Annotated in this window: 108 protein-coding genes and 1 pseudogene (1 of these 109 only partly in view); 37 read left to right on the plus strand and 72 right to left on the minus strand. The window is 61.8% G+C overall.

The annotated features are described in order from the left end of the window. Window positions 1-636 precede the first annotated feature (636 nt). The 17 genes from M8997_RS15200 to M8997_RS15280 form a co-directional block, all read right to left on the minus strand. Window positions 637-1,074 carry an RpiB/LacA/LacB family sugar-phosphate isomerase gene (locus M8997_RS15200; RefSeq protein ID WP_250014937.1) on the minus strand — a complete coding sequence of 146 codons (438 nt, stop codon included), beginning with the start codon at window positions 1,072-1,074 and terminating at the stop codon, window positions 637-639. Window positions 1,075-1,117: 43 nt separating this feature from the next. Beyond that, a complete protein-coding gene (locus tag M8997_RS15205) occupies window positions 1,118-1,879 on the minus strand; it encodes a triose-phosphate isomerase (RefSeq protein WP_250014940.1) in 762 nt (253 codons plus the stop codon). A 21-nt stretch (window positions 1,880-1,900) separates the two neighbouring features. Next, window positions 1,901-2,824, minus strand: coding sequence for a sugar phosphate isomerase/epimerase (locus M8997_RS15210; protein ID WP_250014942.1), 924 nt, complete (start codon window positions 2,822-2,824; stop codon window positions 1,901-1,903). A gap of 17 nt (window positions 2,825-2,841) precedes the next feature. Then, window positions 2,842-3,675, minus strand: coding sequence for a TIGR01459 family HAD-type hydrolase (locus tag M8997_RS15215; protein ID WP_250014944.1), 834 nt, complete (start codon window positions 3,673-3,675; stop codon window positions 2,842-2,844). Beyond that, window positions 3,672-4,949 (minus strand): FGGY-family carbohydrate kinase, encoded by a 1,278-nt coding sequence (locus M8997_RS15220; RefSeq protein WP_250014946.1) that lies wholly within the window; start codon window positions 4,947-4,949, stop codon window positions 3,672-3,674. Before M8997_RS15220 ends, M8997_RS15215 begins: the two co-directional genes overlap by 4 nt. Then, complete coding sequence (locus M8997_RS15225) at window positions 4,946-5,989, minus strand: class II aldolase/adducin family protein (protein WP_250014948.1); 1,044 nt, start codon at window positions 5,987-5,989, stop codon at window positions 4,946-4,948. Before M8997_RS15225 ends, M8997_RS15220 begins: the two co-directional genes overlap by 4 nt. After that, complete coding sequence (locus M8997_RS15230; RefSeq protein ID WP_250014949.1) at window positions 5,986-7,527, minus strand: glycerol-3-phosphate dehydrogenase; 1,542 nt, start codon at window positions 7,525-7,527, stop codon at window positions 5,986-5,988. Before M8997_RS15230 ends, M8997_RS15225 begins: the two co-directional genes overlap by 4 nt. A 26-nt stretch (window positions 7,528-7,553) precedes the next feature. Further along, on the minus strand, window positions 7,554-8,225 hold the full coding sequence (locus tag M8997_RS15235) for a class II aldolase/adducin family protein (protein ID WP_250014950.1): 672 nt from the start codon (window positions 8,223-8,225) through the stop codon (window positions 7,554-7,556). A 13-nt stretch (window positions 8,226-8,238) separates the two neighbouring features. Further along, window positions 8,239-9,279 (minus strand): 2-hydroxyacid dehydrogenase, encoded by a 1,041-nt coding sequence (locus M8997_RS15240; protein ID WP_250014951.1) that lies wholly within the window; start codon window positions 9,277-9,279, stop codon window positions 8,239-8,241. A gap of 8 nt (window positions 9,280-9,287) precedes the next feature. Next, window positions 9,288-10,853: an FGGY-family carbohydrate kinase gene (locus M8997_RS15245; RefSeq protein ID WP_250015447.1), complete on the minus strand. Its 1,566-nt coding sequence runs from the start codon at window positions 10,851-10,853 to the stop codon at window positions 9,288-9,290. Further along, complete coding sequence (locus M8997_RS15250; RefSeq protein WP_250014952.1) at window positions 10,853-11,977, minus strand: ABC transporter ATP-binding protein; 1,125 nt, start codon at window positions 11,975-11,977, stop codon at window positions 10,853-10,855. The genes M8997_RS15245 and M8997_RS15250 overlap by 1 nt, the downstream gene beginning before the upstream one ends. Beyond that, entirely contained in the window at window positions 11,974-13,086 is a 1,113-nt protein-coding gene (locus M8997_RS15255; protein WP_250014953.1) for an ABC transporter ATP-binding protein, read from the minus strand. Before M8997_RS15255 ends, M8997_RS15250 begins: the two co-directional genes overlap by 4 nt. A gap of 3 nt (window positions 13,087-13,089) precedes the next feature. Beyond that, complete coding sequence (locus M8997_RS15260; RefSeq protein ID WP_250014954.1) at window positions 13,090-13,947, minus strand: carbohydrate ABC transporter permease; 858 nt, start codon at window positions 13,945-13,947, stop codon at window positions 13,090-13,092. Window positions 13,948-13,957: 10 nt separating this feature from the next. Next, a complete protein-coding gene (locus M8997_RS15265; protein WP_250014956.1) occupies window positions 13,958-14,884 on the minus strand; it encodes an ABC transporter permease subunit in 927 nt (308 codons plus the stop codon). A 114-nt stretch (window positions 14,885-14,998) separates the two neighbouring features. Then, window positions 14,999-16,441 carry an extracellular solute-binding protein gene (locus M8997_RS15270; protein WP_250014958.1) on the minus strand — a complete coding sequence of 481 codons (1,443 nt, stop codon included), beginning with the start codon at window positions 16,439-16,441 and terminating at the stop codon, window positions 14,999-15,001. A gap of 123 nt (window positions 16,442-16,564) precedes the next feature. Continuing rightward, entirely contained in the window at window positions 16,565-17,533 is a 969-nt protein-coding gene (locus M8997_RS15275) for a sugar-binding transcriptional regulator (protein WP_250014959.1), read from the minus strand. A gap of 160 nt (window positions 17,534-17,693) precedes the next feature. Then, window positions 17,694-18,755: an alkene reductase gene (locus tag M8997_RS15280; protein WP_250014960.1), complete on the minus strand. Its 1,062-nt coding sequence runs from the start codon at window positions 18,753-18,755 to the stop codon at window positions 17,694-17,696. Window positions 18,756-18,854: 99 nt separating this feature from the next. Between M8997_RS15280 and M8997_RS15285 the strand changes: the two genes are divergently transcribed. Together M8997_RS15285 and M8997_RS15290 are read left to right on the plus strand one after the other, a co-directional pair. Then, entirely contained in the window at window positions 18,855-19,730 is an 876-nt protein-coding gene (locus M8997_RS15285; RefSeq protein ID WP_250014961.1) for a LysR substrate-binding domain-containing protein, read from the plus strand. A 158-nt stretch (window positions 19,731-19,888) separates the two neighbouring features. After that, the gene (locus M8997_RS15290) at window positions 19,889-20,194 is read left to right on the plus strand and encodes an alkylphosphonate utilization protein (RefSeq protein ID WP_250014962.1); all 306 of its coding nucleotides are present in this window, start codon (window positions 19,889-19,891) and stop codon (window positions 20,192-20,194) included. An 8-nt stretch (window positions 20,195-20,202) separates the two neighbouring features. Here the strand turns inward: M8997_RS15290 and M8997_RS15295 are convergent, their stop codons facing one another. The 3 genes from M8997_RS15295 to M8997_RS15305 form a co-directional block, all read right to left on the minus strand. Beyond that, a complete protein-coding gene (locus M8997_RS15295; RefSeq protein WP_250014963.1) occupies window positions 20,203-20,763 on the minus strand; it encodes a DUF6097 family protein in 561 nt (186 codons plus the stop codon). 16 nt (window positions 20,764-20,779) lie between these two features. Beyond that, the gene (locus M8997_RS15300) at window positions 20,780-21,718 is read right to left on the minus strand and encodes a DUF3829 domain-containing protein (RefSeq protein ID WP_250014964.1); all 939 of its coding nucleotides are present in this window, start codon (window positions 21,716-21,718) and stop codon (window positions 20,780-20,782) included. A 320-nt stretch (window positions 21,719-22,038) separates the two neighbouring features. Beyond that, a complete protein-coding gene (locus M8997_RS15305; RefSeq protein WP_256473321.1) occupies window positions 22,039-22,959 on the minus strand; it encodes a LysR family transcriptional regulator in 921 nt (306 codons plus the stop codon). Between the two features lie 116 nt (window positions 22,960-23,075). Between M8997_RS15305 and M8997_RS15310 the strand changes: the two genes are divergently transcribed. Beyond that, complete coding sequence (locus tag M8997_RS15310; RefSeq protein ID WP_250014967.1) at window positions 23,076-24,257, plus strand: MFS transporter; 1,182 nt, start codon at window positions 23,076-23,078, stop codon at window positions 24,255-24,257. Window positions 24,258-24,336: 79 nt separating this feature from the next. Here M8997_RS15310 and M8997_RS15315 read toward each other — a convergent pair whose 3' ends face one another. Both M8997_RS15315 and M8997_RS15320 read right to left on the minus strand, forming a co-directional pair. After that, entirely contained in the window at window positions 24,337-25,257 is a 921-nt protein-coding gene (locus M8997_RS15315; RefSeq protein ID WP_250014970.1) for an NADP-dependent oxidoreductase, read from the minus strand. A gap of 10 nt (window positions 25,258-25,267) precedes the next feature. Beyond that, window positions 25,268-25,711 carry an ester cyclase gene (locus M8997_RS15320; RefSeq protein ID WP_250014972.1) on the minus strand — a complete coding sequence of 148 codons (444 nt, stop codon included), beginning with the start codon at window positions 25,709-25,711 and terminating at the stop codon, window positions 25,268-25,270. Window positions 25,712-25,798: 87 nt separating this feature from the next. On the opposite strand from M8997_RS15320, the gene M8997_RS15325 reads away from it, so the two are divergent. Next, complete coding sequence (locus M8997_RS15325; RefSeq protein WP_250014974.1) at window positions 25,799-26,737, plus strand: LysR family transcriptional regulator; 939 nt, start codon at window positions 25,799-25,801, stop codon at window positions 26,735-26,737. A 57-nt stretch (window positions 26,738-26,794) separates the two neighbouring features. On the opposite strand, the gene M8997_RS15330 is transcribed toward M8997_RS15325, so the two are convergent. The 4 genes from M8997_RS15330 to M8997_RS15345 all read right to left on the minus strand — a co-directional run bounded on the left by M8997_RS15330 (window position 26,795) and on the right by M8997_RS15345 (window position 33,313). After that, a complete protein-coding gene (locus tag M8997_RS15330; protein ID WP_250014975.1) occupies window positions 26,795-30,154 on the minus strand; it encodes a type III effector HrpK domain-containing protein in 3,360 nt (1,119 codons plus the stop codon). A gap of 175 nt (window positions 30,155-30,329) precedes the next feature. Then, on the minus strand, window positions 30,330-31,298 hold the full coding sequence (locus tag M8997_RS15335; RefSeq protein ID WP_250014976.1) for a Gfo/Idh/MocA family protein: 969 nt from the start codon (window positions 31,296-31,298) through the stop codon (window positions 30,330-30,332). Between the two features lie 11 nt (window positions 31,299-31,309). Beyond that, the gene (locus tag M8997_RS15340; RefSeq protein ID WP_250014977.1) at window positions 31,310-32,506 is read right to left on the minus strand and encodes a mandelate racemase/muconate lactonizing enzyme family protein; all 1,197 of its coding nucleotides are present in this window, start codon (window positions 32,504-32,506) and stop codon (window positions 31,310-31,312) included. Between the two features lie 24 nt (window positions 32,507-32,530). After that, window positions 32,531-33,313 (minus strand): IclR family transcriptional regulator, encoded by a 783-nt coding sequence (locus M8997_RS15345; RefSeq protein WP_250014978.1) that lies wholly within the window; start codon window positions 33,311-33,313, stop codon window positions 32,531-32,533. A 209-nt stretch (window positions 33,314-33,522) separates the two neighbouring features. Between M8997_RS15345 and M8997_RS15350 the strand changes: the two genes are divergently transcribed. From M8997_RS15350 to M8997_RS15415, 15 genes are all read left to right on the plus strand, one after another. Continuing rightward, window positions 33,523-33,954 carry a VOC family protein gene (locus M8997_RS15350; protein WP_250014979.1) on the plus strand — a complete coding sequence of 144 codons (432 nt, stop codon included), beginning with the start codon at window positions 33,523-33,525 and terminating at the stop codon, window positions 33,952-33,954. Window positions 33,955-33,956: 2 nt separating this feature from the next. Beyond that, complete coding sequence (locus M8997_RS22160) at window positions 33,957-34,079, plus strand: hypothetical protein (protein WP_256473322.1); 123 nt, start codon at window positions 33,957-33,959, stop codon at window positions 34,077-34,079. Further along, window positions 34,076-35,254 (plus strand): mandelate racemase/muconate lactonizing enzyme family protein, encoded by a 1,179-nt coding sequence (locus tag M8997_RS15355; RefSeq protein ID WP_250014980.1) that lies wholly within the window; start codon window positions 34,076-34,078, stop codon window positions 35,252-35,254. The genes M8997_RS22160 and M8997_RS15355 overlap by 4 nt, the downstream gene beginning before the upstream one ends. Before the next feature lie 110 nt (window positions 35,255-35,364). Next, complete coding sequence (locus tag M8997_RS15360; RefSeq protein ID WP_250014982.1) at window positions 35,365-36,498, plus strand: mannonate dehydratase; 1,134 nt, start codon at window positions 35,365-35,367, stop codon at window positions 36,496-36,498. Between the two features lie 55 nt (window positions 36,499-36,553). Next, window positions 36,554-37,765 carry an ABC transporter substrate-binding protein gene (locus M8997_RS15365; RefSeq protein WP_250014984.1) on the plus strand — a complete coding sequence of 404 codons (1,212 nt, stop codon included), beginning with the start codon at window positions 36,554-36,556 and terminating at the stop codon, window positions 37,763-37,765. Window positions 37,766-37,839: 74 nt separating this feature from the next. Beyond that, on the plus strand, window positions 37,840-38,700 hold the full coding sequence (locus M8997_RS15370; protein ID WP_250014986.1) for a carbohydrate ABC transporter permease: 861 nt from the start codon (window positions 37,840-37,842) through the stop codon (window positions 38,698-38,700). Then, complete coding sequence (locus M8997_RS15375; RefSeq protein WP_250014988.1) at window positions 38,697-39,545, plus strand: carbohydrate ABC transporter permease; 849 nt, start codon at window positions 38,697-38,699, stop codon at window positions 39,543-39,545. Before M8997_RS15370 ends, M8997_RS15375 begins: the two co-directional genes overlap by 4 nt. 12 nt (window positions 39,546-39,557) lie before the next feature. After that, a complete protein-coding gene (locus tag M8997_RS15380) occupies window positions 39,558-40,373 on the plus strand; it encodes an aldo/keto reductase (RefSeq protein ID WP_250014991.1) in 816 nt (271 codons plus the stop codon). Between the two features lie 23 nt (window positions 40,374-40,396). Beyond that, on the plus strand, window positions 40,397-41,467 hold the full coding sequence (locus M8997_RS15385; protein WP_256473323.1) for an ABC transporter ATP-binding protein: 1,071 nt from the start codon (window positions 40,397-40,399) through the stop codon (window positions 41,465-41,467). Between the two features lie 2 nt (window positions 41,468-41,469). Next, on the plus strand, window positions 41,470-42,225 hold the full coding sequence (locus tag M8997_RS15390) for an SDR family NAD(P)-dependent oxidoreductase (RefSeq protein ID WP_250014993.1): 756 nt from the start codon (window positions 41,470-41,472) through the stop codon (window positions 42,223-42,225). Window positions 42,226-42,258: 33 nt separating this feature from the next. Then, entirely contained in the window at window positions 42,259-43,008 is a 750-nt protein-coding gene (locus M8997_RS15395) for a ribonuclease activity regulator RraA (protein WP_250014995.1), read from the plus strand. 30 nt (window positions 43,009-43,038) lie between these two features. Continuing rightward, window positions 43,039-43,500 (plus strand): heme-degrading domain-containing protein, encoded by a 462-nt coding sequence (locus tag M8997_RS15400; protein WP_250014997.1) that lies wholly within the window; start codon window positions 43,039-43,041, stop codon window positions 43,498-43,500. 62 nt (window positions 43,501-43,562) lie between these two features. Next, entirely contained in the window at window positions 43,563-44,060 is a 498-nt protein-coding gene (locus M8997_RS15405; protein WP_250014999.1) for a 2,4'-dihydroxyacetophenone dioxygenase family protein, read from the plus strand. Further along, window positions 44,038-44,802, plus strand: coding sequence for an SDR family NAD(P)-dependent oxidoreductase (locus M8997_RS15410; protein ID WP_250015001.1), 765 nt, complete (start codon window positions 44,038-44,040; stop codon window positions 44,800-44,802). Before M8997_RS15405 ends, M8997_RS15410 begins: the two co-directional genes overlap by 23 nt. 45 nt (window positions 44,803-44,847) lie before the next feature. After that, the gene (locus M8997_RS15415; protein WP_252597208.1) at window positions 44,848-45,279 is read left to right on the plus strand and encodes a DUF5086 domain-containing protein; all 432 of its coding nucleotides are present in this window, start codon (window positions 44,848-44,850) and stop codon (window positions 45,277-45,279) included. Window positions 45,280-45,355: 76 nt separating this feature from the next. Here the strand turns inward: M8997_RS15415 and M8997_RS15420 are convergent, their stop codons facing one another. From M8997_RS15420 to M8997_RS15450, 7 genes are all read right to left on the minus strand, one after another. Continuing rightward, window positions 45,356-46,477 (minus strand): LacI family DNA-binding transcriptional regulator, encoded by a 1,122-nt coding sequence (locus tag M8997_RS15420; protein ID WP_250015003.1) that lies wholly within the window; start codon window positions 46,475-46,477, stop codon window positions 45,356-45,358. Between the two features lie 14 nt (window positions 46,478-46,491). Then, on the minus strand, window positions 46,492-47,499 hold the full coding sequence (locus tag M8997_RS15425) for a succinylglutamate desuccinylase/aspartoacylase family protein (protein WP_250015005.1): 1,008 nt from the start codon (window positions 47,497-47,499) through the stop codon (window positions 46,492-46,494). A 93-nt stretch (window positions 47,500-47,592) separates the two neighbouring features. Then, the gene (locus tag M8997_RS15430) at window positions 47,593-48,372 is read right to left on the minus strand and encodes a transporter substrate-binding domain-containing protein (protein WP_250015007.1); all 780 of its coding nucleotides are present in this window, start codon (window positions 48,370-48,372) and stop codon (window positions 47,593-47,595) included. Between the two features lie 39 nt (window positions 48,373-48,411). Beyond that, window positions 48,412-49,143: an amino acid ABC transporter ATP-binding protein gene (locus tag M8997_RS15435; RefSeq protein WP_250015010.1), complete on the minus strand. Its 732-nt coding sequence runs from the start codon at window positions 49,141-49,143 to the stop codon at window positions 48,412-48,414. Further along, on the minus strand, window positions 49,130-49,780 hold the full coding sequence (locus tag M8997_RS15440; RefSeq protein WP_250015012.1) for an amino acid ABC transporter permease: 651 nt from the start codon (window positions 49,778-49,780) through the stop codon (window positions 49,130-49,132). Before M8997_RS15440 ends, M8997_RS15435 begins: the two co-directional genes overlap by 14 nt. A 9-nt stretch (window positions 49,781-49,789) precedes the next feature. After that, window positions 49,790-50,458, minus strand: coding sequence for an amino acid ABC transporter permease (locus M8997_RS15445; protein WP_250015014.1), 669 nt, complete (start codon window positions 50,456-50,458; stop codon window positions 49,790-49,792). A gap of 9 nt (window positions 50,459-50,467) precedes the next feature. Further along, window positions 50,468-51,766, minus strand: coding sequence for an amino acid deaminase (locus M8997_RS15450; protein ID WP_250015016.1), 1,299 nt, complete (start codon window positions 51,764-51,766; stop codon window positions 50,468-50,470). Between the two features lie 130 nt (window positions 51,767-51,896). On the opposite strand from M8997_RS15450, the gene M8997_RS15455 reads away from it, so the two are divergent. Then, complete coding sequence (locus M8997_RS15455) at window positions 51,897-52,292, plus strand: RidA family protein (protein WP_250015018.1); 396 nt, start codon at window positions 51,897-51,899, stop codon at window positions 52,290-52,292. Window positions 52,293-52,424: 132 nt separating this feature from the next. On the opposite strand, the gene M8997_RS15460 is transcribed toward M8997_RS15455, so the two are convergent. Continuing rightward, window positions 52,425-53,114, minus strand: coding sequence for a FadR/GntR family transcriptional regulator (locus tag M8997_RS15460; protein ID WP_250015020.1), 690 nt, complete (start codon window positions 53,112-53,114; stop codon window positions 52,425-52,427). A 161-nt stretch (window positions 53,115-53,275) separates the two neighbouring features. Between M8997_RS15460 and M8997_RS15465 the strand changes: the two genes are divergently transcribed. From M8997_RS15465 to M8997_RS15480, 4 genes are read left to right on the plus strand one after another with little or no spacing between them, the layout of a single operon-like run. Further along, on the plus strand, window positions 53,276-54,073 hold the full coding sequence (locus M8997_RS15465) for a transporter substrate-binding domain-containing protein (RefSeq protein ID WP_250015022.1): 798 nt from the start codon (window positions 53,276-53,278) through the stop codon (window positions 54,071-54,073). A 56-nt stretch (window positions 54,074-54,129) separates the two neighbouring features. Further along, on the plus strand, window positions 54,130-54,801 hold the full coding sequence (locus M8997_RS15470) for an amino acid ABC transporter permease (RefSeq protein WP_250015025.1): 672 nt from the start codon (window positions 54,130-54,132) through the stop codon (window positions 54,799-54,801). Next, window positions 54,801-55,538 (plus strand): amino acid ABC transporter ATP-binding protein, encoded by a 738-nt coding sequence (locus M8997_RS15475; RefSeq protein WP_305884375.1) that lies wholly within the window; start codon window positions 54,801-54,803, stop codon window positions 55,536-55,538. The genes M8997_RS15470 and M8997_RS15475 overlap by 1 nt, the downstream gene beginning before the upstream one ends. Before the next feature lie 24 nt (window positions 55,539-55,562). Then, on the plus strand, window positions 55,563-56,840 hold the full coding sequence (locus M8997_RS15480; RefSeq protein ID WP_250015451.1) for a cysteine desulfurase-like protein: 1,278 nt from the start codon (window positions 55,563-55,565) through the stop codon (window positions 56,838-56,840). Between the two features lie 28 nt (window positions 56,841-56,868). Here M8997_RS15480 and M8997_RS15485 read toward each other — a convergent pair whose 3' ends face one another. From M8997_RS15485 to M8997_RS15550, 14 genes are all read right to left on the minus strand, one after another. Further along, a complete protein-coding gene (locus M8997_RS15485; protein ID WP_250015027.1) occupies window positions 56,869-57,807 on the minus strand; it encodes a dihydrodipicolinate synthase family protein in 939 nt (312 codons plus the stop codon). Between the two features lie 40 nt (window positions 57,808-57,847). Further along, complete coding sequence (gene hydA, locus M8997_RS15490) at window positions 57,848-59,257, minus strand: dihydropyrimidinase (protein WP_250015029.1); 1,410 nt, start codon at window positions 59,255-59,257, stop codon at window positions 57,848-57,850. Window positions 59,258-59,287: 30 nt separating this feature from the next. Next, complete coding sequence (locus M8997_RS15495) at window positions 59,288-59,701, minus strand: DUF3830 family protein (RefSeq protein WP_256473325.1); 414 nt, start codon at window positions 59,699-59,701, stop codon at window positions 59,288-59,290. Further along, entirely contained in the window at window positions 59,698-60,456 is a 759-nt protein-coding gene (locus M8997_RS15500; RefSeq protein WP_250015031.1) for an HpcH/HpaI aldolase/citrate lyase family protein, read from the minus strand. The genes M8997_RS15495 and M8997_RS15500 overlap by 4 nt, the downstream gene beginning before the upstream one ends. A gap of 52 nt (window positions 60,457-60,508) precedes the next feature. Then, window positions 60,509-61,282 (minus strand): amino acid ABC transporter ATP-binding protein, encoded by a 774-nt coding sequence (locus tag M8997_RS15505; protein WP_250015033.1) that lies wholly within the window; start codon window positions 61,280-61,282, stop codon window positions 60,509-60,511. Window positions 61,283-61,304: 22 nt separating this feature from the next. Further along, on the minus strand, window positions 61,305-62,006 hold the full coding sequence (locus M8997_RS15510) for an amino acid ABC transporter permease (RefSeq protein ID WP_250015035.1): 702 nt from the start codon (window positions 62,004-62,006) through the stop codon (window positions 61,305-61,307). Between the two features lie 108 nt (window positions 62,007-62,114). Further along, a complete protein-coding gene (locus M8997_RS15515; protein WP_250015038.1) occupies window positions 62,115-62,954 on the minus strand; it encodes an ABC transporter substrate-binding protein in 840 nt (279 codons plus the stop codon). Between the two features lie 113 nt (window positions 62,955-63,067). Then, window positions 63,068-63,364 carry a DUF4286 family protein gene (locus M8997_RS15520; protein ID WP_250015040.1) on the minus strand — a complete coding sequence of 99 codons (297 nt, stop codon included), beginning with the start codon at window positions 63,362-63,364 and terminating at the stop codon, window positions 63,068-63,070. Between the two features lie 10 nt (window positions 63,365-63,374). After that, entirely contained in the window at window positions 63,375-64,319 is a 945-nt protein-coding gene (locus M8997_RS15525) for a dihydrodipicolinate synthase family protein (RefSeq protein WP_252597209.1), read from the minus strand. A 17-nt stretch (window positions 64,320-64,336) separates the two neighbouring features. Next, window positions 64,337-64,771, minus strand: coding sequence for a MaoC/PaaZ C-terminal domain-containing protein (locus M8997_RS15530; protein WP_250015044.1), 435 nt, complete (start codon window positions 64,769-64,771; stop codon window positions 64,337-64,339). A gap of 4 nt (window positions 64,772-64,775) precedes the next feature. Further along, window positions 64,776-65,189 (minus strand): MaoC/PaaZ C-terminal domain-containing protein, encoded by a 414-nt coding sequence (locus M8997_RS15535; protein WP_250015046.1) that lies wholly within the window; start codon window positions 65,187-65,189, stop codon window positions 64,776-64,778. A 12-nt stretch (window positions 65,190-65,201) separates the two neighbouring features. After that, window positions 65,202-66,365: an acyl-CoA dehydrogenase family protein gene (locus M8997_RS15540; protein ID WP_250015048.1), complete on the minus strand. Its 1,164-nt coding sequence runs from the start codon at window positions 66,363-66,365 to the stop codon at window positions 65,202-65,204. A gap of 26 nt (window positions 66,366-66,391) precedes the next feature. Beyond that, window positions 66,392-67,609 carry a CaiB/BaiF CoA-transferase family protein gene (locus tag M8997_RS15545; RefSeq protein ID WP_250015050.1) on the minus strand — a complete coding sequence of 406 codons (1,218 nt, stop codon included), beginning with the start codon at window positions 67,607-67,609 and terminating at the stop codon, window positions 66,392-66,394. Then, on the minus strand, window positions 67,609-68,796 hold the full coding sequence (locus tag M8997_RS15550) for a CaiB/BaiF CoA-transferase family protein (RefSeq protein ID WP_250015455.1): 1,188 nt from the start codon (window positions 68,794-68,796) through the stop codon (window positions 67,609-67,611). Before M8997_RS15550 ends, M8997_RS15545 begins: the two co-directional genes overlap by 1 nt. A gap of 189 nt (window positions 68,797-68,985) precedes the next feature. Between M8997_RS15550 and M8997_RS15555 the strand changes: the two genes are divergently transcribed. Continuing rightward, a complete protein-coding gene (locus tag M8997_RS15555) occupies window positions 68,986-69,909 on the plus strand; it encodes a LysR family transcriptional regulator (protein ID WP_250015052.1) in 924 nt (307 codons plus the stop codon). A 94-nt stretch (window positions 69,910-70,003) separates the two neighbouring features. On the opposite strand, the gene M8997_RS15560 is transcribed toward M8997_RS15555, so the two are convergent. After that, window positions 70,004-71,431: an MFS transporter gene (locus M8997_RS15560; protein ID WP_250015055.1), complete on the minus strand. Its 1,428-nt coding sequence runs from the start codon at window positions 71,429-71,431 to the stop codon at window positions 70,004-70,006. Between the two features lie 120 nt (window positions 71,432-71,551). Here M8997_RS15560 and M8997_RS15565 point away from each other — a divergent pair, with 120 nt between their 5' ends. The 4 genes from M8997_RS15565 (at window position 71,552) to M8997_RS15580 (ending at window position 75,710) form a co-directional block, all read left to right on the plus strand. Continuing rightward, the gene (locus M8997_RS15565; protein ID WP_250015057.1) at window positions 71,552-72,451 is read left to right on the plus strand and encodes a LysR family transcriptional regulator; all 900 of its coding nucleotides are present in this window, start codon (window positions 71,552-71,554) and stop codon (window positions 72,449-72,451) included. Between the two features lie 276 nt (window positions 72,452-72,727). Beyond that, a complete protein-coding gene (locus tag M8997_RS15570; RefSeq protein WP_250015059.1) occupies window positions 72,728-73,360 on the plus strand; it encodes a pyridoxamine 5'-phosphate oxidase family protein in 633 nt (210 codons plus the stop codon). Window positions 73,361-73,926: 566 nt separating this feature from the next. Beyond that, complete coding sequence (locus tag M8997_RS15575) at window positions 73,927-74,376, plus strand: hypothetical protein (RefSeq protein ID WP_250015061.1); 450 nt, start codon at window positions 73,927-73,929, stop codon at window positions 74,374-74,376. Then, entirely contained in the window at window positions 74,376-75,710 is a 1,335-nt protein-coding gene (locus tag M8997_RS15580; RefSeq protein WP_250015065.1) for an MFS transporter, read from the plus strand. Before M8997_RS15575 ends, M8997_RS15580 begins: the two co-directional genes overlap by 1 nt. Window positions 75,711-75,729: 19 nt before the next feature. Here M8997_RS15580 and M8997_RS15585 read toward each other — a convergent pair. The 8 genes and pseudogenes from M8997_RS15585 to katA form a co-directional block, all read right to left on the minus strand. Next, window positions 75,730-75,851: pseudogene (locus M8997_RS15585) on the minus strand (IS630 family transposase); the annotation flags it as partial. 37 nt (window positions 75,852-75,888) lie between these two features. After that, window positions 75,889-76,701 carry a YoaK family protein gene (locus M8997_RS15590; protein ID WP_250015067.1) on the minus strand — a complete coding sequence of 271 codons (813 nt, stop codon included), beginning with the start codon at window positions 76,699-76,701 and terminating at the stop codon, window positions 75,889-75,891. 419 nt (window positions 76,702-77,120) lie between these two features. Then, window positions 77,121-78,677: a glutamine-hydrolyzing GMP synthase gene (gene guaA / locus M8997_RS15595; RefSeq protein ID WP_250015069.1), complete on the minus strand. Its 1,557-nt coding sequence runs from the start codon at window positions 78,675-78,677 to the stop codon at window positions 77,121-77,123. 103 nt (window positions 78,678-78,780) lie between these two features. After that, window positions 78,781-79,110: a type II toxin-antitoxin system HicB family antitoxin gene (locus tag M8997_RS15600; RefSeq protein WP_250015072.1), complete on the minus strand. Its 330-nt coding sequence runs from the start codon at window positions 79,108-79,110 to the stop codon at window positions 78,781-78,783. A gap of 274 nt (window positions 79,111-79,384) precedes the next feature. Further along, window positions 79,385-80,023: a 5'-methylthioadenosine/S-adenosylhomocysteine nucleosidase gene (locus tag M8997_RS15605; protein ID WP_250015074.1), complete on the minus strand. Its 639-nt coding sequence runs from the start codon at window positions 80,021-80,023 to the stop codon at window positions 79,385-79,387. 1 nt (window position 80,024) lies between these two features. Continuing rightward, window positions 80,025-80,483, minus strand: coding sequence for a TspO/MBR family protein (locus M8997_RS15610; RefSeq protein WP_250015076.1), 459 nt, complete (start codon window positions 80,481-80,483; stop codon window positions 80,025-80,027). Between the two features lie 36 nt (window positions 80,484-80,519). Continuing rightward, the gene (locus M8997_RS15615; protein WP_250015079.1) at window positions 80,520-81,809 is read right to left on the minus strand and encodes an RsmB/NOP family class I SAM-dependent RNA methyltransferase; all 1,290 of its coding nucleotides are present in this window, start codon (window positions 81,807-81,809) and stop codon (window positions 80,520-80,522) included. Window positions 81,810-81,928: 119 nt separating this feature from the next. Continuing rightward, complete coding sequence (gene katA / locus M8997_RS15620; RefSeq protein ID WP_250015081.1) at window positions 81,929-83,425, minus strand: catalase KatA; 1,497 nt, start codon at window positions 83,423-83,425, stop codon at window positions 81,929-81,931. A gap of 131 nt (window positions 83,426-83,556) precedes the next feature. Between katA and M8997_RS15625 the strand changes: the two genes are divergently transcribed. After that, complete coding sequence (locus M8997_RS15625) at window positions 83,557-84,486, plus strand: hydrogen peroxide-inducible genes activator (RefSeq protein ID WP_250015083.1); 930 nt, start codon at window positions 83,557-83,559, stop codon at window positions 84,484-84,486. A gap of 4 nt (window positions 84,487-84,490) precedes the next feature. On the opposite strand, the gene M8997_RS15630 is transcribed toward M8997_RS15625, so the two are convergent. Both M8997_RS15630 and M8997_RS15635 read right to left on the minus strand, forming a co-directional pair. Continuing rightward, complete coding sequence (locus M8997_RS15630; protein WP_250015085.1) at window positions 84,491-84,916, minus strand: MAPEG family protein; 426 nt, start codon at window positions 84,914-84,916, stop codon at window positions 84,491-84,493. A 17-nt stretch (window positions 84,917-84,933) separates the two neighbouring features. Further along, the gene (locus M8997_RS15635; protein ID WP_250015087.1) at window positions 84,934-85,848 is read right to left on the minus strand and encodes a LysR family transcriptional regulator; all 915 of its coding nucleotides are present in this window, start codon (window positions 85,846-85,848) and stop codon (window positions 84,934-84,936) included. 97 nt (window positions 85,849-85,945) lie between these two features. Here M8997_RS15635 and M8997_RS15640 point away from each other — a divergent pair, with 97 nt between their 5' ends. Further along, complete coding sequence (locus M8997_RS15640) at window positions 85,946-87,013, plus strand: SDR family oxidoreductase (RefSeq protein ID WP_250015089.1); 1,068 nt, start codon at window positions 85,946-85,948, stop codon at window positions 87,011-87,013. Here the strand turns inward: M8997_RS15640 and M8997_RS15645 are convergent. Continuing rightward, window positions 87,004-87,537, minus strand: coding sequence for a DinB family protein (locus M8997_RS15645; protein WP_250015091.1), 534 nt, complete (start codon window positions 87,535-87,537; stop codon window positions 87,004-87,006). The two genes, M8997_RS15640 and M8997_RS15645, sit on opposite strands and share 10 nt — an antisense overlap. A gap of 17 nt (window positions 87,538-87,554) precedes the next feature. Continuing rightward, entirely contained in the window at window positions 87,555-89,057 is a 1,503-nt protein-coding gene (guaB, locus tag M8997_RS15650) for an IMP dehydrogenase (protein ID WP_250015093.1), read from the minus strand. Between the two features lie 301 nt (window positions 89,058-89,358). Here guaB and M8997_RS15655 point away from each other — a divergent pair, with 301 nt between their 5' ends. Continuing rightward, window positions 89,359-90,693 carry a chloride channel protein gene (locus M8997_RS15655; RefSeq protein ID WP_250015096.1) on the plus strand — a complete coding sequence of 445 codons (1,335 nt, stop codon included), beginning with the start codon at window positions 89,359-89,361 and terminating at the stop codon, window positions 90,691-90,693. Window positions 90,694-90,711: 18 nt separating this feature from the next. On the opposite strand, the gene M8997_RS15660 is transcribed toward M8997_RS15655, so the two are convergent. After that, the gene (locus M8997_RS15660; RefSeq protein ID WP_250015098.1) at window positions 90,712-91,695 is read right to left on the minus strand and encodes an MBL fold metallo-hydrolase; all 984 of its coding nucleotides are present in this window, start codon (window positions 91,693-91,695) and stop codon (window positions 90,712-90,714) included. Window positions 91,696-91,903: 208 nt separating this feature from the next. Here M8997_RS15660 and M8997_RS15665 point away from each other — a divergent pair, with 208 nt between their 5' ends. Next, window positions 91,904-93,307, plus strand: coding sequence for an MFS transporter (locus tag M8997_RS15665; RefSeq protein WP_250015100.1), 1,404 nt, complete (start codon window positions 91,904-91,906; stop codon window positions 93,305-93,307). Between the two features lie 9 nt (window positions 93,308-93,316). Here M8997_RS15665 and M8997_RS15670 read toward each other — a convergent pair whose 3' ends face one another. The 3 genes from M8997_RS15670 to M8997_RS15680 form a co-directional block, all read right to left on the minus strand. Next, window positions 93,317-94,021, minus strand: coding sequence for an RlmE family RNA methyltransferase (locus M8997_RS15670; protein WP_250015102.1), 705 nt, complete (start codon window positions 94,019-94,021; stop codon window positions 93,317-93,319). Next, complete coding sequence (locus M8997_RS15675; protein WP_250015104.1) at window positions 94,014-95,486, minus strand: Ppx/GppA family phosphatase; 1,473 nt, start codon at window positions 95,484-95,486, stop codon at window positions 94,014-94,016. The genes M8997_RS15670 and M8997_RS15675 overlap by 8 nt, the downstream gene beginning before the upstream one ends. Before the next feature lie 132 nt (window positions 95,487-95,618). After that, window positions 95,619-96,551, minus strand: a complete 933-nt coding sequence (locus M8997_RS15680) for an NAD-dependent epimerase/dehydratase family protein (protein WP_250015107.1) — start codon at window positions 96,549-96,551, stop codon at window positions 95,619-95,621. A gap of 188 nt (window positions 96,552-96,739) precedes the next feature. Here M8997_RS15680 and M8997_RS15685 point away from each other — a divergent pair, with 188 nt between their 5' ends. From M8997_RS15685 to M8997_RS15700, 4 genes are all read left to right on the plus strand, one after another. Beyond that, window positions 96,740-96,928 (plus strand): hypothetical protein, encoded by a 189-nt coding sequence (locus tag M8997_RS15685; RefSeq protein ID WP_250015109.1) that lies wholly within the window; start codon window positions 96,740-96,742, stop codon window positions 96,926-96,928. 294 nt (window positions 96,929-97,222) lie between these two features. After that, window positions 97,223-97,417 (plus strand): hypothetical protein, encoded by a 195-nt coding sequence (locus M8997_RS15690; RefSeq protein WP_250015111.1) that lies wholly within the window; start codon window positions 97,223-97,225, stop codon window positions 97,415-97,417. 271 nt (window positions 97,418-97,688) lie between these two features. Further along, window positions 97,689-98,945: a D-amino acid dehydrogenase gene (locus M8997_RS15695; RefSeq protein ID WP_250015113.1), complete on the plus strand. Its 1,257-nt coding sequence runs from the start codon at window positions 97,689-97,691 to the stop codon at window positions 98,943-98,945. A gap of 161 nt (window positions 98,946-99,106) precedes the next feature. Next, complete coding sequence (locus M8997_RS15700; RefSeq protein WP_250015114.1) at window positions 99,107-99,442, plus strand: RcnB family protein; 336 nt, start codon at window positions 99,107-99,109, stop codon at window positions 99,440-99,442. Window positions 99,443-99,513: 71 nt separating this feature from the next. On the opposite strand, the gene pbpC is transcribed toward M8997_RS15700, so the two are convergent. From pbpC to M8997_RS15735, 7 genes are all read right to left on the minus strand, one after another. Next, window positions 99,514-101,598, minus strand: coding sequence for a penicillin-binding protein 1C (pbpC, locus tag M8997_RS15705; protein ID WP_371929590.1), 2,085 nt, complete (start codon window positions 101,596-101,598; stop codon window positions 99,514-99,516). A gap of 8 nt (window positions 101,599-101,606) precedes the next feature. Next, window positions 101,607-107,057, minus strand: coding sequence for an alpha-2-macroglobulin family protein (locus tag M8997_RS15710; RefSeq protein ID WP_250015457.1), 5,451 nt, complete (start codon window positions 107,055-107,057; stop codon window positions 101,607-101,609). Window positions 107,058-107,181: 124 nt separating this feature from the next. Further along, a complete protein-coding gene (locus M8997_RS15715; RefSeq protein WP_250015116.1) occupies window positions 107,182-108,834 on the minus strand; it encodes an OFA family MFS transporter in 1,653 nt (550 codons plus the stop codon). 45 nt (window positions 108,835-108,879) lie between these two features. Beyond that, window positions 108,880-109,128 (minus strand): formate dehydrogenase subunit delta, encoded by a 249-nt coding sequence (locus tag M8997_RS15720; protein ID WP_250015117.1) that lies wholly within the window; start codon window positions 109,126-109,128, stop codon window positions 108,880-108,882. Further along, complete coding sequence (gene fdhD / locus M8997_RS15725; protein ID WP_256473326.1) at window positions 109,121-110,062, minus strand: formate dehydrogenase accessory sulfurtransferase FdhD; 942 nt, start codon at window positions 110,060-110,062, stop codon at window positions 109,121-109,123. Before fdhD ends, M8997_RS15720 begins: the two co-directional genes overlap by 8 nt. A 2-nt stretch (window positions 110,063-110,064) precedes the next feature. Beyond that, the gene (gene fdhF / locus M8997_RS15730; protein WP_250015119.1) at window positions 110,065-112,941 is read right to left on the minus strand and encodes a formate dehydrogenase subunit alpha; all 2,877 of its coding nucleotides are present in this window, start codon (window positions 112,939-112,941) and stop codon (window positions 110,065-110,067) included. Between the two features lie 9 nt (window positions 112,942-112,950). Further along, window positions 112,951-113,841, minus strand: partial view of an NADH-quinone oxidoreductase subunit NuoF gene (locus tag M8997_RS15735; protein WP_250015121.1) — the 3' portion only. The gene runs 666 nt beyond the window's last position; the window shows 891 of its 1,557 coding nt (coding positions 667-1,557); its start codon lies off the right edge, out of view; its stop codon occupies window positions 112,951-112,953.

Raw genomic sequence — 113,841 nt, forward strand, 5'->3', positions numbered from 1 at the left:
TTTGAGGCCCGACGCCCTGCAAGCCCTTGTTTTCGCTTGCGGTCAGCGCGGAATGGCCCGCCAAAATGCGGTGGGATAAATGGAAACTTATCCCACCTCTCAGAAACCCGATTATTCTGATTCGGTCCTTTCCAGTGGGGGAGCAGCTTCCGGAGCTGTTTCGATTGCTGGGAAAGGATGGCGTTGCCGGATAGTCGGAAGTGACAAACCCGATTATTCAGCAAACTGCAGAAGGAAACGGAGGTAGCGCTCATGTTTCCGGGTTGTTGCGTCTGACAAACGCAACAATGGCAGGCAAAGACGTCGCGGGCGGTCTTCGGACCTCGACCCTGATACCTACTGACGCGCTGAAGACCGCCCGTCTCCCCCCATTTCAATGACCAGGCGCGATTTCGCGGGCGTGGTGCGGATTTTCCGTATCCAGCCTCTCCAACAAGAGATTGCACCCCACCTCCCTCATGCTGAGCCTGTCGAAGCACGCACGATGCTTTTTGCAGCGCTCAAAAAAAGGCGATTGCAGCAACGTTGCTGCGCCCTTCGTGGTTCGACAAACTCACCATGAGGGCTCAGGATGAGGGAGGTAGGTTCATTTGCAAGAAAATGGGGGCCAAGGTTTGAACCCCCACAGAACTCCCGCTACTTCCCGGCGTCGAGGCGGTCGATGGCATCGACATTGCCGGCGGAGGGGCCCGCGGGATCGAATTCCGATTTCAGCCAGGTATCGACGATGGCCTTTGCCAGCTCCGGGCCGATGACGCGCGCGCCCATGGTGATGATCTGCGCATTGTTGGATTTCGCCGCGCGCTCGGCCGAATAGGTGTCATGGGTCAGCGCGGCGCGGATGCCCGGCACCTTGTTGGCCGAGATGCAGACGCCGATGCCGGTGCCGCAGATGAGAATGCCGCGCTCGTTGCTGCCATCGATAATGGTTTGGGCAAGGTCGCGCGAAATATCGGCGTAGAAGCCCGGCTGGCTCATATCCGTCACCACCAGTTCGGCCTTGCCGGCCAGATGGGCGGCGATGACTTCCAGAAGCGGCTTGCCGGCGCTGTCGGCTCCAATTGCTATTTTCATGCTAGTTCCTTTCTTCAATTCAGCCTTTTCCCGGTAGCGCCGGTCAGATCGCCGCCGACACTTTCTGCAATATGCCCAGATAACCCTGCGAGGCCCAGGCGGAACGGCCGATGAAAAGCCCGTCAATATGTGGGCAGGCGATGAGCTCGGCGCAATTGTCCGGATTGACGCTGCCGCCATAAAGAACGGGCGGCGCCTTGCCAAGTATCGCGCCGGCGATATCGGCGATGCGCGCCTGCCTTTCGTCCGCATAGGCGGAGGTCGCCGGAATGCCGTTGACGCCGATGGCCCAGACCGGCTCATAGGCAAAGAGGATCGGCACGTCGCGCGGCGCCTCGCCGGCAAGGGCAAGCGCGCCCTCCACCTGCCGCTTCAACACGGCGTCGGCCTCCCCCGCCTCGCGCTCGGCCAGCGTCTCGCCGATGCAGATCAGCGGAACGAGCCCATGGCGCAGCGCCGCCGCAACCTTCAGGCCGACGGTCCGGTCGGTCTCGCCGAAATGTTCGCGGCGCTCCGAATGGCCGAGTTCCACCAGGTCGAGATTGCAATCCTTCAGCATCAGCGGCGAAATCTCGCCCGTCCAGGCGCCGGAATCGTCCCAATGCATGTTCTGCGCCCCGACCTTGACGCTGGTGTCCTTCAATATCTCCTTCACCTGCCGCACCGCCGTGAATGGCGGAATGACGAAGCGCTGCACCCGCTCGTCCCGCCCGCCATCGGCTTTGGCGAGATCGGCGGCGAAGGCCGCGGCCTCCGGCAGCGTCTTGTTCATCTTGAAGCTGGTGCCTACCCAAAACATGCTCATTTCTCTCCCGTATCGTCAGAATCAGCGGTTGAAGCCGGTATCGATGTAAGGCTCCCAGAATTCAACCGATTCCCGGATCATGTCGACGACAAGATGATCCGTCGGCTCCCTTTCGCGGAACGACAGTTCCAGGCATATCTCGTTATCGGTGCCGCCGCCCTGCCTGACGGTGGCGAGGAACTTCTCCGGCGTGATGCGGCCATCGGCATTATGGGCGGCGGTGAACGGCCAGTGGCCGCCCTTGTTCATCGATGACTGCTTGATGTGGATGATGGGCGATTCCTTCGGAAAGGCCGCCGCCCAGGCATAGGGATCGATGTCGGCGGGATTGCTGGAGGTAACGTCGCCATGGTCGATATCGACCATCATCAACAGCGGAATGGCGAGATCGGACGCCTGCAGCCGCTCATGCAGCTCGCGGCAGGCGGCAATCGTATGGCCGAATTCGCGGCCGACCGACATCGGCTCCCAGAACAGATAGGACAGGCCCGCCTCGCGCCCATGCTCGGCCACCTCGCGCCAGCAATCGATGGCGATCTTCATCATCGCCTCGCGCCGCGCGGGGTCGTCATAATCCCTGTGGGTGAAGATGGCGAACTGCGTGCCGATGGCCGGTGCGCCGAGCTCGGCCGAAATATCGGCGAAGGTCTTGAACCAATCGACATAGTAGCGCCGCACATCGGCGTCGGGATGGCCGAAATGGTTGAGCCTGCCATAGGGCCCGGTCATGCCCGAGGTGATCCTGACGCCGGTGCGCGCCAGCGCCCGGCGGAACAGGCGCACATGGCGCGCGATGGTCGCGGCCGGCCATGACGGGTTGATGAATTCATGGGTAAGCTGCACGTTGCCGATCCTGATCCTGCCGGCAATCGTGTCGATCAGGTCGTCCGCCTCGGCGAAGCGGTTTACCAGCGGATTGGTGTTGAGCGAAAGTTTGAAACCCATGACGATCAGATCCTGTTCTACCAGCAGAAACGTTCGGCGACGTAATCCGGCCTGGCATCATGGCGCCGGAACAACCGGTCGAGCTCGGCCTCGTCCGCATCGGCAAGGATGCCGGTCTTGACCAGCATCGAGCTCAGCCCTGCCCGCGCCGCGCCCGCTATGTCATGCTCGATGCTGTCGCCGATGCAGCAGATGCGCTGCGGATGGCCGAGAAACTCCAGCGCCCAATCATAGATATCGGGGAAGGGCTTGCCGATCCAGCGCACGGTGCCGCCGAGTTCGCCATAGAGTTCGGCGATGCGGCCGGCGCCGAACGAGGTGCCGTCGCGGGTCAGCATGATCTTGTCCGGGTTGGTGCAGAGGCAGGGCACGCCGCGCCGCGCCGCCGGGGCGAGCAGGCGTTCGTAATGGCCGAGATCATGGATGTCGCCCTCGCTCGCGGCGATGAGGATCGTATCGGCATCCTCGCCGCTTTCGGTGCGCACGATGTCGAGCCCGTCGATCGGCGAGGTATCGCCGTCGCGGCTGATCAGCAGGCAGCGGCTGGACGCCCGCCCGGCGCTTTCGCGGGCGAGAATGTGCCAGGCCACTTCGCCGGAGGTCAGGAACATGTCCCAGCTGTCGCGGTCGAAGCCGAGCGCGGCGAGCCGCTTGCCATTGCCGGCGGAACGCTTGCCCGAATTGGAAAGGATGATGATCTTCGCGCCGCTGCGCTTCAGCCGGGCCAGCGTCGCGGCGGCTTCCGGATAGGCGCCGCGCCCGTCCCTGAGTACGCCGAACTGGTCGATGAGAAAGGCGTCGAAGCCCGGCGCCAGCTCGCGCAGGCCGCGCACATGCTGCGGATCGGTCATAGCTTGCCCGCCTCGCGCGCACCGAGCAGCGCCAGCCTTGCGGTGCCGGCAGCCGCTTCCTCGGACAGGACCGGCGGCATGGGCACGCCGAGCCGCCTTGCCCTGATCGCCGCCCAGACGGTGTTCTTGGCGCCGCCGCCGACGCTGCGGACCGATTGCAGCAGCGGCGCGCCGAGTTCGGCCAGCCGGCCATAGGCGAGCTGCTCGATCGAGGCGATGCCCTCGAAGATCGCCTGCAGGAACGCGGCATCGCCGGCGGGCCGCGGCGTCATGCGCGGGCGCATCAGCGGGTCGTTGAAGGGAAAGCGCTCGCCCTGCCCCGGCAGCGGATAATAGTCGAGACCGGTCTCGGCGGAGGGGTCGATTTCCGCCGACAGTCGCTCGATCGCCGCATTGTCGAAATAGCGCGCCAGCACCGCGCCGCCGCTGTTGGAAGCGCCGCCGGCGAGCCACATATCGCCGATGCGATGGCTGTAGAGCCCGAATTCCGGCGCGAACAGCGGCTGTCCGGACAGCATCTTGATGGTCAGCGTGGTGCCGAGCGCGGTAACGCCATCGCCCGGACGGTCGGCGCCGGTGGCAAGGAACGAGGCGCAGCCATCCGTGGTGCCGGCGACGATCACGACATCCGCGCCGAGGCCGAAACCGGCGGCGGCCTTGGGCGATATCGGCGCGACCGGGGCCCCGGCGGGGACGATCCGCGGCAGCAGCGCCCGGTCCATGCCCGTCCGCGCCAGCCATTCGGGCCATTGGCGGGCAACGGGATCATAGCCGGTCTTCAGCGCATTGTTCTCGTCGGACGTATCGTAGCTGCCGGTGAGGTTGCCCATCAGCCAGTCCGCCTGGTGCACGATATGCGCAAGGCCGCCTATGCCCTTGAAGCGCAGCGCCTTGGCAAGACCCGACGTCGCGCCATGGGCCGCGCTGTCGGCGGGCGCATGTTCGGCGATGCGCGACAGTATGGCCTCGTCCGTCACCGGGTCGTTGTACATCAGCGGTTCGGCCAGCGGCATGCCGCGCGCATCCACCGCAAGCACGGTGCCCGAGGTGCCGTCGATGGCGATGGCGCGGACCCGCGCGCGGTCGAGCTTCGCCAGCAGGGCCTTCAGCGCAAACTCCACGGCGGCGCGCCAGCCTTCCGGATCGCGGTGGTCCGAAGAGAAATCGGCGAGCTTTGCCGCCGCGACGGCGCTGATCTCGAAGCCGGGCGTCATGGCGACGGCCCGTGCGCCCGAGGTTCCGACGTCTATGCCGATGACCAGCGGTTCGTTCATCGCGCCGCACCTGCGGCGAGGTTCAGCGTCTGCCGGTATTTTTCCGCGTCCCAGCCGAGGAGCTCGGCATTCTCTGCATCCGTCAGATAGCGCAGCCGTGCCCCTTGCGGGATGCGGGCCGTCACGTCGGACAGGCAGCGCGCGAGGGCGAGCGCACCGGCACTGGCATCGGCGGCGACGAGGACGCCCTTGCCGGGAAAGAGCAGCGCCGGCGGCAGCGCCGCGCCGTTGCGCTTCGCCTCGTCCTCGAGCGAATGCACCGCCTCCCCGGCCAGCAACGATCCCTTGCCGAGAAAGATCACATGATCGGGATAGAGGCTGCCACCGGCGGCGAAGGCGCAGCTGGTCTCGTCGGTCGCGACGTGGTGGATGGCCTCATCGTCCGGCAGGCGATACCCGCTGCCCGCCGCGAGACGCTGCAGCGCGGCCAGATCGGCGGGGCGCGGCGGGCGCGCGGGCAAGGCCAGGCGCCGCGACATGTCGGCAAGCAGAGCCTCGGCTGCGCCGACCGTTTCGGCCGCCACCGCAAGGCCGTGATTGCCAAGCACGAGCACGCTCGTCCCCGGCCTGATGCGCGCCGCGATCGCCCGGGCGAGCGGCAGGCCCGGCCGCGCATAGGGCACGAAGGCATGGGGGATGCCGGCAAGCCGCGAAGCGACCAGCTCTTCGGCGTTCTCCTGCACCGCATGGGCGATGGTCGCGGTGCAATGGACATGCACGACCACTTTCTGCGGCATCAGCGCATGCACGGTGGTCTCGATGGAGGGCCGCAGGCCGGAGGGATTGCGATCGTCCAGCACATATTGCTGGGCCTTTTCGGCCGAGGGATCATCGCCCGCCACCGCATCCAGAAGCGGTTGCAGCGCCACCGGCACCATGATGTCGCGGCTGCGCGCATCCCTCAGCCACAGCCCGGAAGCCTTGATCCAGAGCACGCCGTCCTGCTTGATCGACGTATTGCCGCCGGCGCCCTGGACAAGCGCCGGATCGGCGCCGACGCGGGCGGAAAGGTCGAGAAGCGCTTCGAATTCACTGTTCATCGCTTTGCTCCCGCCACCGGACGCTTCTCGCCTCGCGCCTGCCACCAGGCGTTGAATGCCGCCACTTCCCCGCCCGACATATGCAGGCCGTGCTTGGTGCGGCGGGTCAATATGTCGTCGGGATCGCCGGCCCATTCCGTGTCGATCAGGAACTCCACCTCGCGCTCGTAGCAGAGCCGGCCGAAGGCGCGGCCAAGATCGTCGAGCGATTTCGCCGGCCCTATCAATTCGTGCAGCCGCGTGCCGTAGAGCCGCGCATAATGTTTGGCGAGCGCGCTCGGCAGCCAGGGATAGCGCAGATGGACATCGCCGAGGAACTGCTCGAAATCCGCGCCCGGCATGTCGCCGCCCGGCAGCGTGGCCTTTGCGGTCCACGCCTCGCGCATGGCGGGGAAGAACGGCTTCAGCTTCTCCAGCGCATGTTCGGAGAGCTTGCGGAAGGTGGTGATCTTGCCGCCGAAGACGGAGAGCAGCGGCGCATTGCCGCCGGCGGCATCGACTTCGAAAATATAGTCGCGGGTAACGGCGCTCGGATTCTCGGCATTGTCGTCGTAGAGCGGCCGCACGCCCGAGAAACTGTGAACGATATCCTCGCGCAGCAATTGCTGCTTGAAGTAGCGGTTGACCGATCTGAGCAGGTAGCCGATCTCGTCTTCGTCGGCGGCGACGTCTTCGGGACGCCCTTCATAGGGAATGTCGGTGGTGCCGATCAGCGCCAGATCGTTCTCGTAGGGATTGATGAAGATGACGCGCTTGTCCGGGTTCTGGACGAGATAGGCCTGCCGCCCCTCCCAGAATTTCGGCACGATGATATGGCTGCCCTTGACCAGCCGCACGCTGCGGTTGGAATTGAGGCCGCCTACCCTTCCGATCACGTCATTGACCCATGGCCCCGCCGTATTGACGACGCAGCGCGCCCGGACGGTGCGCTTCGCGCCGGTGCGGGCATCGGTCATCTCCACGGTCCAGATGCCATCGCTGCGCCTGATCGAGGTGCAGGCCGTGCGCGTGTGGATCTCGGCGCCGAGCCGCGCCGCGTCGAGCGCGTTGAGCAGGACGAGACGCGCATCGTCGACCCAGCAATCGGAATATTCGAACGCCTTGCGATAATCGTTCTTGAGCGCGGCGCCCTCCGGCGCGGTGCGCAGGTCGAGCGCGCGGGTACCCGGCAGGCGCTTGCGGCCGCCGAGATGATCGTAGAGAAACAGGCCGAGCCGCACCAGCCATGCCGGGCGGTCGGCCGGATTGTGCGGCAGCACGAAACGCATGGGCCAGATGATATGCGGCGCCGATTCGAGCAGCACTTCGCGTTCGATCAGCGCCTCGCGCACCAGGCGGAACTCGTAATATTCGAGATAGCGCAGGCCGCCATGCACCAGCTTGCCGGAGCGCGAACTCGTGCCCTGCGCCAGATCGTCCTTCTCGCAGAGAAGCACCGAAAGACCGCGCCCGGCAGCATCGCGCGCGATGCCGGCGCCATTCACGCCGCCGCCGATGACGAGCAGGTCATATGTTCCGGTTTGCGAACTCACGTTCATTTCCATACTCAGCTTTGGCTCCATCATCAGCGCCGGGCCGTAGCCGGGCGCTCGTCCTGCAGGCCATAGGAGGCGAAACCCTTCCGCACGCCGTCGATCTCTTCCGCCGGAAGCACCACCGGGCCGCCGATCAGGAGCGCGTGGTAATATTGCCGGGAGATTGTTTCAAGCTCGACGGCGGCCCACATCGCCTTTTCGAGGCTGCTGCCCGTCGCCAGCATGCCATGATTGGCCATGAGGCAGGCGGTGCGGCCTTCGAGCGCGGCGAGGACATTGTCCGAGAGTTCCTTCGTGCCATAGCGCGCATAGTCGCAGACCCGCACATCGTCGCCGCCGAAGGCCGCGATCATGTAGTGGCAGGCCGGAATGGGCTTGTGGGCGATGGAAAGGATGGTCGCATAGGTCGAATGGGTATGGACGACCGCATTCGCCTCCGGCTTGCTGCGCAGGATGTCGAGATGGAACCGCCACTCGGTGGAGGGCTTCCTCGGCCCCTCCCAGCTGCCATATTCGCCTTCTAGCGGCATGGCGGCGATCATGTCGGGGGTCATTGCATCATAGGGAACGGCCGATGGCGTGATCAGCATGCGGTCGCCATGGCGCACGCTGATATTGCCCGAGGTGCCCTGGTTGAGGCCCGAGGCATTCATCGCCCGGCACTGGTCGATGATCGACTGTCGAATTGCAGGTTCGCTCATTTCAAGGCTCTTCTCAGCATGGATTGACGGGCGGCAGGCCGGCGAGGTAGCGGCGCACTTCCTCGGCCGCCATCTCGGCGGCATAGGTGACGGTGCGCACCGAGGCGCCAGCGATATGGGGCGTCAGCGTGACGTTGGGCAGCTGCAGCAGCGACCAATCGACCGGCACCGGCTCCACCGCGAATGTCTCGAGCATCGCGCTGGCGAGGGGGCCGTCGGTCAGGGCCGTCTCCAGCGCCTCGTAATCGACAAGCGGGCCGCGCGCGGTGTTCACGAAGATCGCGCCGGGCTTCATTTTGGCGAAGGCGGCTGCATTCATCATGCCCTTCGTCTCCCCGGTCACGCGCGGATGCAGCGTCACCAAGTCCGACCGCGACAGGAGCTCGTCGAGGCCCACATGCTCCACCCCGGCATTGCGATCGTCGGCTGAGAGCTGGACATAGGGATCGTGCACCAATATGCGCGAACCGAAGGCGCGCAGCAGCCGTACGACCCTGGTGCCGATATTGCCGTAGCCGATGACGCCGACGGTCATTTCCGAAAGCTCGCGCCCGGTCTTGTCGGCGCGGTAGAGCTCGCCCCGCCATTCGCCCTTGCGCAGCGATTCATGGCCGGAGCGGATCAGCCGCGTCTCGGCCAGGATGGCGCCGATGGTGAATTCGGCCACGGCGCTGGCATTGCGACCAGGCGTATTGACCACGAGCACGCCGGCATTGCGCGCCGCCTGCATGTCGATATTGACCGGGCCGCCGCGCGAGACCGCAACGAATTTCAGCTTGGGCATGCGCTCGAGCATGCCGGCGGAGAGCGGCGCGAGCTGGGTGATCAGCAGTTCCGCATCGCCAACGAAGTCAACCACTTCGTCGGGATCGCCGAGATATTCCTTGAGCCCGTCCATGCCGGAAACCGCATAGCCATGCTCCATCGGCACATCCGGCCAGGGCAGTTCCAGCGTGCGGATATCATGGCCGTCGCCGCAGGCCTCCACGATCTTGTCGCGGAACACATCCGCCAGCATGAAACGATCGCCGATTATCGCAATTTTCTTCGTCATGGGTCTTCCTAGTTCTCGGTCATGCCGTTCTGCCTTGCCGCAAGCGTGTGCCAGACGGGTTGCAGCGCCAGTCTCGACTGCTGGTAGGCGGGGAAAATATCTTCATATCGCTGCGCGAGCTGCGCATCGGCCGGTTCCGGCCGGCGCTGGAACGGCGATACCCACTCCTTCACGCAGGCCTCCATCGAGCCGTATATGCCAAGCGAGACCGCCGCGATCATCGCCGCGCCCGCTGCACCGGCTTCCTCGCGCTCGCTGGTCTGGATATTGGCGCCAAGCGCACCGCCGAGGATCTTGCGCAGCGAGGCACTGCGCGCCGCGCCGCCCGTCAGGCGCACCTGCCGCGGCAAGGGACCCATGGCGGCGTAGCAGTCGCGCGCGGCAAGGGCGAGCCCATCGAAGACCGCCCGGGCGAGATCGCTGAAGCCATGCCGGGTGGAGAGGCCGACGAAGGAAGCCCGCGCCGCCGCATCGACGAAGGGGCCGCGTTCGCCGGCATCGGCGATATAGGGATGATATATCAGCGACGCGGGCTGCGATCCCGCAAGCCAGGTCTCGACATAGCCGAGCAGTTCCTGCTTGGTCTTTTCGATGCCGGCGCTCCTGAACAGGCTTTCGGCCAGCGACAGCAGCCAGTCGATGTTCAGCGTCGCCGAAAGGTTCGACTGCATCTGCGCATAATAGCCGGGAACAGGCATGCACATCGTATAGCCGGTAAGATCGCGATTGAGGCGCACATCCTCCGGATTGGTGGCAAGGCGCATGTGCATGCCGGTCGATCCGACGATCGAGCAGCCGGTATCGGTGCCGGGCTCGTAGAGGCCCGCGCCAAGCGCGGTGCAGGCGACATCGACATAGCCGAGCACGATCGGCGTTCCCTCGCGCAGCCCGGTCTGGCTGGCGGCCGCCGCATCGAGCGCATGCGACGTGGTCGCGCCATCGACGATCTCGGGCAGCAGGTAGCTCAGCTTTTCGAGCCCGAGGAACTCGATGACGCTGTCCGAATAGCTGCGGCTGCGAAAATCGCCGAAGGTGAACACCGCTTCCGAAGGATCGGTGGCGCGCCTGCCGGTCAGCTTGAAATAGAGCCAGTCCTTGCAATGGAAGGCGGTGGTGGCGCCCGAATAGAGCGCCGGCGCATGGTCCATCATCCAGCGCAGCTGCGTGCCCTGCTGGCAGGCGGCAAGGCCGCTCCCGGTATGGGCGAAGCGGTGCAGGTCGCCGCTGTCGGCGCGCAATGCCTCGACCGTAGCGCCGGCGCGCGCATCGAGCCAGAGCCACCCCTTGCCGACGGGCTCGCCATCGCGGTCGATCATCCATGTGCCGTCGCCCTGCCCGGTCACGGCCACCGCCACGGTGCGGTCGGCAAGATTGTCGACCTTGCCGGCCAGCATTTCGAGCGTCAGCACCGTATCGGTCCAGGTGCGCCCGAGTTCCTGCACCACGCCGCCATTGCCGGCGCTCTCATAATTGTTCGGCGTCGCGGCAAAGGCGATCTGGTTGCCCTTGAGGTCGAAGGCGACCGATTTGATGATAGAGGTGCCGGCATCGATCCCGATGATGATGTCGCGCATCATGCCAGCTCCCGCCCATGGCTGACGGCAGCGCCGCTGGCCGCATCGAAGACATGGAGACTGTCGGGATCGAGCCGGATGCCGATCGTCTCGCCCAAGGCGAGATCGGCGCGGTCATGCTCGACCAGCACCATGGTGCCGCCGGCGAAATCGGCGGCGATATGGGTCTGGTCGCCGAGCCATTGATTGACCGCGACGCGGGCCGGAACGCCATTGGCGACGCGGCGGACCGAATAGGGCCGGATGCCGACGACCACCCGCCGGCGCTGCAGAAGCGCCTTGCGCACGTCCGGCTGGAAATCGGCCGTCCGGTATTCGAGCCGCACATCGCCGTTCAGCGCGAAGACCATGCGGTCGTCGTCGCCGCTGATCTCGGCTTCGAAGACATTCATCGGCGGCTCGCCGACGAACGTGCCGGTGAAGAGATTGGCGGGCCGCTCCTTGATCTTCTGCGGCGTATCGTACTGCTGCAGCTCCCCACCTTCCATGACCGCGATACGGTCGGCCAGCGCATTGGCCTCCGTCTGGTCATGGGTGACGAGGATCGCGGTCAGCCCGCGCTCCTTGATGTAGTGCTTGATGCGGCCGCGCAGCACGGCGCGCAATTGCGGCTCGAGCTGGCCCATGGGCTCGTCGAGCAGATGCAGGTCCGCATCGCGGATCAGCGCGCGGCCGAGCGATGCGCGCTGCTGCTGGCCGCCGGAGATCGACGATGGGTAGCGGTGGAGAATGTCCTCGATCTCGAGCAGCCGGGCGATATAGGCCACCTTCTCCTCGACGACCGATTGCGACAGGCGGGAGGATTTGAGCGCGAAGGCGATGTTCTCCTTCACCGTCAGCGGCGGGTAGAGCGAATAGCCCTCGAAGGCCATCGCCACGTTGCGGCGCACGGGCGGCAGGGTGTGGACCTCGCGCCCCTTGAGGGAAATCGTGCCGCGCGAGACGGCCTCGAAGCCCGCCACCATGCGCAGCGTGGAGGTCTTGCCGCAGCCCGAGGAGCCGAGAAGGGCGATGATCTCCCCCTTCCTTATATCCATCGAAATATTGCGGACCGCATGGACGCCATGGTCGATGGGCCCATAGAACTTGTCGACATTCTTGATCAAAAGGGCGGTATCGCTCATGCCGCTTCCCCATTCCTGCCATGTGCCGTTGCCGTCTTGCGGACCAGCGCTCCCGTAGCCTTGTCGAAGAGGAACGCCGTGCTGCCATCGATGGCGATGGCGGCCGCGCCCTGTGCGGGCCCGGGCGTTCCGGCGGGACGCGATACCAATATCTCGCGCTTGCGCGCCGTCAGCACCAGCGTCACGGTCTTTTCATTGAGCGGCGTCTCCGCCTCCACATCCACCGGCACCGCGCCGGCGGCGGTGGTGAAGCTGATGGATTCCGGCCTTATGCCGATGACGCAATCCCTGCCGACCACCTCCTCCGGCGCGCCCGGCAATGGCACCTCGACATTCGAAAGCTCGACATGGATGCCGTGCGGGCCCTTCTTCGGCGTCACGTCGAGAAGGTTGATCGTCGGATCGCCGAACAGCCGCGCGATCTCGATATCGGCCGGGGCATTGTAGATTTCCTCCGGCGTGCCGATCTGCCTGATGCTGCCATTGGCCATCACGGCGATGCGATCGCCAAGCGCCATGGCTTCCTTGTAGTCCTGGGTGACATAGACCACCGTCGCGCCCTGCGCCGCGAGCAGGCGCGGCAGTTCGAGCCGCATCTCGAAGCGCAGCTTGGCATCGACGTTGCGCAGCGGATCGTCCAGCAGCAGCAGCGGCGGCGATCCGACCAGCGCCCGCGCCAGCGCCGTCCGCTGCTTCTGCCCGTTCGACAGCGCCTTCGGATGGTGCGACAGCACGTGATCGATCTTCAGGAGCTTCGCCACCTTTCCAACGGAGGCCTTGATCGCATCGGCCGAGGAACGCGTTGCGGTCAGCGGGCTCGCAATATTGTCCTCGGCGCTCATATGGGGAAAAAGCGCGAAGTTCTGGAAGGCCATGCCGATGCCGCGATGCTCGGCCTCGACATCGGTCATGTCCTCGCCGCCGATGAGGACGCGGCCCTCATCGGGGTCGATGACGCCGGCGACGAGGCGCAGCAGCACCGTCTTGCCCGCACCGGAGGGGCCGAACAGGACGAGGGTTTCGCCATCGGCGACGTCGAGCGACAGATTGTCGAGCACCGTATTGGTCTTGTAGCGCTTGACGATGTTCTGCAGTTGCAATGTGGTCATGGATTATCCCTTCACCGCGCCGAGCGACAGGCCTTCGACAAGGTAGCGCTGCGCGTAGAGAGCCAGTGCCAGTGTGGGCGTCACGGAAAGGACGATGGCGGCGGCGATCTGCCCGTACTGGATGCCGGACGAGGTGACGAAGGCCAGCGCGCCGACGGTGACGGGCTGCTTGTCGGCCGATGCCAGCACGAGCGCGAAGACGAAATTGTTCCAGGCGAAGATGAATGCCAGCAGGCCAGCCGCCGCGATGCCCGGCCCGGCCAGCGGCAGCGCGATCTTGCGGAACGTCGCGAACCAGGAATGTCCGGCGATGCGATAGGCATATTCGACATCGGCCGAGATATCCTCGAAATAGCCGCGCACGATCCACAGGATGAGCGGCAGGCAGATCAGCTGGTAGACCCAGATCAGCCCGACATAGGTATCGGACAGGCCGAGCCACTGGAAATATTGCGTCAGCGGCAGGAGGACCAGCAGCGGCGGCGCGAAACGGAACGACAGCAGCGTGAAGGCGATATCCTCCGAACCGCGGAACTTGTGCCGGGCAAAGGCGTAGGCGGCCGGCACGCCGAGCACGAGCGACAGCGCCACCGACGTGACCGAGAGGAACACCGAATTCATCAGATTGCGCATGAAGGCGATGTCGAGCGTTCCGGCCGATGTCGTCAGCTTGCCGGTGATCAGCGCCGCATAATTGGACAGTGTCGGGCTGAAGACGATCGTCGGCGGGATGGTCAGGATCGTCTCGTTGGTCTGGAACGACATGAGGAAGATCCAGACGATCGGGAACATGAAGAACAGGACGACGAGCGAAAGCGCGACGAAGCGGAAAATTCTTTCGAGCGGAGACGTGGTTTCCATGGCTTTCTCCTCATGCCTCGCCGCGGGCGCGTTCGCGCAGCCGCAGCCAGTTCTTGATGAACGTGTTGGAGAGCAGGTATGTGATGGCCCACAGGATCACCATCAGCGCCGCCGAGCGGCCTATGTTGGTGGACTGGAAGAAGTTGAGATAGGCCTCGACCTGGAACACGGTCAGCGCATTGCCGGGCCCGCCCTGGGTCATGGCGTAGATGATGTCGAATTGCTGGATCGAATCCAGCAGCCGGAACAGCGTCGCCGTCAATATGTAGGGCGTCAGCATCGGCAGTGTGATCCGGAAGAAGACGAATGTGCGCGGCACGCCGTCGAGCGCCGCAGCCTCGAATGGCTGCGTCGGCAGCGAGCGCAGGCCGGCGAGCAGCAGGATCATGATGAAGGGCGTATAGACCCAGATATCGACGAGCACGACGGTCAGCAGCGCGGTATCGGGCGAAGAGGCCCAGCGGAAATTCTCGAGGCCGACGAGACCGGCGAGATAGCTCAGAATGCCGAAGCCGGGATTGGTCATCAGCTTCCACATCAGCGCCGCGAGGGCTGGCGCGATCATCAGCGGCAGCAGCAGCATGATGGAGATGAAATTGTTGATGCGCGAGCGCCGCTGCAGCAGCAGCGCTATGCCGAGGCCGAGCAGCAGTTCCAGCGTCACGGTGATGCCGGCATAGAGCAGCGAGATCTTCAGCGTGTTCCAGAAGCCGGGATCGTTGAACAGGAAGTTCCAGTAGTTCTCGCCCCAGTTGAACTTGCGCCCCCATGGCTGGCTGAGCCGGTAGCGCTGGAGCGAATAGATGACTGCCGTGACGAACGGGATGAGAATGCCGATGCAGACGAGCAGCGCAGGCAGGCTCAGGACGTAAGGCAGGACCTTGCGGCTGATCCTGAACCGGGAGGCCGGCTTGCGCGATAGGGTCGTTGAAGCCACGTGGAAGCTCCGTTTCTCGTTTGTAGGGCGCCGGACCGGCGGGGCTGGTCCAGGCTGCCGGAATGCCGTGGAAGGTTGCCCGGCAACCGGCGGAACCGGTTGCCGGCAGCGATATCAGCCGAGGCCGGCTTCCTGCAGCTGGCGATCGATGCTCTGCGCCAGCTGATCGAGCCCTTCGTCGATCGGAACCTCCTTGGCCACCATCTTCTGCAGCGTCGCCGCCCATTCGGTGGTGACGTCGAAGAACAGCGGCTGCGGCGTGAACTTGATGCTCGCGCCGGCGGCCGATGCGTCGAACATTTCCACATAGCCCGGATATTTGCTGTTCAGCTTCTCGCGGAACACCTCGTCCTTCCAGATCGCCTGGCGGACCGGATCGACGAAATCCATCTTGGTCGCGCCGAACAGGGCGTGCTCGGGACCCGAGGCCCACTGCATGAAATACCAGGCCGCATCCTTGTCCTTGGCGTAGTTCGACATGGCGAGCGACCAGATCCAGATATTGGGCGTCGAGGCCTTGGCTTCCGGATTGGCGGTGAAGGCGGCATAGGAAAGCTTGCCGGCCATCTTGTTGTCGCCGCCATTCATGAAGTAGCCGAGGCAATCGGCATCGAAGATCATGGCCGAAGCGCCGGCACCGAGATCGGCGCCCACCTGGTACCAGGTATAGGTGGACCAGTCCTTCGGGCCGCTCTCCTGGATCATCTGCACCCATTTCGAGTGATAGGCCTTGGATTCCGGCGTGTTCATCGCAGCCGAAAGCTTGCCGTCGGCCGAGACGTTCAGGTCCTTCTGGTTGAAGTTGGCATAGCCCGACAGGAAGCCCGGATGGATCGTCGCCCAGGAGCGCGAGCCGCGGACGCCGATGCCGTAGATGCCGCCGACATCCTTCTGCAGCTTGGCCGAAACGGCGATCATGTCGTCGATGTTCTTCGGAACGCCGACGCCGGCCTTTTCGAACATTTCGCGGTTATAGGTGATGTTGTTCTGCTCGAACGCCCAGGGAATGCACCATTGCTTGGCATCTTCCGAGCCGAGCGCCCCGCCAGGCGTGCCGTTCCAGGCGCAGGAATTCTTCACGCCCGGCAGGAAATCGTCCCAGGCATAGTTCGGATTGGTCTTCTCCGGATCGTTGATCCATTCCTTCAGATCGGTGATCCAGCCCGCCGGACCATAGGTCCATGTCATGTAGGCGCCGGTCATGAACACGTCATATTCGCTGGAACCTGAAGACAGCGCCGCCGTCACCTTGTCGAAATAAACGTCCTCGGGGAAGACGTCATAGGTGACTTCGATGCCGGTCAGGTCCTTGAAGTTCTGCAGGTTGGCGATCATGGCGTCGGCATAGGGATGCTTGTTCAGGAGCAGCTTGAGCGACTTGCCGGAATGTGCCTTCCAGTCGAAATCGGCTGCGAGCGCATTGGTCGACATCATGTTGAACAGCGTGCCGGCGGTCGCGGCGGTCATGCCGGCGGCGCCAAGCCCCTTCAGCAGGCCGCGCCTGTCGACCGATCCGCGCAAGAAGGCGCTGATGAGGTCTTTTTCTCTATCGTGCATTGGTTTTTCTCCTCCTTTTATGGGTATTGCCAACAGTTGAACTGAACCGGATACCCGCCGGCATCATCTTGCCGGTCGCCGCGGCGACTCCCTGCCCGCAGCGCCCGGTCAATTCTCATCGGATCATGGGCCGTCCCTCACCAGCAGCCGCGCCGTCCGTTCATCGGTGATGAGGCCGCTCAGGTAGCGGCTCTCCAGAATGGCGTGGGTGGCATGCACCTTCACCTTGCCGCCGACCACGGCGACGATGCGCCGGTTCTTCAGGGTCTCGCGGCCAAGCGTGAACGTGCGCTCGGAAAGCGTCGTCTCTATCGGCTCGCCCGCAGCGTTGAAGAAATGGCCGAGCAGTTCGGCGACGCCGCCCGCGGCCTTGATGTCCTCGATCTCGCCCTTCTCGATCATGCCGGTCGATACCAGCGACGCTTCGAGTTCCACCGTGCCGATGCCGACGAAAAGCAGATTGGCGCTGCCGGCAAGGTCGAATATCTCGCGCACGCCGCGCTGGCTGAAAAGCACGTCGCGGTCCTCGACCGTATTGGCGAAGAAGGGAACCGGCATGACATAGGCATCGGCGCCGACCCGCTCCGCCAGGCGGTGGATGACATCATGGGGACTTGCCGCGAATTTGCGCGTCAGCCCGCCGAGCAGCGAGACGAAACGCGCCCTGCCATTGGCGATGCGCGGCAGGTAATCGACGCAGGCTGCAAGCGTGCGCCCGTGGCCGACGCCGATCAGCACCTCGCCCTCGCGCTCGATCTCGCGCTTCAGGAACTGCGCGCCGGCGATGCCCAGCGCCTTCAATGGCAGGTCGTCCGGATCGAAATCCGGCACCACTTCGCAATATTCGAGCCCGTAGCGCTGCGACAGGATCTGCTCGAGTTCGAGACATTCGGAAACTTCGCCGTCGATATAGACCTTGACCAGGCCTTCCTGGTTGGCCTTCGTGATCAGCCGATGCGCCTTGAGCGAGGTAAGGCCGAGCCGCTTGGCGACTTCGGATTGGGTCAGGCCTCCGGCGTAATGCAGCCAGGCAGCGCGCGCCGCCATGCTCGACTCTTCTTCCCGCAGAGAGCCTCCATTCGCCAAAGCCATAAATCCTACCCTGAGAGCACTGATATTTTTATCGGTTGTTGAAAATAATTTCACCTACTGAAAAATTTGTCAAGCACGCTCTCTCCGGGCCAGAAACGCACAAGCGGAAATGCCCGGCGAAGATCTTCCCCGCCGGGCATCGATATTCGAGAGATGCCTGTCAGGCGCTCAACGCGGGATAATCGGTGTAGCCCTGGGCGCTGCCGCCGAAATAGGTGTTCTGGTCGGCCGTATTGAGCGCCGCATTGGCCCTGATGCGGGTGACGAAATCCGGATTGGCCAGCACCATCTGGCCATAGGCCTCGAGATCGGCCAATCCCGCGGCGATATCGGCGCCGATCTCGTCGCGCGGGCGGCCCGGACGGTTGAGGATCAGCGACTGGTGCCAGAGCTTGCGGATGTCGGCCAGCAGCGCCTCATCGCCCTGGTGCATGATGTGCACATAGGCGAGACCGAGCTTGTCGAGTTCGGCGATCAGATGGCGGTAGAGGTCCGGCCCCTCCGGCCCCTCGTCGATCCCCCACATGTTCAGGCCGGGGGAAAGGCGGATCGCGGTGCGGTCGGCGCCGATCTCCCCGGCAATGGCCGCCGCGACCTCGATGGCAAAGCGGGCACGGTTCTCGATCGAGCCACCATATTCGTCCGTGCGCCTATTGGCGCTCGGCGCGATGAACTGGTGGACGAGATAGGTATTCGCGCCATGAATCTCGACGCCGTCGGCGCCGGCCTCGATCGCCGAGCGGGCGGCATGGCGGAAATCCTCGACGGTCCGGCGCACTTCCTCCGTGCCGAGCGCCCGCGGCACCGGTATGTCCTGCATCCCCGTCGGCGTGAACATGCCGGAGCCCGGCGCAATCGCCGAGGGTGCGACCGCCTGGCGATGATGCGGCGTGTTGTCGGGATGCGACATGCGCCCCGCGTGCATCAGCTGGATGAAGATATGGCCGCCCTTGCCGTGCACGGCCGAGATTATCCTGCGCCAGCCGGCGATATGGGCGGGCGTATGGATGCCCGGCGTCGTCATGTACCCCTGGCCGTCATCGGAGGGTTGCGTGCCTTCGGTGACGATCAGGCCGAGCGCGGCGCGCTGGGCGTAATATTCGGCGGCGAGTTCGCCGGGCGTACCGTCGAAGCCGGCGCGGCTGCGCGTCATGGGCGCCATGACGAGGCGGTTGGGAAGCGTGTAGCGGCCGACTTTGGCCGGCGTGAACAATTGGCTCATCCTGGTTCTCCATCTGTTGGGAACGCCTTTGTCCACTATTCCTCATGTGGGATAAATCCGGTACAATCGAAATCAGTTTTCCATATATGGAGCAATAACGTGAGCCATCTGAACGACATGGCGCTATTCGTCGAGGTGGCGAGGGTAAGGAGCTTCCGCAAGGCGGCGGAGGCGCTCGGCATGCCCAATTCCACCCTGTCGCGCCGCATCAGCGAATTGGAGAAGGCCATCGGCCTGAGGCTGCTGCACCGGACGACCCGCAAGATCGAGCTGACCGAGGCCGGCCAGATCTATTACGAGCGGAGCAAGCGTATCGTCGACGAGGCGCGGCTGGCGCATGAGCAGCTCGGCGCCATGCTCGAACAGCCGAGCGGCGTGATCCGCGTGTCGCTGCCGGTCGATCTCGCCACGCTCTACCTGACGCCGATCATTGCCGATTTCGCCCGGCTCTATCCGGGCATCACATTCGAATTCGACCTGACGCCGCGCCGCGTCGATCTGGTGACGGAGCCGTTCGACGTGGCGATCCGCATCGGCAAGCTGGAGGATTCCGGCCTGATCGCCCGGCTGATCGGACGGCATTCGCTCTACCTCTACGCCTCCCCCGGCTATATCGAGGCATCGGGCGCGCCGACGGAACCGGCCGATCTCCGCGAGCGCGAATGTATCTGCATGCGGCGCAACCTGCGCTGGACCCTGCACCGGGGTACAGAGACCGTCGAAATCGACGTGAGCGGCCGCTTCACGCTCAACAGCGTCGGGATGATCGGCGCGCTTGCGGTCAACCATCAGGGGATCGCCCTGCTGCCCGAGAAGATCGTCGCCCAGGACCTCGCAGCCGGGCGGCTCCGGCGCATCCTGCCCGATTGGCAGGGACCGGCGGTCAGCATCTATGCCGTCACCGAAACGCGGCTCATCCCGGCGAAGACCCAACGCTTCATCGAATTCCTGTCGACGAAGCTGATGGAAGCCTGAGCGCGCGCTTTCGGCTCGAAATGGTCTCCACGCACCGCCCGGCGACAGGAATTGCCCGAACTTATGGCCCGCCGGATTTGCTCCCGGAGCCTTTCCACGATAGACGCGCATCTGACATCACGACCGATGAACGAATATTTGCGAAAAGGAACAGCAGGATGACCGCCCCGAGCGACGACGATTATGTCTATGACGAAGCAACCGGCGAATGGCGCCCGGCGTCGGAAATCGCCGCCGAGCAAGCCAAGGCCGCCGAGGTGCGCGATGCTTCCGGCAATGTTCTGGCGGATGGCGATTCCGTCGTCCTGATCAAGGACCTGAAAGTCAAGGGCGCAGGCCAGACCCTCAAGCAGGGCACGGTCATCCGCTCGATCCGCCTTACCGGCAACCCCGAAGAGGTCGACTGCCGGCACGATGCCATCAAGGGCCTGGTGCTGCGCACCGAATTCCTCCGCAAGCGTTGAGCGGGACGCTACTGGTCTCGCCGCTGGTCGACGATCAGCCGGGCGATTTCATCCGGGTCGGCATGCGCCTGAACTGCTCGCTGCTGCAGTTCGGGTGCATAGCGCTCGATGAGCGACAGCCATAACCGGCCGAGTTCCGGCCCAAGCAGGCGGTTCAGCTGGGAGCGCGTATAGAAGTGCGCTCCTATCAACAACAGAAGCAGGACGCCGCTCCCGCCGCCTGCAACATAGATGAACCGCATGAAATCCGACATCAGCCAGGACATCAATTCGGTGATCCGTGCTTCGAACGAAGGTATTTTCGACAATACAAAAAGCGCGAGCGCCGGGACGATGATGACGGTCGCGAGCCCGACCATGCTCTTCCTGACGAGGGAATAGGCTTTGAAACAACGCTCAAAACCGCCCGTGCCCGCGACCCGCTCAAGAGCGATCGTCTGTTTGTAAAAGTCGTCCGACTTTTCGACCGGTATCCGTTTCCAGTCGATCAATCCATGCAGACCCTCAAGCTGACGGCCGGCAAACTGCGACAACAGCATTGCCGCGCCGAAATTCGAAAGAAAGTTCACTTCAGCGCTCCATGGCTCAGCATCGATTACGATTGAAATCGTTGATCATGTTGTTGAATTCCTGGTCAAAGCTGCGTGCGTCCGTCGCGACCGGATCGGTGACGCTGAATTCCTGTGGCTTGTACTGGCCCTTTGCCGCGTGCTGGATGGCATTCCGGCCCCGGGCAAGGACGCTGTTCACTGAAAGCATCATGCTCGTACAGCCTTCAGGCCGGCTTTCGCGGACTTTCTTGTCCCATCCTTCGGCCATTTCGTTGACCTTGTTAAGACTGTCGGCAAAGGCCTGTGCCGCCTGCTTTTCGCCGGCCTTCTGGAAGAAATCATCGGCGAGGCCCGCGGCCTGCTTTGCATAAAGGATCATGCCGGCGCGAAAATATTCGGCGCTATCCTTGGGTGCCTGTTCGAACGCGGTCCGCGTATTGACCTCGTCGCGCTGGCGGATGCCGTTGTAGAACTCCACTTCCAGTTCTGCGACTTTCTTCATCGCAGCAACATATTGCGGGTCCTTTTCCCTGGCTTTCTTGCCCTCGTCGGCAAGATGGCCATTTGACTGTGCGTAATTGCTAAGCTCCGTATTCAGGGGCTCGACCTCTTTGAGTGCCGCCGTGAGAGCTTTTGCAGCCTTGTCGATTTCCGGAAGTTCCGTTGGCATCGCCAATGCCGTATCGAGCGTTTCGCGCATGCGCTTTATGTTATAGGGGTTCTCGACTGAATAATGCTTCAGCTCCTGCCCCTTCTGCAGTGCCTCCTGATAATATTTCAGATGATCGGCGAGGCCGGCTCCAAAAGAAGAGCTGCCGTTTGCAGCGTCAATATAGGTGTTGTACTTTGCGATCTGCTGCTGTTCGGCTGAAAGCTGTTCAGCCGGCGCGGCCGATTCGGCCTTCTTCTGGTCGTTGCAGCCTGCCAGACAGATTCCGCCGACAAGCAGCAGTCCGGCCAAAAGCGACTTCATATTGAGCATCATGATAATTCAGCGCCCACGGCAAAGCGTGCGCGTGTCCTTTTCGTTTGTTTTCAGGGTGGAATTAGCTCGACTGGTTCAGCCGGGCGGTGTCATCAGCATGGGCCGGAGCGGCCGTGATGAATATGAGGCTGCTGATGCAAATTGAATTGAGGAAGGTATGGCGCAGTTCGGGATGGCAGGTCATGTCTCGTCTCGGTCCATCAATCCCTACCTCCCTCAGGATTGATTTGATTTATGGCGCGTTAAAACACGATCGGACATTAATTTCCACGAAAGATTGCACTAGAAACTGATTTTCAACCTATTGCTCAGCCGATCTGCAGCTCGGCAGCAAGCAATTCCAGCATGGCGTCCACCTTGGGCAGCAATTGTCGCCCTATCGGCCAAACCAGATTTAGCGGCAGGCCTTCGGTCGCAAGTTCCGGCAAAACCTGTACCAGCTCGCCGCGTGCGATCTCATCGCAGACCAACCATGTCGCCAGTTGCGCGATGCCGTATCCGGCCTTGACCGCCGCGACCTGAGCTTCACCATTGCCGACGGTGATGCGGCCTTCCATTGTGCGCCGCTCGATCATGCCGGGTCCATGGGTGATCAACCAGGGGCTGGTCGTGCCATCGGCCCTGCCATAGAGCACGGCATCGTACTGGCCCAGTTCGTCCGGCGATGCCGGCACCCCCCGCTTGGCCCCCAGTCTGGCCAGGTAATCCGGGGAGGCGCAGAAGATCAGGCGTTCGCTGCCGAGATAGCGATGGCCCACGGAGCCGGTCCAATGCTCCGGTCCGCCGATGCGAACCGCGATGTCGATGCCCTCGTCGAGCAGGTCGACGAAGCGATCCGTGAAGGAAACATGTGGCCGCAAGTGCGGATGCTGCTGCCCGAATCGCAGCATCAACGGCCAGACGCGCATTCGGCCGAATGTCGCCGGCGCATCCATCCGCAGGCGGCCTATCGGCTCGCTGCGCTGCGCCGCGAGTACCGCTTCGGCCTCTTCCAGTTCCGCCAGCACACGCACGCAAATGCGGTAGAACGCCACTCCCGCATCCGTCAGGGCAAGGCGCCGCGTCGTGCGCTCGAAGAGCCGGGTGCGGAGCCGGTCCTCAAGGCGCGCCACACTCTTGCCGACCGCGGAACTGGTCAGGTTCAGCCGCTCCGCCGCCGCGGTGAAGCTGCCCGCATCAGCCGTCGCCACAAAATTTTCGATACCCTTCAGTCGTTCCGATGGAAACATGCTTCCTCACCTATTGCGGATTTCAATTCTGTAATTGAACGAAAACATATCCGAGATAAGAATTTATATCTTCAATAGACTGAAGGCAATCGTGAAATCCCACAGGAGCCTCATCAATGTCTTCCATTGCAGCGCCGGGCGCGGCCACTTCGGCCCGCCATAACGGCCTTTCAATCGCCATTCTCGCGGTGGCGGCCTTCGTTATCGTCACCACTGAATACCTCATGGTCGGATTGCTGCCGGCTCTGGCGCGCGACCTCGAAATTTCGATCTCGGCGGCGGGCCAGCTCGTCACCCTGTTTGCCTTCACAGTCATGTTGTTCGGCCCGGCGCTGACCGCACTGCTGTCGCATCTCGAACGCAAACGCCTGTTCATCGCCATACTTCTCGTCTTTGCCGCCTCGAACGTCCTCGCCGCCATCGCCCCCAACATCTGGGTGCTCGCCGTCGCCCGCTTCATTCCGGCGCTGGCGCTGCCGGTGTTCTGGGGCACGGCCAGCGAGACGGCCGGTCAGATCGTCGGGGAGCAGCGGGCCGGTCGCGCTGTTTCCCAGGTATATCTCGGCATCTCCGCCGCCCTGCTGTTCGGCATCCCGCTCGGCACATTGGCATCGGACGCCATCGGCTGGCGGGGCACCTTCTGGGTGCTGGCCGCCCTGTCGCTTGCGATGGCGCTGGCCCTGACGATCTTCATGCCGACCGTGGCCATGCCGCGGCGACTGCGCCTGGCAGAACAGGCCAGCATCCTCAGAAACCCGTACTTCGTCGGCAATGTCGCATTGTCGGTGGTGGTGTTTACCGCGATGTTTACCGCCTACACCTATTTGGCGGACATGCTGGAGCGGATCGCCGGGGTGGCTCCGGCATATGTCGGCTGGTGGCTGATGGGGTTTGGCGCCATCGGCCTCGTCGGCAACTGGCTCGGCGGGCATCTGGTGGATCGCAGCCCGCTAGGCTCCACCGCGGTATTTTCCGTGTTGCTGGGTGTCGGCATGGCCGCCAGCGTTCCGCTGTCCGGTTCGCTCCCCATGCTGGGCGCGGCGCTTGCGTTCTGGGGCATTGCCTATACGGCCCTGTTCCCGATCTGCCAGGTACGGGTGATGAAGTCCGCTTCCCATGCACAGGCTTTGGCAGGCACGCTGAACGTGTCGGCGGCCAATGCCGGTACGGGACTGGGCGCGATCATCGGTGGCCTGGTGATTCCCTATTGGGGGCTTGCGAGCCTCGGCTACGTCGCCACCGGGATCGCAATCCTGGCCGCCCTGTCGGCAGTGCTGATCTCGTGCATGCGCCGATGAAGGAGCGGCAACTTCAGCCGCTCCCTTCGAGGACCATGTCGAGCGGACCGCAATTGTCCGCTCGCATCGCGGCGAGAGGCTAGACGCTCAGGATGATCTTGCCGCGCGCCCTGCCGGAGGCCTGGCGTTCGAAAGCCTCGGCAAACGATGTCATGGGCAAGACGCGGTCGATCAGGACCGAGTGTCCCTGCCCGCTCATCGCCTTGACTACATCCGACAGTCGTCGGGCGCTCGACGTGTGGAAGACGAACGCGCCATCGACCTTATGGGCTGCCGCCAGTGCCTGGTCGGGCGGGGAGACGGTCGAAAGCAGCTTGCCGCCGCCGCGCAACACGCCGAAGGAGCGTTGCTGTACCTCCCCGCCGATCGTATCCAGCACGACATCGATGTCCGAAACCATGCTGGCGAAATCCTCGGATCGATAGTCGATCACCTGATCGGCACCCAATTCCCGGGCAATCTCCACACCATCCCCTGATGCGGTGGCGATGACGCGCGCGCCAAGCCCCCTCGCGAACTGGATGGCGAAGCTGCCGACGCCTCCGGCACCGGCATGGACCAGCACGGTTTGGCTGGGCTGGAGGTCTGCGGTTTCCACGAGTGCCTGCCAGGCTGTTGCCGCGGCGGTTGGCAATCCGGCAGCGCTGTTGAAGTCCAGGCCGTCCGGAACCAGCACCAGCTGATCTTCCGAAACGATGGCGTATTCCGCAAAAGCGCCACCCCCGGTCGGATCGAGCCGTGCCATGACCCGATCTCCCACGCGCCAGCGCATGGTCGGCGAGCCGACCTTCTCGACGGTGCCGGCGACGTCCGTGCCCATGGGCGAGGGAAATTCAAGCGGGAAGTAGGCGTGGACCTGACCGCGTTGCAGCTTTACGTCGAGCGGATTGAGCGCAGCGGCCGCAATGCGGACGAGCACCTCGCTGCCGGTCGGCTCCGGTATCGCGACGTCGTGCAGGACGGGGTTTTGCTCGTAGCCTGAGAGAATGATCTGTCGCATCTCACGGCCCTCAGTTCGTGACCGGCCAGGCGCCCATCTGGGCGAACCAGCCCATCCAGTCCTCCATGTGCCAGGTGCGGGTAATCCGGCCGTTCTCGAAGGCATGGAACTCATGGATGGGAAGGGAAAATGTGCGGCCGGTTGCGGCGACCCCGAACCAGTCTCCGACGTGACGGCCGGTAATCACAGCGCGGACCGCAGCCTTGTCGGTCCCGCCGATCACATCAACGATCTCGATCCTGATGTCCGCGAAAGCCTTCGAGAAGGCAGCGATCATGGGTTTGAATCCATCGCGTCCCGCCGCCTGCCCCGGCGCGAGCGGGATGTCCTGCCAATCCGGAACGACGCTTTCGTCGAGAAGGTCGGGGGTTCCTTCGAACGCCTTGTAGAAAGTACGAAGCGTCTGAAGATCGGTATCGCTTATTCCACCGTAGGATGGATGTTCGTTGCTCATGGCACACTCCTCGTTGACGAGGAGCAGCAGTACGCCTCCTGATTTCATCGTTGAAATCGATATTGGATATGCAATAACATCCACCAAATGGATTTACATGGGATCGATCTGAACCTGCTTGTGGCCTTCGACGCACTGATGGCCGAGCGGAGCGTGACGCGTGCAGGCGTCAGGATAGGCCGCACACAGCCGGCGATGAGCGCAGCGCTGTCTCGCCTCCGTTCTGTCTTGCAGGACGAATTATTCATTCGCGGCCCGAACGGGCTGCAGCCGACCCCTCGCGCGCTCGATCTTGCCGAGCCGCTCGGTCGCGCACTTGCCGAAATCCAGCGAACCCTGGAATTCACGCAGGTCTTCGACCCCTCGAAGTCGAGCGTCTCACTCTCACTCGGATTGTCGGAGCACGCGGCGTTTGTCGTCCTGCCAAAACTGCTTGCCGTCCTGGGAATCGAGGCGCCGGGCATAGTCCTGCGGGTCCGCAACTTCGACCACCGCGACGAGGTCATCTCCCTGCTGGACTCTGGCGAGGCGGATCTGACGGTCGGCGTTCCACACACGCCGGCCGGGCGCATCCTGAGCGAGCGCCTGTTCGAGGAGCGTTTCGTCTGCGTCCTTCGCAAGGACCATCCGCAAGCCGATGCAGAGCTGACGCTGGAGTCCTTCCTGCAAATGTCGCACTTGCTAGTTTCCCCGGAGAACGAGCGGTTCGGGATGGTCGATGCCGCGCTCGCCAAGTTGGGTTTGCGCCGACGGCTTGCGCTCACCCTGCCGCAAATGTATGCCGCGCCTCCGCTTGTCGCATCGTCTGACCTGGCCGCAACCCTGATGCAGGGTGTCGTTGACGCCTCCGGGTATCGTGAAAGGCTTCAGGTCCTGAAGCCACCGCTGGAACTCGGCACGGCCAAATTCGACATGGCCTGGCACAGGCGCAACGATGTTCACCCCGCGCAGCGCTGGTTGCGCGAGGTGATCAGATCGCTCTTCGACAAGGCTGCATCCGAGGCAGCCGCCACCCATCGGCGTTGAGATGGCAGGTGATACTGCCCCCCGCAACCCTCGGTCTGGCGGCTACCGACTTGCCGGTCAGGAGCCGATCGTCGGGCCATCCTCATAGCCGGGCCAATCCTCGTCGGGGATGTCGGAGATGTCGCCATACGGTACACCGTCGATCTCGTATTGCGTCAGGTAGTCGCTGAGCAACGATCCGAACTTGTCCTGCCGCGCCTGGTGCTTGCCCTCTTCGATCAGGCCGGGCAGCAGCATGGCGATGACACCCACGCCCGCGGCCGCCAGTCCAAGAACCCCTGCCGCACCGGCGATCGGAATTGTTCGGAGGACGCTCGGAGCGAACACTCCCAGGCCACCCTCTACGGCAGAAGCCAGGCCGGCAAGCGCGCCGAGGGAGCCGGCCGTGATGCTGATGCCGCCGCCAACCTTGTCGCCCTTGCGGATCGATTGAACGCCGTCGAATATGCCATAGGCCCCGGCGACAACGCCGGCGAGACCGCCAATGCCCTTGGCGGCATTTTCCGCCCGGTTCCAATTATCCGTCAGGCTCTTGAAGTTCTCGTCGGACATCTTGCCGATTTTTTTGCCGATGGCAGTATCCGGATGCTTGTCGGCCACATCCTTCAGATATTGCTTCCAGGCCTTGATGCCACCCTCGGTCAGCAGCGTCGCGGTCTGGATCGACCCGGTGGTAATGTCGACCTTCTGCCTCTCGGTCGGGTTTCCGCCGCTCTGAACACCCTTGGAGATCGTGACGCCGGCCATGAACAGGCCGCTGACGCCGTGCAGGACGCCCTTGTCGGCAGCCGCCTTGGCCGATGGGTTCAGCCATTCCGAATTAAGTTCGGCAAGCGACTTGGTTCCCTGACGCAGCACATCCCAGCTGCCGCGGAAACCGGCCAGTATCTGGTCCGACTTGGCGACGGTTCCATCCTGATTGACCAGCAGTTCGGGATTGTCCTTGGCAATCTGGTCGATGTAGGACTTTACCTTCTCCTCATCCAGCTTGTCGCCGCCATCGACGCCGAACGCCGTCTTCAGATCGTCGAAAGTGGCATCCTTGAAGGCATTCTTTTCCACGATGTCGGAGAAGTTCTCGTTCAGCTTGCTGTCGAACTTCCCGGTGAAGTCGGGATCGAGCGCGGCATTGTAGAGCGCGACCTCGGTACTGAACGCGCTGGCTGCTTCCTCGAATGTATTGTCCTTCAGAAGTTCATTGAACCGGTCACCGGATACCAATGACTTCTCGTAGAAATCCTGGAAATCGCCCTTGTGCTTGGAACTGTTGACGGCATCCTGGATCTCGCCCGGCTTGTCGATACCGAGCGCCTGCTGGTACATCTTCGCCGATCCGTAGAATTCGGCAAGGGCTGCCTGCTGGTCGGTCTTGCCGTCCTTAGTCTTCGCGTCCCACAGGCTGTCGAGAGCCTTGCCGGACTTGATGTCGTCGTAGCTCGCCTCGACAGCCGTCTTGAGACCTTCATTGCTTTTGAACAGCGCGTCGAACTGCTTGCTGCTGTTCTCGTTCAGGAAGTCGACGACCGCCTTATCGCCTTCAAGGATTGCTATGTGGTCGTTGACGTCCTCGAGCAGCTTCTGCGGATCCGGATGGCTGCGCACATCGTTGGCGATGGAAACCTTGCCGTAATCATCCCGCCACATGCCGGCGGAAGCACCCTGTGTGATCAGGCTCTGCGCCGTCAAAAGATCCTGGAGGACGGCGGCCTTCTCCTTGGCGGAATATTTGTCGGGATTCTCGAAGACGTCCGCGCCGAGCTTGCTCGTGTCCACGTCCGCGGTGATGTTCGCATTGGCGACACTGGAGATGAAGGCGATTGCCGATCCGGAGTCCTTCGGCGCCTGCGTATCGATCCAGCTCTTCAGATCATCCTTGCTGGCACCGCCGTCAGGTCCGCCCTCGAGGGGCTTATGCGCCGTTTCGAGCTTTTCGAATGCGCCGGGCTGCGCCCAGAAATTGAGCGCTTCCTTGAAATCGTCGCTGATCTGCGGATTCTCGTCGCGATATTTTTTCAGGGCGTCGGCTGTCAGATCGCCGTCCACACCGGTCTTGCCTTTGATCGCATCGTAGTTCTCACCGATGATCGCGGCATATTTGGCAAGCGTCTTCGAAGTATCGTCGGCGTCCGGATTGGCCTTCAGGAAGTCCTTGTAGCTGCTGATATCCTCAGGTTTCTTCACGTCTTTCAAGACTTCAAAACCATACTTGCCAAAATCCTGAAGGCGGCCTGCCTCGGTCCCGTTGTAGGCTTCGCCGCTCTTGGTGAAACCATCGATGCTGGTGTTGGAAACGTCGCTGCCGGACAGGGAATTTCCCTTCTCGTCATACATCGTGATGCGATCGAGGACCTGGCTCGCCCTGTATGCGGCATCGGCATCCTTTTCGAAATCGCCCACCCGCTCCTTCAGCATGTCCTTGACGCCGCTCTGGTTGCCCAGATTTTTCAGCAAGGGTGAATCGTCGATGATGTCCTGCGCCGAACGTTTGTCATCATCCGGCAACTCCCATTTGATGCCGACCTTCTCGGCCTGTTCGCGGGCTTCCTTGTCGTCACCGGCGGTCGACACGTCGGTAAGCTTGCCCTTGAGATTGGAGAAGCCATATTTGCCGAAGTCCTGCAGGCGCCCGGCTTCGGTGCCGTGCCTTGCTTCGCCACTGTTCGTGAAGCCGTCTATGCTGCCATTATCGACATCATTGCCGGCAATCCGCTTGCCGCTTTCGTCGAGCCGTTCGACATGCTCGAGCAACTGCGCCGCCCGGTATGCGGCATCGGCATCCTTTTCGAAATCACCGACGCGATCCTTCAGCATGTCCTTGACGCCGCTCTGGTTGCCCAGGTTTTTCAGCAAGTCGGAATCGTCGATAATGTCCTGTGCCGAGCGTTTGTCGTCGTCCGGCAACACCCATTTTATGCCGAGTTTCGCGGCCTGGTCGCGGGCTTCCTTGTCGTCACCGGCGGTCGACACCTCGTTGAGTTTCCCCTTGAGATTGGAGAAACCGTATTTGCCGAAGTCCTGCAGACGCCCGGCCTCGGTGCCGTGCCTTGCCTCACCGCTGTTCGTGAAGCCGTCGATGCGGCCATTATCGACGTCCTTGCCGGCAACTTTCTTGCCGCTTTCGTCGAACCGCTCGACATGTTCGAGAATCTGCGCCGCCCGGAAGGCGGCATTGGCATCCTTCTCAAAGTCACCGACGCGATCCTTCAGCATGTCCTTGACACCGCTCTGGTTGCCGAGATCACGCAGGAGCTGCGTATCATTGATGATGTCCTCGGCGGATCGGTTGTCGTTCTTCGGCCGCTCCCAGATTATGCCTGCATCCTTGGCGGCTTTCTGGGCCTCATCCCATGCCTTGGCCGTGTCGGGGTCGACGGTGGCCAGGTTCGAACGGTTGGTGGGGGCGATTACTTTCGACATGCGGCAAGCCTTCCTGAATTTGTGATGGTTCAGTCCTGAAGGATAAGGATTGCCCTGAGTTTAGACGCCGGTGTGTGAAGCGCATGTGACAAGAACTGCGCTTCGCCGCCCTGCCGGGCGCCGGAGCCGCCCCGGTCTCGTCAAGGCCGGGTCCGCAAGTCAGTGTCTGCCGAGGTTATTGCCGCACGCCCGATCTCTCGTATATTTCGTCCAGCGCCTTCATGTTGCCGATGGCATCCTGGCCGCCCGTCGGCAATGACGTTCCGTTCTCGACCGCGTCCACAAATGCGGCCAGCTGGTAGTCGTAGGTGGTGCCCGCAGCCAGCGTGAACTCGCGGTAGCTGTCGCCGAACCATTCCCGGATGGAGTGTCCCTTGTGCGGAAGGCAGGGGTTGTCGAGCTCGACCACGCCCTTTTCGCCCTCGACCCTGAGCAATCCCCGAAACGGCGGGCTGGCGATGTCTGCAATCAGTTGCGCCTCCACCCCGCCCGCAAAGCGCATCGCCACCTCCATCCGCTGATCGACATTCAGCGGCGTAAGCTCGGCATGTGCGGAGAGTATCTCGGGCTCCTCGCCCATGAAGCTGCGCAGCCAGTGCAGCGGATAGCAACCGAGGTCCATCATGGCTCCGCCGCCCTGCGCCGGATCGTGCCGGATATTGTGTGGATCAAACGGGATATCGACATGGAATTCCGCCCGCAACGCGCGGATTTCGCCGAACGACCCCGATGTCTTGCGCGCCAGAAGATGCAGAAAGACGGGATGGTAACGGTCGTGGAACGCTTCGGCCAGCACCTTGCCGGCAGTCCCGGCGGCCTTGACCATGGCCTGCGCCTCGTCGGCGGTCATCGCCAGGGGCTTTTCGCAGAGCACATGCTTGCCGGCCCTCAGCGCCTTGATCGACCATTCGGCGTGCGCTGCCGGCGGCAAGGCATTGTAGACGATGGTGATGTCCGGATCGGACAGGAGTTCGTCATAGCTCGAACAGACCTTCGCGATCCCGTGCAGCCGCGCATAATCCTCGGCCGCCGCGCGACGCCGCGACGCGACGGCATGGACGGTACAGTCATCGCGACGACGCGCGGGCTGAATGATGGATCGCGGCGCGATGCCCGCCGCGCCCAGAATGCCGATATTGTGCATCTGCCTGCTCCTCAATCGAAAAAGTCGTGGTCTTCCGGCGAAAGATAGGGCTTTGCGCGGTCGGCGATGATCTCCACGCCCATGCCCGGCCGGTCCGGAACGTCGATCATGCCGTCGGTGACGATCGGAGCGGGGAACCCCTCGACCAGATCCGTCCACCATTCGGGATCGGCAGTCGTGTATTCGAAGGCAATGAAGTTGGCGGGCAGGGTCGCGGAAACCTGGATCAGGGCTGCCAGCCCGAGCAGCCCGTTGGCGGTGCCGTGGGGAGCCACGGTGATGCCATGCAGATCCGCATATTCCGCGATCCACTTCAGTTCGGCGATCCCTCCAACGTCGGCAGGATCGGGTCCGATCACATGAACGGCGTGGGATTCGATCAGGTCCTTGAAGTTCTGGCGCAGATAGATCTGCTCGCCCGTGTGGATAGGCGTCGTCGAGCATCGGGTAAGTTCCCGGTAGACGCCGGCATTGACCCAGGGCGTGTAGTCCCCGGACAGAAGATCCTCGAGCCAAAGGAGATTGAAGGGTTCCAGCATCCGCGCCAGACGGATCGCATCGGCCAGCATCCACCCCGGTCCGCAGTCCAGCGCCAGTCCCACCTTGTCGCCAGCCACCTCCTTCATGGCAGCGACGCAGTCGACGAAATGCCTCAGGCCCCGTTCGGTGACAGGACCCCGATCGAGGGCGCCATGAAACGGGCTGGCGCTCGGCTCGCCATAGTAGAAGTTCGGCACTTCGCGCTTCATCGGCGAATGGAAGCCGATCGGCTGCTTGATGATGGTGAAGCCCTCCGAAAGCGCCATCATCTTCGCGATGTCCTCGGCATAATCCTGCGGCTCATGACCGGTGAAGGGAAATCGCATCGAGCCGTTGTAGACGCGCACCCTGTCACGCACCTTGCCGCCAAGCAGCTTGTGGACGGGCAGGCCCGCCGCCTTTCCGGCAAGGTCCCAGAGCGCCATTTCGATGACGCTGACGGCACTCCCCCATGGTTTGAAGCCGCCTCTCTGGCGTATCTTCAGCATCACCCTTTCCACCAGGGTCGGATCTTCGCCGATCAGCGCATCGCGAAAGGCGAGGATATGGGGCTTCAGGTAGGGCTTCCAGGTTTCCGCCTGGGCAAAGCCCGATATGCCTTCGTCAGAAATGATTCGGACGATCGGGCTCTTGCCGATGACGGCGCATTTGATGTCGACGATTTTCATGCGGGAGCCCCCCAAAGATGCGATTCAGACTGGAATGACGGCGCTGATGGCCTTGGCGGTCTCGATCGCAGCCATGCGGATCTCCTCCATGCGGCTCGGCTGGGTTCCCGCCAGGAACGGCACGCTGACCGCCGCCAGCATCCTGCCGCTGCGCGTGAACACCGGTGTCGCGAAGGCCTGGATGCTGGGTGCGTTCTCCCCCTTGTCCTGCGCCCATCCGAGACGCTTGATACGGGCGAATTCGCTGCGCAGCCGTTTGGGATCCGTGATGGTCTTCGCGGTGAAGGCGACGAGCGGACGCGCGAGCCAGTAGTCGAGGTCATCGGGCGGCAGATAGGCAAGCAGCAGCTTGCTTGCCGCGCCGGCATGGATGGGCATGCGCTGCCCCGGTGCCACCGTCAGGGCATACTCCCGCTTGCCCTGCGCGACCGCCAGAACCAGAATGCCCTCCTGATCGAGGATGCTCAGCTTGACCCCTTCACCCAGTTCCGCAGCCAGTTTGTCGAGAAACGGCTGGCAGACGGCGGCAAGGTCGAACTCCGTCGCCCGCACCCCGACATGCGCCGCGAGAGACAGCAGACGGCGCCCGAGGTGATAGCTGCCCGTATCGTCACGGTAGACGATCTCATGCTGCTGAAGCGAGTTGAGTATCCGGTAGATGGTCGTTCGGGGAAGCCTGAGTGCCTCCGTCAACTCGCTGATCGAAAGCCCCCTGCCCTTGCGTTCGATTTCGCACAGCACATCCATCATCCGGTCTATGACCGGGATCGTGTGCTTGCTTGCCCCATCTTCTGCGGCTTCGCTCATCGGCACCTGCCCTGTTGACAAAACTCAGCCCGTCATTAGCATACATATATGAACTGTCAAAGTTCATATTTGGATAGCCGGAGGAGGCGGCGGTCCAAATTCGGTTTCACGCTGACATACGAGGCAACCCCCGCGCGGCGGCGATACACCCGGCAGCGAAATCGAAACTACCAGCACCTCCTTCATTTGGCCAAACACAGGGGCTCAGAATGCTGACTGTTTCCGCGATAACCCATGTCGCCATCAGGGTGAAGGATATCGACCGCGCCCTCGATTTCTACATCAACAAGCTGGGCTTTTCGGAGCTTCTGCGCCTCGACCGCGACGGGCGTCTCTGGCTGGTCTATCTGCGCATCACCGACGACCAGTATCTTGAGGTCTTTCCGGAGGGCCAGGGCGAGGACGCGCCGGGGGCTGACGCCGTGGGGTACAATCACATGTGCCTGGCCGTTCCCAGCATAGACCAGACCGTGCGTGAGCTCGAGGCCGCGGGGATCCCGCTCTACCGCCCCAAGGTCCAGGGCGCCGACGGCAACTGGCAGACCTGGATTGTCGATCCGGACGGACATCGCATCGAACTGATGGAAATGGCCGCCGACGGGATGCAGGCGAAGGCAATCGCCCGCCTGCGGGGAAACTGATCATGCCCGGCATCAGCTACCTGACGGCGATTGGCCACGCGACCAATGCCCTGCCTCCGTCGGCGGAGGATCATCGCGCCATATTGCAGGAAGCCCTGGCCCAACCCCGCAGGAGCCGCCCATGAAGATCACGGCCCAGAAAGTATTTGTCGCAAATGCCCAGAGGACGAATTTCGTCTTCGTCAAGCTCTACACCGACGAAGGAATCGAAGGTGTCGGCGAGGCAACGCTGGAATGGAAGACGAAAACTGTCGTCGCGGCGCTGGAAGAGCTGGAGCGGGTTCTCGTCGGTCGCGATCCCTTCGCCGTCGATGCGATCATCGAACAGCTCCACAGGGACAGCTACTGGCGAACGGGCGCCGTCTTCCGCACGGCGCTCGGCGGCATCGAGGCGGCGCTTCTCGACATCAAGGGCAAGGCGCTCGGCGTTCCTGTTTTCGAACTGCTCGGCGGCAAGTTCCGCGATCGTGTCGAATGCTACGCAAATCACTGGTTTTTCGGTGCGACGACGCCCGAGGAATATGCAGCCAACGCACGCAAGGCCGTTGCAATGGGCTATCGCGCCCTGAAATGGGACCCCTTCGATACTGCCGATCTTGAAATGGACCGCCTGCAGCGACGCCAGACGATCGAGATCGTCGAGGCCGTTCGTGACGCGGTCGGACCTGACGTCAACCTGATGCTCGACGTCCATGGCCGCCTCAATGTCCCGACGGCGATTGCCATGTGCCGGGCGCTGGCGCCCTTCGACCTCACATGGATCGAGGAGCCGACGCCGCCGGAGAACATCGATGCGCTGGCAGAAGTGCGCGCCGCCAGCCCGGTTCCGATCGCTGCCGGCGAACGCTGGTACGAACCGGGCAAATTTCTCGAAGCCCTGTCCAAGAAGGCTGTCGACGTCCTGCAGCCCGACGTCTCGCACGCCGGCGGAATGGGAGAAACAAAACGCGTCGCGCATCTGGCGCACACGCATCTCATTCCTGTCGCACCCCACAACCCGGTCGGACCGGTAATGAACGCCATGACGCTGCACGCCTCGGTCGCCATGCCGAACTTCTCGGTCTTCGAGACCGTCTCGATGGATGTTCCCTGGCGCAAGGAACTCGTTCGGGAAACGCTGCAGTTCGACAACGGGGCGATTCTTGCGCCGACGGCGCCGGGCCTCGGTGTGGAACTGATCGAGGAAGCCTGCGAGCGCTTCCCCTATCAGCCCACCAATGTTCCGCTTTTCGACGGATCGATGAACACCACCGGCGTGGCGACAGGCGCCCGCACATTTGCGGCGGACGAAAGCAGATAGAAGTCACGGCAAAGGGAGTTGACACCAGCTCCCCTTCGCCACATAGTTATATTTAGAATAGGTGCAGTTCATATATGAACTCACTTAAGCAGCAACGGGAGGAGAGCTGCTTGAAGGTCGGAATCTCATTGTATGGGCCGCTTCTGAGCGAGGCGGGCGCCCGTTTCGCGAGCCAGCTCGGGGTGGAACACGTCGTGGTCCACCTCACGGACTATGGGCGCAATGCGGACGCGAGCGCCTATGCCGCGGGTGACGTCGTCGGCCCGATCAATGGCGATTGCATCGATGCGCCGCTGTGGTCCCATGATCGCCTGGCGGATCTCATTGCCATGCTGTCGCGGCACAATCTGAGGGTTGCCGCCCTGGAGAACATATCGCCCAATTTCTGGTCGGACATTCTGCTCGACGGTCCGAAGAAGGATGCGCAGATGCAGGACCTTCAGAATCTCGTCAGGAACATGGGGCGTCTTGGCATACCGGTTCTCGGATATAATTTCTCCATCGCCGGCGTGTGGGGATGGCGCCGCAAGCCGGTGGCGCGCGGCAATGCGGTGACCGCCGTCTTCGCCATCGACGAATTCGACGCGGAAAGCCCTGTCCCCGACGGCATGGTCGGCAACATGCGCTACCGCCTGGCCGTCCCCGGGGCAAAGCCCCAGACCGTCGACGAGGCCACATTGTGGTCGCGGCTTCAATGGTTCCTGGAGAAGCTCGTACCGGTAGCGGAAGAGGCTGGCGTCCGGTTGGCCGCCCATCCGGACGATCCGCCGGTCGAACGCCTGCGCGGCACCGCGCGGCTGGTCAACAGCCACGCCAAGTACGACCGGCTTCTTTCGCTCGTGCAGAGCCGGGCCAATGCGCTGGAATTCTGCATCGGCTCATTGGCGGAAATGCCCGGTGGCGACATCTATGAAACGACGCGCCGCTTCGCCCGCCGAAACGCCATTGCCTATGTCCACTTCCGCAATGTCCGCGGCAAGGTGCCGAGCTACGTGGAGACCTTCGTGGACGATGGCGATGTCGACATGGCGCGGATCGTCCGGGTGCTGCACGAAGAAGGCTATGACGGCATCCTGGTTCCAGACCACGTTCCGGAACTCGATTGCCCTGCCCCATGGCACGCCGGGCATGCCTACACGATTGGCTACATGAAGGCGCTTGTCGCCCACGCGGATGCCTTGACCAGAAGCTCTTCCGTATCCGCCGACCATCGGGCAGAGGAACCCGCGGCGGCAGCGGAATAGATCATGTCAGCCACATGGCTGAAAAACAAACAACAGGTTCAGTCGGGAGGTGAACATGAAAACGTTGATTATGAAACTGGCGATGGGCGCAACGGCGTCCTTTCTGGCAATGTCGGCCGGTGCCTGGGCTGGCGAAGTGGTCTGGTGGACGCCGAATTTCAACGAGGCCCGTGCCCGGGATCTCGTGGAGAAATTTCAGGCTGCCAACCCGGACGTGTCGGTGAAGCTTGAAATCACCACCACGGACGGACTCCCGCAGCGCATCCTGACGGCCCTGCAGTCGGGAGCCGCGCCGGACGTCATCGACGTGCAACATGGCTGGGTGAATGGCTATGCCCAGAACAACCTGGTCCTGCCGGTCGACGAAGTATTGACCGATCGCGAGGACTACATTCCCGCCTCGCTGGAATACGACACCTGGGACGGCAAGCTCTGGGGTATTCCCTACCGCATCGAAACCCATGCGGTGATCATCAACAAGGGCGACTACAAGGCGGCCGGACTCGACCCGGCAAACCCGCCGACCACATGGGCCGCCTTCAAGGACGCCGCCAAGAAGCTGACCACCAACGGGAAGTCCGGCTTTGCGATCACCGGCGGCGGCGAAGTCGGCAACACCATCTTCCGGTCCTTGCCCTTCATGTGGATGGTGGGTGGCGGCATCATCTCGGATGATGGCAAGAAGGTTCTGGTCAATAGTCCGGAAACCATCGAAGCCGTGACCTTTTACACCGACTTCCTGAAGGAAGGCATGTCGCCGGCATCGACACTGGAGAATGACGGCACCGCCAATCGCCGGCTCTTCATCGCCGAGACGGTGTCGATGTACCAGTCCGGCCAGTTCGATATCCAATCCATCCGCAAGGAAAACCCCAATATCGACATCGGCGTGATTCCGGTCCCCCATCCCGATGGCGGCAAGACGGCGGCGATCCTCGGAGGATGGAGCTTCGTCATTCCGAGCAAGGCGAAGAATCCCGACGACGCCAAAAAGCTCCTGGGCTTCCTTGCCGAGGCGGAGAACCAGGCCGCCCTGACCGACACCTTCCCCGCCCGCGTCTCTGCCATGGAGGCCGAACGCTTCAAGGATCCGATCCTGCAGGTGTTCAAGGAAATGCTCCCGTTCGGGCGGCCAGTGCCGGCCCATCCGAACTGGGTCCAGATATCCCAGGCCTATTTCGACGGGATCCAGCGGATCCTTCTCGGTGACGAGGACGTCAAGACCGCCATGGACGGCGTCGCCGAAGAAATCGAAGGGCTTCTCTAGGTCCCTCCCGTCCGGAAGGCGCTCGACACCCCGTCGACGTCTTCCGGTACTCCTGTAACCAGGAATGAAATCGGATGCAGAAACAATCCACTGGCTATCTGTTCGTTCTACCCGCGCTGATGGTGCTGGGCATGCTGATCGCTTATCCGGTCGCCTATACCGGGTTGCTGAGCGTCACGGACAATGCCGGCAACTATGTCGGGCTCGACAACTTCCGGCGCGTCCTGTCCGCGCGCGCCACGCCGACGGCGTTCTGGAACACTCTCTGGTGGGTGTTCGGGTCGATCGTCCTTCAGGTCGTTCTCGGCGTCCTGACGGCGATCCTGCTGAACCAGAACTTTCGCGGCAGGGCCATCGTGCGCTCCGTGACGCTGGTCCCCTGGGTGGTGCCGGGCATCGTTGCCGCGACCACCTGGGCATGGATGCTCCACACCGAATTCGGCATCATCAACTACATGCTCACGGCCCCGGCGCTGATCGACGAACCGGTCGGCTGGCTGACGAATGGCCGCACCGTGATGCCGGTGATGATCGCGATCAACATCTGGAAGATGTTTCCCTTCGTCGCCATCATGGTCCTGGCCGGACTGCAGGCCATTTCCGACGATCTCTACGAAGCGGCCCGCATCGATGGGGCGAGCTTCTGGGAGGAGGTCCTCTACGTCATGCTGCCGCAGGTTCGGACGGTGATCGTTGCGGTCACGCTTCTCCTGGTCATCTGGGCGTTGAACCACATCACCATCATCTATGCCATCACCCGCGGAGGACCGGCGAACCGAACCCTGATCACACCGATCCAGATCTTCAGGACAGCCTTCGAGAGCGTCCAGTTCGGACAGGCGGCGGCTCTTTCCGTCATGTTCTTTGCGGTCGCGATCGTGGTGGTGTTCATCTACATCCGCACGCTGGCCTCCAACCCGGAGGAAACACGTTGAACAAGCTACCGACACTCAAGCGCCCGGGCCTGCCGGGCTGGCTGATCCTCTCCGGTTCGGTTCTGCTGGTCCTGGTCTGCCTGTTCCCTTTCTGGTGGATGGTGCTGTCTTCGGTGAAGACGCTGCGCGAGCTCTACACGGTTCCGCCGATCTGGTGGCCCGCAGCGCCCACATGGGAGAATTATCGGACGGTCCTGTTCGATTCGAACATCCCGCGCTACTTCCTCAACAGCATCATCATCTCGGTCGGATCGACGGGACTGGCGCTCGTCCTCGCGATCTTTGCTTCCTACGGGTTTGCCCGCTTCAACTTCAAGGGAAAGCCGCTGCTCCAGTCCTTCGTGCTGGTGGGCCAGTTGCTGCCGACGGCCGCCATCATCGTGCCCCTGTTCGTCACGCTTCGGGTGCTGAACCTGGTCAATACCTACTGGGGCCTGATCCTCGTCTACATGATCATCACGCTGCCGCTGTCGGTGTGGATGCTTACCAGCTACTTCAAGAACATTCCCGTCGAACTGGAAGAAGCCGCGATCATCGATGGCGCCAGCCGCCTTGAATGCCTGTTCCGCATCACGCTTCCCCTCTCCTTGCCGGGTCTCGCCTCCGTCATGGTCTACGCCTTCGTCACGACCTGGAACGAGTTCATCTTCGCGCTCTGCTTTGCCACCGATTCCTCGGTGAAGACGCTGCCGATCGGACTCGCGGAGTTTTCGACGGAGTTCAACACCGACTGGGGTGCCGTCATGGCAGCCTCCGTCGTGATGACCTTGCCGATCGCCATCCTGTTTCTATCCATGCAGCGGCTCTTTGTCGGTGGCCTGACCGCCGGCGCAACGAAGGGCTGAGAAAGGAATGCAATGACCTATACGTCCCCAATCCCCCAACTTGGCCTCGGTACATTCGGACGCACGGGCGACGCCGGGATCCAGGCGATCCTCTCGGCCATCGAGGTCGGCTATCGCCACATCGACACGGCCCAGAGCTATGATACCGAAAGCAGCGTCGGCGAAGCCATTCGCCGTTCCGGACTGCCGCGATCCGACTTCTTCGTCACCACCAAGGTTGCAGACACCAATCTGTCGAAGGCCGATTTCCTGCCGAGCGTCGAGAAGAGCCTCGAAACGATCGGCACCGACCAGGTGGACCTGCTGCTCATCCACTGGCCTTCGCAGAATGACGAGGTGCCGTTCGATGACTACATGCTGGCACTGGCCGAAGCACGGCAACTCGGATGGGCTCGCCATATCGGCGTGTCCAACTTTCCGATCGCCCTGCTCGACAAGGCCTTCGCTCTTCTGGGCGACGATATGATCGCCACCGATCAGGTCGAGATCCACCCCTACCTGCAGGCTCCACGGCTCGTGAACCACTGCCGCGGCAAGGGGCTGGCGCTGACTGCCTACCAGCCCCTCTACAAGGGAGCCGTCAACGACGACCCGCTGCTGAAGGCCATCGCCGAGACGCACGGCGTTACCGCCGCTGCCGTAGCGCTGGCCTTTCTCATGGCGGAGGGCCATGCGGTTATCCCGGCGTCCTCCAGCCCGCAAAACCTGAAGAACAACTTCGCGTCGAAAGACGTGAAGCTCACCGCCGACGAGATTACGCGGATCCGCACGCTGGACCGCTCGGCGCGGCACATCAATCCGGCCAAATCACCCCGCTGGGATGATTGAGGCGCGCTGACAGGAGATCGCAATTGGCATCGGTAACGATCAACAACGTTCGAAAATCCTATGGCGAACTGGAGGTTCTGCACGGCGTGTCCATCGACATAGCCGACGGCGAGTTCGTGGTTCTCGTCGGTCCGTCCGGCTGCGGAAAATCGACCTTGCTGCGCATGCTGGCCGGGCTCGAGGACATCTCGGGAGGCGAGATCGCCATCGGCGACCGCGTCGTCAATGGCCTTCAGCCGAAGGAGCGCGACATTGCGATGGTTTTCCAGAGCTACGCACTCTATCCGCATATGACAGTCGAGAAGAACATGGGCTTTTCGCTGAAGCTTGCCCGCGCACCCAAGGAGGAGACCCGCGATCGGGTCGCCAAGGTTGCGGCCATGCTCAACCTCAGCGACTATCTCGACCGCTATCCGCGTCAGTTGTCCGGCGGCCAGCGGCAGCGTGTTGCCATGGGGCGCGCCATGGTGCGCAATCCGGAGGTCTTCCTCTTCGACGAACCTTTGTCCAATCTTGATGCGAAGCTGCGGGTGCAGATGCGGTCGGAGATCAAGCAGAACCACCATCGGCTGAAGACGACGACCGTCTACGTCACCCACGACCAGATCGAGGCCATGACCATGGCTGACAAGATCGTCGTGATGCATGGCGGGATCGTCGAGCAGGTCGGTTCCCCCCTCGATCTCTACGACAACCCGGCGAACCTCTTTGTCGCGGGCTTCATCGGCTCCCCGGCGATGAATGTCATCGGCGGCAAGATCCGCGGCGGCGGCTTCGTCGGCGAAGACGGCACCCGCATTGCCCTGCCCTTTGCGGCGACGGACTTCGAGGAAAGGAATGTTACGCTCGGCATTCGGCCCGAACATCTCCTGCTCGATGCGAAGGGGCATGCCGCCGAGATCATCACGGTCGAGCCGACCGGCGCGGAGACACAGGTTCTCCTGCGGCTTGCCGGCCACGAAATCGTCGGTGTCTTCCGCGACCGCATCCTGCACAAGCCCGGCGAGACACTGCATGTCTCCCTCATCCCCGAGCGCATCCAGCTTTTCGACGGCAAGAGCGGGCAGCGCATCGACTTCCGGGAGGCGGCGTAACGATGGCTATCTATCCGGACCTGAAGGGAAAGACGGTACTGATCACCGGGGGTGCAAGCGGTATCGGAGCAGCGCTGGTCGAAGCTTTCGCCGAGCAGGGAGCCAAGGTCGGCTTTCTGGATCGGGACGAGGCGGCTGGCACAGCTCTGGCCGGTACATTGACGGCGCAAGGTCGTCAGGTTCGCTTCGTGGCCCTCGACCTGCGCGATACGGAAAAGCTGCGCGCCGGCATCGAAACTGTCAGGGCTGAGCTGGGCCCCATCACCGTACTCGTCAACAACGCCGCACATGACGAGCGCCATGCGACGGAAGAGGTGACCGAGGCCTATTTCGACGACCGCATCGCCACCAACTTCAAACACCAGTTCTTCGCGTCGCAGGCCGTTCTGCCCGACATGAAGGCGGCAGGCGGCGGCGCAATCATCTGCATGAGCTCGATCTCCTGGATGGCAGGATTTGGTGGCATGGCGCTCTACACCGCCTCCAAATCCGCCGTAATCGGCCTCATCCGGTCGCTCGCCCGGGATTTTGGCCCGTTCAACATCCGGGTCAACGCCATCTCGCCGGGCTGGATCATGACGCAGCGGCAGCTGGATCTCTGGCTGACACCGGAGGCTGACGCCATGCGGCAGGAGCGCCAGGCTCTCAAGCAACGGCTGATGCCGGCAGATGTCGCCAAGCTCGCTCTCTTCCTGGCATCCGACGACGCGCAGGTGATCACCAGCCAGAACTATATCATCGACGGCGGCTGGGTTTGAACGCCGCCAACTCCCTATATCGAGGTAAATAACATGCAGTCTCCCGCAGATATCAACGACATCACCCGTCCGGCCCGCGAGCTGTGCGACGCTCTGGCTGTCATCGGCACCGCCACCGCCAGCAGCGAACTGAGCCTCATGGGAATCCGCGATCCGCAGATCCGCGGTCCGCTTCCGCTAAAACATGGCCGCTCGGTCGCGGGCCCTGCGCTGACGCTGCAATGTATGCCGAAGCGGGAGGACCTCTACGGCTCCAACGAATACGACAATCCCGAATTGCAGCTGCATCGCCACGTCCTCTATCCGGCCCAGACCGGCGACATGGTGGTCGTCGATGCCCGCGGCGACATGGCGAGCGGCATTTTCGGCGAGATGATGCTGACCTTCCTGGCCGGCCGTGGCGGCGCGGGCATCGTCGTCGACGGCTGCATCCGCGATTCCGCCAAGGCCAAGGAACTCGATCTCGGCATCTGGGTGCGAGGAGTGACACCCAATTACCATGCGCAGACAGGGCTGATCCCCTTCGCGGTCAACGTGCCGGTGGCGTGCGGCGGGGTTCTCGTCATGCCCGGCGACATCATCGTCGCCGATGATGACGGGGTGATCGTCGTGCCGGTCGCGCTTGCAGCCGAAGTGATTGCGCGGTCTAGTGAGCATGCCGAATGGGAGGAGTTCGCCCGGTTCCGCCTGTCGCAGGGCGGCGATCTGCGCAAATACTACCCGCTCACGGAAGGGGTGCAGGATGAGTATGTCGCCTGGCGCAACGCTCAGCCGGCCGACTGACCAACACATGTGCAAGGAAACGACATCACCATGGCAACGGCACCGACAATCGAAGAGCTGATAGCCGAAGAGGACGCCCACCAGCTTGCCGGCTTCGACTATGAACTGGCATGGCGTCTCGGCTGCGCCATTCGTGAGACGGCCGCGGCAAGGAGCTTGCCGATCGCCATTGAGATCAGCCACCACGGCACCGCCATCTTTTCCGCGCTGCTGCCCGGAGCCTCTCCCGACAACCTGGCTTGGGTGCGTCGGAAGCGGGCGGTGGTCGAACGGTTCAACCGCAGCTCGCTCTACATGCGTCTGCTCTGCGAACGCAATGGCACGGACTTCCACGCCCGCTATCGTCTTCCTGCCGCGGACTTCGCAGCCAGCGGCGGCGGGGTTCCCGTTCGCATTCGAAATGTGGGGATCGTCGGCACCGTCGCCATCAGCGGCCTGCCGGATGTGGAGGACCACACCTTGGCCATGCGATCCCTGGAAAATCTCGCTTGAAGCCGCTACCCCTTTTGCAGCGGCGGTAAGTGACTGGGACAGCCTGAAGAAAGGTTACGAACATGTACAAGTTCATGAAGGGCTCGACTCACGAGCTCGCCTCGACTGAAATCGCCATCAAGGCCATACCGGACGATCCGCGCGTGTGGGTACCTCAGGCGCCGGACGTCTTCTTCCGGCCAATGTTTCTCAACACGCTGACCGGGCAATGGTGCAACCTGCTGAAGGTGACGCGCTCGGGTATCCTGTCCCGGCATGTGCACCCAGCACCGGTCTTCGGCATGGTGATGAAGGGCAAATGGCACTATTTCGAGCATGACTGGGTGGCGGAGGAAGGTTCGTTCGTGTTCGAGCCGCCCGGCGAGATCCACACGCTGAATGTCCCCGAAGATTGCGCCGAGATGATCACCTTCTTCAATATTTCGGGCTGCATGGTTTATCTCGACAAGGACAACAAGCAGATTGGCTACGAAGACGTCTTCACCAAGATCGACATGTGTCGCGCACATTATGAAGAGGTCGGACTGGGGGCGGACTATGTCGATCAGTTCATCCGCTGACACCGCCGCGTGGGCACGCGGCTGGATGGAAGGTCGCTCGGTCCTCGTGACCGGAGGCACCGGCGGCATCGGCGGGGCCATCGCCGAATGCTTTCGTGACGCCGGGGCAATGGTTCACGCCACCGGCGTCACGGAAGCCGAATGCGCCGAGGCACGAAGCAACGATCCCTCCGGCGCGATACGCTACGGCGTTCTGGATGTACGGTCCAACGATGCCACCCGGGCGTTCATCGCGACACTCGACGACCTCGACGTCGTCGTCAATTGCGCCGGCATCATCCGCCGGGGACAGGAACGTGATCCGGACGTCTTCGACACGGTAGTCGACATCAACCTGAACGGCACGATGCGCGTCTGCGAGGCATCGCTCGACCGGCTGGCGGCAAATAGCGGCTGCATCATCAATATCGCCTCCATGCTGAGCTTCTTCGGTGGCGGACTGGTACCTGGCTACTCCGCCTCCAAGGGCGGCATCGCCCAGCTCACCAAGTCCCTGGCGATCGCCTATGCCCCACGGGGCGTGCGGGTGAACGCCATCGCACCGGGGTGGATAGCAACGCCGCTGACCAAGGCGCTACAGGACGATCCCGCACGGGCCGGGCCGATCCTGGCGCGAACGCCGATGGCACGCTGGGGCATGCCGGAAGATCTGCAGGGCCTTGCGCTCTTCCTCGCAAGTCCGCACGCTGCGTTCATCACCGGCACGGTCATCCCGGTCGACGGTGGTTACGCCGTCTCCTGAAAACAGGCCTGCCAAGGGAGGCGACGATTGATGCAAAGGAAATCAATGCCGAAACCTTTGAGACTAGCTCTTTTGCTGACATTTCCTGGCGTTCTCGCGGCCGGTTCGGCTTCGGCCCAGGAGCAACAGGAAAGCATGATCCTGTCCGTCTCACCTAAGTTGGTACGATGGGCCGATGTCTACAAGGTTCGGCCGGAGCGTCCGGATGACCCCTATTATCATGTGCGCGTCATTGAACGGCAAAAGAACTGGAAGGTCTGGCAGTTCAACGAACTGGCCTCTCATATGGCCGTCACCCCGAAAGCGCTGGAAGCGAGCCGCATCGACAAGAAAGCAAAAATCTACAATTACAAGGACGTGGAAATTCGCAGCGCATATCATCGCTGGCTCGATGAGCCGGCAACACGGTCCGAAGTGCCCGTTTGCGATACGGACATTCTGAGCTGCATCAAAAAACTGCCGCCGGCAACGGAATAGCGGCCCGGCAAGGCTCTCGATCAGAATCGAGCGAGGGACCCCTGTCCCTGCCTAAATATTCCAACGATAAATGGCTCTAGATGCTGCCGCGGTGCGTGACCAATAGGTCCAGGCGCCTGATCGGGGCCGCGACTTCGCCCTTCGACAGACGATCCAACAGCATTTCGCCGGCGATCCTTCCCAACTGGGCGCTATCTATCCCGACAGTCGTCAGGCCCGGCGGTATTTCAGCGGCAATATCGCTCTCGCCGAAACCGATCACACCGAAATCCTCGGGGATGGAACGCTTCCTGCGCCGCGCCTCCATCAGCGTCCCCAATGCGAGCAGATCATTCGCGCAGAAGACCGCGTCCACGCTCGCTCCGCTTTCCAGGAGTGCGGACAGGCAGCGGCGCCCGTCCGAGGGGCCGACGACCTCGTCACTGAGGAATTCCCCGACGAATTCGAGCCCGAGATCCCTGCAGCCATCACGAAAGCCCTTGAGGCGAAGAGCACCACGCCCTCCCCTACGGCCGATAAAGCCGACCTTTTTATATCCACCCTCGGCCAGAGCCTCTGCCGCCAGGCGTCCGGCTTCCGTATTGGAAAAGCCGACGAGCATATCGATCGGGTCCCGCGGGAACGCCCATGTCTCCATGATCGGAATACCGAGATTCCGAAGCGTTTCACGGTTCTGCTCAAGTTCGATGACGCCGGTGAACATGACAGCCGCAGGCTTGAGGGCCTGCAGCGACCGGATCGCCGCCGTCTCGCGGTCGTAGGAATAGGACGTCTGGCCGACCAGGAAAAGATAACCGGCCTCCTCGAGCACATTCGCGCAGGCATGAAGAGCGAGCGCGAACTGCTCGCTGAACATATTGGATGCGAAGGCCATCACCACATTGGAACGACCGCTTCTCAAGGCGCTGGCGAAAGGATTGACCCTGTATCCGGTACGCTCCACCGCTGCCTGAATCCGGGAGCGTTTTTCAGCGCTCACCTTGTCCGGGTTGCGCAGTGCCCTGGATACCGTGATGGGCGCAACGCCGGCAAGACGGGCAACATCGCCGATGCTGGCAGTTTCGAGCGAGGCACCGTCCTCGGCAAGGCCCGGGGCCGCCTTTTGCGGCCCGGCCGGAATACGCACCACCTCGTCATAGATGAAGCTGCCGGTTTCGTTAGCTGCCCCGTTGGCCATATGCGCCCTGTCTTGCCCCATCGTGCATTGCACCATCAATCGTTGATTAGTCTGCCCACCTGAATCAGGCAATCGCCGTTCTGGCTCTGCGTGTGCAGGCGTCTGGAAATCACTATGCCGGAAACTGCAAACCGCAACTCTTCTTCGACTTCCGAAAGCTGTTCGAAATTGTGGTACCAGCCCGCGACATCGCCGGCGTCGACTTCGCTGCCGATATCCACCGCCGGTTCGAACCATCCGGTCCGTGTGGCATAGATCGCCTGGTCATGGGAATTGAGGCCGAGCAACCGGGTCTTCTGCGACCGGGAACTGCTGGGCAGAAGAGGCTTCGATGTCAAACCCGAGGCATGGAGGAGGTTGTTGATCGCAAGTGCCGTGATCGACATGGTCTCGGGCGTCACACTGCCGCCACCGCCGAACTCGCCGCTGATCCCGATCGCACCGGCCCTGGCCGCCGCCGCCATCGATGTCGGCGCATCGATGCCATTCCTGGCGATGAAGGCATAGGGCATGCCGAGTGCGTTGAGCAGCGACACCGCCTTGGCGTGGCGCGCTTCGTCCTCGCACTCCTCGATGAGGCCCGTCGGCAGATGCGCCATCGAGGTTCCGCCCGAATGCATATCGAAAACGATATCATAACCGGGGAAGAGTTCCCGCTCGAGAAAATTCGCCATGCGGCTCGTCGGGTTGCCCTCCATGCTGCCCGGAAAGGCACGATTGAGATTGCCGCCGTCCAGCGGCGAGCAGCGGCGTGCGGACATCACTGCCGGCATGTTTGCGAATGGGATGATCGTCAACCTGCCCTTGATATCGGCTGGTTGGACGCTGTGAATAAGGCGCTTGAGGTTTATCTCTCCCTCATATTCGTCGCCGTGGTTTCCAGCCATCAGCAACACCGAGGGGCCATCACCGTTCCGGATCGTGCAGATGGGGGTCCGGACGTGAAAATATGGGGAACGATCGACGGAGAACGGCGCCGAAAGCCAGCCGAACTGCTTGCCCTCGGCGTTGAAGTCGATCGAATGGAATAGTCCGGTATGCATGAAACACCTTATGGTCGCGTCGGTTTTGTCGGGCGCGTATCAATCTCAGTCTGGATGGGACCCGCTGGCCGGCGGGTCCCGGACGCATTCGTATCACATATGCGGAAGGGTCTGCTCTTCCTTGAAGAACGTCATCTGCAGCTTGGCGAGATCGCCATTCATGTTATGGAAGAACAGGAAAGTATTGATCCAGTTCAGGAAATTTTGTTCGCCCTGCTTCACGCCGATATGGGCCGGCGACAAGCGGATGCGATAGGCAATGGCAACGTTCTTGCCGGGATTGTCGTCTGCCACCTTGACTGCAATCGCGCTGTTTTCGGCAAAATACTCAGCCTGTCCGGCCAGGAATGCGGCGATGGCGGATGGGGTGTCTTCAAAGCGAACGAGTTCTGCCTCTGGCGCATTGTCCGTCAGCCACGTATCGAGGGTCGAACCCTTGGCAACGGCAATCTGCTTGCCTGCGAGGCCCGAGACATCTTCTATCTTCTCTCCCTTGCCGCCGAAAACGCCAAGGCTGACGGCAGCGTAAGGCTGGGAGAACATGACCTGCTGGGCGCGCTCCGGCGTCGCACCGGCAGCAGCGATGAGAACGTCGACCTTGTCGGCGAGCAGGCTTGGAACACGGCTTGCGCCGGTCAGCGGGACCATCTCAAGCTCCGCATTGAGATCCTTGGCCATCATGCGCGCCAGCTCGACATCGAGCCCGGTGTCGTTGCCTTCCGCATCCTTGTAGCCCCAAGGTGCCGCGTCGAGCAGGACGCCGACGCGGAGCTTGCCATTTGATGTGATGTCGGCCAGCGTGTCAGCCAGAGCGGGCGTAGCAAGCGCCGCGGCGATGGTGGCCGCGGCAATGATGCGCTTGAACAGTTTCATGTCATTCCCCTTTTGTTGCGATTGGATTTTCTCCACCGGTTACCCTGCGTGGTGACCGATGAAACTCTTTAGTTCCGGCGTTTGCGGATTGGCGAAGAGCGTCTTGGGGTCGCCCTGTTCCCAGACGCGGCCCTGGTGCATGAAGACCAGCTTCGTCGCGACATTGCGGGCAAAGTTCATCTCGTGGGTGACGAGAACCATGGTCATGCCCTGAGCTGCCATTTCCTCCATCACCTTGAGCACTTCACCGACCAGTTCCGGATCGAGCGCCGAGGTTACTTCGTCGAACAGCATCAGATGAGGCGACATTGCCAGGCAGCGGGCAATGGCGACCCGCTGCTGCTGCCCGCCCGAAAGCTGCTCCGGATATGCCTTCAGCTTGTCGGCAAGGCCGACGCGCTCGAGAACCGACAGCGCCAGTTTCCGTGCCCCCTGCTTGTCGGTCTTTCCGGTCAGGATCGGTGCAAGCGTGACGTTCTTTTCGATCGTCATATGGGGGAAGAGATTGAAGGCCTGGAAAACGATGCCAACCTTCTGTCGCATCTGTCTGAGGCCGTCCATTTTCGCGGAAACCGATTGCCCTTCGAGCAGTATCTCACCCGAATTGATCGTTTCGAGCGCATTGATACATCTCAGAAGCGTGCTCTTTCCCGATCCGCTGCGCCCGATAATGGTGACGATCTCACCTTTCTCGACATCGAGCGAAACGCCCTTGAGAACTTCCAGCGTTCCGTAGTTCTTGCGAACATTCTTGATTTCAACGAGCGCCATTGAGCCGCGCCTCCAGGGTCCGGGACCAGGTGGTCAGTGGGAAACAGATGGTGAAGTAGATTGCCGCCACCAGCGTGTAGACGAGAAGCGGCTGAAAGGTCCCGGCGCTGATCATCTGCCCGGCACGGGCCAGTTCGACCAGGCCGACAACGGAAGCGAGCGAGGTGTTCTTGATGAGCTGAACCAGGAACCCGACCGTCGCCGGCAGCGCGATACGAAACGCCTGCGGAGCAATGATATGGACGAATTGCTGTAGCCAGGAAAGGCCGAGGCAGGCGCCCGCCTCCCACTGCGCCTGACGCACGGCCTGAATGCCACCGCGCCAGATGTCGCCGAGAAAGACCGCGGTATAGATCGTATACGCGGCACCGACCGCAACGACGGTTGGCACATCTTTGCCGACAAGCACCGGAATGCCGAAATAGAAGAACATCAGCAGGCCCAGGAGCGGGATGCCCTGGATGAGTTCGATCAGCGCCGTGGCGACAGTGCGCAAAACCGCGGATCCGCTGGTCCGCGCCAGAGCAAGTGCGAGCCCCACGGGCACTCCAAAGGCAAGCGCGATCGCTGCCATGAGGAAAGTCCATTCGAGCGCGGTTGCGAGAAAAAGCAGGTCGGAGAAGGAGAACTGACGCATGGTCTGGACCTATCGGCGCGTTGGCCAGCGGAAGGCTGCCCGCCCGACAAGCGCGAAGGCAATCTTGAAGAGAACAACGAGAGTGAAATAGATGCCGCAAGTCAGCGCATAGACTTCAAAGCTGCGATAGGTGCGACTGTCGATAAAGCCTGCCGCATGGAACAACTCATCGGCAGAAACCTGCGAGGCGATCGAGGTGCCAAGCAACAGCAGCACGAATTGCGACGTGATCGACGGATAGATGTTGCGGATCGCCGGAGGCAGTACGATCCGCGACAAAACCTGCCAGCGGGTAAGGCCGAGGCACAGACCCGCCTCGATCTGGCTGGCCGGAATGGAATTCAGTCCGGATCGCAGGATCTCGCTGGCATAGGCGCCGAAATAGATGGACAAGGCCACGATCGAAGCCTGGATCGGCGAGAACTTCAGGCCGATGGTCGGGGGGACGAAAAAGATGATGAATATCTGCAGCAATGCCGGCGTGTTGCGGATGATCTCGATATAGGTGCGCACGGCGATGCGGGCGGGTTTCGGCCCGCCGCGCAGCACGATCGCACCGATAATCCCGATAATGAGCCCGATCATCGTCGCAGAGACCGTCAGCAACAGCGTCGTCAGAACGCCATCGATGAATTGGTCCGAGTAGCGCCAGAGCGGGCGAAAATTGAAATTAGGCATCGGCCGGTCCTAGTGAAAGAAGGTTCGATAGGATCGCTCGATCCGGCCCGACGCATCGATTCCGTAGAAGACGCGCCAGCGGTCAAAGCAGGTGCAGGGATGCGAGATGCCGAACTCCATGACATCCCCGATCGCAAGCTCGGCGTCATTCCCGAAGGTCACGAATGCGTGCTGGTCATTGAGCTTGCTGACCATTACGGATGAGGCGAGGTCAGCCTCGATCATTCGGCCATCCCGGTAAAGGCGGAGCGCCACGGGCAGATCCTGGTCGAATGACACGTCCCGCATCCCCATGCCGACGATCGCCAGTCCTGATTCCGGAACGGAAATGACCTCTGCCCAGATACGCATGGCAGGCTTGAAAGCCTTGGAGGCGATGAAGGCAAAACCCTCTGGCATCAGCAGCCTGCGAGCGTCAATGGATTCGAATCCGCGCTGATAGACGCCGTGGTCGGCGAAGAATATCGCCCCGCTCCGAAGCAGCAGCGTGGCATTGCCATCGGCATCGCATACGGGGGCAAGAGCTGCGATGACGCGATCGAAATGGATCGAGCCACCGGCTGAAATGACCAGCGCGCGCTCGGGATGCTTCTGCCGGATGATGGCGAAAGTCTCGGCAACAAGATCGAACAGAGCGCCCATGTTCGCATCGAGTACGTCAGACGTTGCTCCGACGACCGAGCCTTCATAGGTCGATACGCCGGCCAGCATGATTTCCGCCCCCGTCGTCGAAAGGGTCTCGACGATCTCGGCGGCAACATCCTTCGTGCGGGCGCCGGTTCGGCCGGCGCCAACTTCGACGAAGACCTTGAACGGGTCGCCCGCGCGACCCGCGAAAGCCTGCACGAGATTGGCCGCCGCCTGTTCGGAATCGACGCAACAGGCGATTTCGGCGTGCGGAAATGCGTCGGCGAGCACACGCAAACGCCGAGCGGATGCCACGCCACCGATCTGGTTGGCAATCAGGACATTCGTCACGCCTGCTCCAAGCAGCACCTCCGCCTGGAAGAGGTCGGCGACAGTTGCGCCCCATGCTCCGGCGCCGACAAGATCGATCGCAATCTCCGGACACATCGGGGTCTTTGCATGCGGCGCCACCTTTGCCCCATAGGCAGATGCAAGCCTCAGAAAATGGTCGCGATTGCTGCGATAGGTCGCCAGATCGACAGTCAAGAGCGGCAGCAAAAGCGAACCATCCGCAGGATTGGCGCCGATGGCATTGGTTTGGGCACCACATTCCGGTCTATCGCCGGATGCCTGCCGAATGGGCGAATTGGGCTGCATTGATTCCGATGGTATCGTTGTCATTGACATTGCTGGTAACATCTGATGGTAACGTTGTCATCCGATTTTTTCAGTGCTGACGGTAAAATCCGGTGTGCGTTGCCGACCAGATCGGAAGAGCGAAGTCCATTGTGATAGCGAAAGGAACATTGACATGACCGATAGAGAACTGATCCGCTATGCCGTCGCCGATGCCCAGGCGGGCGGGCAAAGGCGCCCTTTCGCCAAAGCCGTCCGCGCTGGCGATTTCGTCTATGTTTCTGGCCAGGTCCCCACGGTTGATGGCGAAGTCATCGTCGGCAATATCGTTGCGCAAACGGAACAGGTTATCGCAAATATCATCGACGTGCTGGCGCTTGCCGATTGCACATTGGCCGACGTCGTCAAGGTCAATGTCTGGCTCGACGACGCGCGCGATTTCTCGAGCTTTAACGCCGTGTTCCAGAAATACTTCATCGATCACCCACCGGCGCGTTCCACCGTCCAGTCTCCGATGATGGTCGACGTCAAGGTGGAAATGGACGTGATTGCCTACAAACCGCAGAGATAGCATGCAAAAGCGTGAGCGGCTTCAGCGCCTTGATAAGATCGAACCGCGGTTCCCATCGTTTCTGGGCGCCGGATAGCCCCTGCTCCTTCAGGATAGGCGCTGGTCCACCCTGACTTGGGGATCTACGCCCGCTTACGGTTGCAGCCCTGCGCATTGGGCGGTGTTCCGTATGTGGGTCTCCATCTCGAATTTGGCTTTCGCGCCATTATTCGTCGCCAGCGCCGCAATGATGCGTCGGTGCTCGGCGATCGATGCCTTCATGCGTTCCTGATCTGTCATGGGAATCGGCTGACGTTGCGTTTCTGTCACCTGGTCGCGCACCGTCTCATAGAGCGCCCGCAGCATCGCGTTCGCACAGGCCGAGACGATAATGCCGTGGAACTCGAGATCCGCGTCAACATTGGTCAGAAGATCCTGTCGGGCCCAGCAATCTTCCATGGTTCGCGTCGCCTCCTCCAGTTTTTCCAGCTGGCGTTGGGTGAGCCGGCCAGCCGAGAGCCGCGCGATTTCCCCTTCCAGCAGGATACGGGTCTGAAACACGTCGAAGACGGGATAACTGTCGGAATAACGCCAGGGTGCAATGTCGCCGGAAACGCCGTCGGGATGACCCACGACGAACGTGCCGCGGCCGGGCTCGGTCTTGAGGAGGCCTAGCGTTTCCAAAGTGAGCAATGCTTCCCGAAGCGAGGCCCGACTAATGCCAAATTTTTGCGAAAATTCCCGTTGCGACGGAATCTTTTCCCCTGTTTTCAGGGCTCCGCTGTTGATCATCGTCTGGATTTCACGCGCCACCGATTGTGGGACAAGCGTCTTGTTCAGCATGCGCACTTTTATCCCCCGTCGGCCAGCAATAGGCCCAATCTATTTTTTCAAGGCGACTCTTGCAAATCCGAAGGAGTCGTGTTGTTCTGGCTAAACTGGTCAGACCGGTTCGACCGGAAACCAGAATTAATGAAGTCGCGTTGAAAAATCAAGGGGAACTCATGGCACGCGAATCCACATTCAAGACAACATTTCTTTCGGCTATTTTCGCCGTCGTCGGCGCGATGACTGCGGAGGCTGCCGACCTCACCGTCGGCGCCAATATCGGCAATGTCCCGTGGGAATTTCAGGATGCAGGCGGGAAAGTCGTCGGCTTCGAGGTCGATCTGGTGAACGAGGTCGCAAAGCGTCTTGGCAAGACGGTAGAATTTGTCAACACGCCGTTCAATGGCCTGTTTTCAGCCGTCCAGTCAGGCCGCATCAATATCGCGATCTCTTCGATCACCATTACCGACAAACGCCTGCAATCGGTGACATTTGCGCAGCCGTACTATGACAGCGATCAGTCGCTCACGGTCACGGCGGCTTCGGGCATAGCCGGGCTCAAGGGCATGGAGGGCAAGACCGTTGGCGTCGATACCGGCTCGACGGGCGACATGTGGGTGGAGAGTCAGAAGGAAAGCCTCAAGCTTGGCGAGGTTCGCCGCTTCGAGGGTCTCTCTCCAGCCATGCTCGATCTGGTTGCGGGGCGGGTGGACGGCTATATCAGCGATATTCCGGCGCTGCTGTACTACGTCAAGGACAAGCCTGACCTGAAGGTGGTTGAGCGTATTCCAACCGGTGAAAAATATTCGATGATGTTCAACAAGGGTGACCCTCTCGCCAAAGAGGTCAACGATGTCATCACGACCCTGAAGGGTGAGGGCTTCATCGCAAAGCTGCACGAGACCTGGTTCGGCGCCAAGGCAGAAGACACCACGTCCTCCGTCGTCGTGCTGGATATGCCCGTCGCCAAGTAACGTCACGCTCAGGCGGGGCGCCACTGCCTCGCCGGGTCACCCGGAGCCGGATCGGCATGAATCTGATTAACACCTTCTTCAATGTCGGGGTACTGCTCGACAGCCTGCCCCAACTGCTATGGGGGCTGGTCGTAACTCTCCAGATTGGCATCACCAGCATTCTATGCGGCCTCGCCGCCGGCCTGTTTCTCGCCGTTGCGCGGCTCTATGTGCCGGCTTTCGGCCAGGTTCTCATTCGCATCTATGTCGACATCTTCCGGTCGATACCACTGCTGGTACTGCTGATTATCGTCTATTATGCGCTGCCCTTCGTGGGCATACGCCTGTCACCGTTTCTGTCGGCGGTGACCGCCCTCAGCCTGGTTTCGGCCGCCTACACCGCAGAGATATTCCGCGCCGGCATCGAGGCAATTCCGCACGGGCAGTTTGAGGCATCTGCCGCGCTTGGCCTTTCCAACCGACACACGATGGTCGATGTCATTCTGCCACAGGCAATCCGCATCGTTATCCCACCGCTCACCAACAATTGCATTAACGTGCTCAAGGACACAGCCCTCGCCTCCGTCGTCGCTATGCCGGACCTCCTTAAACAGGCAACGCAGGCCCAGGCGCTGGCAGCCAATCCCACCCCGCTCATCGGGGCTGCGATCTTATACGTGATGCTGCTCTGGCCCATGGTCACAATTGTCGCGAAACTCGAGAAGCATTTCAGCCGGGGGAAGCGATGATGGCCGCCCTGATTTCCATTCGCGGGCTTAAGAAGGCCTTCGGTGACTATACCGTACTGCACGGCATCGATCTCGATATCGCAGAAGGAGAGGTAGTTTGCGTCATCGGGCCATCCGGTTCCGGCAAATCGACGCTAATTCGCTGCATCAACCGCCTTGAACCCTTTGATCCAGATAGCACCATCACGGTGGACGGCATCAAGGTCGAGCAGGGTGTCGCCCTTGCCAAAGTCCGGGCCGAGGTTGGCATGGTGTTTCAGTCGTTCAATCTCTTCCCGCATATGACGGTGCTGAGCAACGTGATGCTGGCGCCAATGCGCGTACGTGGAACGATGCCGGCAGCCGCGGAGCAAAAAGCACGTGACCTGCTCGCGCGTGTTGGCATTTCCGAGCAGGCGGAGAAGTTCCCGGCTCAATTGTCCGGTGGCCAGCAGCAGCGCGTTGCAATCGCCCGCGCCCTGGCCATGGAGCCGAAAGTGCTCCTGTTCGACGAACCGACATCTGCGCTCGACCCGGAGATGGTCGGAGAAGTGCTCGATGTCATGCGCACGCTGGCGGGTAGCGGTGTGACCATGGTGGTAGTGACCCACGAAATGGGCTTTGCCCGGCAGGTTGCTGACCGGGTTATCTTCATGGACGGTGGGCGTATCGTCGAAGAGGGACCGCCCGCACAGATTTTCGACACGCCCCGGCAAGAACGGACTCGCGGCTTTTTGCGCGCCGTTCTCAATCATTGAAAAACAGGCAGATCAAAGGATATCATCATGACCAATGCACAATTGGACCTCGACTTTGTGCGCAGCCAGTTTCCCGGTCTTGATCGCGGCTGGACCTTCTTCGACAACGCCGGCGGATCGCAGATCCTCAAAGGGGCATTGGAGCGCATAAACACGTTCTTGATAGAGAAGAATGTGCAGATCGGCGGTTCCTACGCCGTTTCCCAGGATGCGGCCAAGGCGCTTCATGAGGCGCGTATGGCGGCCATGTATCTCGTCAACGCGCACCGGCCGGAAGAAATCGTGTTCGGCAACTCCACGACGGCACTTCTACAGAATCTCGCGCGTGCAATGGCAAGCCAACTGGCACCGGGGGACGAAATCGTCGTGACGGTCAGCGATCACGAATCCAACATCGGGCCATGGGATAGGCTGCAGGCTGCGGGCGTAATTCTCAAGATCTGGCCGTTAAATGTGCAGACGCTGGCACTGGATATCGCCGATCTTGAGCCTCTGCTCAGCGAGCGGACCAAAATGGTCTGCATCACCCATGCGTCGAACATTCTTGGCTCGATCAATCCGATCCGTAAGATCGCCGACTTTGTCCACGCGCGCGGCATCAAACTGTGCGTCGATGCCGTGGCCTATGCGCCGCACAGGGCAATTGACGTCCAGGCTTTTGACGCTGACTACTATGTCTTCAGCCTCTACAAGACGTTCGGCCCGCACTACGCTGTAATGTATGGAAGATACGACTTGCTGCTGCAGCTCGACACTCTCTATCACTACTTCTACGGCAAGGATAAAGTGCCCGGCAAGCTCGAACCCGGAAACCCGAACTACGAACTGGCCTATTCGACCTGCGGTATTGTCGATTATCTGTGCGAACTTGGCTCGCGCCTCGGGAAAACTGGCGGCACTCGCGAGAAGATTGAAGGCGCCTTCGAAGCGATCACGCAGCAGGAAGATGCGCTCACAGAAAGGCTGCTCTCCTATCTGCGATCACGCAACGACTGTCGGATAATTGGGCAGCCGTTCAACCGCGATAGCCAGCGCGTGGCAACGATTTCGTTCCGCTTCGACGGGCGTGATGCAGCTGAAATCTGCAAAGCGATCGATGAAGAGAAGATCGCCGTTCGGTTCGGCGATTTCCACTCCCGCCGTCTCGCCGAATACCTGGCTATTACAGATCGGGGCGGCGTGCTGCGCGTTTCGATGGTGCACTATAACACCCTCGAGGAGGTAGACCGTCTGACCGCTGCGCTGGATCGCATCCTGTCTGCCGGCGACGGGACAGATACGGAACTCCATCGTGCCGGATGAGAAACCGCTACATTGAGGCCGGCTCAATTCATCCGTTTAGAACGCCTGCAGCGTCAAGTGCGTCAGCAAGCGCGGCCCTCTCGGCGGGATCGAGCACCGCTATGGGTATTCTCGACGTGACAGACTGGAGCCGGCCGAGAATCTGAAGGCAAGTCTTGATCCTCAAAGCCGCGAGATGGCCCGGCGCACCGTAGATCGTACGCCCGAGACGGTAAAGCCGGTCGTGAATCTGGCGGCCGGTCGAAAGATCTCCCCGGATGACGGCTCGATCGAGCTCAACGATCATCTCGGGAACCACCGCTGCAAGGCTGACAAGGCTCCCTTCGCTTCCGATCGCAAAGCAGGGAAAGAGATGCTCGTCGCCCGATGCCATGACAGCGACATCCGGCCGCAACTGCCGGGAAAGCCTTCGTGTGGCGTCATAGGCGGCGGTTTCCCAGCTCCCCTCCTTTATTCCCACGACGCTCTCGATTTCCAGCAGTCGCGCCAAAACCCTCTCGGAGAACGCCGTCTTGCCGGCACTGACCGAACCCTGGAACAGGAACAGCGGCAGACCACTTGCCTGCGCAACCGCGCGGTGATGCTCCACCACCAGACGCTCGTCGGCGCCAAGCGCCCATGAAAATGGTGGAAACACCATCACCGCGTCGGCCCCGGCGCGGGCGGCATCCGCAGCCATTGCAGCAGCGATGTCGGTGCGCTCGCAATTGATCCCGGCAACGACCAGACTGTCGCCGCACACAGCCCTCGCCGTTTCGATGACGAGCACACTCTCGGCCCGGTCGAGTGCCAGATTTTCGCCGGCATGGCCATTGACGAGCAGACCTCGCATCCCATCCGTGCCGGATACGAACGCCAGGTGCGCTGCGAGCTGGTCCGTGTCAATCTCACCGTCGCCGATCATCGGACATATGGTCGAGGCAAACACGCCACCGAACGCGTGGCTTCGTTCCGCTGTCTGCACCATGGCGCTTCCTGTACTTTCCTGGCATTGGATGTCCGGCATGTCAGTTGCCCACATATTCGCTGACACCGCGCGAGATAATCTGACCATGGCCCGGTTCTCCAAGCACCTGTCCATCGCGGTAGACGAGTTTGCCACGGACAAAGGTAGCAACCGGCCAGCCCTTGACCTCGAAACCTTCCCACGGGGTGTAGTCTGCGCCGTGATGCAGGATCTCCTGTCGCAGCGTCTCCTTGCGATTCGGATCCCAGAGGCAAATGTCGGCGTCAAAACCAATGCCGATCGAGCCCTTGCGCGGATAGAGCCCATACATGCGGGCATGGTTGGTCGCCGACAGAGCAACGAAAGCCTGTGGCGTGATCCGCCCTTTCGATATGCCTTCCGAAAACAGGATGGGCAGCCGCGTCTCTACACCGGGTATGCCATTCGGCACCCAGCGGAACGAGGACCGGGCCTTGGGATTGAGCTTGCCTTGCGGTGAATCGTATCGGAAGGGGCAATGATCCGATGAAAATGTCTGGAACACGCCCTGCGACAGGCCTTCCCAGATCGCCTTCTGGCTCATCACATCGCGAGGTGGCGGCGAGCACACATATTTGGCGCCCTCCATATCGAGTCCATCGAGGTCTTCCGCGGTAAGCGTAATGTATTGCGGGCAGGTCTCGGCATAGACCTTGAGACCCCGCTGCTGTGCCCAGCGCACCTGTTCCATGGCCTCGGCGCCCGAGACATGGACGATCATGATCGGGACATCGACCAGTTGTGCATGGCTGATCGCGCGGTGTGCTGCTTCGCGCTCGACGACTTCAGGGCGCGAGACGGCATGGTAGAACGGCGCAACCTTGCCCTCCTGTTCCAGGCGTTCGGCCAGGAAGCGGATGGTATCGTAGCCCTCGCAATGGACCATGACGAGTGCTTTCTCGCGTCGCGCAACGTCGAAGACGGCCAGCAATTCGCGATCGTTGAGCACGAGGTCGTCATAGGTCATGAAGACCTTGAACGAGGTATATCCGTCTTTCACCAGCGCCGGCAGTTCCTGGCCGAGCACCGCTGGCGTCGGATCGGAAATGATGAGATGAAAACTCGTATCGATGAAACACTGGTTCTCCGCCAGCTTGCGGTAGTCCTCGACAGATTGCCGCAGCGACTGGCCGCGCTTCTGCAGCGCGAAGGACATGACGGTGGAATTGCCCCCTGCCGCCGCCGAGGCGGTCGCGGAAGCGAAGTCATCCGCCATAACGATATCGGGCCCGGAATCCTGGGCGATATGCACGTGACTGTCGATGCCCCCGGGCATGACCCAGAGGCCTTCGGCATCGATTTCCTGCCGCGCACCGGTGATCTCGTTCGAGATGGCGACGATCCGGCCATCGGCAATACCGACGTCGCCCCTGTACATGTCGCTCGCAGTGACGATCGTCCCGCCGCGGATCGCAAGATCCAATTCGCTCATGGCACACTCCCCGTTGTCTATCCAGTTTACTCAGATGCGTTCGAAGGCAATCGATTGGGCGCCTTCCCACAAAACCTTGGTTCCGATGTTGATCAGGCGTTCCTGCCCTTCAATGATCGTCAGAAAGTGGTTGCCGGCGAGCTGCCCCGCCATGCTGGCGAAATTGACCCGGCCATAGGCCAGCAGAATTTCCGTTTCACTGACGCCGCCGGGATAAAGAATGATTTCACCGGGCGACGGATAGCTCGTGGCGTTCTCGAAGGGAACATCGAAATTCATGTCGCCCAGCGGCATCCAGACCCCCTGCCCACTCCAGCGCACATGAATGACGCGTTCGGCAAACGGCAATCGGGACAGGAAACTCCCGCAAGTGGCGGGCGCCTTTTCCATTTCCAGCCGGGCGGGAAACACCTCTCCGGCAATGGTGATCTTCAATTCGGTCAAGATATTCTTCCTTGTTCCAACAGATGTCGGGTCGCTCTGGCGCAGTCGGTCGCTGCGTCGGTCAGCAGGTTGATTTCGTTGGTTGCGACGATCAATCCGGCGCCGAGCGAGATGGCATGCGAGGACAGCAACGCGGCCGGCACGCCCATGACCCCGAACTCCTTGCCTCCCCTTGTGGCGGCCGCAGCCACCCGCGCAAAAGCGCCGATGACCTCCGGGTGCGTGAGATCGGCGGTATGGCCGAGGGACTGGGCAAGATCCTGCGAACCAATGATCAGTCCGTCCAGGCCATCGATTGCGCCAATGTCCTCGACGTCCGCCAGCGCCTGCGCGCTTTCGATCATGGCGTAAATCCTGAACTCGCGCTCGCAAGCCTCGATCAGATCCGTTGCCGGTACCGGCCGGAAAGACGCTGCGATCACCGGGCTCGGCAGCGACCGGTTGCCTTTCGGCGGAAACCTCAGCCTGTCGACGATCGCTCGCGCCTCGGCCAGACTATCGACATGCGGGACGATGATGGCCTGAGCGCCGCAATCTGCGGCCCGCGTGAGGTGGTCGGAGGATCCCTTCGGCACCCGCACATGAACGGGAAAACCAGACATGCGGCCCGTAACGCAAAGGGTCGCCACCTCGCCGAGAGACATGGCGCCATGTTCCATGTCGGCGACCAGGAAATCGAAGCCCGCCTCGCGGGCAACCGCCAGGATCTCAACGCTTCGAAACACGCAGGCGGCCATGCCGAGCGCTACACTCATCTGCTTTTCCCCGTCAAATACTTCATTGCAAGAATGCGGACGCAGCCCGCCATTAGTGGATGATCTGATCAAGGAAATGACGGGCCCGTTCGCTCTGCGGCGCGGTGAAGAACTGTTCCGGCGGCGCCTGTTCGATGATGCGTCCCTTGTCCATGAACACGACACGGTCGGCGACCTCGCGGGCAAAGCCCATTTCATGCGTCACACAGATCATCGTCATGCCGTCACCCACAAGGGCCTTCATCGTTTCCAGCACTTCCTTGACCATTTCAGGATCGAGGGCCGAGGTGGGCTCGTCGAACAGCATGACCTTCGGCTGCATGCACAGGGCACGGGCGATAGCCACGCGCTGCTGTTGGCCACCGGAGAGCTGTGCGGGAAACTTGCCGGCCTGGTCCGCGATGTGAACGCGCTCGAGCAGCGCGTGTGCACGAAGCTCGGCATCCTTGCGAGACAGACCATGCGCCGACATCGGCGCAAGAACGCAGTTTTCCAGAATGGTCATGTGCGGAAACAGATTGAAGCTTTGGAAGACCATTCCTGTCTCGCGCCGCACCCGATCAATCGAACGGGCGTCATGCTGCAGTTCGATACCATTGACGAAAATCAAGCCGTCATCATGCTTCTCGATGTGATTGATACAACGGATCAGCGTGGATTTTCCGGAGCCGGAGGGTCCACATATGACGATACGCTCGCCCTTTTCCACCGTCAGGTCCACTTCCGTCAGCGCGGTAAAATCACCATAGCGCTTGTAGACGGCTTCCATGCGCAAGGCGTAGCGGTCGGTTATCACCGGGCTTTCGGGTCGAGTAACGGAGTTCATCGCAAACCTGCCTTTCTGAAAGTCAGCGCCGTTTGGCGGGAGTGGATTTGGCATTGCGGTCGAGCGACCGTCCGAAATGATGTTCCAGGCGCTGCTGCACCAGATCCCATATCGAAACCAGGAGCAGGTAGTAGACCGCAGCCGCTGCATAGACTTCGAGGATCTGGAAATTCTCCTGCATCAGCATATCGCTACGCCGCATGATCTCCTCGACCGAGATGACGGAAGCCAGCGATGTTGCTTTCAGCAGTGAATTGACCGAATTGCCGAACGGCGGAATCATCAGTCGAAACGCCTGAGGCAGCATCACGCGCCAGAAGATCGTGCGCCGCGGAACGCTGAGTGCCCAGGCAGCCTCACGCTGTCCCTGCGGCACCGACATGAAGCCGCTGCGAATGATTTCAGCGAGATACGACGCCTCGTGCAGGATAAGCCCCACCAGAGCCGAGCCGGTTACGCCGAGCTTGATGCCAAGCTGCGGCAGACCGGTGTAGATGACGACCAGCTGGATCAGAAGCGGTGTGCCCCGGAAGAACCAGATGTAGAAACGCGCAAAGCCGTAGAGCAACAAGTTCGGCGACATTCGCATCAGTGCGATAATCATGCCCAATATCAGGCCGCCGACGACACCGGCCAGGGCCAGTCCGATGGTGACGCGGACGCCACCCAATAGGAAATAGTTGAAGAGGTAGTCGACAAATGCCGCCGGATCAAAATAGCGCATGTACAGCTCCTGTAGGGCACGCGGCACGAAAGTTCGATGCCGTTGAAGGCCTCAAATCCGCGCGTCTCGCGGTGGTTGATTACCGGGACGCGCGGGAGCGGATTGCGATCAAGTCGGACCGGGGCCGGCGATCTCGACCGGCTCGTCGTCGTTGAGCGGCGTCAATCCGAACTTGTCGAAAAGCGCCTTGTAGCTGCCGTCGGCCCGCATTTCGGTCGTGGCCTTGACGACAGCTTCGGCCACGGCCTTGTTGCGGAAGGACATTGCCGTGCGGGCCGCACCGAGGCCGGACAACACTTCCTTCACCCTTCCCTTGCTCACCAGATCGCGCGCGACACTGTCCACCAACAGCGCATTGTCGGTCTGCCCCGCGAGCAGGGCGCTGACAACATTGGTGGCGGTCGGGAATGTGCGCATTTCAACTGCCGTTGTGCCCTTGGCGACACTTTCGTCGCTGAACTTCTTGAGCCAGTTCATCTGGTAGGTGCTGACCTCGACTGCCGAGGACTTGCCAAGCAGTTCCTCGGGGCTGGAATAGGTGGCGGCACTGTCCGGTGCGACGACCACGGAGACCGACTGGCGACCATTCGGAACCAGATACATCAGCTTGGAACGTTCCTCGGTCCAGAACATGCCGGTGTTCATCCCGTCGATGCGGCCGGCGGCCATGCCTGGGATCATCGCCGGGAAGTCCATACGGACAAGCTCGACCGGCATGCAGAGGCGTTTCGACAGCTCGGCCGCCATCTCGACATTAAGGCCCTGCAACTTGCCATCCTTGTCAACGAATTGCTGCGGCGGATTGGTCGGGTTGATCGATAGCTGCAGCTTGCCTTTTTCGACAAGGTTTTCATCGCTGATGACCGGCGCAGTACAGGCTGCGTTGGCGGCGACTGGTGAAAGTAACAGGGCGGCGAAGGCACTTGCCAGCATTAGGGATTTCATCATGTTCTATCTCCGGAGTTGTGAAACCTTGAATTCAGGTCTTTTCTTGTTTTTATTCCTTGTTCCGTGGCCACTCTCCCCAAGTGGCAACGGCCTAAGCACGTGGCACCCGCCGCTCAGTCGATCGAACGAAGCTGGATGCGGGTAAAGTTCCTGACATGAGGCTCAAAGGGACCGAAGCCCTTGACCCTGAGAAATTCGGGGGTCTCGAATGCCCACCGGCCTGCCACTTGGTAGACTGCAGCGTAACGAGGCCCGTCCCCGACGGATATATAGCGCTTGGCGGATAGCCAGCCGGGACAGGCAAGCAAGTCCGGAAAATGCGTCTCGACATACCAGTTGTTGAATGCAACCTCGTGTTCAGGATCGATGTCGACCCGCACGATATGGGTGAAAGCCTCCTCGTCCGTCATCGTCATCTCGTCAGCACACGCGTATGTCGCCGGCCCTGCGGGCGGCTTCCACGACAGTTGCGATATTTGCAGCGATATCCACCTCGGTCGGCATCATCGGCGGCCTCGGCGCGGCATTCTGGATCACCCCCAGTGCTTTGAGACCGGCCTTCATGCGGGTATGCATGTCGATCAACGGCGACGGTCCGTAGATGGCGCGAACGATCGGGTAGAGCCGTTCGTTGACGGCCCGCATCGAGGCAAGGTCGCCGGCAGCGCTTGCCTGCCACAATTCAGCGAAAAGGTGCGGCGCGAGGCTGCCGAGGCCCGAGAGAATCCCGTCGGCGCCGACAGCCATCTGCGGCAGGAACCAGTTATAGTTCGATGCAAGGATCGACACATCCGGGCTTGCCTTTTTCACGGCCCGCCAGTTCTCGTCATAGGCAAGCATCGTGTCGCTGCCTTCCTTGATGGCGATCACGCCCTCGATCGCCGCCAGTTCACACAGCGTTTCGGTCGAATAGCCGTAGCCGGAAGCAACGGGATACTGGAAGAGCGAGACCGGTATGCCGATCGCTTCGGAAACTGCGCGTACATAGGCAACCGGTGCCCGCGAAGTGGCTGAAGCGCCGCCGCCGAGCGGACCCGGCGGGAACAGGACGGCACAATCTGCCCCGGCGTCCTCGGCCATCTTCGCCTCCGCGATCGCTTCGGCGGTGGAGGTCGCAATGATACCGGCCAGGAGCGGCTTATGCGGAATATGTGCACGGGTGCGCTCCACCACCTCACGGCGCTCGGCAACGGTCAGCAGGCCGCCTTCGCCGGCGTGGCCATTGACGAGTGCGGCGGTCACCCCGTCCGGCGCCACGCAATAGTCGAGCACGTATGAATAATCGTCCCAATCGATCGAAAAATCTTCGCGATAGGGCAGAAGCGTCGCGACAGTCAGGCCTTTCAGATCCGGTATCTTCATCATCGTCCTCATGCTGCTTCTCAGGCCCCCGTTTTCTTGCGGGGGAATTTCAGCGTTGCTTCGGCCTTCAGCACTTCCAGCCCCTCGGTATTGCGGGCACTCGCCTGCCAGATGATCGTGCGGTTCTCCTCCCGTTTCTCGGCGATCCAGACCTCGAAGGTGATGGTGTCGCCATAGACCACAGGCCCGGTAAACCAGAAGCGATCTTCGATGGAGATACCGACCACGCCGACAAGTTCGCTCGTCAATATGCTGGTGCAGAGGCCCGCGACCATGATGCCGGGCGCCAGGCGTTTGCCGAAGCGCGTTGCGCCCGCATAGACCTCGTCGACATGAACGGGACCGAAATCACCGGTCGCCGCGATATAGAGCGCACCATCGGCCTCGGTGATCGTCTTGGATATCGCTGTCCTGTCTCCGACATTCAGGTCGTCGAAGGATTTGAAGTCGTACATCGGCTCAACCCCTGGCCGCGAAGGGAACGAGGCGTGCAGCGCCGGAGATGATTTCCTCACCGGTTCCGCTGTTGATACAGGAGACCTTGCAGATGGCGTCGTCGCCCTCGATCGCGGCAATCTCAGCACTTGCCTGCACGGACTGGCCGATGATGACGGGAGCGAGGAAAGACAGTTCAATGGAGCCAATGCGACGATCGGGGCCACCGAGACGGTTGAGGCAGGTGGTTGCAAGAGCGCTGACGGCAAGCTCGAAGGATACCATGCCCATGGCGCCCGCCTTTTCTGCAGCGCGCGCATCGACATAAAGCGGGCCGAGATTGCCGCTGATACCGGTGAACATTGCCTGTTCGGCGACCGTCATCGTCTTTCGGAAGGAAAAGGTCGCACCGACCGTCAGGGGGGATTGCGTCGTCATCAGAAGTCTTCCTTAGATATTGAGGCCGTTCTTGATCGTGCTGCGGGCAATCAGCATGCGATGAATTTCGGACGTTCCGTCATAGATGCGGGTGACGCGTGCATCGCGATACATCCGCTCCAGGGGCAGTTCCTTGGTAAAGCCCATCCCGCCGAACACCTGGATGGCGCGGTCGACGACACGGCCCTGCATTTCGGATGCCGCAACCTTGATCATCGACACCTTGTCGCGTGGCTCCATGCCCTGATCGATTTCCCATGCGGCGTTGAGCACCATCATCTTGACGCCAAATATCTCGATGGCGCTGTCTGCAATCAGCTTCTGCACCATCTGGAAATCGCCTATCGCCTGGCCGAACTGCCTGCGCTCGCTGGCATAGGTACGCATCATTTCGAGCGCACGGGTCGCCATACCGACAGCGCGGGCGCCGATATGCGCAAGTCGAATTTCGAGGACGCTCTTCATGATCAGTCTAAAGCCGTTTCCGACCTCGCCGAGCACGGCGGATGCTGGAATGCGGCAGTTCTCGAAAGCAAGTTCCGCATGACCGTAGCCCCTATGCCCCATCATCGGCTGGGTGCGGGCCACCTTGAAGCCGGCCGATCCCTTGTCGACCAGGAAAAGCGTGATGCCGCCGCGAGCCCGCTTTTCCTTGTCCGTCAGCGCCATGACGATCACATAGTCGGCAATATCGCCATCGCTGATGAAATGCTTGGTGCCATTGAGCACCCATTCATCGCCATCGAGCTCCGCCGTCGTGCTGATCGAGGCCGCATCCGACCCCGCGCCCGGCTCGGTGATCGCCATGGCGCAAATCTTGTCGCCCCGCACGGTCGGCAGAAGATATTTCTCGCGCTGATCGCCCTCGCAGGCCAGCAACATCGGATATACCTGCCCGAACACGCGGCGGATCAAGGCATCCGAGGTCTTGCCGAACTCCTCTTCGACCAGGCAATGATCGATGCAGGAAAGGCCGCCGCCACCGACATCTTCCGGCATGTTCATCGCATAAAGGCCGAGCTGCTGCGCCTTGGCTTTGACGCGTGCCAGCTTCTCGGGCGGAATGCGGGCGTCGTGTTCCGTCGCTTCCTCAAGCGGCTGAACCTCGGTCTCAACGAATTTGCGGACAGTATCGACCAGCAGCCGGCTATCGTCCGTCAGCGAAAAGTTTATCATCTTGTCTTCCAATCGGCCCGAAGGCGTTATCCCTGATGTGATCGACCCGTTTCGGCCTGTCCGATCACACCCATTTCGATCAGCCTGTCCTGCCTCTCGGCCGACATGCCCAGTTCCGTCATGATCTCCCGACTGTCCGTTCCGGCATAAAGCGGCATGCGCCGCATGGCTGGCGAACCCCCGTCATAGCGCAGGGGATGGTTGATCAGTGTCGCTGTCTTGCCGTTAACCTCGATCTCGCCGAAAACGCCCATATGCCTTGCCTGCGGATCGTCCAACAGATCCTCGTAAGACTGCACGCGCTCAAACCAGACACCGTGGCTGTTGAACAGGCTCTCGACATCGGCAAAACAGAGCGGTGCAAGGATCCCGGCCAGGGTCGCCGCATAGCGGTCCCGCTCGGCATAGCGGTCGATCGAGCGCAACTGCCGCAATATGTCGCTGTCAAGCGCATCGGCAAGCTTCGTGGCATCGTTCATCGACAGCACGATGCGCGCATCGGCAAGCGTGTAGAGCCCGTAAGGCGCATCATGATACCAGCTGCCGCAATTGCGACCGCGCTTGAGCTTGCTCGCCCGATCGGGCGCGGCATAATATTTGGTCAGCGCTTCCACCTGAAGGTCGATCGCAGCCGCAAACAGGCTCGATTCCACTCTGGCTCCCTCGCCTGTCTGCAGCCGGCGCACATAGGCGCCGAGCACGCCCATGGCAAGCAGCGAGCCGCCATGCTGGTCGATTACGGCAGCGCCAACGACCGAGGGACCTTCCTCCCCGCCGCCGGTTGCCGCCACCAGTCCCGAACGCGCCTGCATCAGCAGATCCTGGCCCGGCCGCTTGGCTGCCGGCCCGGTTGCCCCAAGCCCGGAGGCAGACGCATAGATGATCGTCGGATTGAACGCGCGCACCGCCTCATAGCCAAGACCCAACCTATCGAGCACCCCGGGCCGGTAGTTCTCCACCAGCACGTCGGCGTCCGCGATCAATGCGCGTGCGATCGCCAGGCCTTCTTCGGATTTCAGGTCGATGGCGATCGACCGCTTGTTGCGGTTTACCGCCAGTGAAAAGGCACTGACATCGGTAACCCAGGAATTGCCTCCGGACCAGTGCCGCTCGAAGGCGCCTTTGAGCGGCTCGACCTTGATGACATCGGCCCCCATATCGGCAAGGTACTGGCAGCAGGCCGGTCCCTGCAGATAGTGGCAGAAACTGATGACCTTCATCCCGATCTTCATCGAACCCGCCATCATTGCACTCCGACGGCGGATGCCGCGAAAAGCGCCTCGATCTCGGCCTCGCTGTAGCCTGCCTCGCCAAGGACCTCGCGGGTCTGGGCGCCGAGGCGCTGCGGCACAAGCTTGATTTCGGGAGACTTGCCGTCATAGCGGGCCGGGTGCATGACCATCGTCACGTTCTGGCCATAAGCGCCTTCGACGGTCTTGAAGGCTTGCATGTGCTCAAGCTGCGGGTCGGCCCGCAGGTCTTCATAGTCCTGAACCGGCGCATGCCAGATCTTGCCGGCCTCGAGCCCGGGCAGCCAGTCTGAAGTCGCCTTTTCCTTGAGCGTGTCAGCGACGAGACGGGTAATCTCCTCGCGACGGGCGAAACTGTCGGCATCCGTGAAATCTTCGAGCGCCTTTATGCCGAGCGCCGCAGCAAGCGCCCTGGGCGCCGCCATCGACAGGGCGAGATGACCGTCGGCTGTCGCGTGGATGCCATAGGGACCGGGGGAAAACCACGACGCGATACCCGAGGGACCGCGCGAAGTGGGTGACGCGGCACCATTCAGCCAGGCCGTCAGCGGCTCGACCTGCAAGTCGATTGCCGCGAGGTAGAGATTCACCTCGACAAGTCGGCCAGCCCCTGTCTTCGCCTTGGCAAACAGAGCGGCCAGGATCGCCATCGCATAGAGCGAGGCTGCGTGCTGGTCGACGATCACGGCCCCCACGGGCGTCGGCGCTCCGTCTGCCCGGCCGGTACGAGCAGCGAGACCGGACATCGCCTGCAGGAGCAGGTCCTGGCCCGGCCGGTCGCGATAGGGACCGTCGCCGCCGAAACCCGTCGCGACAGCATATATGATGCCGGGATTGATGGCTTTCAGCGCTTCGTAACCGAGACCGAGCTTTTCCATCGTGCCGGGCCGAAAATTCTCCATCACCACGTCGGCCGTCGCAACCAGCTTCTTCACGGCCGCGAGCCCTTGCGGGTTCTTCAGGTCGACCGCAATGCTGCGCTTGTTGCGGCCAGTCGCCAGATGATTGACGCTGTCTCCTTCGACGAAACGGTTGGCAACAGCCCAATTGCGCTGGAAAGCGCCCTCGACAGGCTCCACGGCGATGACATCCGCTCCCAGATCGGCGAGCGTCTGGGCAGCGAGCGGACCTGCCAGGAAGTGATTGAAGCTGAGGATCTTAACGCCGCTCAAGAGAGTCATCGACACACGCACGCCTTCTAGCTCTGACTATTTTTTACTCAGAGGCAAGCCGTGCCGCCGAATGAGGCAATTATAGGAGGGCGAATTCATACATGACAATATCGACGTCAATTATATTATTCATTGAATTCATATTCTCGTTGAATATATTTCATTGAAATAGCTGCCTTTTTCGAGGATCGCGATGCGATGAACTTACGTCAATTGGAAATTCTGGCGGCTGTGGTGCGGACCCACTCGACCATCGCGGCAGCGCAGGATCTCGGAATGTCCCAGCCGGCCGTCTCCAATTCCATCAAAAGCGCCGAAGCCTCGCTCGGGTTCCTTCTGTTCGAGAGGGTCAATAATCGCCTCATACCGACGCCCGAGGCGCAGGTTCTGCTTGCCGATGCAGAACATCTCTTCCTGATGCGCGATGCAGTGATGCAGACAGCCAGTTACCTGAAGGCGGGGCGCAAGGGGAGCATCCGGGTGGCGGCGACCGCCGAACTTTCGGAATCGCTCATGCCCCAGTTGATATCGCGGTTTCTGCAGAATCACCTCGGTGTCGATGTCTCGCTCGAGACGCACCGCTTGGACACGGTCCTCAACTATGTAGAGACAGGCGTATCGGATATCGGCTTCGCCATGGAGCCCTATCCACGACCGACCCTGGACCAGACCCCGCTCGCCACGCTCGACATGGTCTGTGCGTTCTCCGCAAAGAGCGAACTGGGCAGGCTGCAGTTCGTCACGCCCGTCGATATCGACCAGATGCCGATGCTGAAGGCCGGCTCAGGCAGCCGCATCAACAAACTGATCGAGGAGGCCTTTCAGAAAAGCCGCGTGGCTTTCAACCCCAGCGTCGACGTCCGCTTCATGAACGTGGCCAGTTACTGCGTCGAGCAGGGCGTCGGCGTCGCCATCATCGATGAATTGACCGCGTCCTGCCGGCCTCACACTGCAATGCGCACCCTGCCATTTCGACCGCGCGTCCAGATCACCCTCGCCGCTGTCAGCTCCAATTCGCGTCCTCAACAACGGCTGGTAAAATCATTGGTGAAATATGCGCGAGAGGAGATATCGCAGCGCCTGCGACAAGTGTCAAAAGAACGCTCCCTAAAGGGAACGTAGCTCACATTTCCCCGTCGCCTTTGAAAACTTGGCCCTTGTAGTCATGTCGAACCTCTTCAGCGGCGTCGGCCTGAATTGCGAGATGCGTCTAAAATCACTTGAACCCACCACCCTTCCGTTGCTTCGTGGAAGCGTAGGTGTCTCCCAGTTGTCCCGCCAGTTCGTAACGGGCCCGGCTTAGGCTGACCAGGCCGGCAGTCGCCGCGCAGCCGGCAGAAATGGCCACCGCAGATTCCAGTGCAGCGGAGAGCGGCAGCGTTGCGAAGATGATTGACATCGAGATTCCACCCAAGGTCTGGCCGAGAAGCCGCGCGGTGCCCTGCATAGCGCCGGCCGCGCCGTTTCGCGCTTTCGGTGCGGAAAGGAGCAGAACCCGGTTGTTCGGCGTCTGGAACAGTCCGAATCCGAGGCCGGCAATCACCGTGCCGGCCAGAAATGCGATACCTCTCGGATCGGCCGGGCTGAAAGCGGCAACAAGGAGGCCGACGCTCATCAGCATCCCGCCTGTGGCGCAAAGCCATGCGGTCTTGACACGGTTTGCCAGACGCCCCGAAACCGGTGCGATGATCGCGGTCGCAATGGGCCAGGGCATCATGTAGAGCCCGGCCGAAACTGGTGTCATGTGCATTGTGTGCTGAAGATAGAAGGGGAGCGCGATGTAACTCAACATCTGGCCGCAGAAGCAGGATATCGAGGCGATGACCGCCACTCGGAATGCCGGTGCCGCCAGCAGATCCGTCGGAATGATCGGCGCCTCGCTACTGCGTTCCAGGCGCAGCAGGACAAGAAGGCAAGCGACCGAGGCGGCGACGAGGACCGCACCGCTCACCGGCGCGGTCGCTATCTGGTCGGCACCGCAGAAGAACAGGATGAACATCAGTGTGTTGGCCAGCAATGCCTTCGCGTTCAACTTCCGCTTTTTGCCCTCGACTTGCGCCAGCAAGCCGCCGCCGATGAGAACGATGGCGCCAAGAGGTATATTGACCGCAAACAACCAGGGCCAGGTCGTGACGGAAAGGACGGCGCCAGCAATTCCGGGGCCTGCCGCGGAAGAAATGGCAATAACCATGGCGTTGACGCCTATGATCGGACCAAGCATGTGCTGCGGCAACACCGAACGCAGGTTCATCATGGCGAGCGCCATGATCGCGCCCGCGCCAATACCCTGCACGAAACGAGCCAGGATTAGGACGGGAAGGTCGCCCGCGAAGGCGCAGGCCGCGGAAGCTGCAGTGAACAATGCGACGCCAATCAAGAAGACCCGCCGCGGGCCGTAGATTTCGCCCAGCGCGCCACACGGAAGAAGGGCCACCAGCACGGCCAGCTGATAGGCCGAGACCACCCATACGGTGCTTTCCGCCTGCGCGTGCAGCGAGAGCGCGATAGACGGCAAGGCGACGTTGGCAATGGCTCCGTCCAGGACGACGAGAACGGCCGCTAAAAGTATGAATATTGTGGCCAGGTACCGTCGAGGCGATGCCAGGCCGTCATTTGAAAGCGGCGCAGTGGAGGTGATGGACATAGAGAAACTCCCAGTCGTTGCCGGATGACCGACTAGTTAGCGCCAATCGGATGATGGCGCCAGACGCAACGAAGTCAACTGACAGTTGCGTACAACGCCATACTTGAGTAAATGAGCAATATGTCCGATCTCGACCTCAACCTTTTGGTGGCGCTGGATGCCTTGCTGCAGGAAAAAAGCGTGACTGCCGCCGCGCGCCGGCTCGGCCTCAGTACGTCCGCCATGAGCCGGACGCTGTCGCGGTTGAGGGCGAGGCTAGGCGATCCGATCCTGGTACCGGCGGGGCGTGGCATGGTTGCGACCCAGCATGCCTTGGCGATTGCCGCCGACGTGCATTCGTTGAGGGCCGCCGTGCAAACCGTGCTCAGTCCAGCATCGACCGTCGATATCCGGGACGTACGGCGCCATTTCACCATCCGTGCCAATGAGGCATTCGTGCTTATCTTCGCCGCCGACCTGAGCGCCGCTGTGGCCGACGCGGCCCCAGGAATAAAGCTTCGGTTTGCGCCGAGGTCGGACAAGGATGTTCAATCCCTGCGAGACGCCGCAGTGGATCTGGACATCGGCGTCCTCCCGTCGGAGAGTGGAGAACTGCGTTGCCAGACCCTTTTCGAAGACCGGTACGTCGGTCTCGCAAAGACAGGTCACCCGATTTTCGATGCCAAGCAGATCACGATCGGAAGCTATGCCGCCTGGGGACACGTGGTCTTTTCACCGCAGGCGGATTTTGCCGGTCCGGTTGACAGGGCGCTCGCTGAACTCGGCGTTTACCGCGATGTCAGGCTAATAGTGCCAAGCTTTCCAGCGGTGATCGCCGTCGCGGCGGCATCCGATTTGATCGGCGCGATTCCGAAGTCGTATCATAAATCCGCCGCCACCAGCCAGATCAGGACATTCGAGCTGCCGGTCGCCGTTCCGAGTTTCGACATCGTACAGGCGTGGCACCCGCGTATGGATGCCGACCCCGTTCATCGTTGGCTGAGGGCGTTGATTTTTGAGACGTTCAAATCGATGAAATGAGTACACCCTCGCTCATGACGGCTATCGGCGCAAACCTGAAGTCTGCGCCCAACGCGCTTTGCAAGGCGCAGCCGGTTGATTTACGGCACCAACCAGCCCAGTCGTCCGCCTGGCCGTGATGCAGTTGCTCGACCTTAAATTCTTGGAAGCACACGAGGATGCACTTCAATAGGGTCTGGCGAAACGGAAAATGGTTCCATCCGCGTCAGCGCTTGACAAGATTGATGTACGCACCTCATCTTGAGGCATTCAGAAATGTCCCTTGGGAGGAGAGGTATGGACCCTAAATTCGTCATCGACAGCGAAGAAGCGTTGCGCGGCCTTTACGCGGCCACGCATGACCTCGCCATACAGAAGTTTCAAGAAAGCCTTGGGGTACATGCGCAAGCGTTTATCCGACGTTCGCCGTTCCTTTGTCTGGGCACGCAGGATCTAAACGGCCGGGCGGATGTGAGCCCACGTGGCGACCCGCCCGGGTTCGTCAGTATTCTGGACGACAGGACATTGGCGATCCCTGACCGTCCAGGCAACAACCGGTTGGACAGCCTTACCAACATCATAGCAAATCCCGCTGTGGGGCTCTTGTTCATGATCCCAGGCTTCGACGACACCCTGCGCGTCAATGGAGTAGCACGCATCGTCACTGACCCGACTCTTCTCGGAACCATGTCTGTCAAAAACCGTGTGCCCACCCTCGCGATAGTGGTGCATGTCCGCGAGGTCTTCCTGCATTGCGCAAAGGCTCTCAGGCGCTCGCATCTCTGGGATACAGCCTACCATCAGGATCGCAAACAGATGCCGTCGCTGATCAAGATGATACTTGATGAAACGACCGGAGCGCCGGGAGAAGACGAAATGCGAAAGATCGATGCGGGTTTGGAGGAGGACTACAAGCAGACGATGTACTAGAATCATCCATCTGCGAGTCCCGGTAAGGTCAATGTCCCTTTATACAAAATCATGGCTGTTCATGGCTTGGGCAGTTCTTCTGCTCCTGACTTTCGATAGCTGGCTGCCACTCTTCCAGACCGTCTTTGGAACGAGCGGGACATATCCTGCAATGGTGTTCTGGGCCGGTCACGGCCTCGTCATGTTATTCTTCTTCGTCTGCCCGAACTGCGGGTTTTCCCTGTTCAGAAGCGAGACTTCGTTCTTGTGGATCACCCACCCATGGCCAAACAAGAAATGTTCTCGCTGCGGACGAGACCATACCAGCTGAGTTGGAGCGGTATGCCGCAGCATTCGTCAAGCAAAATTACCTCAAAGTAAAGTTTACGATGCCCTCACCGTGGGGGCTTCAAAGACGACAACGCGATCTTTTTATTCCTCCAAGCTATAGCTGTATCCATTCTTCTCAGTAGTCAACGAACGAACTGTCTCTTATGCCTTTGAAAGGCAGCACTCCTTTCGAATGCGCTGCAACATCATTCGCGCTCTAGATGCGAAGAGACGAAGCAGTACAGGGATTGTTCTGAATGGTGCTTCTCAATTATCTGACACGGATCCAATTTGGCTTTGGATCCTTGGCTCTGCTAAAGGGGAAGTGCGATATTCTCGGCATGCGCCGGCCCTTGATCGTGGCCGATGTGGGCGTGCACAAGGCGGGCATCCCTGACCTGGTTCTTGAACAGCTTTCGCCGCAAACGGTCGTCACCGTTTTTGACGCCACGCCGCCCAGTCGAAACGACGTTCTTTTGCCCGCTGCATTCAACAATGATGCCGCCTCGGCTGCGCAGGAGCAGAAGATCGAGCGCCTTGCTCATGTGGCGGGCATAGCCAGAACGCCCGAAATCGACACGACCATCCAACACCGGTCCGCGCCAAGCTTCGCAGGACGATCTGGGTCACCGTTGTACCGGCCGGCCGGTGCAACGGAAGCACATCTTCGCACATACAACAAAAAAAATAATAGGAGGAATACTTGATGATACCTGGAAATTCCGCAGCACAGCCGATTGTCTCAGAGGCCGCGGCGGCCGTGCTTCGCAAGGCCACGTGGCGCATTGTGCCGCTCTTCGTCGCCTGTTTCGTAATGTCCTATCTCGATCGCGTGAATGTCAGTTTCGCCAAGCTGCAAATGCAGAGCGAATTGGGGCTCTCCGAAGCCGCGTATGGCTTGGGCGCCAGCATCTTTTTTGTCGGTTATCTTTTGTTCGAGGTCCCGAGCAACATCATCCTCGCCAGAGTGGGATCACGGCGCTGGATCGCTCGCATCATGATCAGCTGGGGCATCGCTTCGGCTGCCATGATGTTTGTACGCTCCGAAACGGTGTTCTACCTATTGCGCTTTCTGCTGGGCGTTCTGGAAGCGGGCTTCGTCCCAGGCGTGGTATTTTGCTTCATGCACTGGTTCCCGGCCAGCCTGCGCGGCCGTATCAATTCCTGGTTCTTCATGTCCATCGCGCTCTGCGGCCTCATCGGCGGTCCAATCTCCGGCGCCATCATGAAATACATGAATGAGATTGGCGGCTTGGCGGGCTGGCAGTGGCTGTTCCTGCTTGAGGGCATTCCCTCGGTCCTTCTCGGCCTGCTGGTCCTGATCCTGCTCGACGACCGCGTCGACGACGCCAAGTGGCTAACCGCGCACGAAAAGGAGCTGCTGAAGGCCCGCCTTGCCCAGGATCCGAAGGTCAGCGATAACCATTCCTTCAGCGCCGCGCTCAAGGAGCCGTCCACCTACGTCTTTTCGCTGATCTATCTCGGTCTTGCCATGGGCATTTACGGCATCATATTCTGGATGCCGCAGCTTGTGAAAACTGCGGGCACCACCGACACCTTCGTCATCGGGCTCATCACCATGATTCCCTATGTGGTGGCGTTGGCTTTGATTCCGTTGATCGCCCGCAGTTCTGATCGTATGGGCGAGCGCCGCTGGCATCTCGTGGGCTGTGCGGTAGCGGGAATGGTGGGCTATGTGATGTGCGGAGCGTTCGGCAACAGTCTGTTCGCGTTGCTGATCGGCCTCTCCGTGGCGGCCACCGGCATCATTGGCTCTTTCGGCCTGTTCTGGATGCTGCCGGCGCGGGTGCTCAGCGGCATGGCCGCAGCGGCAGGCATAGCGCTCATCAATTCCATCGGCCAGATTGGCGGCATCATCGGCCCCTACGCCGTCGGTCTGGTGAAAGACGCCACGGGCAGTGCGGATATGGCCCTTTACGGCATCGCGGCGGTATGTGGCATCTCCGGCGTGTTGATCGCCTGGTGCTTGCCGCGCAACCTCTATCAGCGCGACCATCGGGTGACGGCATTGTCAGGTTGATTTCCGTCAACCGTTGTGCGCCAGCTTGAGGGCCATCGAAGACGCAGGGCGCGGTCAGCCGGTCGCAGCGCAAGGCGCCGAGGAAGGTGAGCGTGCACCAGCGGCCGTGCGGGCAAAGCCGCGCAGCCGCTTGCCCCTCGGCCAGCGAAGCTCCACCTCCGAACAAGCTATTGCTTGATTATTCTGTTCTCGCGCGTTGACTGCGCGTCTTCAAAACACCAGGAACTGCGAGGACGTACAAAATTCCAGCAGCGATGAACAGCAGAGTGGCTCCGAATTCGCGATAGATCGCAACGCCGACAAGACCGCCCAACAAGAACGATGCGACAATATTCAAATGCAGCAGCAGCTTGCTGGCAGTTTCCCCCGAGTCGATCTTCCGTTCGTGTCCTAATGCGATATCGCATAGCATACCGATCCCAATGCCAATGTCGGTTGCCATGCCAGAGACATGGGTAGTCCGTATCCGGGCATTTGAGATTCGAGTGACAATCGCATTCTGGAGGCCCATGAGGAAACTCAATCCAAAGACCAGAATGGACGTCCGAGCGCTGGCGTTGGCAAAAATATCGACGAACCCAAGGCCAACCAGCAAAGACGCTTCGAGCAAAATGCTATAGGCGTATATGCCCGCTATCTTCCGTCTCCGTCCGGCATTGACCAGAAGGGTAGAGAGAGCCGCCCCACAAACAAACGAGACGACAATAAGACCTGCGAAAAGCCCCAGTGAAAAGTCTCCTGTGGCCAGATGGTCGGATACCAAGGACACATTACCTGTCATGTTGGCTGAAAAGAAGCCTACCGCATGGAACGCGGCTGCATTCAATGCGCCTGCAACCGCAGCGAGCGTATTTCCAAGTTGAAAATCAACGCTGATGCGACGAGCTTCTCCAACATTCACAAGCATTTCGAAGGATCCGGTTTCATGTTTTCCGATGATAAAGCATGACGACTGGATTGGCGTCAAAGGAGTTCTGACTGTAAGCTCCATGCGCGCGTCCCCGGCAAAGTCGGGGTGACAAAATGAACGGGCGGTTAGATCCTTTGCGTCGACTCGCGCATAATCTAAGCTGGCATGCTTGTGCTCGCCTGGAATTTCTCGGCAATGACGCTTTCCCGCGTAGCCGCGCAGCCGGGCATGGGAAAGTCCCGCTCTTCGGCGCCAGGTTCCACTGCGGGAATAATGCGCGTGATTGCAACGGGTTAGTTCAAAAAAATACCGTCGCGAGCCTCATTTCTCATGACGGTACTTTCGAAATCGGCAATATGAGCAAGGGCCGTCAACCGTGACGGTACTTGTGAGCTGTGCCCACCGATAGGTATCGATAGGCACCGTCAAGAAAATTATTTTGTTTCAGTGCGTTATGTCGTACCGCAGCGTAAATTCGGCGGTGTCCGGATGGGCCTGAATCATTCCCACTCGATCGTGCCGGGGGGCTTGGAGGTAACGTCGTAGACGACGCGGTTGATGCCCTTCACCTCGTTGATGATGCGCGTTGCCGCCTGGCCGAGAAAGCTCATATCATAGTGATAGAAATCGGCGGTCATGCCGTCGACCGAGGTCACGGCCCGTAGCGCGCAGACGAATTCATAGGTCCGGCCATCGCCCATCACGCCGACCGTCTGCACGGGCAGGAGCACGGCAAAGGCCTGCCAGATCACGTCATAAAGCCCGGCCTTGCGGATCTCGTCGAGATAGACCGCATCGGCCTCGCGCAGGATTTCCAGCTTCTCGCGCGTCACGCCGCCGGGGCAGCGGATGGCGAGGCCAGGACCCGGGAAAGGATGGCGGCCGATGAAATGATCTGGCAGCCCGAGTTCCTTGCCAAGGACGCGCACTTCATCCTTGAAGAGCTCGCGCAGCGGCTCGACGAGTTGCATGTTCATGCGCTCCGGCAGGCCGCCGACATTGTGATGCGACTTGATCGTCACCGAGGGTCCGCCGGTGAAGGAAACGCTCTCGATGACGTCCGGATAGAGCGTGCCCTGGGCGAGGAAATCGGCACCGCCGAGCTTCTTTGCTTCCTCTTCGAACACTTCGATGAACAGCCGGCCGATCGTCTTGCGCTTCTTCTCCGGGTCCGCCTCGCCTTCCAGCGCATCGATGAAACGATCCTGCGCATTCACCAGCACCAGCGGCAGATTGTAATGTTCGCGGAACATCTCCACGACGTCGGCGGCTTCATTCTTGCGCATGAGGCCATGGTCGACGAGGATACAGGTCAGCTGGTCGCCAACGGCCTCATGGATGAGCAGCGCCGCAACGGAGGAATCAACGCCGCCGGAGAGCGCGCAGATGACCTTCTTGTCGCCCACCTGCTTGCGGATGAGATCGACAGCCTTCTCGCGATAGGCCGACATCGACCAATCGCCCTCGATGCCGGCGATGCGATGCACGAAATTCTGCAGCAGCTTGGAACCGTCCGGCGTATGCACCACCTCCGGGTGGAACTGCACGGCGTAATAGCGCCGCTCCTCATTGGCGATGGCGGCAAAGGGCGCGCCGGTCGACGTACCGACGACCTTGAAGCCTTCGGGTATCGACACGACGCGGTCGCCATGGCTCATCCACACCTGATGGCGGGTGCCCTTGGCCCATACGCCCTCGAACAGCGCGCATTCGGCCTGGATGTCGAGAAATGCACGGCCGAACTCGCGGTGATGGCCGCCCTCGACCTTGCCGCCGAGCTGGGCGCACATGGTCTGTTCGCCATAGCAGATGCCGAGCACCGGAATATCGGCCTCGAATATCGCCTGCGGTGCACGCGGGGAGCCGATGTCGATAGTCGAATGCGGGCTACCGGAAAGGATGACGGCCTTGGGCTTCAACTGCCGGAATGCTGCTTCGGCGGACTGAAACGGAACGATTTCGGAGTAAACGCCAGCCTCGCGGACGCGCCGCGCGATCAGCTGCGTTACCTGGCTGCCAAAATCGATGATAAGAACGGTGTCGGGAGGAGTGCTCATGGCGGGCCTTTAAAGCAAATCGAAGACAGGTGCAATGGATAGTCGAGCCCTGCGACCAAGTCATCCAGTTCCTGATAAAACGCGACAGGCCGGCCCGGAAAATTCAGCGGATGGAACGCTCGAGAGCGGCAACCACCCATTTGTTCAAACTTACGCCGGCACGCCGCGCGGCAGTCGAAACTGCCTTGTGCAGGACCGGCTCGGTGCGGATCACGAACTGCCCGGAGAACGGCTTCTCGGGCTCTTCGCCCCGCTCTTCACAAAATCGTAGATAGTCTTCGATCGAATCGGCAAAGGCCTGCTTCAGGCCCGACGCCGATTCTCCCTGAAACGTAATCACATCGCGAAGATTGATGACTTCGCCGTGAAAAAGCCCGGCATCCTCGTCGAACTCAATGATGGCTTCATAGCCCTTGTAATGCATCGTCGTCATGGCCGTATCTCTGCTTCCTGTAAGAACCGCCGCACCGATTTAACCGCGCCCTTGTCCGTTTCCTTCTGCGGATGAGGACGATGGAACACCGCCCTAACATTCTTCAACGCCACGCGATCTCGGCGCCACAGGCGATGAACAGGGCTTCGATGTCCCGCCAGGCGATTGTCGCACGAACCGGATCAGCGAAAATCCCTGCAAGCGTCTCGGCGTGTCTTTTGCTCAAATTCATATAATAGTATCATCTTCTAGTATCAATATACAAGATTGCGAATTAAATAGAGGTAGTCCCGTCCTCGATTGCGCTTGCCATCGTCTCCACGGCCTGTGCGAGTTTTTCGTCGATGACGTGCAGATATTCCGTCCAGTCGTTGAGGTGCTGGAGTTCCCTCGCACCATCCGAGATGCCGCGCAGGCCGATCAGCGGAATCCCGAAGCGCTGGCAGGCCCGCAGGATCGAGAACGTCTCCATTTCCACCATGTCGGCATCGACAAGGTCATAGGCCGGGCCGGACACGATATTGGCGCCGGACGAGAGCGAGGCCTCCTTGATGCCGGGAATGCGATGCGGCAGCGGCACCTTGACCGGAAGGTCGAGGAAGGGCGTCGCACCCTTGACGAAACCGAGTGGCGAGGCATCCATGTCCCGGTAGGACACGCTCGTCGCCTGGTAGATTTCCGTCTGCTCGAGGCTGCGCGAACCCGCCGAACCGAGGGAGACGACCAGATGCGGCAGCGACGCATTGGCGGCGAGGCTGGCGAGGGTCGCGGCGATGCTGACGGCCGATTCCACCGGTCCGACGCCGGTGATCAGCGGCTTGAACAGCCGCTGCAGATGGGGACCGTATTCCGCATCGACCGCCATGACGAACAGCACCCGCCTGCCCGCGATCATCACTATGTCTTCAAGCATGTCAGGCACTGCCATTGAGGTAAAGGAGGGAGGCGTTGAGCAGCGTCGCGAAGGCGACCCAGAGCAGATAGGGCAGGAAAAGCGCGGCTGCGGTACGTTCGGCGTTCCAGCTGGCCTTGATGAAGGCCACTATGGCGACGAGGAGCAGGATTATGACGGCAAGCGCCGTCGCCATGCCCTGGAAACCGAAAAAGGCCGGCGACCAGAGGAAGTTCAGCACCAGCTGCGCCCACCAGAGCTGCTGCGGCCGCGCCAAGCCGCGATCCCAGACCCGCCAGCCGGCAATGGCGATGAGAACGTAAAGCACGGTCCAGACGGGCGCGAATAGCCAGTTTGGCGGGTTGAACGGCGGCTTGGCCAGGCCCGCATACCATTCGCCGGGAAGCGTGATGTAACCAATCGCCAGGCCGCCGCCGACGACGAGAACGAGAAACAGCAGGAACGCCACGGAACGGGACATGTTGAGACCTCGTCTGCACTGGCGGCTGTTGTAACCTTATTTGCCGCGCCTGAGAACCGAAATGAAAAAGCCGTCGGTAGACGTGGCCAGCGGCGACAGGATTGCGGCGCCGTCGCGGAACAGTGGCCGCAGCGAGGGGTCGGCTTCCACCACCTCGTCCCATCGCGGCTGCGTATCCACCGGCGTGAAATCGGCATTGTTCTCAAGGAAAACGCTCACCTGCCGTGCATTCTCGGCTGCGAACAGCGAGCAGGTGATGTAGACGAGGCGGCCGGAAGGCTTCACATAGGCCTTTGCTGCCTCAAGTACATCGCGCTGTTCGACCATGCGGCGCTCCAGTTGCTGCTCGCTGAGGCGCCATTTCGCATCGGGCCGCCGCCGCCATGTGCCGGACCCGGTACAGGGCGCGTCGACGAGAACGAGGTCCATCTGCCTTTCGAACTGGGCAAGATCGCCGATGCTCGCATGCGGCTGCGTGTTGCGCACGCCGGCGCGTTTCAGGCGGTCGAAGATCGGCGCGAGGCGTGCGCGCTCCGCGTCGAAGGCATGGATCTGGCCCTTGTTGCCCATATCCGCGGCCATGGCCAGCGTCTTGCCGCCGGCACCGGCGCAATAGTCGAGCACCTGCTGGCCGGGCTGCACATTCGCCAGCTTCGCGGCCAGCTGCGAGCCGAGATCCTGTACTTCGAAAAGGCCGCGCTGGAAGGCAGGCTCGGCCTGCACATTCGGATGGCGGCCCATGGCGCGCAGCGGCGCTATGCGCATGGCCGAGCCAAGCAGCGGCGCGGCGACGGCGCCGGCCCGGGCGAGTTCCTTCAGCACCTTGTCGCGGTTGGCCTTCAATGTGTTGACGCGCAGATCGACGGGCGGCCTGTCGCCGAGGGCGGCAGCCTCGGCAATCCAGTCGTCGCCGAAAACAGCCTCGAAATGCGGCACGCACCATTCCGGCACGTCGGCGCGGACGAAATCCGGCGCCTGCGACAGCTGCCGCGTCTGCCAGTTTTCCAGCTGAACGGCCTCGATGGGCGCCGGCGCGAACTTGTCGCCCGCCAGCGTATCCTCGATGGCTTCATTGCTCAGTTCCGCATCGGAAAGCAGGACGCCATAGGCGATGTGGCGCGCCGAATCGCTATCCATGCGCCAGGCGAGCGATTGCCTGCGGCGCAGCGCATCATAAACGATATTGCCGATCACCGCCCGATCGCCGGCGCCGGCGAAACGATGCGAGAGACCCCAATCCTTCAACGCGTCGGAAGCCGGCCGCTTGCGGGTCTCGATATCTTCCAGCACTTCGATCGCGGCCTGCAGGCGTCCACCAAGTCGCATATACGTTCCTTTTGCTAATCCTTGCCCGTCGCATACATGGCAATGAGCATAAAAGAAAGCCGGGGCACGAGACCCCGGCTTTCGCGTTCAATCTGTCGCAGTGGAAACGGCGCGCGTTCCTACTCGGCGGCGACGTTCTTCTCGTCGTTCGAAATGGCATTGGCCTCGTAGCCATGCGCCTCTTTCAGCGCAGCGCGGACACCCGCTTCATAATCGGGATGGACGCGGCCGAAATGGACGAGCTGACGCTCGATGATATTGCCCGGAACGCCGCCCATCGCAGCGGCGATGTTGGAGAACAGGCGCGCGCGCTGTGCCTCGTCGAAGAGGTTGAACAGAGCCGTGACCTGGCCGTAATCATCATTGCCGACGCGGTGGTTGTAGCGGTCCGCATCACCCGACAGGCGCAGCGGCGGCTCCTTCGCGGCCGGCTGCTCGGCAGCGCCCGAGAAGCTGTTGGGCTCGTAATAGGCGTCGACATTGCCGGTCTTCTGGCCGAAGAAATTCATCGAGCCGTCCTTGTGGTAGTGATGGACAGGGCATTTCGGCGCGTTGACCGGCAGGGCTTCGTAGTGCGTACCGAGGCGATAGCGATGCGCATCGGCATAGGAGAATACCCGGGCCTGCAGCATCTTGTCCGGCGAATGGCCGATGCCGGGAACGATATTGGACGGCGAGAAGGCAGCCTGTTCGATCTCGGCGAAATAATTATCGGCGTTGCGGTTGAGTTCGAGCACGCCGATCTCGATCGGCGGGAATTCGCCATGCGGCCAGACCTTGGTGAGATCGAACGGATTGTAGCTCGTACGCTCCGCTTCGGCCTCGGTCATGACCTGCACCTGAACGGTCCATTTCGGATATTCGCCGCGCTCGATGCCGCCGAAGAGTTCTTCCTGGTAGGTTTCGCGCGACTTGCCGATCAGTTCTTCCGCTTCCGCATTGGTATAGAAGCGGTGCCCCTGCTGGGTCTTGAAGTGGAACTTGACCCAGAAGCGCTCGCCCGCATCGTTCCAGAAGGAATAGGTGTGCGAGCCATAGCCGTTCATGTACATCGGCGCGACCGGCAGGCCGCGGTCCGACATCAGGATCGTCACCTGATGCAGGCTTTCCGGCGAAAGCGACCAGAAGTCCCACATGGCGGTGGCCGAACGCAGGTTGGTGCGGGGGTGACGCTTCTGCGTGTGGATGAAATCCGGGAATTTCAGTGGATCGCGGACGAAGAAGACCGGCGTATTGTTGCCGACAAGGTCCCAATTGCCTTCGCTCGTATAGAACTTGATGGCAAAGCCGCGCACATCGCGCTCGGCATCGGCTGCACCAAGCTCACCGGCCACGGTCGAGAAACGCAGCAGCAGCGGCGTCTCGGCGCCGGGCTGAAGCGCCTTGGCCTTCGTATAGCGGGAAATGTCCCCGGTGATCTTCAATGTGCCATAGGCACCCCAGCCCTTGGCGTGAACGACGCGCTCCGGAATACGCTCGCGGTTCTGGTGGGCAAGCTTTTCGAGCAGCTGATAATCGTCGAGCAGTACGGGACCGCGCTCACCAGCAGTCTTGGAATTCTGGTTGTCGGAAACCGGCGCACCGGCGGTCGTCGTCAATGTTGGACGGTCGGCCATGAAGCTCTCCCCTGATTTACGTTCGTGATAAATGGATAGGCGCCGCATGGGCTCCTCTCCCCAACCATAGAACAGTTCTAATCATAGTTTCCAATTGTATTTAGAATTATTATTGATAGGATAAACCTATCATGTTTTCCGTCCGCCAGATGCGCTATTTCGATGTCCTCGCGACGACGCTGCATTTCCGCAAGGCCGCCGAAGCGGCGCGGATTTCGCAGCCTGCGCTCTCGGCGCAGATCGCGGAGATGGAGACGAGGCTCGGCATGCCGCTCTTCGAGCGCACCCGCAGGAACGTGGTGCTGACGGAGACCGGACGACGGCTGCTGCCGAAAATCCGCAATATTCTCGACGAGATCCGGGCGCTGGACGATTTCGCCTCGGAGAAGCGTGGCATATTGCGCGGCGAATTGCGACTCGGGATCATTCCGACGATTGCGCCCTATCTCCTGCCGGTGCTGATACCGGATCTGCGCTCCTCCTATCCGGATCTTTCCATGGAACTGCGCGAGGCGGTGACATCGAAGCTCGTGGAGGATCTGCGCCTCGGCGAACTCGACGTTCTTCTTGTGGCGCTACCGATCGATCATGAGGGCCTGCACACCGAGCCGCTCTTTCGCGATCGCTTCCTCATTGCGACCTCGAGCAACGACCGCGACATACTCGCCTCGCCGCTGACGCAGGAAAGCGTTGCGCTGGAACGGCTGCTGCTGCTGGAAGAGGGGCACTGCCTGCGCGATCAGGCGCTGGCCGTATGCGGCAACGTCAAGCAGCGCCAATTGGTCAATTACGGTGCGACGAGCCTCGCCACGCTGCTGCAGATGGTGAGCCACGGCATGGGGCTGACGCTCATTCCCGAGATCGCCGTTCGCACGGAAGCAACGCGGTCCGACGTGCGGATCGCGTCCTTCGCCGCGCCTGAACCGGCACGAGAGATCGGCCTGGTCTGGCGCAAGCAGAGCGCGCGAAAGGATGATTTCGAAGCGCTGGCGAAGGCGATAGCCAGGTGCAGCAAGGAGCTTACCCTGTCAGAGTCGGAGCTCGGCCAATTGGCCGCCTGACATCTCACGCCGCCGGCGGCAGCAGCAGATGCAGCGCAAGCAACAGCCATAGCAGGCCGTTCAGAATGAAACCCAGCGCAAACAGCACCTGGCGATAACACAGGCGGTTGGTCGTCGTGTGGACAAGCGTATGGGCGAAACGGGTGCCGACGAACAGCCAGGCGACGATGACTGCGGCCATATCCGCTCCACGCGTCATATAGAGCGCGAGGCAGACCACATAGAAGAGCACCGGCAGTTCGAACAGATTGACGAGATTGCGGATCGTCGTCGCGCTGGCCTGCGGATCGGCAAGCGGAATCCTGAAATCGCTCGGCTTGGCCTGTCCTGCCCGCACAGCGATGGCGCGGCGGACGAGCAGCAGGCCATAGACGGCGTAGATCAATGCGGTGAGCGCAATCATCGGCCAGAATATCGCTGTTTGTGCCATTGTCCCCCCATTTGGTTCTATGCGCTGCGGCCAGCCTTTATACCCGGTATGCGAGACAGCACCAGTGCGAGAAACTCCACGAACAGGCGGGTTTTGCGCGGCACGAACCGGCCGCTTGGGTAGACGGCATGAATCTCGAGCGGCGCATATGAATAGGCCGGCAATATCCGCACCAGCCGGCCATCATCGAGATCGGACTGGACGAGCGGCAATTGCGCCCCGCCAATGCCGAGGCCAGAGAGCAGTGCCTTGTTGAGCACGAAGGCATTATTGGCAAGAAATACCGGCCGCACCGGCACGTCCACCGGCCCCTCAGGGCCGAGCAGCGGTATGCTGTCGCCCTGTGGCGACCAGATGAAGCCGACATGCGGATGCTGGTCCAGCTCTGCCGGCGTCCCGGGTGAGCCGTTCGCCGCAATATAGCCGGCGGATGCCACCAATATGCGATCGAAACTGCCGAGCTTTCGCGCCACCAGACCGGAGGACGGCATGGAGCCGAGCCGGATCGCCACATCGATCCCTTCCGCGATCAGGTCGGAATATCGATCGTCGAGCAGCAGTTCGACGACAAGGCCGGGATAGTCCCGCCCAAACGCGATCAGCGCATCCGCCAGATGAGTCTGGCCGAGGCCGACCGGCCCGCTCACCCTGAGCACGCCATGCAGTTCGCTTGTCTGCGCCCTTACCGCGTCTTCCGCCTCTTCCAGCGCCTGCACGATCTGCTGCGCCTGCCGATAATAGGCAGCACCACTGTCGCTGAGCGTCAGGCGCCGGGTCGAACGGTGAAACAACCGCGCACCGAGATGGCGTTCGAGCGCCGCGATCTGCTGGCTCACAGCCGGTTGGCTCAACCCAAGCTCCCGCGCCGCAGCCGAAAACGTTCCCCGTTCGGCGACACGCATGAAGGTAGCCATGACAGCAAGCTTGTCCATATCGCTCCCCAAAGTATTGCTTATATATGCTATTGAATTTTGCCGCCTGTGCAAAGAACGTTGAATGAATGATGTTCAGGGCCAAAGGAGATGGCACATGGACAACAATCAAAAACATGCCGTGGTGGTTGGAGCCAACGGCATTATCGGCCGCAACCTCATCCGGCATCTTGAAGCGCTCGGCGACTGGCAGATCACCGGCCTGTCGCGACGTGGCGGCGAGAATTCACCGAGGATCACTCATATCGCGGTCGATCTTCTCGATGCGGATGAGAGCCGGGCGCGGCTCGCGCATCTGACCGATGCGACCCATATCTTCTATGCCGCATACCAGGACCGGCCGAGCTGGGCGGAGCTGGTTGCACCCAATCTTGCAATGCTCACCAATGTGGTCAATGCGATCGTCCCGGTCGCCGCAGGGCTGCAGCATATCAGCCTGATGCAGGGCTATAAGGTCTATGGCGCTCATCTCGGCCCCTTCAAGACTCCGGCCAGGGAGACCGATGCCAATCACATGCCGCCGGAATTCAACATCGACCAGCAGGACTTCCTCGAGGCACTGCAGAAGGGAAAGGCCTGGAACTGGTCGGCGCTGCGTCCGTCAGTCGTCGTCGGCGTCGCGCTTGGCAACCCCATGAACCTCGCCTCGGTCATCGGTGTCTACGCATCGATGTCGAAGGAGCTCGGAATCCCCCTGCGTTTCCCGGGCAAGCCCGGCGCCTATGATTCGCTGATCGAAATGACCGATGCCGACATGCTGGCGCGCGCCACCGTCTTCATCGCCACCAACCCGCAATGCGCAAACCAGGCCTTCAACATCAATAATGGCGACCTGTTCCGCTGGAACGAGATGTGGCCGAAAATCGCCGATTATTTCGGGCTCGACGTGGCGCCGCCGCTTCCCATGTCGCTTGAAACCGTGATGAGCGACAAGGGGCCGCTATGGGAGCGAATGGTGGAAAGGCACGCCCTCGCGCCCACTTCCTATGCCGACGTCTCGTCCTGGCGGTTCGGCGATGCGGTGTTCGGCTGGAACTACGACTTCTTCGCCGATGGCAGCAAGCTTCGCCGCGCGGGTTTCCATGAATTCATCGATTCGGAGGCCATGTTCATCCGCGTCTTCGATGAAATGCGCCGGCAGAAGATCATTCCCGGTCAGGCATAGGGTTCGCCCCGGCGGCGGGGAATATCGTAGTCGAGGAAGAATTCGTCGAGCTGCGGCGGCGGCACGTCGGTTCCCGCCAGCATGGCATGGGCCTGGCCGCGATGATGGATCTGGTGCACGAAGAGGTGCGAGAGCAGGCGATCGATGCGCTCGCTGGAGCTTTCGCCAGTGCGCCAGTGGATCAGCACCCGGCGCTCCAGATCCGCATCGCTCAGGTCGTCGCAGAACAGGATCAGCTTGCGGTCGAACTCGTCCTGCGCCTGTTTCAGATCGGCCGCCCGCGGAAAGGGGATATCGCCCTGAAGCGCGATGTTCCTGCGGCCGATGCCCATCATGTCGGCCATGTAGATATGATCGACGATCAGGATATGGTTGAGCGTCTCCTGCAGCGAGGGGAAGAAACTCGTCCTCTCGCGCGCGAATTCCTCGTCGGTCAGCTGGAGACAGGCACCCAGCAGGCGATCGTTGGACCAGGCGCTGTTGCGCGCCATCGCCGAGAAATGAGCGCGCAATGTTTCAGGCATCGCACGCTCCGGCTCGATCAGTTGCCGCCGGGATAATTCGGGCTTTCGCGGGTGATCGTGACGTCATGGGTGTGACTTTCGCGCAAACCTGCATTGGTAATGCGCACGAATGTAGCTCTTTCGCGGAATTCTTCCAGGTTTTTCGCCCCGACATAGCCCATCGAGGCCCGAAGTCCGCCGGCAAGCTGGTGCAGCACGCCGGAAACCGGGCCCTTATAGGCCACCTGCCCTTCGATCCCTTCCGGCACGAGCTTCAGTTCGTCGCGCACCTCGGCCTGGAAATAACGATCCGCCGAACCCCTCGCCATGGCGCCGACCGAGCCCATGCCGCGATAGGCCTTGAACGACCGGCCCTGGTAGAGATAGACCTCGCCGGGGCTTTCCTCGGTTCCCGCCAGGGCCGAACCCGCCATGGCCGCCGAAGCGCCGGCGGCAAGCGCCTTGGCGAAATCGCCCGAATATTTGATGCCGCCATCGGCGATGACCGGAATGTTGGACTTATGCGCCGCTTCGACGGCCGACATGATGGCGGAAAGCTGCGGCACGCCGACGCCGGCGACGATGCGGGTGGTGCATATGGAGCCCGGGCCGATGCCGACCTTCACCGCGTCGGCGCCTGCATCGATCAAAGCCTGCGTGCCTGCCGCCGTCGCCACATTGCCGGCAATGATGCGCACGGCATTGGAAAGCTTCTTGGCGCGGGTCACCGCGTCGAGCACGCGTTGCGAGTGGCCATGCGCCGTATCGATGACGAGAACGTCGACACCGGCGGCGATCAGCCGCTCGGCGCGCTCGAAACCGTCTTCGCCGACGCTGGAGGCGGCCGCAACGCGCAGGCGGCCCTGCGCATCCTTGGCGGCATTGGGGTTGAGCTGCGACTTCTCGATGTCCTTGACGGTGATCAGGCCGACGCAATAGCCCTTGTTGTCCACGACCAGCAACTTTTCGATCCGGTGCTGGTGCAGCAGGCGCTTGGCTTCGTCCTGCTCCACATTTTCGCGCACCGTGATCAGGTTTTCGCGGGTCATGAGTTCGTAGATCTTCTGGGCCGGATCCGAGGCGAAGCGCACGTCGCGATTGGTCAATATGCCGACGAGGCGGCCCGGCTTGCGGCTGCCCTCGCCGGCATTCTCGACGACGGGAATGCCGGAAATGCCATGGGCCCGCATCAGCGCCTGCGCATCGGCAAGCGTCGCGTCAGGACCAATGGTCACCGGATTGACGACCATGCCGGATTCGAATTTCTTGACCTGGCGCACTTCCTCTGCCTGCAATTCCGGCGAGAGATTGCGGTGGATGACACCCATGCCGCCGGCCTGCGCCATGGCGATGGCGAGCCGCGATTCGGTCACGGTGTCCATCGCCGCCGAAAGCAGCGGCAGGTTCAGCTCGATATCCGGTGCAATGCGCGTGCGAATATCTGTCTGGCCCGGCATGACTTCGGAATGTCCGGGTTGCAGCAAGACATCGTCAAATGTCAGTGCGAGTGCGCCTGTAGCGGATTCAACGATTTTTGCCATGACCAATTCCTTGCAAAACGAACTAATACGTCCAAAGGGCGCACCACATGGGGTGGGGCGCCGATGACGTTCTCTTCAGGTGAATTGGCACGGGCTGGTAACACGTATATGTCGACTTGAAAAGCCGTAAACGCAACTACTGGCCCAGTTGGCGCACCGAGACGCAGAATATTGTGGTCGGGCGGGCAGGAGCCGACAAAATGCCGCCACTGTCTGGCCATCGCGGCGTTGCTCCTGTAGTGATCTCGACATAACAGGCACAAACAGGTCTTCCGTGCATCCGATTTACCGAAAAAGCTCAATGCTGCGCCGTTCACGGGCGTTGTGGTGGAGCAAGCGAGTCTGGCGCCCCCGTCTGATCTTCTGGGCAGGCGCGGTGGCGATCGGCATTGTGAGCGTTGCATTCGCCAGGATGGCTGACCTCGCCCAGCAGCAATTTCATGCCATGATCGGCACCGGCGGACCCTCGGCCTACCTCCCGCTCATCGTCACGCCCGCCGGTTTCGTCCTTTGCGCCTATCTGGCGATGCGATTCTTTCCGAATGCTCAAGGAAGCGGTATTCCGCAGGCGATCGCCGCCAGGCACCTGAAGGATGATACGGACCGGGTGCAACTCCTTTCGCTCCGGATGGTTTTCGGCAAGATCATGCTGACTGTGGTCGGGCTGTTTTGCGGAGCCTCGATAGGGCGCGAGGGCCCGACGGTGCAAGTCGGCGCTTCGCTCATGCTGCAGGCGGCGCGCTGGGGTGGAATGGCGCATGCCCGCGGCCTCATCCTCGCGGGCTCGGCGGCGGGCGTTGCGGCCGCCTTCAACACGCCGCTCGCGGGCATCGTCTTCGCCATCGAGGAGATGGGCAAGTCGTACGAGTCGCGCGCCAATGGCCTGGTATTGACGGCGGTCATCCTTTCCGGGCTCGCGGCCATAGGGCTCGTCGGCAATTATACCTATTTCGGCGAATCAGACGTGACTTCGAACGGCTATTCCGATGCCGCGCTCATCGTGGCATGCGGTGTCGGCGGAGGAATACTTGGCGCCCTGTTCAGCGCCGGCGCCCTCAAGGCTTCGCGCCGCATCCGCCGCTGGGCCTCGCCCCGCCCCATGAAACGAATGCTGCTGCTCGCCGGCTCCTGTGGCCTGGCGGTCGCGATCATCGGCATCCTCTCAGGTGGCGCCACTTTCGGCACCGGATATGAACAGGCGCGGAGCGCGGTCGAAGGCAACGCCCTGCCCCCATACTACTTCATAGAGAAATATGCCGCCGGTTTCCTTTCGATGGCTTCCGGCATACCGGGAGGAATATTCGCGCCGTCGCTCTCCGTCGGGGCGAGTTTCGGCAGCGCCGTCGGCCAACTTCTCGGCAGCAACCTCGCGCTTGCGGCCTTGCTCGGAATGGCCGGGTATTTTGCCGGTGTGGTTCAAGCGCCGATGACAGCCTTCGTCATCATCCTCGAAATGACGGGCAGCAATAATAGCGTGATCGCACTGATGTGCGCCTCCATGCTGGGTTATGGCAGCGCAAGGATGATTTCGCACGAACCGCTCTACCACGCGCTTTCGCGTGTCTTCGTCGCGGACGCTATCCGCCGCAAGCGTGCGGAGGCATCGCTCGAACAGTCGCTTCAGACCGAGAAATAGACCGTTGCCCTCTCCGCCTCAGACGTCGAACTGATAGGTCGCCGGAACGAAGCGATAGCCTTCCTCCAGCTTTTCCACATAGCCGACGCCCGGGAATGGCATGTGATAGCCGATGAAAGGCACCCGATCTGCGGCAATCCTGTCGAAAACGCGTTTGCGCGTCTCGGCGGCCATGGCCTTGTCGGTATCGAAAGTGACTTCCCAGTCCGGCCGTTGCAGCGAGGCGACGTAATGATTCGCGGTATCCGCCGTCAGCACCAGCTTTTGCCCGCCCGATTCGACATTGAAGATCATGTGGCCGGGCGTGTGGCCATAGGCTGCTTCGCTGGTGATGCCCGGGACGACCTCGTCGCCCGCTTCGATGAAGGTGAATTTCTCCGCCAGCGGCTTGACCTTCCCGGCCACTGCCTTGGCATTGTTTTCCGCCGGCGTTCCGGTTCTGGCCGGGTCGGTCCAGAATTCATATTCGACCTTGCCGCCGACATAGCGTGCATTGGCGAAGGCCGGCTTGTCGCCATTCATCAATCCGCCGATATGGTCGCCATGCATGTGGGTAATGAGGACGATCGTCACCTGGTCCGCCGAATAGCCGGCCGCTTCGAGATTGGCCGAAAGTTGTCCGAGGCCATTTGCCTTGCCGCCCTCGCCGAACCCCGTATCGACAAGAATGACTTCCGATCCGGTATTGATCAGCACCGGGTTGAAGCCGTTGACGAATTTGGTCTCGGGCAGGAAATTGGCGCGCATCAGTTCCGCCACCGCTTCCTGGCTCTGGTTCGCGCCGAAGGTCGGATATGGACCATCGCCTGGCCGCAGGCCGTCCAGCAGAACGGTGAACTCGAATTCGCCGAGTTTGAACCGCTTGAACCCTGGCGACTTCACCTCTGATTTCGGCGCGGCGGCTTCGGCCTGGCCGGTCATGGCCGACTGTACCGCAAAAGTGCCTGCCATGGCGCTCGAGGCGATGAAAAGGTTGCGCCGGGAAATCTCCAATCTGTCCATGGTGTCGTCTCCTTGGGCTTGCAGCGCCGCGTTCATTCGTTTGCCGGGCGCAGTCTCTTACTCCGCACGGGCCAAGACAAGCACAGGTACATCACATCTGTTTGATCGGCGCTTGAGTAGAAAGGGCGCGAGTGATAATCGCATCGCATCCTGAATGGTGATGCGGTGCCGCCCGGCCCGATCATACACCGCGAAATGGAATTTCAGCGTGAACCGTGTCGTTCCCCTCGTCCTTGCCGTTGCCCTTTTCATGGAGCAGATGGATTCGACCGTCATTTCGACGTCGCTTCCGGCGATCGCGGCCGATATCGGCAGCAGTCCGATCGCCCTCAAGCTCGCGCTCACCGCCTATCTGGTCTCGCTCGCGGTCTTCATCCCGGTAAGCGGCTGGATGGCCGACCGGTTCGGGGCGAAGAACGTCTTTCGCGCCGCCATCGTCGTCTTCGTCGCCGGCTCCGTCGCCTGCGCGGCTTCTGGCTCGCTGCTCGCCTTCGTCGTCTCGCGCTTCCTGCAGGGCGTCGGCGGCGCCATGATGACACCGGTCGGGCGCCTTGTCCTGGTGCGCTCCACGCCGCGCAGCGAACTCGTCGGCGCCATGGCGTGGCTGACCATGCCGGCACTGGTCGGGCCACTGCTCGGCCCGCCCGTGGGCGGCTTCCTGACCACATATTTCAGCTGGCACTGGATCTTCCTGATCAATGTCCCCATCGGCGTCATCGGCATCTGGTGCGCCACGCGCTATCTGCCTTCGATCGAAACCCTTGTTCGGCGCCCGCTCGATATTGTCGGCTTCTTTCTCAGCGGCATTGCCGCATCGGGCGTGGTCTTCGGCCTGTCCGTCGTCAGCCTTCCCGCGCTGCCAAGCTGGGTCGGCTTCACCACGCTTGCCGTCGGCCTCGTCTCCACCGTGCTATACCTGCTGCATGCCCGCAGGACCGCGGAGCCCCTGCTCGCGCTCGACCTGTTCAGAAACCAGGTGTTCCGCGCCTCCATCATCGGCGGCAGCCTGTTTCGCATCGGCGTCGGCGCCGTACCGTTCCTGCTGCCGCTGATGTTCCAGATCGGCTTTGGCCTTTCGCCGTTCCAGTCAGGCCTGATCACATTCGTCTCGGCGGCGGGCGCCATGAGCATGAAGCTCGTCACGAAATGGTTCTACCGCAAGACCGGCTTCCGCAATTCCCTGGTCTATGGCTCGGTCGTCGCCGCGGGCTTCATCGCCGTCAACGGCCTCTTTACGCCGTCCACGCCGTACTGGCTCATGATCGTGCTTCTGCTCGCCGGCGGGTTCTTCCGGTCGCTGTTCTTCACCGGCACCAATGCCCTTGCCTATGCGGAAATACCCAATGAACAGACCAGCCAGGCAACGCCCATCAGCTCCGTCGCGCAGCAGATTTCCATTGCGCTCGGTGTCGCCGTCGCCGGCGGAATATTGGAAATCTCGACCAATATGCACGGAGGCCCGCTGCAATTGGCGGATTTCCACGTCGCATTCTTCATCGTCGCCGCGATATCGAGCCTTGCCTGCATTTCATTCTGGGGCCTTAGTCCCGATGCAGGGTCGGAAGTCTCCGGCCACCGGACCCGCCCGGCAGCAACGGCAGCAGCCGAATGAAAGCGCTGCTCAGCCCTTGAAGTCGCGCGCCAGCAGGTAGAGCTCCACCGATTCGGCCCGCGAGGCCGGCGGCTTGACGTGGTGGACAGACTTGAAATGCTTCTTGAGCAGCGTCAGCACCTCGTTTTCCGTACCGCCCTGGAAGGTCTTCGTCAGGAAGTGTCCGCCCGGGCGCAGCACCGAAACCGCGAAATCGGCGGCGACCTCGCAGAGATGCGACGTCCTTATATGATCCGTGCGGCGATGGCCGGTGGTCGGCGCCGCCATGTCGGAAATGACGAGATCGGGCTGGCCGCCCAGCGCTTCGATGAGTTTGCCTGGGGCGGCGTCATCGAGAAAATCCATCTCGAGCAGGGTCACGCCCGGCAGAGGGTCGATCGGCAGATAGTCGATGCCGACGACGGTGGGCTCGTCCAGCGGCGATCCGACGATGGAAGCCGCAATCTGGCTCCAGCCGCCCGGCGCCGCGCCAAGATCGATGATGCGCTGCCCTTTCTTCAGGAGCTTGTAGCGGTCATTGATCTCGATCAGCTTGTAAGCCGCGCGCGAGCGATAGCCATCAGCCTTAGAGCGCTGCACATAGGGATCGTTGATGTGGCGTTCGAGCCAGCGCCGCGACGATTCCTTGATCGTGCCGGCCTTTTTCTTGACCTTGGTGTGAAGGCCGCGCGTGCCCGCGCCGCCGCGTCCGCCGGTGGTGGTGGTTTTAGCCATGGGTGCCCCTGTTTTCTCCGCCATTGGGGCGGAACCAGCGATTGCGCCAGGCGCCGTCACGCGACATCAATTCGGTCAATATGCCTTCACGCAGGCCGCGATCCGCCACGCGCAGCTTCTGGCTCGGCCAGACATTGCGTATGGCATCGAGTATGGCGCAGCCCGCAAGAACAAGATCCGCCCTGTCGGCGCCGATGCAGGGATTTGCCACCCGCTCGTCAAAGCTCCAGGACAGCAGCCTGCTCGTCATCTCGGTCACGTCGTCATTCTCCATCCAGATGCCGTCGATCCTGCGCCGATCATAGCGCTCGAGGCCAAGATGGATGCCGGCAAGCGTCGTCACTGTTCCGGAAGTGCCGAGGAGGTGGAAATTGCGGCTCTTCACCAGGTCGCCGAGCTTGTTGCGCTCGCTGAACGCGCTGATGAGTTCGGAAACATGCGCCACCATCACCGCGAAATTGTCGGAGGTCACGTCGCGCCCGCCGAAACGCTCGGCAAGCGTGACGACACCGACCGGCAGCGATGTCCAGGCGATGATATGCTCCGCCAATCGTGGCGAACGGCGCTCCGAAACATCGATCAGCGCGATCTCTGACGAACCGCCGCCGATATCGAAGAGGACGACCGCTTCCGTCTCGCGCTCGACCAGCGTGCCGCAGCCGGAAACAGCGAGGCGCGCCTCGGTCTGCCGGTTGATGATCTCGAGGTCGAGCCCCGTTTCCCGCTTCACCCGGTCGAGGAACTCCGCACCATTGGAAGCCTGGCGGCAGGCCTCGGTGGCGATCAAGCGGGCCCTGCGCACATCGTGATTGTGCAACTTGTCGCGGCATATCTTCAGCGCCTCTATGGCGCGGTTCATCGCGTTCTCGTTGAGCCGGCCGGTGGCGCCGAGACCCTCGCCGAGCCTCACGATGCGGGAGAATGCGTCGATGACGCGGAACTGGCCGGGTCTTGTCGGAGAGGCGACGAGCAGGCGGCAATTATTGGTGCCAAGATCGAGCGCCGCATAGAGCGGCGCGCGCGCCGGGCGGTCATCGCTTCGGCGGCGCTCATGATCGAGCCTCTGCGTGAGCGCCTGCTGCTCGGCAGGCTGTGCCGCCGGCTGCGCATGTCCGGCCGCATTGCGGCCACGGCGGCGCGAACGATTGCTGCGGCGCTTCTTCGCTGCTGCCGGCGCTGGATTGGTGGTTTCGGCGGCGACGGCAACGGCCTGTTCAGGCACGCACATGCCAGCGCCGGAAGCCTGTTTCGACTTGCCACGCTTGCGCCTGCGCGCTCGCTTCTTGCGATTTTCCTCGAAGCGTCCTGCTCCGGATTCGGTTGCGCTCGCCTTTGCTGGCTCCATGCCACGGGCCGACCGCTCCAAATCCTTGTCGGCAAGGCCGATCGCGCCGTTTGGCACGCTGCTATTGCCGGACGCCCCATCATGTGGCGCGGAATTCGCGCCGGGCCTGGGGTCTTTCACAACTTCTTCCTTCGGCGCCGCGCGAACCATCCAGGACGCAAGCAAGGCGCTTTCTCAATTAACGTTGTCCTTAATGTAACATGGATTGACGAATATCCAAGCGATCAAATTGACCTGCCGGGAGTCGCCGGGTCAGATGAGATCGGGCGCGATCTCCCGGATGCGGGCGAGCGTGTCCGTCGTGGCCGCCCAGCCCGTGGCCTCGAGGCGCGCCGGGCTCGCGACGAGATCACCGTTCATCGTCTGCCACTGCCTGCTATGTCCCGTTGCCCGCGCCAGGACGTCGAACAGCGCGGGCGGAAGCCGGAAAAGCGCCGGGGCCCTGCCCTGGCCTTCGCGCATCGCTGTCAATATGTCGGCGACGGTGACAGGATTGCGGTCCGAAACCAGGAAAGTCCCGCCATCGGTGCGACCTTCGCCAAGGCAATGCAATATGGCGCGGCAGAGGGCGGAACGATCCAATAGCGAGCGACGGCCCTTGATGGACGCGAAGGGCAGCGGAACGGGGAGCCGCGCCAGCCGCGCCAGAGCCGCGATATTGCCCTTGGCCCCCGATCCATAGACGACGACGGGGCGCAGAATGGTGTGCTTCCGGGGCAGGACGGTCCTGACCTCCATTTCCGCCTGGAGCTTGCTCCTGCCGTAATCATCCGTCGGCCTCGGCTCGTCCGATTCGCGCAAGATGCCGTCGCGCGCGCTCGCGGCCTGCGCCCGAACGGATGAGAGAAAGACGAATTTGCCCGGGATCGTCGCGCTGGCGCGCGCCAGTTCCGCCGTCAGCCGGTAATTGGCGGCGTGATAGGCGGCCGCCGCCTCGGCGCCGGGGAGGCTCGTATGGGCGATCGCCGCCAGATGGACGACATGATCGACATCCTGCAACAAGGCCGGGAACGCCCCGGGCGCCGCATCGGGTGCGGGCAGCTGCCGCGCTGGCACATTGCCGGCGGCCAGCATCGCCGGATGGCGCACGGCCGCGATCGGCTCGTAGCCCGCGGCGCGCAGATGCTCGAGCAGTTCTGTTCCGACAAAGCCGGCTGCGCCGGTGACGAGGACGGTTTGTGCCATCATGACCCCATGTTCAAGCCCAACCCCTAAGCGTTCCGGCGCCAATCATCAAGGCTCGTCCCCACGGAACGATATCCGAGCGGCCGCATTCAGTCTGCACATTCCTGCACTCCCGCCAACAGATGTTCCGATTGATAATTCACGTATAAGTTGTATTACACGGACCGAACAATTTTGAGACGAACCAGATGTATCATGACGATCCCCAGCCCAATAAATGGGTGCATCTGTTTGTCCTTGCGGTCTTCGTGATTGTCTTTCTCATCATCGTCTGGCTCGTCGGCGCCACTTTCGGACGCCCTACTCCCCGGCAGGATGCTGCGGAACCCATCGACCTCTCCCGCGTTGAGATGAGCCGCTTCGGCAGGAAGTCTTAATGTTTCGGCCATAGACTGGCCCGATGTTCGAGACCTTGCTGGCGCACAACAGGAGGCCGAAAATGTATTCGAGAACGACGAATTTCTGGATGAACCTGGCCATCTTCGCCGTGTTTCTGACGCTTCTGTTCATGCTGAACCCATAGGCCGCGGCAGCTGGCAGGGCGGCAATGAGCCGTTGCCCATGCCGGCCTGCCGCTTTCAGCCGCCATCATCAAACTAGAACAAAAGTAGAACAAAACTCTTTTCAAGCTTCGCGCGCTATGGCACTCTTATCCCGAAAGGAGAGTCCTGATGAACGCCATATCGAGACAGCCCGAAGACGAGATAGATGAAGCCCTTGCCTATCATCAGGGCGATGCCAGAGCCACGGTCGCAGCCCTTTTGGCAGAGCGGGATTATCTGCTGCGGGAGATCGAATATGCCTCCCTCGCCATGTCCTATGGCTTTGCCCGCGGCTGGAAGCCCGGGCGCGGCGAGCGCAGATAATCGCTTCCCCGGCTTGAAAAGCGCAAGACGCACCCCATATCAGGTTCAACACAGCATCATGCTGAAGTTCTCGTTCCGGCTTTGACCACGGATGTACTGGCACTGCCGAGAATGAAAGGAAGGTCGGGTTTTCCCGGCCTTTTGTTTTATCGGCTGTCGGTCATTTGCGCGCAGTGGCAAGATTGCTCTGGAAAGAAGCCGCGCGCCACTCCAAGATGCTCCCCGACGGCGCCGATGGCAAAGGCCGTTTTCTTTGAAGGAGTCTCCCCCGATGAAGGTTCTGGTTCTGGGTAGTGGCGTCGTTGGCGTTACATCCGCATGGTATTTGACGCAGGCCGGCCATGAGGTCACCGTCGTCGATCGTCAGCCAGGACCCGCACGGGAGACGAGCTTTGCCAATGCCGGCGAGATTTCGCCCGGCTATTCCTCACCCTGGGCCGGACCGGGCATTCCGCTAAAGGCCATCAAGTGGATGTTGATGCATTTCGGTCCCCTGGTGGTGCGGCCGAAGCTCGATCCCTACATGGCGCTGTGGCTCGTCAAGATGCTGCGCAACTGCACCAATGCACGCTATGCGCGCAACAAGGCCCGCATGGTGCCGATCGCCGAATATAGCCGCGATACGCTGAAGGCCCTGCGCGCCGAAACGGGCATTGCCTATGATGAGCGGGCGCTCGGCACGCTTCAGCTCTTCCGCGACCAGAAACAGTATGAAGGCACCGCCGGCGACATCAACGTCCTCAAGCAGTTCGGCGTGCCCTATGAGCTTCTCGATGCGGACGGCTGCATCACGGCCGAACCGGCATTGGCCAATGTGAAGGGCAAGTTCGTCGGCGGACTGCGCCTTCCGGGCGACGAAACCGGCGATTGCCAGATCTTCACGGAGAAGCTGGCAGCGCGTTGCGCCGAAGCCGGCGTCAAATTCCTGTTCAATACGACGATCAACTCCATCAACACCAGCGGCAGCCGCATTGCCAGCGTGTCGACCGACAATGAAGAACTCACCGCCGATGCCTATGTCATGGCTTTCGGCAGCTATTCGCCGTTCCTGCTGCGCCGGATCGGCGTCTACATTCCGGTCTATCCGGTGAAGGGCTATTCCATCACCGTCCCGATCAGCGATCCGGAAGGCGCGCCCGTCTCCACCGTCATGGACGAGACCTACAAGGTAGCGATCACCCGGCTCGGCGATCGCATCCGCGCGGGCGGCACGGCCGAGATATCGGGCTTCGACCTGACCTTGCGCGAGGCACGGCGCGGCACGCTCGTCCATTCGGTCGGCGATCTGTTCCCCAATGGCGGCGACCTGTCCAAGGCGAGTTTCTGGACCGGTCTTCGCCCGATGACGCCGGACGGCCCGCCCATCATCGGTGGCGGCACCAGATATTCCAACCTCTACCTCAATACGGGACATGGGACGCTCGGCTGGACCATGTCCTGCGGCTCGGCCCGCGTCCTGTCGGACCTCGTCTCCGGCAAATCGCCCGATGTCGATCCCTCGGCGCTGAGCATCGCCCGCTATATGTGACGGCGGTTGGCGGCTGTCCCCGGCAGCCGCTAACTTGCCGGATTCATTACAAATTGTTTAGGTTTTCATTCAGTTTTCGTTCATTTCCCAAGGCCTACAACTTAGGCGTGCTTTGCACCATGGCCTTCCTCCCCGGCCATGCCACCAACGAGGAAACGAAAATGAAGAAAATTGCTCTTGTGGCGATCGCCCTTTCACTGGCCGCGACGCCCGTCGCCTTCGCCCAGCAACGGCACGACAGCGGACGGCATTATGGCCATCAGCAGGAACGCGTGGTCAAGAAGCGGATCGTGACCAAGAAGGTCGTGGTCAAGAAGACGCGCTGGTCGCGCGGGCACAAGCTCCCGTCGCACTACCGCCGCAACGTCGTGCGCGACTACCATCGCCATCACCTGAAGGCACCGCCACGGGGTTACCAGTGGGTTCGCGCCGACAATGATTACGTTCTCATCGGCATTACGTCGGGCCTGATCTCCGCTTTGGTCCAGGCGCGCTGAGAACTGCTGGACAATCGTATGAAAAAGGCGGTGGCCCGAGCGGCCGCCGCCTTGAATTTTCAAAGCCCTGATCAAAGCCCCTGGTCGATGAATACGCGCACGCTCGCCGCACGGCCCGCGGCATCGATGACGGTGATGGTCGAAAAGCCGCTGCCGTCCGGCACCCATTGATTGGTGCGGCGGCGCGAGGCCTGCGGCAGCGGCCTGCCATTTGCGAGCCAGCGGAACGGCGCCCTGCCGCCCTGCAATTTCAGCATCAGCGGGCTCGCAGCTTCGCCGCTTGCCGCGCCAAGTTCGACACGGGCACCTTCCGGCGGATAGACGATTTGCGGCGCGGGCTCCCGGGCAATGGCGACCGGCAGCCCGTTCGGACTGGTGGAAAAGCGCCGCTGGCTGATCGGCAACTGCGCCTGCGACAGGCGCACCGCACCGGCCGGCGCCGATGGCAGCGGCGTTGCCGCCACGCCTGACTTGGCGAACGCCTCGAACAGGATGGGTGCGGCCGTGCCAAACCCGGTTATGCCCGGGACGGCGCCATTATCGGCACGCCCGACCCAGACGCCCAGAACATGGGAGCCGTCGAAGCCGACGGACCAGGCATCGCGATAGCCATAGCTCGTGCCCGTCTTGTAGGCCAGCATGCGGCGGCTCGCGCCAAGCGGCGGCATCACGCCGGCGAGAATGTCGGAGACATGCCAGGCCGCCACTTCATCCAGCAGCGGCTGGCCTTCGACGATGCGCGGCTGATCCCTCACGCCATCGCCGAGTTCCACCGCCCTGCCCCTGTTGGCAAGACCGGCATAGAGCTGCACCAGGTCCTTCAGCGTCATGCCGACGCCGCCAAGGCCGATGGCAAGCCCCGGCGCCTCGTCGCGCGGCAGGACCGGGCGGACTTCCGCGCGCCGGAAACGCATCATCAGCCGGGCCGGGCCCACCGTGTCGAGCAACCGGACCGCCGGCACATTCAACGACAATTGCAGCGCCTGGCGGACGCTGACATCGCCCTGGTAGCTCATGTCGAAATTCCGTGGCCGATAACCGAAGAAATCCGATGGCCGGTCCTCGATGATCGTCTCCTGGCTCACCATGCCATCCTCGAAGGCGAGGCCATAGATGAACGGTTTCAATGTCGAGCCGGGTGAACGGTTGATGCGTGTCATGTCGATCCAGCCCGACCGGCCCGCATCGAAATAATCGGCCGAACCGACTTCCCCGACGATCTCGCCGGTGCGGATATCCGCCATGACCATTGCGACGGACACCTTGGGATCGAGGTGCATCGCTGCTTCGCGTGCGACCTGTTCCAGTCCTTGCTGGATGTCCAGGCGGATGGTGGTGCCATGCACGCGGCTGGCCGGCGCGCGCTTCACCGCAGCTTCGGCAAGATGGGCGGCAAGGGCGGGCAACTGCCGGCGAACCGACGCGACGGCGACGCGCCGTGCCCGGTCGGCCTCGTCAGCCTCTATCACGCGCGTTGCCGCAAGCCGGCCGAGCACGCGGTCGCGGGCAGCCTGCGCATTTTCGCGGTTGCGGTCCGGCCGCCGCCTTTCGGGAAGCTGTGGCAAAGCAACGAGAAGCGCGGCATCGGCTGCACTCAGCCGGCGCGGCTCCTTGCCAAGATAGGCAAGGCTCGCGGCGCGGACACCTTCGAGATTGCCGCCATAGGGCGCAAGCGTCAGATAGGCGTCGATGATCTGCGACTTGGACCGTCGCCGCTCGATCTGCAACGCGCGAACCATCTGGCGAAGCTTGGCGCCGATGGAGCGGCCTTCGCGCGGTTCGATCAGCCGCGCCACCTGCATCGACAGCGTGGACCCGCCGGAGACGATGCGGCCATGGCTCGCCAGCTGGAACGCGGCCCGCGCCAGCGCCAGCGGGTCGATGCCGCCATGCCTCCAGAAGCGCCTGTCCTCATAGGCGACAAGCATGTCGATGAACCTCGGATCCACTGCCGCCGCGGTCGTCGCAAGCCGCCAGCGGCCATCGGACGCCGCAAAGGCGCGCAACAGGCGGCCATCCGCATCCTTCACTTCGTTCGATACGTCGCCGGCCTTTTGCAGCGGCGGCGGAAAGGCCCGGTCCGCCGCATCAAGGCCAAAGGCGAGCGTCGCGGCCAGCACGAGATTGGCCGAAACACAGAGGCAGATTTTGCGCATGGACCACATTATCGTGCCGCCGTGACCTCCATGAAGCCGGTTGCCGTCCTTGCCGAGAATTGCGGGCGATACATGTCTTCGACGCTGGCGGCGGGATGGCTGTACCGGCCCGGCGTCACCGCGCGGACGACATAGGCAAGGGTGATGTCGTCATTGTCTTTCGCCACCCGGTCGAACGCGGCCACGAACCGGTCGTTGCGGAATTCCGTATGGGCGGCCTGCACTTCGCCGATCCAGTCGAAATTGGAAAGGTTGGCGCTGTTGACGAGGCCGGGATTGTCGATCTCGAAACCGGCAGGCAGCAGATCGCTCACCAGCACCCGCGACGGCCATTGATTGTTCTCCGTCACCTTGATCACGACCACATAGCGCTCGTTCTGCCGGGCCTCCGTCACGTTCGCTTCCTGGCCGTCGAGCGTGTAATAGGTCCGCTGTATGGTGAAGCCATCGCCGCCGGCGGGCAGCGGCTGCACCGGCGATGCAACGCTGGTGACGATCGCCGACAGCGGTTCCGCCGTCGTATTGGTGACGGTGACGGGCGATGCCAGCAGTTCGTCTCCCGATACGCGCGAGACATAGCCGCCGCTGTGCGCGGTGCCGTTCACATCGAGCCGGATCGTGTCGTCGCCCTCCTGGATCGCGCGGGCGGCAAGCAGCATCCATGTCTGCTCCTGCGTGCTCGTATAGCGCTTGGCCTGCCATTTCTCCGCGACGATCCTGGAGAGCTGCGGAATGATCGGCGGGACGGGACGGCTTTCCGCCGCCAGCGCCAGCACCGCTGCATCGTCGCGCAGGGAAGAACCATAATCCGAGCGCACGAGGCTGACATTCTGCACAAGGCTCGATTGCTGCAGCGCATCGGTGAAGATGCTCTGGGCGCGCTGGACATCGCCATAAAGCGACAGGGCCGCCGCCAGATGGGCGCGGGCAAGCGGGGTTGGAAACTCCGCCAGCTTCGTGTCCGTATAATAGCGCAGGTCGCTGATCGCCGCCTTGCGGTTGCGGGCAAGCACGTAGAGCGCATAGGCGATCTCGTTGCCCTGATCCTTTATGTTCACGTCATAGCCGACGGCGTTCTGCAGATTCTCCAGTGCCTGGACGAGCGAGGCTTCGGGCACGTCATATTTCTGCTCCCTGGCGCGGGTGAGGAAATCGGTGACATAGGCGTCCAGCCACAAATCTCCGGTGCCCGGCCGCCACAGCCCGAAGCTCCCCGACGAGGACTGGTAGGCGAGCACCCGGTAGATCGCTTCCTGGACGCGCTTTTGCACCTCCCCATCCTCTGCAATGCCGGATTTCTTCGCGAGTTCGCTCATATAGAGCAGCGGCAAGGCGCGGCTCGTCGTCTGTTCCGCGCACCCATAGGGATAGCGGTCCAGCGTCATCAGCAGGCCGGGAATATCGAAGGCCGCCGACCGCGTGACGTTGAGGCTGACCGACGCCCCTTGCAAGATGCTGCCGGCCAGAAGCTCGCCATCGAGCTTCAGCGCGGTGTTGGGCGCAATCGTGATCAGCTTGCGCTCCGCCATCGGCAAGGTTGCCGGGCGGACGGGGATGTTTAATGTCTGCTCCAGCGACAGGCCGCTGGCATTGGTGAGCTTCACCGTGACCGCGCCGTCGCCGGGGATATTGCCGCTGATCGGCAGGATGACATCGGCCTTGCCGCCGACGGGGAGATTGACCGTGCGGGACGAACTGGCCTGATCGACGGACACTGCGGCATTGCCGGCGACCTGCAACTGGTAATCGCCCGCCGGAGCATCGGTATTGGCTATGTCGAAGCGCACCGATGCCTGGTCCTTCGGCGCCAGGAACTTCGGAACGCTGGCGGTGACGACGATCGGATCGCGGACGACGACGTCCTCGACCGCGTGACCGACACCGGTCTTCGACCAGGCAACGGCCATCAGCCGGGCGGTGCCGTTGAATTGCGGTACGTCGAAGCTTACCCGCGCCTTGCCTTCCGCATCGAGCTTCACCGGTCCGGAGAAAAAGGCGATCAGCTTTTCCGTCGGCGGATTGCCCTGCATGGGCATCTGGGCGCCGTCACCGCCGGTTCGAAGCTTGCCGGTCGCGCCTTGCGAACCATCGATCAGCCGCCCGTAGAGATCCCGGATCTCCATGCCGAGCTGCCTCTGGCCGAAGTACCAGCCATCGGGATCGGGCGCCTCGTAGCGCGTCAGGTTGAGAATGCCGACATCGACGGCCGCGAGGGTGACATAGGCATCCTCGCCCGCGCCAGCCCCGGTCACCTGCAAGGCGACATCGAGCGGCTTGCGCGGCTCGGTCTTCTGCGGAGCATCGAGCGCAACATTAAGCTTGCGGTCGCCGGCATTGATCGACAGCCATTTGATGCCGATGGCGCGCATGGGCATGCGCGATTCCTGGGCGTCGCCCGGCCGGAACAGCGTCGCGGTGACATAGGCGCCCGCACCCCAATCGCCGGATACGGGCAGTTCCACTTCGCCGCCCTCCGCGCCGATGGTCGCGCGCGTCGTCGCCAACAGCGTCTCGGCGCCCACCGTAACGAGGAGTTCGCCGGCGAAGCGCGACGAGACCTTCAGTTTCGCCGTATCGCCCGGCGCGTAAACCTCCTTGTCGAGCGCGATTTCGAGCCCGTCAGGAGTTTCGGTGGAGGTAGCGGCGACATAATAGCCCGCATCGAACTCGACGCTGGACGCGGGTCCATCCGCTTGCGATGTCTCGACTTCGAGCCTGAAACGGCCCCAGCCGACAGGAACGGAGATTTCCGCGCCATCGGCCGAAACGTCGATGCTGCCGTTGGCGACCTGCTTCGTCGAAACGACCGGCTCATATTTCCACGAACTGCCGTCGCGATACCATTGATACCGGCGCTCGAGGCCGATCAGCTTCCAGGAAAGCCCTTTCATCTCCTGCTTCGCCCCGGCGGCGTCGATGCCGATGACATTGAACTTCGCCACCGAGTTCTCGCTCAGATCCCCGGAAAATTCCGGCCTGATGCCGATCATCGACGTTTCGGGCTTCACCGGCAGGGTGAGCGTGCGTTCCACGGCACGGCCGCCAGCCTCCTGCATGCGAATGACGACATTGGCATTGAGGAACTGCGTCGTCGATGGAACCTCGGCAAGCGACACGTCGAACGTGCTCCGGCCCTGTTCGTCGAGATCCTGCAGCGTATCGAGCGGAATACGCGTGTCTTCGCTGGCCTCTTCGTCGGCAAGGCCGAAGAAATAGCCTTTGAAGGCCGGATTCTCGCGCGTCGGCTTCAGCGCGATCTCGCCTTCCAGCGCCAGACCGGCGGCGGGTGCGCCGTAGAGATAGCGGCCGGTCACGGTGACCGGCGTCGCCTGCCCCACCTCCACTGCCTTCGCCTCGCTGGCGAGATCGAACTCGACGCGGTCAGGCACGAAATCCTCGACGAGGAACTGCTTTTCCGCGATCGCCGTGCCTTTGGGATCGGTGAAGATCTGCATCGTCCAGGTGCCGCGCATGGCATTGGGCTGCAAGGCTAGAGCAAGCGCATGCCCGCCAAGGTTCGCGCCATCGCTGACCATGCGCCGGTCCTCGACGCCGTCCGGCCGCTTGAACACGAAGGTCAGCGGCAGCTTTTCGATGGCGTTTGCCGCATTGTCGCGCGCCAGCGCCGAAGCGTGAACCGTTTCGCCTGCGCGGTAGATGCCGCGCTCGGTCCATGCCAATATGTCGATCGCGCCGGGCGCGGCACGTCCCGTCACGCCCCGATCCGACAGGTCGAAACCGGCTCTCGTCATGTCGAGGAAAACGTAATCGGCATCGCCATTCTTGGCCGTGATGGCGGCTGGAACCATGGCGGCGGAGCCGCGCAGCAGCCCGGCATTGAAGGTCGCCCTGCCCTCGGTATCCGTTATGGCGGTTCCAAGTATCTCGTTGTTCTTGGCGAGCAGTTGCAATTCCACGCCGATCAGCGGCTGGGCGGAGGCGAGCGAGCGTGCGAAGACATTCAGCCCGTCGGTGCCGGTATAGGTCGAAAGGCCGATGTCGGAGACGACGAACCATTGCGTCGCCTTCGCATCCCACTCTTCGGTCTTTGCCTCCGGCGCGGATGCCGTCAGCACATAGACGCCGGGCTTGCGCTGGGGCAGCGCTTCGTCGACCGGGAAGCTCGTGACCACGTCCTTGTTCAGTTCGGACTGGATGTCGATCTTGCCCTGCCAGACGAGTTCGCCCGCCTCGTCCTGCAATCGCTGTGCGCTGTAGCCATCGACCTGCGTCAGGAATTGCGAACTCGTCAGCAAAGGCGCGATACCGCGATCGCCGATCCGGTAAAGCTTGAGATCGGCGCTCTGCGTATTCACGGAGACGATGGGGATGCCACGCCGCGCCGTGCTCGGCAGCACGAAGCTGTCGCCGGTGAAGCGCACCATCGACGAGCGATCCTTCACGTAGATTTCGAGATCGACCTGCCCCTCAAGCGCCTCGCCCACCGAGGAAGGCAGCCCTGCCCGCAATGCCAGCTTGTAACGCTCGCCATGCTGCAATCCTTCCACGCATATTTCATTGCCCTTGGCTTCCATGGCCCGCGGCGCGGCACCATTCACGGTCACGAAGGGCGCGTAATCGGTTCCCATCTTGACGAGGGGCTCGGAGAACTGGACGCAGGCGCGCGGATTGGCGCTATCGGCATCGATCGTATGATTTGTGACCCGAAAGCCCTGCCGCCCCTTCAAATCCTCATAGGCGACCTTGACGGGGCCGGAATCGACGAGCGCAAGGCTCGCCTTGTAGGCGTTCAGCGCGGCGCGGTAATTGGCCGAGTTTTCCAGCGCTTCCGCCATGACCGCCAATGCGCCGGCGCGGGCTTCGGCGGTGCGGGTCAATTGATAGGCATTGATGGCGGCGAGCGCCGCCTGCCCGGCCATATAGCTGTTCTTGCCGGCGCGGTTGCCCATCTGGGCCATTTCAAGCCAGAGGTCGGCATTGTCGGGAGCTATCGCCAGCGCGCCGATCATGGCTTGCAGCGCCGGTTGCGGATTGTCCACGTTGAACTCGCGCCGGGCGGCGGCCAGCAGCCCGGCAAAGCCGATCGCCTCCTGCTCCTTGGTCACGGCGAGGTTCGCCTTTACCTGCCGCGCATCGCGGAGCATCGCATCGGAGACGAAAGCGAGTTGCGGCGGTGCGCCGATATCCGGCTCGCCCACCGTGGTCTCGACCACCTTGCCGGCGAAGGAACCGGGCGTCTGGCGCAGCTGGCTGAAATCCGATTTCAGGAAACACCATTTGGCCTTGGGATTGTAGGTGAAGGCCTTGCATTGCTGGTCGGCCAGGCAGACCGTCTCGCACTGGTCGAGCGTCAGATCCTCTTCGGTTCTAAGATCGAAGCCGAAATAATCGCCGTCTTTCGTGGTTACGATATCCCTGTTTATCTCGGCGGCGCCGATCGGGCCGGACAATGCAAGATAACCGAGAATAACCGCAGCGAACCGTATAGCTGACCGCATGGACATGTCGTCCTCCCACCGCATCTGACCTGATGGAGGGCACTCTTTAAACTTCGGCCATGATTGTCAACCGACCTCATCCGATGGCCGGGAAAAAGGCCCCTTTCGGGGCCTTTCGCAAGCATTATCGGAAGAGGATGACGGCCTGTTGCAGCGTTACCCAGACGCCCCAGAGGATCGGTATGCCCACCGCCGCCCAGGCCAGCGCGGCCTTGGCGTCGAGACCGCCATGGCCGATGCCGAACGAACCCGACGCGCCGGCCTCCGCCGACTTGGTCTTTGCCTGCAGGGCAGCGACCTCGGCATCCGACATGAACCACTTGTCGGCGAGCGGCCGCACCAGCAGGTTGGCGATGAGGCCGAGCGCCAGCATCCCCGCCAGGATATACATGGTGCGGTCGTAGACCTGGTCGCGCGGCACCCCGGCGCTGATCTGGAATTCGCGGATATAGTTGACCACCACGGGGCCGACGATGCCGGCGGTTGCCCAGGCGGTGAGCAGGCGGCCGTGAATGGCGCCGACGAACTGCGTGCCGAATATATCGGCCAGATAGGCCGGTATGGTCGAGAAACCGCCGCCATACATCGACAGGATGATGCAGAAGATGGCGACGAAAAGCGCCTGGCTGCCGATATGGGCCGCTGTCGGCGCCAGGGCATAGAGCGCGATGCCGAGGACGAAGAACGTATAGTAGGTCGCCTTGCGGCCGATCCTGTCCGAAAGCGAGGCCCAGAAGAAGCGCCCGCCGATATTGAAGAGCGAAAGCAGGCCGGTGAAGCCGGCGGCGATGGCAGCGACGGCGGTCTTCTGCGAGGCGTCGAGCTGGGTGAAGCCGACATCGGGCGCGCCGATCAGCCGTCCGCCGAAGATCTCCTGCAACATCGGCGACGCCATGCCGATCACGCCGATGCCCGCCGAGACGTTGAGGCAGAGCACGGCCCAGATCAGCCAGAATTGCCTGGTCTTGTGGGCGTCGCGCAGATGCACGTGACGCGTGGTGATCATCGCCTTCTTGCTCTCCGGAGGCGTCCAGCCATCCGGACGCCAATTGGCAGGGGGAATGCGATAGCCGAAGGCGCCGCTCATCATGAAGATGAAATAGCCCGCGGCCATGACGACCAGCGTCTGCCATACGCCGACGGAATCCGGCGTCCTGAAATAATTCATCAGAAGATTGGCGAGAGGCGCACCGATCATCGCGCCGCCGCCGAAACCCATGATCGCCATGCCCGTGGCCATGCCGCGCCGGTCGGGAAACCATTTGATCAGCGTCGACACGGGCGATATATAGCCGAGCCCGAGGCCTATGCCGCCAATGACGCCGGCGCCGAGCCACATGAGCCAGAGCTGGTGCGTGACGATGCCTATCGCCGCAAGCAGCATGCCGCCGCACCAGCACAGCGCCGAGACGACGCCGGCCTTGCGTGGCCCGGCCCGTTCGAGCCAGCCGCCCCAGATCGCGGCGGAACAGCCGAGGAGAACGAAGAACAGCGTATAAATCCATCCGAGGTCGCTGACCCGCCAATCGCAACTGGTGGTGAACAGGGCGGTCACCAGATTGAGGTCGGCGCAGGCAACCGATTGTTCCACGCCGATCGCCCGCGACAGGGGAAGCCAGAACACGCTGAAACCATAGGCCATGCCGATGCAAAGGTGGATTGCAAGCGCGGCCGGCGGCACCAACCATCGGTTGAACCCCGGCTTGGCGATTATTCTTTCCCTGTCGAGAATACCCGGATTGGCCAACGAGCCAGCCGTTTGATCAATTGCAGACATGCAACGCCCCTCCCAAGGTTGGCAGAACTGAAATGTGCGATGGGTTCAGGCCGGGATCGGCCCTGGTCTTCGAATATGATGGGCGGCCTGGATCACGAGCGGATCGAGGCCGTTATCTTCCTGCTCCAGGATCGCGAACAATTGCTGCCGCATACGCGGCTCCCAGAACTGGTTTATGTGGTCGGCAACGGAGTCGGCCGCATGTTCCTGCGGCTGCGAGTGAAAGAAGGTTGCGATCTGGTTTGCCATGTAAACCAGCTTTTCGCCTGTGGTCTTGTGTGCGTCACTAGCCATATTGCACCAGTTTTACCGTTGGACTTTGCACCAGCGTCGAGGCCGCCGGATCAGGATTGTGCTTGTGATTGCCGCCGAGCTGGTCGTGGTCGTCGGGGCGGATCGGTCTGCCGTCGGGCGCGAGGCCAAGGCGGTCGGGCCGCGTGAACACGTCGAACTCGCTGGCGCGAACAAGCGCCACCAGCGTCATTCCGGCCTGCTCTGCCGTCCGTATCGCGAGGGCGGTCGGCGCCGAGACCGCGATGAGGACCGAAGCGCCGATGATCGCCGTCTTCTGCACCATTTCGACCGAAACGCGGCTGGTTATGACGACGGCCCCTGCCCGTCCGTCGATCCTTCCGCGGCAGAGCCCGCCCGCAAGCTTGTCGAGGGCATTGTGCCGCCCGACATCCTCGCGGGCCATGACGATGCCCTTGTCGGGAATGTAGAAGCCGGCGGCATGGGCGGCGCCGGTATCCTTGTGGAGGGGTTGAAAATCGGCCAGGAGGCGCGTGGCCTCGGCGATATTGGCTGCAGTCAGGCGCAGATCGGTTGCCGCGACGGTTGCCACCGGCTTGAGCGCCTGCTCTATCGACTCGATGCCGCAAAGGCCGCAGCCGACCGGACCTGCCATGCGACGGCGGCGGTCGGTGAAATCCTGCCCCGCCTCCCCGGCAAGACGTATCTGCACGTCGATGCCTTCCGCATGATCCTCGACCTCTATGGTCTCGATTTCGTCCGGCCCACGGATGATGCCTTCCGAAAGGCTGAAACCAACGGCGAAATCCTCGAGATCGGCCGGCGTCGCCATCATGACGGCGTGGGTGGTGCCGCCATAGCTGAAGGCGACCGGCGTTTCCTCCGGCACCAGGCGCTGATTGCCGGCAAAGCCGCCGCCCGCCGCGTCTCGGCGCGTCACGCGCTTCACCGGGACCCGTGTGGGGCGCGATGCCATCGCTATTCGGCCGCGTCCAGCACGGCGATGCGCCGGCTCAGCCGCGCCTGTTCGTCATATTGCACCTGCCAGTCGCTCGGCCCGTTGGACGCGCCGACCTGGACGGCGGTGACCTTGTATTCCGGGCAATTGGTGGCCCAATCGGAGAAATCCGTGGTGATGACGTTGGCTTGCGTCGATGGGTGGTGGAAGGTCGTATAGACGACGCCGGGCGATACGCGATCGGTGATCAACGCCCTCAGCGTCGTTTCGCCGGCGCGGCTGGTAACGCGAACCCAATCGCCGGTCTTGATGCCACGGTTTTCCGCGTCATGCGGATGGATTTCCAGCCGATCTTCCTCATGCCAGACCACATTGTCGGTCCGGCGGGTCTGCGCGCCCACATTGTACTGGGACAATATTCGCCCCGTGGTCAACAGCAGCGGGAAGCGCGGACCGGTGCGCTCGTCGGTCGCCACATATTCGGTGCGGATGAACTTGCCCTTGCCGCGCGCAAATCCGTCGATATGCATGATCGGCGTGCCCAGCGGCGCCTTTTCATTGCAGGGCCACTGCACGGAGCCTTCCTTGTCGAGGAGATCGTAGGTAACGCCGGCGAAGCTTGGTGTCGTCAGCGCGATCTCAGCCATGATCTCGGAAGGATGGGTGTAGTTCCAGTTCAGCCCCATTGCCTTGGCAAGGTTCTGCGTGACCTCCCAGTCGGCGGCGCCGTTCAGCGGCGACATCACCTTGCGGACGCGGTTGATACGGCGCTCGGCATTGGTGAAGGTGCCGTCCTTCTCGAGGAAGGTCGAGCCGGGAAGGAACACATGGGCGTAGTTGGCCGTCTCGTTCAGGAAGAGATCGTGCACGACCACGCATTCCATCGCGGCGAGACCTGCCGCCACATGCCTTGTGTCCGGGTCGGACTGCAGAATGTCCTCGCCCTGGATGTAGATGCCCTTGAAGGTGCCGTCGACGGCGGCATCCAGCATGTTGGGGATGCGCAGGCCGGGCTCGTCCTGCAGCTTCACGCCCCAGAGCCGGTCGAAGATCTCGCGGGTGGAATCATCGGCGATATGGCGGTATCCCGGCAGTTCGTGCGGGAACGAGCCCATATCGCACGAGCCCTGCACATTGTTCTGGCCCCGGAGCGGATTAACGCCGACGCCCTTGCGGCCGATATTGCCGGTGGCCATTGCGAGGTTGGCAATCGCCATCACCGTGGTGGAGCCCTGGCTGTGCTCGGTCACGCCAAGGCCGTAATAGATCGCGCCATTGCCGCCGGTGGCGAAAAGGCGCGCGGCCTTGCGCAGTTCCTCGGCGGGAACGCCGGAAAGCTCCTCGGTCGCCTCCGGGCTATGCTCGGGGCTGGAGACGAAGCTCGCCCAATCCTGGAACTCGTCCCAATCGCAACGTTCGCGGATGAAGGCCTCGTCGAACAGGCCTTCGGTGACGACGACATGGGCAAGCGAGGTCAACACGGCGACATTGGTGCCGGGACGCAGCGCAAGGTGGTGCGAAGCCTGCACATGCGGCGTCCGCACGAGATCGATGCGGCGCGGGTCGATGACGATGAGCTTCGCGCCCTTGCGCAGGCGCTTCTTCAAGCGCGAGGCGAATACGGGGTGGCCGTCGGTCGGATTGGCGCCGATGACGACGACGACGTCCGTATGCTCGACACTGTCGAAATCCTGCGTCCCGGCCGAAGTGCCGAACGTCTGCTTCAGGCCGTAGCCTGTCGGTGAATGGCAGACGCGTGCGCAGGTATCGACATTGTTGTTGCCGAAGCCGGCCCGGACCAGTTTCTGCACGAGGAACGTTTCCTCATTGGTGCAGCGAGAGGAAGTGATGCCGCCGACGGAATTCCGGCCATACTGATATTGCAGGCGGCGGAACTCGCTCGCCACATGCTTGTAGGCCTCATCCCAGGTCACTTCGCGCCACGGATCGGTGACTTTTTCGCGGATCATCGGGTTGAGGATGCGGTCCTTGTGGGTCGAATAGCCATAGGCGAACCGGCCCTTCACGCAGGAATGACCGCGATTTGCCTTGCCATCCTTGTACGGCACCATGCGCACCAGTTCCTCGCCGCGCATTTCAGCCTTGAACGAGCAACCGACGCCGCAATAGGCGCAGGTCGTGACCTTCGAATGTTCCGGCTGGCCGATGGCGATGACCGACTTTTCGGTGAGGGTCGCCGTCGGGCAGGCCTGCACGCAGGCGCCGCAGGAGACGCATTCGCTCTCGATGAAGCTTTCATGCGCGCCGCTGGCGACACGGCTGCCGAAGCCTCGGCCTTCGATGGTCAGGGCGAATGTGCCCTGCACTTCCTCGCAGGCGCGCACGCAGCGCGAGCAGACGATACATTTCGCCGGGTCATAGGTGAAATAGGGGTTGGATTCGTCCTTCGGCAGCCAGCGATCATTGGCGACGCCATCGGCCTTGGCGAAGACGTGATTGTCGCCCTCATAGCCGTAGCGCACGTCGCGCAGGCCCACCGCCCCGGCCATGTCCTGCAATTCGCAATCGCCATTGGCGGCGCAGGTGAGGCAGTCGAGCGGATGGTCAGAAATGTAGAGTTCCATCACGCCCTTGCGGATGTCTTTCAGCCGCGAGGTCTGCGTATGCACCACCAGCCCGTCCATGGCCGGCGTCGTGCAGGAGGCCGGCGTGCCGTTGCGGCCTTCGATCTCGACGAGGCAGAGGCGGCATGAACCGAAGGCATCCACCATGTCCGTGGCGCATAATTTCGGAACGCTGATGCCGGCCTCCATCGAGGCGCGCATGATCGACGTTCCTTCGGGCACGGTGACTTCCACGCCGTCGATCGTCAGGCTTACCATCTTCTCCGAGCGGGAGGCGGGCGTTCCATAGTCTACTTCGTGAACAAGGGACATCGTTAACTCCTACTCCGCAGCGACGGCGAGCGGCGCCGGGCGAAAATCATCTGGAAAATGCGTCAATGCGCTCATGACCGGATAGGGCGTGAAACCGCCGAGCGCGCACAATGATCCGAACTTCATCGTGTTGCAGAGGTCGGTCAGCACCTCGATCTGCTTTTCCGGCTCCACATTGGCGGCAAGGCGGTCGACCACCTCGACGCCGCGCGTCGACCCGATACGGCACGGCGTGCATTTGCCGCAGGATTCGACGGCACAGAACTCCATGGCGAAGCGTGCCTGCTTCAGCATATCGACACTATCGTCGAAGACCACGAGACCGGCATGGCCGATCAGGCCGTCGCGGGCGGCGAAGGCTTCGTAGTCGAAGGGCGTATCGAACAGCGAGACGGGGAAATAGGCGCCAAGCGGGCCACCGACCTGCACCGCCTTCACCGGGCGGCCACTGGCCGTGCCGCCACCGATATCCTCGACGATCTCGCCGAGCGTCAGCCCGAACGCCGCTTCGAAAAGACCGCCATGCTTCACATTGCCGGCGATCTGCAACGGTATGGTGCCGCGCGAACGGCCCATGCCGAAATTCTTGTAGAACGCCGCGCCCTTGTCGAGGATGATCGGCACGGAAGCCAGCGAAATGACGTTGTTGATGACGGTTGGACGGCCGAACAGGCCCTTATGCGCCGGAAGCGGCGGCTTGGCGCGGACGATGCCCCGGCGCCCTTCCAGGCTCTCCAGCAAGGCCGTTTCCTCGCCGCAGACATAGGCGCCGGCTCCAACCCGCACTTCCATGTCGAAGGCCCGGTTCGAGCCGAGCACGGCGGCGCCGAGAACGCCTGCCGCGCGGGCGACGGCGATCGCCTCGTTCATCACGGCGATCGCGTGCGGATATTCCGACCT

The sequence above is a fragment of the Phyllobacterium sp. 21LDTY02-6 genome (genome assembly GCF_023554255.2).
In the GTDB taxonomy this organism is placed as follows: Bacteria; Pseudomonadota; Alphaproteobacteria; order Rhizobiales; family Rhizobiaceae; genus Phyllobacterium.

What these genes read in the sequence shown, in the direction of transcription:
- M8997_RS15445 (WP_250015014.1), bottom strand. Translation starts at nt 50,458, where the DNA reads ATGCCTAATTTCAATTTTCGCCCGCTCTGGCGCTACTCGGACCAATTC.
- M8997_RS15365 (WP_250014984.1), top strand. Translation starts at nt 36,554, where the DNA reads ATGAAAACGTTGATTATGAAACTGGCGATGGGCGCAACGGCGTCCTTT.
- M8997_RS15380 (WP_250014991.1), top strand. Translation starts at nt 39,558, where the DNA reads ATGACCTATACGTCCCCAATCCCCCAACTTGGCCTCGGTACATTCGGA.
- M8997_RS15305 (WP_256473321.1), bottom strand. Translation starts at nt 22,959, where the DNA reads ATGTTTCCATCGGAACGACTGAAGGGTATCGAAAATTTTGTGGCGACG.
- M8997_RS15290 (WP_250014962.1), top strand. Translation starts at nt 19,889, where the DNA reads ATGACCGCCCCGAGCGACGACGATTATGTCTATGACGAAGCAACCGGC.
- katA (WP_250015081.1), bottom strand. Translation starts at nt 83,425, where the DNA reads ATGGCCGACCGTCCAACATTGACGACGACCGCCGGTGCGCCGGTTTCC.
- M8997_RS15390 (WP_250014993.1), top strand. Translation starts at nt 41,470, where the DNA reads ATGGCTATCTATCCGGACCTGAAGGGAAAGACGGTACTGATCACCGGG.
- M8997_RS15405 (WP_250014999.1), top strand. Translation starts at nt 43,563, where the DNA reads ATGTACAAGTTCATGAAGGGCTCGACTCACGAGCTCGCCTCGACTGAA.
- M8997_RS15515 (WP_250015038.1), bottom strand. Translation starts at nt 62,954, where the DNA reads ATGATGAAATCCCTAATGCTGGCAAGTGCCTTCGCCGCCCTGTTACTT.
- M8997_RS15355 (WP_250014980.1), top strand. Translation starts at nt 34,076, where the DNA reads ATGAAGATCACGGCCCAGAAAGTATTTGTCGCAAATGCCCAGAGGACG.
- M8997_RS15565 (WP_250015057.1), top strand. Translation starts at nt 71,552, where the DNA reads ATGTCCGATCTCGACCTCAACCTTTTGGTGGCGCTGGATGCCTTGCTG.
- fdhD (WP_256473326.1), bottom strand. Translation starts at nt 110,062, where the DNA reads ATGGCATCGCGCCCCACACGGGTCCCGGTGAAGCGCGTGACGCGCCGA.
- M8997_RS15310 (WP_250014967.1), top strand. Translation starts at nt 23,076, where the DNA reads ATGTCTTCCATTGCAGCGCCGGGCGCGGCCACTTCGGCCCGCCATAAC.
- M8997_RS15225 (WP_250014948.1), bottom strand. Translation starts at nt 5,989, where the DNA reads ATGAACAGTGAATTCGAAGCGCTTCTCGACCTTTCCGCCCGCGTCGGC.
- hydA (WP_250015029.1), bottom strand. Translation starts at nt 59,257, where the DNA reads ATGAGCGAATTGGATCTTGCGATCCGCGGCGGGACGATCGTCACTGCG.
- M8997_RS15530 (WP_250015044.1), bottom strand. Translation starts at nt 64,771, where the DNA reads ATGTACGACTTCAAATCCTTCGACGACCTGAATGTCGGAGACAGGACA.
- M8997_RS15260 (WP_250014954.1), bottom strand. Translation starts at nt 13,947, where the DNA reads ATGGAAACCACGTCTCCGCTCGAAAGAATTTTCCGCTTCGTCGCGCTT.
- M8997_RS15270 (WP_250014958.1), bottom strand. Translation starts at nt 16,441, where the DNA reads ATGCACGATAGAGAAAAAGACCTCATCAGCGCCTTCTTGCGCGGATCG.
- M8997_RS15510 (WP_250015035.1), bottom strand. Translation starts at nt 62,006, where the DNA reads ATGCGCTATTTTGATCCGGCGGCATTTGTCGACTACCTCTTCAACTAT.
- M8997_RS15320 (WP_250014972.1), bottom strand. Translation starts at nt 25,711, where the DNA reads ATGAGCAACGAACATCCATCCTACGGTGGAATAAGCGATACCGATCTT.
- M8997_RS15570 (WP_250015059.1), top strand. Translation starts at nt 72,728, where the DNA reads ATGGACCCTAAATTCGTCATCGACAGCGAAGAAGCGTTGCGCGGCCTT.
- M8997_RS15425 (WP_250015005.1), bottom strand. Translation starts at nt 47,499, where the DNA reads ATGCATACCGGACTATTCCATTCGATCGACTTCAACGCCGAGGGCAAG.
- M8997_RS15460 (WP_250015020.1), bottom strand. Translation starts at nt 53,114, where the DNA reads ATGCTGAACAAGACGCTTGTCCCACAATCGGTGGCGCGTGAAATCCAG.
- M8997_RS15395 (WP_250014995.1), top strand. Translation starts at nt 42,259, where the DNA reads ATGCAGTCTCCCGCAGATATCAACGACATCACCCGTCCGGCCCGCGAG.
- M8997_RS15280 (WP_250014960.1), bottom strand. Translation starts at nt 18,755, where the DNA reads ATGAGCCAATTGTTCACGCCGGCCAAAGTCGGCCGCTACACGCTTCCC.
- M8997_RS15640 (WP_250015089.1), top strand. Translation starts at nt 85,946, where the DNA reads ATGGACAACAATCAAAAACATGCCGTGGTGGTTGGAGCCAACGGCATT.
- M8997_RS15415 (WP_252597208.1), top strand. Translation starts at nt 44,848, where the DNA reads ATGCCGAAACCTTTGAGACTAGCTCTTTTGCTGACATTTCCTGGCGTT.
- M8997_RS15600 (WP_250015072.1), bottom strand. Translation starts at nt 79,110, where the DNA reads ATGACGACGATGCATTACAAGGGCTATGAAGCCATCATTGAGTTCGAC.
- M8997_RS15575 (WP_250015061.1), top strand. Translation starts at nt 73,927, where the DNA reads ATGGTGCTTCTCAATTATCTGACACGGATCCAATTTGGCTTTGGATCC.
- M8997_RS15215 (WP_250014944.1), bottom strand. Translation starts at nt 3,675, where the DNA reads ATGACCGATCCGCAGCATGTGCGCGGCCTGCGCGAGCTGGCGCCGGGC.
- M8997_RS15525 (WP_252597209.1), bottom strand. Translation starts at nt 64,319, where the DNA reads ATGATGAAGATACCGGATCTGAAAGGCCTGACTGTCGCGACGCTTCTG.
- M8997_RS15200 (WP_250014937.1), bottom strand. Translation starts at nt 1,074, where the DNA reads ATGAAAATAGCAATTGGAGCCGACAGCGCCGGCAAGCCGCTTCTGGAA.
- M8997_RS15715 (WP_250015116.1), bottom strand. Translation starts at nt 108,834, where the DNA reads ATGTCTGCAATTGATCAAACGGCTGGCTCGTTGGCCAATCCGGGTATT.
- M8997_RS15670 (WP_250015102.1), bottom strand. Translation starts at nt 94,021, where the DNA reads ATGGCTAAAACCACCACCACCGGCGGACGCGGCGGCGCGGGCACGCGC.
- M8997_RS15690 (WP_250015111.1), top strand. Translation starts at nt 97,223, where the DNA reads ATGAACGCCATATCGAGACAGCCCGAAGACGAGATAGATGAAGCCCTT.
- M8997_RS15275 (WP_250014959.1), bottom strand. Translation starts at nt 17,533, where the DNA reads ATGGCTTTGGCGAATGGAGGCTCTCTGCGGGAAGAAGAGTCGAGCATG.
- M8997_RS15610 (WP_250015076.1), bottom strand. Translation starts at nt 80,483, where the DNA reads ATGTCCCGTTCCGTGGCGTTCCTGCTGTTTCTCGTTCTCGTCGTCGGC.
- M8997_RS15250 (WP_250014952.1), bottom strand. Translation starts at nt 11,977, where the DNA reads ATGAGCGATACCGCCCTTTTGATCAAGAATGTCGACAAGTTCTATGGG.
- M8997_RS15470 (WP_250015025.1), top strand. Translation starts at nt 54,130, where the DNA reads ATGAATCTGATTAACACCTTCTTCAATGTCGGGGTACTGCTCGACAGC.
- M8997_RS15420 (WP_250015003.1), bottom strand. Translation starts at nt 46,477, where the DNA reads ATGGGGCAAGACAGGGCGCATATGGCCAACGGGGCAGCTAACGAAACC.
- M8997_RS15350 (WP_250014979.1), top strand. Translation starts at nt 33,523, where the DNA reads ATGCTGACTGTTTCCGCGATAACCCATGTCGCCATCAGGGTGAAGGAT.
- M8997_RS22160 (WP_256473322.1), top strand. Translation starts at nt 33,957, where the DNA reads ATGCCCGGCATCAGCTACCTGACGGCGATTGGCCACGCGACCAATGCC.
- M8997_RS15615 (WP_250015079.1), bottom strand. Translation starts at nt 81,809, where the DNA reads ATGCGACTTGGTGGACGCCTGCAGGCCGCGATCGAAGTGCTGGAAGAT.
- M8997_RS15220 (WP_250014946.1), bottom strand. Translation starts at nt 4,949, where the DNA reads ATGAACGAACCGCTGGTCATCGGCATAGACGTCGGAACCTCGGGCGCA.
- M8997_RS15710 (WP_250015457.1), bottom strand. Translation starts at nt 107,057, where the DNA reads ATGCGGTCAGCTATACGGTTCGCTGCGGTTATTCTCGGTTATCTTGCA.
- M8997_RS15475 (WP_305884375.1), top strand. Translation starts at nt 54,801, where the DNA reads ATGGCCGCCCTGATTTCCATTCGCGGGCTTAAGAAGGCCTTCGGTGAC.
- M8997_RS15540 (WP_250015048.1), bottom strand. Translation starts at nt 66,365, where the DNA reads ATGATAAACTTTTCGCTGACGGACGATAGCCGGCTGCTGGTCGATACT.
- M8997_RS15430 (WP_250015007.1), bottom strand. Translation starts at nt 48,372, where the DNA reads ATGAAACTGTTCAAGCGCATCATTGCCGCGGCCACCATCGCCGCGGCG.
- M8997_RS15555 (WP_250015052.1), top strand. Translation starts at nt 68,986, where the DNA reads ATGAACTTACGTCAATTGGAAATTCTGGCGGCTGTGGTGCGGACCCAC.
- M8997_RS15590 (WP_250015067.1), bottom strand. Translation starts at nt 76,701, where the DNA reads ATGGAGCTTACAGTCAGAACTCCTTTGACGCCAATCCAGTCGTCATGC.
- M8997_RS15505 (WP_250015033.1), bottom strand. Translation starts at nt 61,282, where the DNA reads ATGAACTCCGTTACTCGACCCGAAAGCCCGGTGATAACCGACCGCTAC.
- M8997_RS15410 (WP_250015001.1), top strand. Translation starts at nt 44,038, where the DNA reads ATGTCGATCAGTTCATCCGCTGACACCGCCGCGTGGGCACGCGGCTGG.
- M8997_RS15340 (WP_250014977.1), bottom strand. Translation starts at nt 32,506, where the DNA reads ATGAAAATCGTCGACATCAAATGCGCCGTCATCGGCAAGAGCCCGATC.
- M8997_RS15240 (WP_250014951.1), bottom strand. Translation starts at nt 9,279, where the DNA reads ATGACGAAGAAAATTGCGATAATCGGCGATCGTTTCATGCTGGCGGAT.
- M8997_RS15210 (WP_250014942.1), bottom strand. Translation starts at nt 2,824, where the DNA reads ATGGGTTTCAAACTTTCGCTCAACACCAATCCGCTGGTAAACCGCTTC.
- guaA (WP_250015069.1), bottom strand. Translation starts at nt 78,677, where the DNA reads ATGAGCACTCCTCCCGACACCGTTCTTATCATCGATTTTGGCAGCCAG.
- pbpC (WP_371929590.1), bottom strand. Translation starts at nt 101,598, where the DNA reads ATGCGCAAAATCTGCCTCTGTGTTTCGGCCAATCTCGTGCTGGCCGCG.
- M8997_RS15535 (WP_250015046.1), bottom strand. Translation starts at nt 65,189, where the DNA reads ATGACGACGCAATCCCCCCTGACGGTCGGTGCGACCTTTTCCTTCCGA.
- M8997_RS15550 (WP_250015455.1), bottom strand. Translation starts at nt 68,796, where the DNA reads ATGACTCTCTTGAGCGGCGTTAAGATCCTCAGCTTCAATCACTTCCTG.
- M8997_RS15500 (WP_250015031.1), bottom strand. Translation starts at nt 60,456, where the DNA reads ATGAGTGTAGCGCTCGGCATGGCCGCCTGCGTGTTTCGAAGCGTTGAG.
- M8997_RS15660 (WP_250015098.1), bottom strand. Translation starts at nt 91,695, where the DNA reads ATGGACAGATTGGAGATTTCCCGGCGCAACCTTTTCATCGCCTCGAGC.
- M8997_RS15560 (WP_250015055.1), bottom strand. Translation starts at nt 71,431, where the DNA reads ATGTCCATCACCTCCACTGCGCCGCTTTCAAATGACGGCCTGGCATCG.
- fdhF (WP_250015119.1), bottom strand. Translation starts at nt 112,941, where the DNA reads ATGTCCCTTGTTCACGAAGTAGACTATGGAACGCCCGCCTCCCGCTCG.
- M8997_RS15695 (WP_250015113.1), top strand. Translation starts at nt 97,689, where the DNA reads ATGAAGGTTCTGGTTCTGGGTAGTGGCGTCGTTGGCGTTACATCCGCA.
- M8997_RS15255 (WP_250014953.1), bottom strand. Translation starts at nt 13,086, where the DNA reads ATGACCACATTGCAACTGCAGAACATCGTCAAGCGCTACAAGACCAAT.
- M8997_RS15400 (WP_250014997.1), top strand. Translation starts at nt 43,039, where the DNA reads ATGGCAACGGCACCGACAATCGAAGAGCTGATAGCCGAAGAGGACGCC.
- M8997_RS15330 (WP_250014975.1), bottom strand. Translation starts at nt 30,154, where the DNA reads ATGTCGAAAGTAATCGCCCCCACCAACCGTTCGAACCTGGCCACCGTC.
- M8997_RS15645 (WP_250015091.1), bottom strand. Translation starts at nt 87,537, where the DNA reads ATGCCTGAAACATTGCGCGCTCATTTCTCGGCGATGGCGCGCAACAGC.
- M8997_RS15205 (WP_250014940.1), bottom strand. Translation starts at nt 1,879, where the DNA reads ATGAGCATGTTTTGGGTAGGCACCAGCTTCAAGATGAACAAGACGCTG.
- M8997_RS15335 (WP_250014976.1), bottom strand. Translation starts at nt 31,298, where the DNA reads ATGCACAATATCGGCATTCTGGGCGCGGCGGGCATCGCGCCGCGATCC.
- M8997_RS15300 (WP_250014964.1), bottom strand. Translation starts at nt 21,718, where the DNA reads ATGAAGTCGCTTTTGGCCGGACTGCTGCTTGTCGGCGGAATCTGTCTG.
- M8997_RS15520 (WP_250015040.1), bottom strand. Translation starts at nt 63,364, where the DNA reads ATGACGGACGAGGAGGCTTTCACCCATATCGTGCGGGTCGACATCGAT.
- M8997_RS15680 (WP_250015107.1), bottom strand. Translation starts at nt 96,551, where the DNA reads ATGGCACAAACCGTCCTCGTCACCGGCGCAGCCGGCTTTGTCGGAACA.
- M8997_RS15465 (WP_250015022.1), top strand. Translation starts at nt 53,276, where the DNA reads ATGGCACGCGAATCCACATTCAAGACAACATTTCTTTCGGCTATTTTC.
- M8997_RS15625 (WP_250015083.1), top strand. Translation starts at nt 83,557, where the DNA reads ATGTTTTCCGTCCGCCAGATGCGCTATTTCGATGTCCTCGCGACGACG.
- M8997_RS15700 (WP_250015114.1), top strand. Translation starts at nt 99,107, where the DNA reads ATGAAGAAAATTGCTCTTGTGGCGATCGCCCTTTCACTGGCCGCGACG.
- guaB (WP_250015093.1), bottom strand. Translation starts at nt 89,057, where the DNA reads ATGGCAAAAATCGTTGAATCCGCTACAGGCGCACTCGCACTGACATTT.
- M8997_RS15635 (WP_250015087.1), bottom strand. Translation starts at nt 85,848, where the DNA reads ATGGACAAGCTTGCTGTCATGGCTACCTTCATGCGTGTCGCCGAACGG.
- M8997_RS15435 (WP_250015010.1), bottom strand. Translation starts at nt 49,143, where the DNA reads ATGGCGCTCGTTGAAATCAAGAATGTTCGCAAGAACTACGGAACGCTG.
- M8997_RS15325 (WP_250014974.1), top strand. Translation starts at nt 25,799, where the DNA reads ATGGATTTACATGGGATCGATCTGAACCTGCTTGTGGCCTTCGACGCA.
- M8997_RS15630 (WP_250015085.1), bottom strand. Translation starts at nt 84,916, where the DNA reads ATGGCACAAACAGCGATATTCTGGCCGATGATTGCGCTCACCGCATTG.
- M8997_RS15370 (WP_250014986.1), top strand. Translation starts at nt 37,840, where the DNA reads ATGCAGAAACAATCCACTGGCTATCTGTTCGTTCTACCCGCGCTGATG.
- M8997_RS15580 (WP_250015065.1), top strand. Translation starts at nt 74,376, where the DNA reads ATGATACCTGGAAATTCCGCAGCACAGCCGATTGTCTCAGAGGCCGCG.
- M8997_RS15345 (WP_250014978.1), bottom strand. Translation starts at nt 33,313, where the DNA reads ATGAGCGAAGCCGCAGAAGATGGGGCAAGCAAGCACACGATCCCGGTC.
- M8997_RS15455 (WP_250015018.1), top strand. Translation starts at nt 51,897, where the DNA reads ATGACCGATAGAGAACTGATCCGCTATGCCGTCGCCGATGCCCAGGCG.
- M8997_RS15720 (WP_250015117.1), bottom strand. Translation starts at nt 109,128, where the DNA reads ATGGCTAGTGACGCACACAAGACCACAGGCGAAAAGCTGGTTTACATG.
- M8997_RS15235 (WP_250014950.1), bottom strand. Translation starts at nt 8,225, where the DNA reads ATGAGCGAACCTGCAATTCGACAGTCGATCATCGACCAGTGCCGGGCG.
- M8997_RS15315 (WP_250014970.1), bottom strand. Translation starts at nt 25,257, where the DNA reads ATGCGACAGATCATTCTCTCAGGCTACGAGCAAAACCCCGTCCTGCAC.
- M8997_RS15485 (WP_250015027.1), bottom strand. Translation starts at nt 57,807, where the DNA reads ATGGTGCAGACAGCGGAACGAAGCCACGCGTTCGGTGGCGTGTTTGCC.
- M8997_RS15655 (WP_250015096.1), top strand. Translation starts at nt 89,359, where the DNA reads ATGCTGCGCCGTTCACGGGCGTTGTGGTGGAGCAAGCGAGTCTGGCGC.
- M8997_RS15245 (WP_250015447.1), bottom strand. Translation starts at nt 10,853, where the DNA reads ATGCGCGACATCATCATCGGGATCGATGCCGGCACCTCTATCATCAAA.
- M8997_RS15685 (WP_250015109.1), top strand. Translation starts at nt 96,740, where the DNA reads ATGTATCATGACGATCCCCAGCCCAATAAATGGGTGCATCTGTTTGTC.
- M8997_RS15450 (WP_250015016.1), bottom strand. Translation starts at nt 51,766, where the DNA reads ATGACAACGATACCATCGGAATCAATGCAGCCCAATTCGCCCATTCGG.
- M8997_RS15605 (WP_250015074.1), bottom strand. Translation starts at nt 80,023, where the DNA reads ATGCTTGAAGACATAGTGATGATCGCGGGCAGGCGGGTGCTGTTCGTC.
- M8997_RS15230 (WP_250014949.1), bottom strand. Translation starts at nt 7,527, where the DNA reads ATGAACGTGAGTTCGCAAACCGGAACATATGACCTGCTCGTCATCGGC.
- M8997_RS15545 (WP_250015050.1), bottom strand. Translation starts at nt 67,609, where the DNA reads ATGGCGGGTTCGATGAAGATCGGGATGAAGGTCATCAGTTTCTGCCAC.
- M8997_RS15440 (WP_250015012.1), bottom strand. Translation starts at nt 49,780, where the DNA reads ATGCGTCAGTTCTCCTTCTCCGACCTGCTTTTTCTCGCAACCGCGCTC.